Below are 112,555 nucleotides of genomic sequence, written 5' to 3'. Positions count from 1 at the left end.
TTGAACATCATCTCGCGGATCTTCGTGTTGATGTCCGTGACGATCTTCCGGACCAGCCGCTCGGTGGGCGCCCTCAGCGCCGCCTCCAGAGCGTCCTCCGCCTCCTTGCGCAGCGCGAGCGTCGGCGGCAGCACCGACAGCCCCTCGCGGGCCATCTTCTGCCTGACCCACCACAGTTCGTCGTACGTCGTGTCCGTGCCCGGCGGCAACGGCCGCCCCGCGCCGGGGAGACGGGCGAAGTCGCCGCGTCTCTCGGCATCCCGGATCTGCTTGTCCACCCAGGACTCGAACGGGACGCCCGGTGGCTTTCGCTCGGTCATGACTCCATTGTGCCGGACAGGGTAGGGCCGGGCGATTTATCATGCGGCCGCTGTGTAAGGACACTTCAGGAGGACGCACGTGCTCGAACTCACCATGGCCGCCGTCACCGCGGCGGAGGAGGGTGCCACGGCCGGCATGCTCATGGCCGACGCGCCCAGCGAGCCGGGCGCCGTGCTCCGGGTGGGCCGCGACAAGTCGGTGTGCCGGCTGGCCACGCCCGACGACTGGCTGTTCGTGTCCCGGGTGCACCTGGAGTTCCTGTGCGGGCCGGAGGGGAACTGGCAGGTGACCTGGCTGCGCGGCTCCCAGCCCGACCCGTCCTCCGACGTCCGGATCGCCATCGGCGCCTACGCCCAGGCCCTCGCCTACGGCGGCACCCTGCCGTTGCCCCGGGGCGGCAGCGGCGAGATCGTCGTACGGGACCGCACCGCGCCGCGCAGCGTCAACGTCGGCTTCTACCACGAGGCTTAGCCCACTGGCCGGAAAGTGCCCTACGCCAGCACCCGCGCCAGCAGGAAACCGTCGTAGCCCTTGCTGCCCACCGTCTGGATCGCCGTACCGCTCAATCGCGGGTGGCCGCCGATCAGTTCGACGGCCGCCCGCGTGCCCTGGACGTCCGCCGCCGGGCTGTCCGCCTCCGCGACCCGGCCGCCGCGCACCACGTTGTCGACGATGATCAGGCTGCCCGCGCTGGTGAGCCGCAGCGCCCACTCCACGTAGTGGGCGTTGTTCGCCTTGTCGGCGTCGATGAAGACCAGGTCGAAGGGGGCCGGGTTCTCGTCGGCCAGCTGGGGCAGGGACTCCAGGGCCGCGCCGACGCGGACGTCGACCACCTTCTCCAGGCCCGCCCGGGCGATGTTGCGGCAGGCCACCTCGGCGTGCTTCGGGCTGTACTCCAGGGAGACCAGGCGCCCGTCGGCGGGCAGCGCGCGGGCCAGCCAGATGGTGCTGTAGCCGCCGAGGGTGCCGATCTCCAGGATGGTCCGGGCGCCCTGGGTCAGGGCCAGCAGGTGGAGGAGCTTGCCCTGCGGGGCGGAGACGGCCACCTGCGGGAGCTCCGCGGCCTCGCTGTCGCGCAGGGCGGCCCGCAGCGCTTCGTCGTCGGGCGAGAGGTGGGCGGTGAAGTAGTCGTCCACGGCGTCCCAGAGCTGCGAATCGCTCATGTACCTGTGCCTTCCTATGGCTAGTTAGAGCGGCTAAGTAGCGCCGCTAAGGAATATAGCCGTCTTGTGCCGTTGGCAGGGGACATGTCCGGCTCGGGACTATCGTCATTCGGACAAAAGCAGAGCGGACGTCAGGTGAATCGACGGTTGCCTGCGTCTCTTCCGGGGGTGATACGGGCCCCATAGGGTTCGTGACGGGATCTCACATGCCACGCGACGCGTGGGACTGACGGGGCGGGAGGCCGACGAGGCGTGGCGAATGCGGAGCACAGCGGGCCACCGGCGGAAGGATTCGGAGCGACGGCCGCCGGCACGGCCCGGGCACGCCTGCGCGCGGCCCGTATCGGCCTGTGGCTGGTCGCCGCCGTCCTCGCGGTACGGCAGGTGGCCGTCGTCCTCAGCACGCCCCGCGGGGAGCGGCTGACGGATCTGGAGACCTGGGTCGGTCCGGACGGCGTCCTGCATGTGAACGGCTCCCTGTACGACTCGACGCGGTTCACCGGCACCCCTTTCGGGGGACTTGTGCTGAAGCCGCTGACCAAGTCCGCCGAGCAGACGCTCGGCTGGGGCTGGACCTTCGGCACCCTGCTCCTGGTGGTCGCCCTCGGCCTGCTGGCGGCACGCGCCCTGCCGCAGCCCGTCAGCCGCCGGACCTCCCTGCTCGCCGCGCCCCTCGCGGTCAGCCTGCTGATGCTGTCGCTGCCGGTGCGCAACAGCTTCTGGCTCGGCCAGACCAGCATCATCCCGGTGCTGCTGGTGCTGGCGGGCTGCTTCGCCGTACGGGGGCAACGGGCCGGCGGCGTGCTGATCGGCGTGGCCGGCGCGCTGCAGCCGACGCTGCTGCTGTTCGCGCCCCTGCTGTGGTTCACCGGCCGCCGACGGGCCGCCGCCGCCACCGGCGCGACCTTCGCCGCGGCGACCCTGCTCGCCTGGGCCGCGATGCCGCACGACTCGTACACCTACTGGGTGCACCACATGGCCGGCACCGGACTCGGCGGACGCGCCGACGACCTGGCCAACCAGTCGCTGCACGGCGCCCTGTTGCGGCTGGGCCTGGACGGGCCGCTGGAGATCGCGCTGTTCCTGGTGCTCGCCGCGACCGTCGCCGCCCTCGGGGTGCGCCGGGCCGTGCGCTACGCCCGGGACGGACAGTTGCTGCTTGCCGTCGCCATCACCGGCTGCGCGGCCATCGTCGCCTCGCCCACCGCCTGGCAGCACCAACTGCTGTGGGTGCTCCTCGCGGTCGTCGGCCGGGTCGGCAAGAAGGCCTCCGACCGGTATGTGTGGCCGGTCGCCGTCGTGCTGGTGATGACCCTCCCGGCGAAGATGATGCTGCCGAACATGGCGGCCCTGTACCCCCTGCGGGACAACGTCGTCCTGCTGGCCGCGCTCGCCGCCGCCACCTTCGTGCCGTTCCTGTCCCGCACCTCGCCCTACTACCAGGCACCGCTGCCCACGCCGTACGCCGATCCCGTCCCCACCCGCTTCAAACACGTGCCGCTGCTGCCGTTCCTGCGCCGGGTGCTGGCCCGTCCGAACCTGCTGCTGGAACTGCTGCTGATCCGGGTCACCTACGCCGCCTACTCCAAGGTCCGCCTCGCCGCGACCGGGGGCAGCAACTCCGCGGGCCGGGAGCGGGCCGAGGAACACGGGCAGCAGATCCTCGACCTCGAACGCTTCCTGCACCTCGACATCGAGCACACGCTCAACCACGCCGTGGTCAAGGTCGACGTGCTGCGCAACTTCTTCGACTTCTACTACACGTCGTTCCACTTCGTGGTCCCGCTGACCGTCCTCGGCCTGCTGTACTGGCGCCGCCCGGTCGACTACCGCTGGGCACGCTCCGCCCTCGGCTTCGCCACCCTGCTCGCCCTGGTCGGCTTCTGGCTCTACCCGCTGGCCCCGCCGCGGCTGATGCCGGGCCTGGGGATCATCGACACCGTGCACGGCGTGCAGGACTTCTCCAAGCCGGACTACGGCACGCTCACCGCGCTCACCAACCAGTACGCGGCGATGCCGTCGCTGCACTTCGGCTGGTCGCTGTGGTGCGGTCTGGTCATCGCGATCGTCGCGCCGAAGGCGTGGATGAAGACCCTCGGGCTCCTGCATCCCCTCTTCACGCTCACCGCGATCGTCGTCACCGGCAACCACTGGGTGCTGGACGCGGTGGGCGGCGCCGCGGTGGTCGGCGCCGGGTTCGGCCTGACGTATCTGCTCCAGGGCCCGCGCGCCCGGCCGGTGACGGCGCAGGAGGTCAGCAGCGAGCCGCTGAAGGACCGTACTCCGAGCTGATCCGGTACGCGCCGGGCGAGTTCACCGTCAGCCGGGTGAACTCGCCCTGCCGGGACAGGCATCCGCCCTCCGCGCGCAGCCAGCGCGAGTACGCCACCCGCACGGTCACCGAACCGGCGCGCGGCAGCCGGACGACGAGGTCGGCGCCGGAGGACCGCACGACGGTCGCGGGCGCCGACACCAGGGGTACGGCGTCCCGCACCCGGTAGATCCGCCAGTGCGCGTCCCGCCATACCGGCTCCAGCCAGTCGGGCCGCCGCTCCCTGATGAGCCGCGCCTCGGCCTCGGCGTACCCGTCGGGCTTGCCGAGCGGCAGGACCACCAGACCGACCGCCCACCGGTTGAGCCAGGCACGGTAGTTGGCGGCGTCGAAGGTGCCGTCGTAGAACAGGCGGGCCCGTTCCATGTCGAGCTGGCGGTTCCAGCCGCGGGCCATGGTGATGTGCGGGGCGAGTTCGACGGCCTCGCGGTGGTTGCGGGCCGGGACGACCTCGACCCGGGTGCGGTCGGCGCCGAGGACCTCCAGGGCCCGGACGACTCCGCCGGTCTCCTGGGCCCAGGCGGGCACCGTCGTGGAGACCACCAGGTCGTCGGCGGTCTTCTTGCCGACCCAGGCGACCGAGAAGACCAGCGCCGCCACCAGCAGATTCCGCCGCACCCTGGCCAGGCCGGGCGCGCCGAGCAGGGCGGCCGAGAGCACGGCGGGCGCGAACAGCTCCGCGAACCGCTCGACGTTCGTGCCGACGGGGGAGGGGATCAGATACGTCAGGACGGTCCCGGCCGCGTAGACCGCGCCGCTCCACCGGGCGACCCGCCAGGCACGCGGCGCCAGCGCGGTGACCGCGAGACCGAGGACGACCGGTGGCCAGACCCGCGCCGGGGGCATCAACTGCTCGCCGCTGAAGGGGAACAGCAGGGTCGTCACGCCGACGACCGCGGCGGGCGGCACCAGCAGGGCGAGCGCCCGCCCCCAGTCCCGTACGAGCAGCATCGCCGCGCCCACGACCACCAGGAACAGGCCCGCCACCGGGCTCGCCATGGTCGCGAGGACCGCGTACGCCACCGCCAGGGTGATGCGGCGCTCCCGGGTGAGCAGGAGGCAGGCGGCGAGGCCGAACGCGACGCCGAGGGCGAAGGTGGTGCGGCCCGAGGCCACGTTGCACCACAGGGCGAGCGAGGCGAGCAGCGCCGGGCCGAGGGGGCGTCGGACGCCGGTGCGGGTGATGAGGACGGCCGCCAGCCAGGACGCGGCGAGCCCGGAGACGACGGTGACCGTGCGCACGCCGAGGGCCGCCATCAAGTACGGCGAGAGCAGGCTGTAGTTGGCGGTGTGCATCCCGCCGTACCAGACCAGGCTGTAGGCCGAACCGCCGTGTCGGGAGGCGAAGTCCGCCCAGGCCAGCTGGGCCGCGAGGTCGCCGCCGCCGGTGGCGAGGAGGGACCACCACAGGGCGTAGAGGGGCAGTAGCGGGAGGGTGGCGAGCAGGGGGATTCGGAAGGGGTGCTTCCGCAGGGGGGCCGTGCGCGTGCCGGGGCGGGTGGCGAGCTCTGCCGGCGGGTGCATCACGATCGAAGACGCCGTGGGGAGCGGTTTCGTTCATCAGTGCGTCACGGCGGAGTTCATCTGCCGGTTGCGGGGGGACTTCGTCGTGCCGGTCGCGGGGGAGGCAGGGGCGAGGCGGGGGATGGGTGCTCCTGCCTCCCCCGGGTCTGTCAGGCCAGGCTGACCCGGAGGTGCTTCACGCCGTTGATCCAGGCCGAGCGCAGCCGGTCCGGGTCGCCCGCCAGGCGCAGGCCGGGCATCGCGTCGGCGACGGCGTTGAAGATGAGGTCGATCTCCAGGACCGCAAGGGACTTGCCCAGGCAGAAGTGCGGGCCCCCGCCGCCGAAGCCGAGGTGCGGGTTCGGGTCGCGGGTGATGTCGAAGGCGTCCGGGTTCTCGAAGACCTCGGGGTCGCGGTTGGCGGCGGCGTAGAAGAGGCCCACCCGGTCGCCCTTCCTGATCAGCTTGCCGCCCAGTTCGGTGTCCTGGGTGGCGGTGCGCTGGAAGGAGTTGACCGGGGTCGCCCAGCGGACGATCTCCTCGGCCGCCGTCCCGGGCCGCTCCCGCCGGTACAGCTCCCACTGCTCGGGGTGGGTGAGGAAGGCGTGCATGCCGTGGGTGATGGCGTTGCGGGTGGTCTCGTTGCCCGCCACGGCCAGCATCAGCACGAAGAAGCCGAACTCGTCCGAGCCCAGGCTGCCTTCGTCCGTCGCCGTCACCATCGTGGTCACGATGTCTTTCGCCGGGCACTGCTTGCGGTCGGCGGCCATGTTCATCGCGTAGGCGATCAGCTCGGTGGCCGACTCCTGGCCGACCGCTTCGGTGATCGCGTACTCCGGATCGTCGTACGAGATCATCTTGTTGGACCAGTCGAAGATCTTGGCCCGGTCGTCCTGCGGGATGCCGATCAGCTCGGCGATGGCCTGCAAGGGCAGTTCGCAGGCGACTTCGGTGACGAAGTCGAACGGGCCGGTGTGCGCGCGGGCCTTCTCGGCTATCGCGTGCGCCCGGTCGCGCAGGCGCTGCTCCAGCGCCCGTATCGCGCGCGGGGTGAACACCCGCTGCACGATGCCCCGGACCCGGGTGTGCTCGGGCGGGTCCATGTTCAGCAGGATCAGCCGCTGGGCGTCGATCGCGTCGCGCTCGATGTGCTCGTTGAACCGGATGATCGCGGTGTTGACCCAGGAGGAGAAGAGTTCCGGGTGCGTGGAGACGTACTTGACGTCCGCATGCCGTGTGACGGCCCAGTACCCCTCGTCCTGGAAGCCGGCGAGATTGCCCGGCTGCGGGATCCAGCGCACCGGCTCGGCCCGGCGCAGCTCGGCGTACTCCGGGAAGGGGACGCGGTGTCGGAGGAGGTCGGGGTCGGTGAAGTCGAACCCGTCGGGAAGCGCTGGACAGGGCATGGCGGCTCCAGCCATTGGCCGACTGAGGACAGCTGTCTGACGGACCATCAGTTGTCGCGCAACGTAACGGCGGGCCCCGAAGACTGCAAGACCCTTGCGGTGATGCGCGTCACGTCAGCAGACTGCACACAGAACTAGAACACGTACTAATTGTGGATCTGGTTGTGCTGGTTCCGGATGAGAGGACCACCCCCCATGGCCGCCGAACCCGTGATCGTCGAAGCCGTCCGCACCCCCATCGGCAAGCGCGGCGGCGCGCTCGCCAATCTGCACCCCGCCTATCTGCTGGGCGAGACCTACCGCGAACTCCTCGGCCGCACCGGCATTCCCGCCGACTGCGTCGAGCAGATCGTCGGCGGTACGGTCACCCACGCCGGCGAGCAGTCCATGAACCCCGCGCGCACGGCCTGGCTCACCATGGGCCTGCCCTACGAGACCGCCGCGACCACCGTGGACTGCCAGTGCGGTTCCTCCCAGCAGGCGTCGCACATGACCGCGAACATGATCGCGGCCGGGGTCATCGACGTCGGTATCTCCTGCGGCGTGGAGGCGATGTCCCGGGTGCCGCTGGGGTCGGGGTCCAAGCACGGGCCCGGCAAACCGTTCCCGGACGAGTGGAACGTGGACCTCCCCAACCAATTCGAGGCGGCGGAACGGATCGCGCGGCATCGGGGGCTGACGCGCGAGAACGTCGACTCGCTGGGGCTGATCTCGCAGGAGCGGGCCGGTGTCGCCTGGGCCGAGGAGCGGTTCAAGCGGGAGACGTTCGCGGTCCAGGTGCCGACCACCGAGGACGAGCAGCGGGCCGGGCAGGGCATGTGGCGGCTCGTGGACCGGGACGAAGGGCTGCGCGACACGTCCATGGAGGCGCTGGCCCGGTTGAAGCCGGTCATGCCCACCGCGGTGCACACGGCGGGCAACTCGTCCCAGATCAGCGACGGCGCGGCGGCGGTCATGTGGGCGTCCAAGCGGATGGCGCGGGCGCTGAAGCTGCGGCCGAGGGCGCGGATCGTGGCGCAGGCGCTGGTCGGCTCCGACCCGCACTTCCATCTGGACGGACCGATCGACGCGACGAACGCGGTGCTGGGCAAGGCGGGGATGTCCCTGCGGGACATCGACCTCGTCGAAATCAACGAGGCCTTCGCGTCGGTGGTGTTGAGCTGGGCTCAGGTCTTCGAGCAGAGCCTGGAGAAGGTCAACGTGAACGGCGGTGGCATCGCGCTCGGGCATCCGGTGGGGGCCACGGGGGCGCGGCTGATCACCACGGCACTTCATGAACTGGAGCGCACAGATAAGGAGTTCGCGCTGGTCACGATGTGCGCGGGGGGTGGCTTGGCCACCGGCACGATCATTCAGCGGCTGTAGCCGACGTCCAGTTCACGAAGGTGGTGAAGGTGGCGGGGTCGATGGTGAGGATCGGTCCCGTCGGGGTCTTGGAGTCGCGGATGGCGACGGAGTCGGTGGCTTCGGCGATCTCGACGCAGTTGCCGCCTTGGTCGCCGCTGTAGCTGGACTTACGCCAGTTGCTCTCCATAGCGGTCCTCCATCACGCGCTGGATCAGCTCCGCCGAATCCCTCAGGGAGAGCGCGGCGGCTTGCAGGTGATCGTAACGGAGCGAGCAGTCCTTGACGGTGTCCGGGTTGGCGGTTGGATGTCCGCTGCCGTAACCCTCGGTGTAGACGATGGTCGGATCGCCTGCGAAGCGGTAGATGTCGAACGAGCCTTGTAGTCCCGCGTGCGCCCCTTCCGTGAACGGCAGCACCTGGATATTGACTCGGGGGTTGTGCTCGAACGACAACAGGTGGGCCAGCTGGTCCCGCATGGTCCTGGGGCCGCCCATTTCCTGATGCAGTGCGCCCTCGCTGAGGATCGCCCAGAACACCGGCGGCTCCTCCTTCTCGAAGATGTTCTGCCGCGCGAGTCGTACGGTTACGCGGTCGTCGAGATTGGTCGGGTCCAGCACGCCGAGCACTGCACGGGCGTAGTCCTTCGTCTGGAGGAGGCCATGCACCATGTGCGTCTCGAAGGAACAGATCTCGATGGCCCTCGCTTGCAGCTCCGCGACCTGCTGAAACCACGCCGGAAGTTGACTGCGCATCACCAGCGCGACGAGGCGGGACAGTAACCCGCCCGTGTTCAGGGCCGCGTCGGCGCGTTGGCTGAACTCCAGCGTCGGGAGTTTCCGGGCCGTCTCGATCTGACCGACAAGTGACCCGGTGTAGTTGAGGATCTCGCCCAACTGGCGCTGGGTGAGACCGGCGGCCTCGCGGTACCGGCGTAGCTCGAAGCCGTAGTAGTCGAGAGGCGAGGCGCCCGGATCCAGAACGTTGACGTGCGTCACGAAGTGCCCCCACTCCAGAGCATGTTGTGTTCGACCTGTAGCCCAGAGTAGTTCCGCGAGGTCAGGCTCGTACCGTGAACGAACACATTCCCCCTGGGTACTCCATGCACCTCACGGTCGGTGAGCACTCGGCGCGGCACATTCGCCGGATCGTCCGCTCGCTGCTGGCCGACTGGGAGATGCCGGAGCTGTACGACGCCGTCGCGCTGGGAGTGACCGAGCTGGTCGCCAATGTCGTACGCCATGTCCCGGACCGGAGATGCCGGTTGCTGGTGCTGCGGCGGGAGGCGGGGGTGCGGGTGGAGGTGGCGGACGGGTGTCCCGAAGTCCCGTGCATGGAGAGTCGGTTGCCGCTGGACTCGGAGGGCGGGCGGGGGCTGGTGCTGCTCAGTGAGGTGGCGGAGAAGTGGGGGGTCGACCGGCGGGACGGGGGTGGGAAGACGGTGTGGTTCGAGGCCTGACCCCGCATCCGCCTGGCGGAATCAAGCTCCGCCGCACGAACGAAACCGCACCCGTGCGGACACGGGTGCGGTTTCTTTGCGTCGGGGGGCGGCTCGGCTTAGTACCAGCCGTTGGCCTGCCAGAAGTTCCAGGCGCCGCAGGCGCTGCCGTAGCGGTCCTTCATGTAGTCGACGCCCCACTCGATCTGGGTGGCGGGGTTGGTCTTCCAGTCGGAGCCGGCGGAGGCCATCTTCGAGGCGGGCAGGGCCTGGACGAGGCCGTACGCGCCGGACGAGGCGTTGGTGGCGTTCGCGTCCCAGCCGCTCTCGTGCTCGACGATGTTGGAGAAGCACTGGTACTGGGCCGAGTTGCCGATCATCTTCTTCGCGGTCGCCTGGGCCGACGCCTCGGAGACGGCGGCCTGCGCGGGCGCCGCGGTGAAGATCGCACCGGCGGCGGCAGCGGCCACGGCGGTACCGGCGAGGGCCTTCTTCGGGGTGGCGATGGTGCGGAGGAAAGAAGCGGCGGACAAGGCGGTGACCTTTCGTCGGGGACGGTGTGGCCGCGGCATGCCGTGACCACGCGGTGCGTGGGGGACATGCGTCGGCGCCGAGGCCCGTGGGGCTCGTCGGCGCCGTGCGACGTCATTCAGATAAGCAGGCCGGTAGGGGGGTCCGCAATGCCCCTATTTGCTAGTTGTGGCCGTATGTGGGGTACATGCTTCTCGTGTGACGTGGCTCTCAAAGGGCAGGTCAGGGGCCCTTTTGGTGTGGACACGGCTTCCGAAATGCCCACTAAGTCGGGTCGTAGGTGATGTGGGTCATGTGGGGTGGTTCACCGTGGTGCTGACCGTGTGCGTACGAGGGCTTACGCGCCGGGTTTGTCGAATGTGACCGGCGCCTCGAAAGCCGCCCTGCGCGTCGCCCGGCGCAGCGCCTTGAGGATCGCCGGGCCGAGGGTCAGGGTCAGCACGACCGTCACCAGGGCCCGGCCCAGGTCCCAGCCGAGGGAGGTGGCCAGGCAGTACACGACGAACCGGGCCAGGTTGGCGGGGACGCCCGCGTCGGGGTCGAAGGCGATGTTCGAGGCCTGTTCCTTCAGGAACGGCCAGCCCGCGAGGTTCGTCATCGCGCCGTAGGCGAAGGCGGCGACGAAGCCGTACGCGGCGATCAGCAGCAGCTCCGCCCGCCCGCGGATCCGGTCAGGGCCCGGGAGCAGCCCCGCGCCCATGGTGAACCAGCCCATCGCCAGCATCTGGAACGGCATCCACGGTCCCACCCCGCCCGTGAGCAGCGCGGACGCGAACATGCTCAGCGCGCCGAGAACGAACCCGAAGCCGGGGCCGAGGACCCGCCCGCTGAGCAGCATCAGGAAGAACATGGGCTCCAGGCCGGCCGTCCCCGCGCCGATCGGGCGCAGTGCCGCTCCGGTGGCCGCGAGTACGCCCAGCATGGCGACCGCCTTCGGGCCCAGGCCGGACTCGGAGATCGTCGCCGCGACGACCGCGACCAGGAGGATCAGCAGTCCCGCGAACAGCCACGGGGCGTCCTCGGAGTGGGCGCTGGTCCGGGAGCCGGGCGGGGCGAAGAGGGGCCAGCCGATGGCGGCCAGGCCGACCGCGCTGACCAGGGTGAGGGCGGCGATCGAGCGGGGGCCGAGGCGGATGGGGCGGGCCTGGGGGGTGGGGGGCTGCGGGGTGCGGTTCGGGGTCATGAGAGGGCCCGCTCGACCTGGGCGACCGTGAGCCACTGCTGCGGGGCGAGGATCTTGGTGACCTGCGGGGCGAAGGAGGGGGACGACACCACCACCTCAGCCGTGGGGCCGTCGGCGATCACCTCTCCCTCCGCCAGCAGCAGCACGCGGTGGGCCAGCTCGGCGGCCAGCTCCACGTCGTGCGTGGCCAGGACGATCGCGTGGCCCTCGGCCGCGAGCCCGCGCAGGACCCCGACCAGGCGGGCCTTCGCCGCGTAGTCCAAACCCCGGGTCGGTTCGTCGAGCAGGAGCAGGGGCGGGCGGGCGGTCAGTACGACGGCGAGCGCGAGCGCCAGGCGCTGGCCCTCGGAGAGGTCCCGGGGGTGGGTGTCGTCGCTCACGCCGGGCAGCAGCTCGGTGACCAGGGCGCGGCAGGTGCCGGGGGTGGCGTCCGCGTCGGCGTCGGCCGCGGCGCATTCGGCGGCGACCGTGTCGGCGTAGAGGAGGTCGAGGGGTTCCTGCGGGACGAGGCCCACGTGGCGGATCAGGTCGGGGGGTGCAGTGCGGTGGGGGGTGACTCCGCCGACGCGGACCTCGCCGGAGGAGGGTTCCACCAGGCCGACGAGGGTGTTGAGCAGGGTGGACTTTCCGGCGCCGTTGCGGCCCATGAGGGCGATGGTCTCGCCGGGGGTGACGGTGAGGTCGACCTTGCGGAGGCTGCGGATGCGGGCCGCGCCGCGGGTGACGGTCAGGGCCCGTACTTCGGCTGTGAGAGGGGACGGCGGGGTGCTGGGGGTGCGGCGGAACCAGCGGCGGGTGGGGGCGCCCAGTGGGGTGGGGGTTGTGGTTTGGGGGCGGCTGCGGGTGGGGTGTGGCTGGTCGCGCAGTTCCCCGCGCCCCTTTGGGGAGTTGGTGTCCCGTTCCTTCAGCTGGTGCCGTAGGTCTGCTGCCCTTCTGCGGGCGTCCCTGACCGTCAGGGGCAAGGGGGTCCAGCCCGCCAGGCGGCCCAGGGCCACGACCGGTGGGGTGACCGGGGAGATCGCCATGACCTCCGCCGGGGGGCCGAGGACGGGGGCCGCTCCCGGGGACGGGAGCAGGACGACGTTGTCGGCGTACTGGATGACCCGTTCCAGGCGGTGCTCGGCCATCAGGACCGTCGTGCCCAGGTCGTGGACCAGGCGCTGGAGGACCGCCAGGACCTCCTCCGCCGCCGCCGGGTCCAGGGCGGAGGTCGGTTCGTCGAGGACCAGGACCTGGGGGTGGGGGGTGAGGACCGAGCCGATCGCCACGCGCTGCTGCTGGCCGCCGGAGAGGGTCGCGATCGGACGGTCGCGCAGATCGGCCAGGCCCAGCAGGTCCAGGGTCTCCTCGACCCGGCGGCGCATGACGTCCGGGGCCAGACCCAACGACTCCATGCTGTAAGCCAGTTCGTCCTCCACCGTGTCCGTCACGAAGTGGGCGCGGGGGTCCTGGCCCACCGTGCCGACCACGTCGGCGAGTTCGCGCGGCTTGTGGGTGCGGGTGTCGCGGCCGGCGACGGTCACCCGGCCGCGCAGGGTGCCGCCGGTGAAGTGCGGGACCAGGCCGCTCACGGCGCCCAGGACCGTGGACTTGCCCACGCCCGACGGGCCCACGAGCAGGACGAGTTCGCCTTCCGGTACCTCGAAGTCGATGTGCCGCACCGTGGGTTCGCGCTGTCCGTCGTACGTCACGGAGACGTTCTCGAAGCGGATCACGACGGCTCCTTCGGGGTGGGGGCGAGGACGGCGGGGAGCAGGCCGAGGAGGATCGCCGCGGCGGGCCAGAGGGGCAGGGTGGGGGCGGTCAGGGGGATCACGCCGGGCTCCAGCGCCGCGGGGTCCCGGGCCTCGGCCAGGAACATGAGCGCGGCGACCGCCGTCCCGGACGCCGTCACCAGCCAGGCCCGCGCGCCCCAGGGGTCGGGGCGGTAGCGGGTGCGGGTGACTCGGCGGCCGCCCAGGCGCAGGCCGACGAGGGCGGTGGTGAGCCCGGCGAGGAGGACGGGGAGGCCGTAGGTGCCGCCCTCCGGCGTCAGGACGCCGTAGGTCCCGGCGCAGACGCCGAGCAGGCCGCCGAGGGTGAGGGCGGTGGTGGTACGGCGTACGGCGGGCGGGACGTCGGCGGTACGGCCGTAGCCGCGGGCGTCCATCGCGGCGGCGAGGGCGACCGAGCGTTCCAGGGCGCCCTCCAGGACGGGCAGGCCCACTTGGAGCAGGCCCCTGATCCCCTTGTCCTGGCGGCCTCTCAGGCGGCGGGCGGCCCGTAGGCGCTGGACGTCCGCGATGAGGTTCGGGGCGAAGGTGAGCGCCACGACCACCGCGACGCCCATCTCGTACAGGGCGCCCGGGAGGCATTTGAGGAGACGGGTGGGGTTGGCGAGGGCGTTCGCCGCGCCCACGCAGATGAGGAGGGTGGCCAGCCGCAGGGCGTCGTAGAGGGCGAAGACGATGCCCTCCGCGTGGACCCGGCCGCCCAGGCGGATGCCCTGCGCCCAGTCGGGGAGGGGGATCTCGGGGAGGGTGACCAGGGTGTGGGTGCCGGGGATGGGGGAGCCGAGGACGACGGCGAAGGCGAGGCGGATGAGGATGACGGCGAGGGCGAGCTTGACGAAGGCGTTGTAGGAGCGGGACCAGGGGGTGTTCTGGCGGCAGGTCACGACGACGTAGGCGGACGTGGCTATGAGGAGGGTGAGGAGGAGGGGGTTGGTGGTACGGGTCGCGGCGGTGCCGAGGGCTAGGGACCAGAGCCACCAGGCACCGGGGTGGAGGGGGACGCGGGGCGTGGGCCTGGGCGGGGTGGGTTCGCCCACCGGCGCATGCTGGGTGCCGCTGCGCCCCGAACGGCTGGGCGCCTTACCCATGCCCGCGTCGGCGTGCCTGCCAGATTGCCGCCGCTCCCAGGGTCGCCACGCCCGCTACGCCCGCCCACAGGCCCACGGACGGGCCGTCCGTCTGCTCCGTGCTCTCGGGCGCCGACTTCGCCACCTTCTCGCCGCAGCCCGCGGTCGGGTAGCCCGCGATGGCGCACAGCAGGGCGTTGGAGTCGTAGCGGAGCGGCTTGGCGACCGAGGCCAGCGCATCCGCCGTGGTGGCGTCCTCGCCGACCCGCGCGCAGGCCGTGCGGAGCTTCGGCGGGGTATCTCCCGAGGGGGACTCCGTCTTGGTGCCGAAGTCGATCACCAGGGCCACCCGCTTCTCGCCGTCCCGGGCCGGTGTCCGCGCGCAGATCGCCCCGAAGGACGCCGTGCCGCGCGGGGTCGCCGCGTCCGACGAGTCCTCGCTCAGGGTGAAGCGGAACCCCTGGACGTCGCCGTCCGAGGGGACCGTCGTGGACGGGCCCAGGGTGGCGTACGTCCAGGACGAACCGTCGCGGTCCCAGAAGGACCAGTAGCGGTACCCGGCGGCCTGCGCCGAGGGGGCCGCGGCCCACAGGGCGAGCACGGCCAGCAGCAGTGCGCAGGCCCGGCGTGTCACAGCTGCTGCCCCTTGTTGCGGCCGGTGAACAGGAAGCCGACGCCGATGCCCGCGACCAGGCCCACGCCGATGATCCACCAGACGCTGACGCCGTCCTCGTCGTCCTCCGCCTTCTCGGCGGCCTTCGCGGTGGCCTGCGTCCTCGGCTCGGGGCCGGTGGCGTTGAGCTGCTTCACCAGGTCCGTGCCGCCGAAGGCACGCGGGTCCGCCCCGGCCGCCTCGGCCGCGAGGATCAGCTGAGCGTAGGCGGCGGGGCCGTTCTGCTTCGCCCAGTCCGCGGAGTTCTTCTCCAGCCAGGTCAGCGGCTTCTCCGCCGCCTTCGGGCCGGCCGTCACGGCGAGCGCGACGACCGCGTCGGCCGTGTTGCCGTAGTCGGGCTGGTCCTCGGCACCGGCGAGGGCGGACATCAGGTGGCTGTCCTTCTTCATCGCCTCGGCGAGGTAGGAGGCGCCGTTGGCGGCGACCCGGTCGGGCTCGGTGGTGTCGGCGCAGCGCAGGTCGGTGTCGTCGGCCGCCTTCGCCGACTCCATGCTCATGCCCTTCAGGCCGAGCACGGCCGCCGCGGTCGCGTCCGCGTTGGCGGTGAGCTTGCCCTTCTTGTCGGGCTGGTAGGCGAACGCGCCGCCGTCCTCGCAGGGCAGCGCCAGCTCGCGCAGGGCGTCGTAGGGGGACTTGCCGCCCTTGACCGTGGTGTCGGGTTCCTGGCCCACGGCGTTGAGGGCGCCGATGACGACGGACGTGGAGTTGGCGTCGCTCGGGCCGCCGGGGGTGTAGCCCCAGCCGCCGTCCTTGTTCTGCACGCTCTTGAGCCAGGTGACCGCCTTGAGGGCGACGTCCATGTGGTCGCCGTCACCGGCCAGGGCAAGGGCCTGGGCCGCGGCGGCCGTGCTGTTGGTGTCGACCATGACCTTGGCGTCGCAGGCCTTGGCGGGCTCGGCGCGGAAGGGGGCGAAGGCGCCGTTCGCGCACTGCTGGCCGAGCAGCCAGTCGACGGCCTTGGCGGCGGACCGCACATCCGACTTGTGCTGGGCGATCAGGGCCAGCGACTGGCGCCAGACGCCGTCGTACGTCGGATCGGCGGTGCCGTACAGACCGGAGGGGATCGCCACGGACGGCGACGGTGACGGGGACGCGGCCATGACGGGCGTGGCCGTGCCGATCACGGCGGTGGCGGCCAGGACCGCGGCGCTGCGGCGGACGTTCATGATCGGCGGGTGCCTCTCCCTGGGGGGAGCCGGGCAGCACGGGACGACCCCGGGCGGCTCGGCTCCGCAGACCTCGACGGTGCCGTGCGGCGGCGGTCTGCCGACGCACGTGAGCCGTTTCACGTACCCGTGCGGGGCAGTCCGGCTCGCGGCTTCTTCGGCTTCTTCGTCTTCTGAAGGCTTCTTCGGCTGCTTACGGTTGCGGGTCAGCGCCGGAATTGCACCGGCTTCCCCCCGTACGGGTGTGATGACGACGCGGCCACTCTACCGGCCCGTACATCCGGCTCTTACGGAACCCTCACACGGCCCGGTACGTCACCGGCTCGCTCCCCGTCACCGTCTCCGCCCTGCCCAGCTTCACCAGTCGGCGCAGGTGGGACTCGGCCTCCGAGACCGCGATGGTGCGTGAGCCGTAGGGGATCTGCTCCCAGGGGCGGTTCCATTCCATGCGCTCGGCGAGCTGCCAGGCGGTGAGGGGTTCCCGGAGGAGGGTGAGGAGGCCGGTGAGGCGCGTCTCGTGGTGGGTGAGCAGCTCCCGCACGCGGGCCTCCGCGCCGGTGAAGGGGTGCTGGTGGGCCGGGAGGATCTCGGCGGGGGCCAGTCGGGCGACGCGTTCCAGGGAGTCCAGGTAGTCGCCGAGGGGGTCGGTGACGGTGGTGTCGTCGGGGTCCTCGTACAGGCCGATGTGCGGGGTGATCTCCGGCAGGACGTGGTCGCCGGAGAACAGGCGCCCGTGGCCGGGGAGTTGCTCGGGGTGCTCCTCCTCCAGATGCAGGCAGACGTGGCCCGGGGTGTGGCCCGGGGTCCAGATCGCGCGCAGCCGGCGGCCGGGGAGGTCGAGGAGTTCGCCCGGGACGATCTCGCGGTCCGGGAGGGCGGGGGAGAGGCCGGGCAGGGCACGGCGGCGGGCGCAGCGCAGCGGGGCCACATGCTCCTCGGGGGCGCCTGCCGCGGTGAGCTTCGCCGCCATGTACGCGAACCAGCGCTCGGGTTCGGCCGAGCGGGTGCGGCGCACGATCGCCGTGTCCGCCTCGTGCATCGCGATCCAGGCGCCGGAGGCCTCGCGCACGGCGCCGGACAGGCCGTGGTGGTCGGGGTGGTGGTGGGTGACGACCACGCCGTGGACCTCACCGACGGACGTACCGCAGGCCGTCAGGCCCTCGGCGAGGGTGTCCCAGGAGGCCGGGTCGTCCCAGCCGGTGTCGATCAGCACGGGCCCGCGGTCGGTGTCGACGACGTAGACGAGGGTGTGGCCGAGCGGGTTGTCCGGGATGGGGACCTGGAGGGAGCGAACGCCCCCGCCGTGATCGTGGGTTCTCGTCATCTGCCCCTCCGCGTCGCGGTCATTGCCCACTATAACTAGAACTGGTATCAGTTCTGAGGCAGCGTCAGAAACAGTGCAGCGTCAGAAACAGTGCTCAGCTCCGCAGGAGGCGTCGGCCATGACCGAGCTCGTGGAACACGGACAGCTGTTCATCGGCGGGGAGTTGACCGATCCCCTCGGCAAGGACTTCATCGAGGTCGTCTCACCGCACACGGAAGAGGTCATCGGGCGGGTGCCGCACGCGTCCACCGCCGACGTGGACCGGGCCGTCGCCGTCGCCCGCAGGGCCTTCGACGAAGGGCCCTGGCCGCGGATGTCGCTGGAGGAGCGGATCGAGGTCGTCACCCGGATCAAGGACGCCTTCGCCGTGCGGCACGAGGAGATCGCCCGGGTCATCTCCTCGGAGAACGGCTCCCCGTACTCCTGGAGCGTCCTCGCGCAGGCGCTCGGCGCGATGATGGTGTGGGACTCCGCCATCACCGTCGCGCGCAACTTCACCTACGAGGAACACCGCGACGGCGTCCTCGGCAAGATCCTCGTGCGGCGCGAGCCGGTCGGGGTCGTGGCGGCCGTAGTGCCCTGGAACGTCCCGCAGTTCGTCGCCGCCGCCAAGCTCGGCCCCGCCCTGCTCACCGGCTGCACGGTGGTGCTCAAGCCGTCCCCCGAGACGCCGCTCGACGCCTGTCTGCTCGCCGAGATCACCAAGGAGGCCGGGCTGCCGGAGGGGGTCCTGTCCATCCTCCCCGCCGACCGCGAGGTCAGCGAGTACCTCGTCGGGCACCCCGGCGTCGACAAGGTCTCCTTCACCGGCTCGGTCGCCGCGGGCAAGCGCGTGATGGAGGTGGCCGCGCGGAACCTGACGCGGGTGACCCTGGAGTTGGGCGGCAAGTCGGCGGCGGTCGTGCTGCCGGACGCGGACGTCGACACCGCGGTGGCCGGCATCGTCCCGGCGGCCTGGATGAACAACGGCCAGGCCTGCGTCGCCCAGACCCGCATCCTGCTGCCCCGCTCCCGCTACGACGAGTTCGCCGAGGCCCTCGCCGCCGCCGCGAACGCCCTCGTCGTCGGCGACCCCCTCGACCCCGCGACCCAGGTCGGCCCGCTCGTCGCCAAACGCCAGCAGCGCCGCAACCTCGACTACATCCGCATCGGCCAGGAGGAGGGCGCCAAGATCCTCACCGGCGGCGGGCGCCCGCCGGGCCTGGACCGGGGCTGGTACGTCGAGCCGACGCTCTTCGGCGACGTCGACAACTCCATGCGGATCGCGCGGGAGGAGATCTTCGGGCCGGTGATCTGCCTGCTGCCCTACGGCGACGAGGCCGAGGCGGTGAGAATCGCCAACGACTCCGAGTACGGGCTCAGCGGCAGCGTCTGGACGGCCGACGTCGAGCGCGGCATCGAGGTCGCCCGCCGGGTCCGTACCGGCACCTACTCCGTCAACACCTTCAGCCTCGACATGCTCGGCCCGTTCGGCGGCTACAAGAACTCCGGTCTGGGGCGGGAGTTCGGGCCCGAGGGGTACGGCGAGTACCTGGAGCACAAGATGATCCACCTCCCCGCGGGCTGGGAGGCGTAGGGATGGGGGCACCTCCCGCGCGAGCGGAGCCGGGCGTGGGGGCGGGAGACCGCTGGCACGTGGAGGTCGACCGGTCCGTGTGCATCGGCTCGGCCCAGTGCGTCCACCGCGCCCCCGACGCGTTCCGGCTCGACACCGCCCGCCAGTCCCACCCGTGCGAGCCGGAGACGGACGCCCACGAGGAGGTGCTGGCGGCGGCGGAGATGTGCCCGGTGGAGGCGATCGTGATCACGCTGCTGGGCAGCGGGGAGCCGGTGTTTCCGCCGGAGGACCAGTAGGGCTTGGCCAGGTTCATTCGGACGCCGCACGAACCATGCCGCACACCCTGCGGACGCTCGGGCCGACCGACGAGATCACTGCCGAACTGACCGTGCTGGTGGGCTTCGACCAGGACCTGGCGGCTGCAGCAACCCGCACCGCCGACCGCATATGCGGCCTGCTCACCCGAACGGCCTCGGTGACGTAGCGGTAGGCCGTCGTGGGCCCCAGGCCGCACCTTGCTGCGAGTTGGGCGCCTGACGGGTACACGAACACAGGATGCCTCTGGTGGAGACAGTTCTCTCGGTCGAAAAGCCGTCTACCAGGGGCTTCATCATGCTCTCAGCCCAACGGCCATGCGTCAGCAGCAGGTTGGAAAAGGTGCCCATGCACAGCAGGCCCCGTGACCAGGCCCAACCCGCCGCCGAGACCCGCAGGTTCCTCCACCGCCGCCAACGGCAGCCGCACATCGGCCGCGGCTACTTCGGCGGCCCACACGTCCGCTACACCCTCGATTAGAACCCTTTGGGTTCTAATCAATATCGTTGACTATTTCATCTACTTGAACTTTGACGGGCAACTGCCATCAGGATCCCTATCACCACAAAAAGCGTCAGCTTCTTGGCTGGGCTCATCTGCATACTCCCCGCGTCTATACGTGTGGCCCCCGGTTGGCGAGAACGCCAACCGGGGCCTTAGCCGGAGAGCGTGTTGCGGCTTGCCGCCATGACCGCCTGAGTGCGCAGGTCCGCGTCGGCCTGCGGTGGCTCATGGCCTGCTTCGCTTAGCTGCGCTCACGGCCAAGGACACTGCAGCGAGAGCGGTGCCAGCTACTCCCACGTACGTCCACACCGACCCGTCCGCAGAGATAAGCAGTACGATCGGCAACCACCGCACAGAAGGCAGCCGTGATCCATTGCGACTTTTGCAAGTTGGGGCTTCCGCTCGGCCTTGGACTCATCCTTCTTCTCCCTGGACGTGTGTGTCTATTCGATCGTCGGTACCTTTGTGATGCCCCAGGCTGCAGCTGCTGCGATTCCGGAGCCTGCGCACACACCTGCTGCTGCAGCCGCTCCAGTCAGCCAGTCGGACGCCGCGGCCTTCTCTTCCTTAGAAGCGCACAGGGTTCCGCCCAGGGCTGAGCCGAGAGAGCTGTCACACAAAAGCCCACTGGGGTAGGGGTTGGTTTCCTGGCCGGAGAGGTCGGGTTGGGTGAAGCGGCCGAGTTGGGCGTCGTAGTAGCGGTGGCCCATCTTGCACAGGCCGGTCGGGTCGAGGTAGGTGCCGCTGTAGCGGTACGGCTGGGAGACCGCTTCGGTGGTGGTGCCGAGGGGCAGCCCGGTGGGGCCGTTGGCGTAGGTGTGGGTGCGCTTGCCCGCGTCATCCACGAGGCCGAGGACGTTGCCGGTGGCGTCGGCAGTAAGTAGGACTTCCCCCGGTCGTCATGGAGTTCAGGGTGCCCGCCGGTTCGCGGATACAGTCGTCGTGGTCACACCCGCACCCTGACCAGCCGCCCGCCGTCTCTGCCAGCCCAGACCGTCGCTTGTCCAACAGCAGCCACGACGCCGACGAACTCCGAAACATCATGTCAAGAGCGAGTTTTCTGATGGGCCAGGAAGGCAAAAACTGCCAGAATCATTCCACCGACTGCTGCGATCACTCCGAGCACAATCGGCACGGTGTCGCCGGTAATGGATCCTGCAATGCAAGCGCATATTCCGCCGATGATCGCAATCGCGGAAAAGGTTGCCAATCCCCTGATCGCATCACTCATCGACGCGTCCCTCCCTCGCATCCAAGCGCTCCTTCCGAATTCGCGGCAACTGTTGGGTCGGGAAATCCGACCCAACAGTCACATGCAGTGGCCGTATACCCCTGTTTAACTGTAGGTGAGGATGTCCGCTCCGTAGTAGCCTGCGGCAGCTCCAATCGCGCAGCTGGTGACTCCGGCGACACCAGCGCCTACGGCGCTGCCGACTCCCGCGCCGATCACGCCGCCCGCCGCGGCGGCGTATGCGATGACTCCGGTGCCTGCCGCAGCCTCAACACCGGCCAGGCAGCCAGCGGCCGCGCTGACAAACGGCTCTGCTTTTTCGACGAGACCGAAGAAGTCGAAGAGGCCCGTGGGGTCGCTGTTGTTGACTGGGTCGCCGCTCACATAGAGGTAGGGGTTGCTCTCCTGCCCTGAAGGGTCGGGTTGGGTGAAGCGGCCGAGTTGGGGGTCGTAGTAGCGGTGGCCCATCTTGTACAGGCCCGTCGGGTCGAGGTAGGTGCCGCTGTAGCGGTACGGCTGGGGGGTTGTTTCGGTGGTGGTGCCGCGGGGCAGGCCGGTGGGGCCGTAGGCGTAGGTGTGGGTGCGCTTGCCTGCGTCGTCCACCAGGCCGAGGACGTTGCCGGTGGCGTCGGTGAGGTAGTAGTAGGACTTGCCCCCGGTCGTCATGGAGTTCAAGGTGCCCGCAGGTTCGCGGATGAATCCGGTGTCCACGCCGTTGGTCGTGGTGGATGCCAGTCCGAGTGCGGTGTGGTGGAACCAGGTCGAACCGAGCTTGGTGCGCTCGGAGTTGTCGGTTCCCGCGTGGACCAGGTCGTATGCCGATGTGTTGACGGTCAGGCCGGACAGCTGGCTGTAGTCGGTCCACGTCTCGCTCGTGCGGCGGGTGGTGGCGGTGCGTCCGCCCGCGGTCTCGTTGCCGGCCTTGTCGTAGGACCAGCCGGTGGCGGAGCCGTTCTGCGCGGTGAGCTCCAGCGCGTCGTTGTAGGTCCAGATGGGGGTGGTGGGACAGGTGGCGGCGGTGCCGTCCTGGGCGGTGAGGTTGCCGGCCTGGTCCCAGCAGTACAGCCAGGACGCCTTGCGGGCGCCGGTGGAGTCGGCTTCCAGGGCGTAGCGGAGCCGGTCCTGGGTGTCGTAGTCGTAGGTGGTCTTGTACTTGGTGAGGTTGTCGGTGCGGGTGCGGATCTTGGTGGTGTCCTTGCCCGCACTGTTGGTGTAGGTGTAGGCGAGGTCGATCAGCGTGGTGGTCCCGGCGGTTGTCTTGACCGCGTAGGGGCGACCGTTCTTGTCGATGCTGAAGGACTGGGTGGTGCCGCCGGGGTAGACAGTTTTGGTGCGTGTGTCGTTGTTGTTGTAGTCGAAGTCGGTCTTCTTGCCGTCCGGCGCGATGAGGTAGTCCAGCCGACCGGCCGCGTCCCACGTGTAGTCGGTCTTGCCGGTGGGGTCGGTGTAGTGGTCGACGTTGCCGCCGGGGGTGTAGGCCAGGGCGGTCTGTGCACCGTTTTGCAGGGTGCGTACGCGCTCGCGGTTGAGCTCGTCGTAGTCCCAGCCGGTAGTGCCGGAGGCGTCTGTGCGCACCTTGAGGTTGCCGTCGGCGTCGTAGTCGAAGGTGACGGTCGCGTTGGTCGAGGAGACCTTGGTGACGCGGTCGCGGTTGTCGTAGGTGTAGACGGTCTGGATGCCGCGGCCGTCGAGTGCGGTCTTGACGCGGCCGAGCGCGTCGTATGTGTATGTCGTCTCGCCCAGCGGCGCGGGGGGCGTGACCTTGCTCAGGTTGCCCTTGGCGTCGTAGGTGAAGGACGTGGTCGAGGTGCGGGTGCTGGAGATCTTCACTGCGGCTGTGCAGCGCTGGCCCTCGAAACCGCCGCAGGTCGGGGTGGCCTTGTTGTAGGTGTAGGTGCGCTGCCCTCCTGCGGTGCCGGAGGTGGTCACCGACTGGGTGTTGCCGTTGGTGTCGTAGGAGAAGGAGTCCTTGCGGCCGTCGGCGGAGGTGAAGTCGTTGGGCAGGTCGGTGCCTGCAATGGTCTGGTACGCGGTCACCGACGCGGTTGCGCCCATCGGCAGTTTCTGGGAGACGGCGTTGTTGCGGGCGTCCCAGCCGTAGGTGGTGGTGTTGCCTCCCGTTCCGTCCGCTCCCGTACCCATCGCATCGATCGCGGTCTGCAGCAGGCGGTTGGTGTAGGTGGAATGGCGAGAGTGGCCGAGGGGGTCGGTGACCTTGGTGACCTCACCGTCGGCGTTGTGCAGGTACTGGGTGGCATCCCCGTCGGGGTCGGTGACCGTCGTGGTCCCCGCAGCCGAGGGGGTGGTCGCGGTGTAGGCGTAGCGCCAGGTCGGGCCGGTGTGGCCGTTGCTCGTCGACTCGGTGACGCGTTGCATGGAGGTGACGCGGTTGTGGGTGTCGTAGGTGAACAGCGTGATGGTGCCCTCGGGGGTGGTCACCTTGGTCAGGCGCCGGGAGGAGTCGTACCCGTAGAGCGTGGCCTTGCCGGCGGTGTCGGTGACCTTGGCCAGGTTGCCGGAGGCGTCCAGGTCGAAGACGGCTGTGCGGCCGGTGTGGTCCTTGGCCTGCCACTGATTGGGGTAGGTCTTGACCAGGTCGATCCAGCGCCCGGAGCGGGTCTCGGTGAGCCTGAAGCCCTTGTGCTCGGCGCCCTCGTCGTGCTGGTCGACATTGATCACACCGTCATTTTTGTCGGTGACCTTGGTCAGCGTGCCGTGGACGTTGAAGGTGTCCTTCGCACCCGACTTGCGGTCGGTCAGGGTGTAGGTGCCGTCCGCGTTCTTCTTCAGGTCCTTGGAGTACCCGGCCGGGGTGGTGTAGCCGCCGGTACTCGCCGACTTGAACCGCACAGCAGCCCCCGTGGCGTCGTAGACCACCACCTCGCCGTCACCGGCCTGGAGGTAACGCTCATAACCCTGCCACCAGCGCTGCGACACCTTTCCCCACGGCGCTTCCAGGGAGTTGTACGTCCGGGTCAGCTGCAGCTTGTGACCGACACCGGCGATGTCGAAGTCGGTCGCGGCGAGCATGAGATTGCCGTTGGAGACGTTCACCCGCGCCACCAGCGCATCATTCAGACGCGTGTCGAGGACACGGTGCCAGGGCACATCGCCCTGCCCCTCCGGAACGAAGGACAAGGCCTCAGCATCCGCCTCGGCATCGGCCGCCGCCGACTGCGCGGCGGTCTCACCGCTTGCGCGGGCCTGCTGCGCCGCCCGCCAGGCGGCCACCTCCGCCGACGGCTTGGCCTCCGCCTCCGACTCCGGCGCCTTGACCGACCCGGCCGGCGTCGCGGGAGCCTCCACCTTCGTCGGCTTCGTCCACGGACTTTCCGGCGCCGGTAACTCCGCCTGCCCCGCCGCGGCTAACCCCGGTGCCACGCCAGCCACCAGAGCGACAGCCGTGATCGCGGATATGAGAACGGTTCTGTGTGTTCGTCGGGCACGTTGCAGCGACGTGCTTCCAGCATGTGAATGCATCAGCTTCCCCCACAGGAAGTCAGAGAGCCAGAACGGGTGACCAGACGGTCACCTCGGCAGCACAACCTGGCACGAGAACCACATGGACCGACAGGCATGCCCCGCACCATCCGTCCCGTTGGCGGCGGAATGAGCCCTGCCTCTTAAAGGGGTGAACGCGGACACCATGAGGCGATCCGTCCGACACAAAAGGGAAAAATCTGCGTTCCGTTACTGTTCGCCGCGGTCACACTGACCGAAAAGACCAGACCCGAGTCCCCCTCGGAACGCATAACACGATCTTGGTGGTGAGACTCTCGGGACGATCGCCCTTGAGAGGACCGACAGCAAAATCGGTGGCGCCTCCCCGGCCAGGAGCCTTCCCGCCAGGACACCGGTCTCGCGGCCGTCCTCCCGGCCGCGATGACCAGAACCTTCATGGTCTGCGCAGGCTCGGGGTACTGCGTTTTCGATGGCCGGCCGGTGCCCACGTACACGGGCTGGACCAGCCGTGCGTCGGCGGCTGGGCGGTGTGGCGGGAAGAAATGCCCACCGCGCAGGGCAGCTTGCGTTCCTCCAGGCCCCCGGCGGAAGGCGGCGGCATCGCCGTATCCGGCGTCCGCGACGACCAGGAGGATGTCGATGCAACTCCGCCGCGAACGCCTCCAGGTCCTCCCGGACCCCGGCCATCTCTTAGGGCGTCACACCACCCCCACGACCCCAAAGCAGCAACAGACACACCGCTCACGAATGAACCCGACCAAGCCCTACAAGGGGTGCTGGGGGAAGGATGGGAAGGAGCAACGCTTACGCCGCTGCCGACGTCGACGGTCCGGGCTGAGAGGCCGGAAAGCAGCAGTCAGGCCGGACGGCGACCCCCAGCACCTGATCCGGGTCATGCCGGCGCAGGGAACCCGTCCCGTAGGTCCCTCATGTGTCCGCGGGCGCCGTCAGGTCGATCAGGCGGCACACCGTCTCGATGTCGATCTTCACCTGGGCGATGGAGGCGCGGCCCGACAGCCACGTGATCAGCGCCGAGTGCCAGGTGTGCTCGATGACCCGGACCGCGGACAACTGCTCCGGCGTCGGGTGCTCCTGGCCCATCGCGTCCAGGATGATCACGGTCGTCTGCCGGGACACCTGGTCCACCTCGGGCGACACACTGCGGTCCGCGAAGGTCAGCGCGCGGACCATGGCGTCGGCCAGATGCGGCTCGCGCTGCAGGGCGCGGAAAGCGCGCATCAGCGTCTCCGCCACCCGCTCCGCCGCCGTGTCCCCGGCGGGCGGCTTCTTGCGGAGGGTGCCGTGCATGTGCTCCAGCTGGTCCTGCATGGTGGCGACCAGCAGATGGATCTTGGAGGGGAAGTAGCGGTAGAGCGTGCCGAGCGCCACCTGCGACGACTCCGCCACCTCCCGCATCTGCACGGCGTCGAAACCGCCCCGGCTGGCCAACTGCGCGCTCGCGTGCAGGATGCGGCGGCGACGCGCCTCCTGCCGCTCGGTCAGCGGTGGGGTGACGGGTCTCGCGGTACTGGCTGCCACCATGTCCACCTTGTTCCCCTCGCCGTGGCGCGACCGTGGCGTGAATCACCTGATCCACTGCTCGCGCCACCTCTACCTGCCGGTAGATTCGGAGCTTCTTGAACGATCAAGTCTGTAACTTGTTCTAGATTAGCGTCCCGGCGTAATCTCGCGGGACAGTGCAGGGAGAAGGGGGCCCGGAGTGACCGCTGAGGCCAGTCGGACGGGTTCCCGCAAGGAGCCCGCCGCGGGTGGGGGCCCCTCCCGCGCGAGCGGATTCGAGCGTGGGGGAGAGCGACCTCTCGACATCGCGCTTCTCACCTATAAAGGGAACCCGTTCTGCGGCGGCCAGGGCGTCTACGTCCGCCACCTCTCGCGCGAACTGGCCCGCCTCGGCCACCGGGTCGAGGTCATCGGCGCCCAGCCCTACCCGGTCCTCGACGAGGGCGTCCCGCTCACCGAGCTGCCCAGCCTCGACCTGTACCGCCAGCCCGACCCCTTCCGCACGCCGGGACGCGGCGAGTACCGCGACTGGATCGACGCGCTGGAAGTGGCCACCATGTGGACCGGCGGCTTCCCCGAGCCGCTGACCTTCTCGCTGCGCGCCCGCCGCCATCTGCGCGCCCGCCGCGGCGAGTTCGACGTCGTCCACGACAACCAGACGCTCGGTTACGGCCTGCTGGGCGACGTGGGCGCCCCCCTCGTCACCACCATCCACCACCCCATCACCGTGGACCGGCAGTTGGAGCTGGACGCCGCCGAGAACCGCCGCCGCCGGTACGCGGTCCGCCGCTGGTACGCCTTCACCCGGATGCAGAAGCGCGTCGCCCGCCGCCTGCCCTCCGTCCTCACCGTCTCCGGCACCTCCCGCGCCGAGATCGTCGACCACCTCGGGGTGCGCGAGGACCGGATCCACGTCGTGCACATCGGCGCCGACACCGACCTGTTCTCGCCGGATCCGTCCGTCCCGCAGGTCCCCGGCCGGATCGTGACGACCTCCAGCGCGGACGTCCCCCTCAAGGGGCTGGTCTTCCTCGTCGAGGCGCTCGCGAAGGTGCGCACCGAACACCCCGACGCCCACCTCGTCGTCGTCGGCAAGAAGCCCGCCGAGGGCCCGGTCGCGCAGGCCGTCGAGCGCTACGGCCTCGAAGGCGCCGTCGAGTTCGTCAAGGGCATCTCGGACGCCGAACTGGTCGACCTGGTCCGCTCGGCGCAGGTCGCCTGCGTGCCGTCCCTGTACGAAGGCTTCTCCCTGCCGGCCGCCGAGGCCATGGCCACCGGCACGCCCCTGCTCGCCACGACCGGCGGGGCGATCCCGGAGGTGGCCGGCGCGGACGGCGAGACGTGTCTGGCGGTGCCGCCCGGCGAGGCGGGCGCCCTGGCCGCCGGACTGAGCCGGCTCCTCGGAGACCCCGCACTGCGGGCGCGGCTCGGCCGGGCCGGACGCGAGCGGGTGCTGGCGCGGTTCACCTGGGCGCGCGCGGCGGAGGGCACGGTGGCGCACTACCGCGAGGCCATCGCCCGCGCCACGCCCCCGGCCGGCGGCGCGCCCGCGTCCTCGGCCGGTGCCGCCCCCCTGACCTCCGCGAGTACCACCGGCGTCTATCCCGAAAGCAGGGCCACGTGCTGACCGTCGACTTCTCCCGGTTCCCGCTCGCCCCGGGCGACCGTGTCCTGGACCTCGGCTGCGGTGCCGGGCGGCACGCGTTCGAGTGCTACCGGCGCGGCGCCCAGGTCGTCGCGCTGGACCAGAACGGCGAGGAGATCCGCGAGGTCGCGAAGTGGTTCGCGGCGATGAAGGAGGCGGGCGAGGCACCCGAGGGCGCCACCGCCACCGCGATGGAGGGCGACGCCCTGGCGCTGCCGTTCCCCGACGAGTCCTTCGACGTCGTCATCATCTCCGAGGTCATGGAGCACATCCCGGACGACAAGGGCGTCCTCGCCGAGATGGTCCGGGTCCTCAAGCCCGGCGGCCGCATCGCCATCACCGTCCCGCGCTACGGCCCCGAGAAGGTCTGCTGGACGCTGTCCGACGCCTACCACGAGGTCGAGGGCGGCCACATCCGCATCTACAAGGCCGACGAACTCCTCGCCAGGATCCGCGAGGCGGGCCTGAAGCCGTACGGCACCCATCACGCGCACGCGCTGCACTCGCCGTACTGGTGGCTCAAGTGCGCGTTCGGCGTCGACAACGACAAGGCGCTGCCGGTGCGGGCGTACCACAAGCTGCTGGTCTGGGACATCATGAAGAAGCCACTGGCGACGCGGGTCGCCGAGCAGGCCCTCAACCCCCTCATCGGCAAGAGCTTCGTGGCCTACGCGACCAAGCCGCACCTGCCCCGGGTGGACGCCAAGTGACCACTCCCCGGACGGAACACCTCGTCCTGCCCGGGGTCCTCACCGCCGAGCAGGCCGCCGCGACCGTCGCCGGACTGCTCGCCGTGCAGCGGGAGGACGGCGCCATACCGTGGTTCCGGGGACACCATCTCGACCCCTGGGACCACGTCGAGGCGGCCATGGGCCTGGACGCCGCAGGCGAGCACGACGCCGCCGAGCGCGCCTACGAGTGGCTCGCGCGGCACCAGAACGAGGACGGCTCCTGGTACGCGGCCTATCAGGACGGCGCCTTCGACGACGTCACCGACCGCGGACGCGAGACCAACTTCGTCGCCTACATCGCGGTCGGCGTGTGGCACCACCACCTCTCCACCGGCGACGACGCCTTCCTGGACCGCATGTGGCCGACCGTGTACGCGGCGATCGAGTTCGTCCTGCGGCTGCAGCAGCCGGGCGGGCAGATCGGCTGGCGGCGGGACGACGACGGCACGGCGACCGAGGACGCGCTGCTGACCGGCTCGTCCTCGGTCCACCACGCCCTGCGCTGCGCGCTCGCCATCGCCGAGCAGCGCGAAGAGCCCCAACCGGACTGGGAGTTGGCGGCGGGTGCGCTCCGGCACGCGATCCGGCGGCACCCCGAGCGGTTCCTGGACAAGGACCGCTACTCGATGGACTGGTACTACCCCGTGCTGGGCGGCGCGCTCACCGGCGCGGAGGCCAAGGCCCGCATCGAGGAGTCCTGGGACCGCTTCGTGGTACCCGGGCTCGGAGTGCGGTGCGTCGACCCCAACCCGTGGGTGACGGGCGGTGAATCGGCCGAACTCGCCCTGGCCCTGTGGGCGATGGGCGAGTCCGACCGGGCGCTGGACATCCTCCAGTGGATCCAGCACCTGCGCGACGAGCGGACCGGTCTGTACTGGACGGGCTACGTCTTCGACGACGCGGCGATCTGGCCGAGGGAACTGACGACCTGGACGGCGGGCTCGCTGCTGCTCGCCGTCGCGGCCCTGGGCGGCCATGAGGCCACCTGCCGGGTCTTCGGCGGCGAGCAACTGCCCACCGGCCTGGACCCGGACTGCTGCGGCTGACTCAGTGGCGGACGCGGTTCGCGATGGCGTGCCCGACGAACAGGTACACCACGGCGGCGAGCCCGTACCCCGCCACGACCCTGGCCCATGCCTCGTCGAAGGTGAACAGGTCGTGGGACCAGCCCGCCAGCCAGCGGGCCGCGTCATGGATGAACTGCACGAAGTCGTTCGTGCGGTTCGCGTCCAGCAGGTACATCAGGATCCACAGACCCAGAATGAACGCCATGATGTCGGCGACGATCGCGATGACCCTGCCCGCCGAACTGGCACCGTTGCTATATCGAGGGGACATGCCCCCCGGGTTGCCGCTGAACCGTCGACGAAACCCCCCCGGTTCAGCCGTTGAGCTCGGCGAGCACCCGCAGCGACCGCTCGTCCGGCGCCAGCGCCAGCAGGTCCGTCACCGGTCCCTTGCGCCACAACTCCAGCCGCTCGGCGATGCGTTCACGCGGGCCGACCAGGGAGATCTCGTCGGCGAAGGCGTCGGGGACGGCGAGGACCGCCTCTTGGCGGCGCCCTTCGAGGAACAGCCGCTGGATGCGGCGGGCTTGCTCCTCGTACCCCATGCGGGCCATCAGGTCGGCGTGGAAGTTGCGGGCCGCGTGGCCCATGCCGCCGATGTAGAAGCCGAGCATGGTCTTCACCGGCAGCAGGCCCTCGGTCACGTCGTCGCAGACCCGGACCTGGGCCATCGGGGCCACCAGGAAGCCCTCCGGCCGGGTCTCGGGGAGGGCGTACGCCTCGGGGCGGGCCGGGGACCAGTACAGCGGGAGCCAGCCGTCGGCGATCCGCGTGGTCTGGGCGACGTTCTTCGGGCCCTCGGCGCCGAGCAGGACGGGGAGGTCGGGGCGGAGGGGGTGGGTGATGGGCTTGAGGGGTTTGCCGAGGCCGGTGGCGTCCGCGCCCCGGTAGGGGAGGGGGTGGAAGCGGCCGTCGAGCGTGACGGGGGCTTCCCGCCCGAGGACTTGCCGTACGACGTCGACGTACTCCCGGGTCGCGGTGAGCGGCGACCTCGGGAACGGGCGGCCGTACCAGCCCTCCACCACCTGCGGCCCGGACAGTCCGAGGCCGAGCATCATGCGGCCACCGGAGAGATGGTCGAGGGTGAGGGCGTGCATCGCGGTCGTGGTCGGCGACCGGGCGGCCATCTGCGCAACCGCCGTCCCCAGCTTGATCCTTGACGTCCGCGCGGCGATCCAGGTCAGCGGGGTGAAGGCGTCCGAGCCCCAACTCTCCGCGGTCCACACGGAGTCGTAGCCGAGCCGCTCGGCCTCCCGGGCCAGCGGCACATGACCAGGCGAGGGGCCGCGCCCCCAGTAGCCGAGCGCCAGACCGAGCCGCATAGCTGCCTCCTGACGGTGTGTCAGCCGGGGAGGGCGACTGTACGACAACGGCCCCTCACCGGGAAGGGTGAGGGGCCGTGACCGTGAGCGGTGTCAGCCGCGCTGGATGCCGCTGGTGTCCTGGAGGACACCGCGACGACCGTCCTGCGTCTGCGCGATCAGGCTCGGGCCGCGCTGCTCCACGGCCAGGTACCAGGTGCCGGGCGCCAGTTCGGCGATCGGCGTCGGCGAACCGTCCTCCGCGAACAGCGGACGCGGCACCGGAACGGCGAACCAGAACGGGGAGAAGTCCCCGCCGGGCTGCGCCGCGGGCGCCTGCGGCTGCCCCGGCTGCGGCTGACCGCCGAACGGCTGCGCACCCTGCGGCTGACCGCCGAACGGCTGCGCACCCTGCGGCTGACCGCCGAAGGGCTGACCGGGCTGCGGCTGCGGCTGCCCCGGCTGGGGAGCGCCCGGGTAACCGTAACCACCCTGCGGCTGACCGCCGTACGGCTGCGGGGCCGCGGGGCGGGAAGCGGGCATCAGGGGGGCCTGGAGGGCGGGGACGAGCGGGGAGGCGACGGCGGCACCGGCCAGCAGGAGGGCGGCGATGAGACCGAGGATCAGGCCGACACCGGCATCCACGTCCGCGGCGCCGAAGGTGTCGCTGAACGCGCCCAGCGGATCGAAGATCGTCCAGAGCGCCGTCCACGCGGAGAAGACCGTGAGCGCGACTCCGAGCGGACCGAGCTCAAGGCCGACAACCTTGCGCGGCTGCGGCAGCGCGTGGGCCACGACGATCAGGACCGCGCCGATGATGCCGCCGACGTACACGCTCATCACCAGGCCGAGGTTGTCCCAGGCGTTGGGGATGTCATTGCCGTCGCCGTCGTAGATGGCGAGGAACGACGCGACGAAGAGCAACACCGCTGCTCCGATCACCACGCCGTCGCCTCTAGTGAGGGAGCGGATATTCACTTCAGGTCCTTCGTAGGTCGTCTCGTCATCGGTAGAGGCGTCGCGGGGGTGGCCCCTTATCGTACGGACGACCCTATCGTCCGCACGATCAGGCTGTCCGCCGGGATCAGCGAGCTGATCACTACCCGCGCAGGAAACTCACGATTCCCTCAGAGATCCCCTGCGCCGCCTGCTGCCGCCACGCACCGCTGGTCAGCTGTGCCGCGTCCTTGGTATCGCGCATGTTGCCGCACTCGATGAACACCTTGGGAACCGTTGACAGATTGAGACCGCCGAGATCCTTACGCGTGACGAGACCGGTGCCGTCGCCGACGTAGTTGGAGGGGGCGCTGCCGGTGGCGCGGACGAACTTGCCCGCGATGCGTTCGCCGAGATCGCGGGAGACGCCGACGATCGGACGGGTGTCCGCGGCACCGGAGTTCACCGCGCCGGGGAGGATGACGTGGAAGCCGCGGTTGCCGGATCCGGAGCCGTCGGCGTGGACGGAGACCACCGCGTCGGCCTCGGCCTGGTTGCCGATGCGCGCCCGCTCGTCGATGCAGGGGCCGTACGAACGGTCGCCGTCCTGGGTCAGTTTCACCGTGGCGCCCTGCTTCTCCAGCAGCGTGCGCATGCGGTGGGCGACGTCCAGGGTGAACTCGGCCTCGGTGTAACCGGAGTTCGTGGCCGTGCCGGTGGTGTCGCACTCCTTGTAGCCGGTGCCGATGTTCACCTTGGCGTTGATCTCGGCGGTGTGCTGGAAGTTGGCCGGGTTGTGTCCGGGGTCGATGACGACGACCTTGCCCTTGAGGGGGCCGGAGGCGGCCTCGGGAGCGGAGCTCGCCGGTTGCGTCGGGCTGGGGTGCGGTTCCTTGGCGTCGCCGGTGGCGGACGGCGTCCGTACCGTCGCGGATTCCGGGCCACCGCCGCCGTCGTCACTGGCGCCGCCGAGTTCCTCGTACACCACCCAGCCGAGCAGCGCGCCCGGCACGAGCGCGGCGAGGGCCACGGTCAGAGGGCGGCGCCGGGGGCGGCGGGGCGGTTCGAATTCAGGGCCTGCGTACGACACGTCTGCGACTCTAACCTCGGCCTCAGATCCCCGCCCCCGTTCGCCGCAGCACGCGCAGCGAGTCCGTGACGGAGATCTCCGTGAACGCGCCCGACTCCAACGCCCGCAGGTAGACGCGGTAGGGGGCCTGGCCGGTGAACTCGTCCTCCGGGTCGGGGAAGACGTCGTGGATGGCGAGCAGGCCGCCTTCGGCCACATGGGGGGCCCAGCCCTCGTAGTCCGCGGTGGCGTGCTCGTCGGTGTGGCCGCCGTCGATGAAGACCAGGCCGAGGGGGGTGCCCCAGACACGGGCCACCTGCGGGGAACGCCCCACCAGGGCGATCACGTGCTCCTCCAGCCCCGCCCGGTGCAGCGTGCGCCGGAAGGTGGGCAACGTGTCCATCAGGCCGATCTCGGGGTCGACCGTCTCGGGGTCGTGGTACTCCCAGCCCGGCTGCTGCTCCTCGCTGCCGCGATGGTGGTCGACCGTGAGGGCGCTCACCCCGGCCGCGCGGGCCGCGTCGGCGAGCAGCACGGTGGAGCGCCCGCAGTAGGTGCCGACCTCCAGGAGCGGAAGCCCGAGCCGACCGGCCTCCACGGCCGCCGCGTGGAGGGCCAGCCCTTCTCCCACGGGCATGAACCCCTTCGCCGCCTCGAACGCGGCCAGGATCTCGGGGGCTGGCGCGGGTGCCGGGGCCATGGGGCCGCCTTTCGGTCGTACGAGCGTCTGGGCGCCCCATGCTGCCGTATGCGCTGGTCGGGGGGTGAGCGGGGGTGACCAGGGGTGCCCAGCCCGTTCGCGGGGGGGGGTGCCGAGGTAGGGCCGTCTCCCTGGAGGGCGGGGGCGGACCCTGCGGAGCGTCCAGGGGGCGCCGGTCGTCCGCCCGTCGGACCGGTACGTCCAGGGGCCCACCCGGCGTCCCCATGGCCTATGTCGCCGGTACCGGGCTGCTCGGTAGGGACAGGTCGACTGAGACTGTGCTGTCGTCGCCCGTGTGGGTCGCCGCGGCGGCGTGCGGGGCGTGGCCGTCGGCCTTGGCGGCCAGGACGTAGGCGCCCTTCGTCGGGACCGGGAGGGTGTAAGTGCCGTCCGCCGCCGAGAGGGTGGCGCCCGCCTGGCGGCCCCGGGGGTCGATCAGGGTGACCTTGGCGTGGGGGACCGGGGTGCCGGTGGCGTCGAGGACCCGGCCGCGGAAGCCGCGCAGGGCCGCTTCCGCGCGGGCCAGGTTGGCCTCCTCCTCGCTGCTGGCGCGCAGCTGGGGCGCGCGGTTCGGCTTGGGCAGGAACAGGGCGAGCAGCAGGCCGATCGCCACCGCTCCGGTCGCGATCAGGAAGGAGAGGCGGAAGCCGTGCATGGTGGGGACCTCCACGCCGTTCACGGTGTTCGCCGTGTTGGCCAGCACCATGCCGATGACGGCGCTGGAGACGGACGTACCGATGGAACGCATCAGCGTGTTCAGGCCGTTCGCCGCGCCCGTCTCCGACGCCGGGACCGCGCCGACGATCAGCGCGGGCAGCGAGGAGTAGGCGAGGCCGATGCCCGCACCGAGGAGGACGGCGATGACCAGGGACTGCCAGGCGGCGCTCATCAGGCCGAGGCCGGCGCCGTAGCCGACGGCGATGATCGACAGGCCGAGGATCAGCGTGGACTTGGGGCCGTACCGCGCCGAGAGGCGGGCGTAGACGGGGGCCGTGACCATCATCGTCAGGCCCAGCGGCGCGACCAGCAGGCCCGCGACGACCATCGACTGGCCGAGGCCGTAGCCGGTGGAGGCGGGCAGCTGGAGGAGCTGGGGGAGGACCAGGGAGACGACGTAGAAGGAGACGCCGACCATGATCGAGGCGAGGTTGGTGAAGAGCACGGCCGGGCGGGCGGTGGTGCGCAGGTCGACCAGCGGGGCCTTGCTGCGCAGCTCGTAGACGCCCCACAGGAGCAGCGCGACGACGGACGCGGCGAACAGGCCGAGGGTGAGGGCGGAGCTCCAGCCCCAGTCGCTGCCCTTGGTGATCGGCAGCAGGAAGAGGACCAGGCCGGTGGAGAGGCCGAGCGCGCCCGGCAGGTCGAAGGTGCCCTCCGCGCGCATCGGGGACTCCGGTACGACGAGGAAGGTGAGGGCGATGGCGAGGACACCGAGCCCCGCGGCGCCGTAGAAGAGGGCGTGCCAGTCGCTGTGCTGGGCGACCAGCGCGGCGGCGGGCAGCGCGAGTCCGCCGCCGACGCCGATCGAGGAGCTCATCAGGGCCATCGCCGAGCCGAGCCGCTCGCGGGGCAGCATGTCGCGCATCAGGCCGATGCCGAGCGGGATGGCGCCCATCGCGAAGCCCTGGAGGGTACGGCCGACGATCATCGGCAGCAGGGCGCTGGTGACGGCGCTGACCAGGGCGCCGACGACCATCACGGCGAGGCTCAGCACCAGCATGCGCCGCTTGCCGTACAGGTCGCCGAGGCGGCCCATGATCGGGGTGGCGACCGCGCCGGAGAGAAGGGTGGAGGTGAGGACCCAGGTGGCGTTGGACGGGGAGGTGTCCAGCAGCAGCGGCAGGTCCTTGATGACCGGGACGAGCAGGGTCTGCATCACCGCGACCACGATGCCCGCGAAGGCGAGGACGGGGACGACAGCGGGCCGGTCGGTGGTCGTACGTGTCATGTGTAGCTTGAACTCGGTGTGCCGGAGCAACTATTCCGATGCTTTGGCTCACTAACGAAATCTTGACCTTCTCTTGGGAAAACGCCATGAGGACCAGGTCGGACCTAGTCCGAAATGCCGATGCCAGGAGCGTCGGCCGGTTGAGAACATGACAGGCATGCCCGCCCCCGATGCCACCGACGTCTCCCGCCTGTCTCGCCGTACCGCCCCACCGGCCTGGGTGGTGGTGGCCCTCGCCTGCGCGGGCCAGTTCCTCGTCGTGCTCGACGTGTCCGTGGTGAACACCGCGCTGCCGTCCATGCGCACCGGCCTCGGGCTGAGCGAGCAGGGGCTGCAGTGGGTGGTGAACGCCTACGCCATCGCCTTCGCCGGGTTCATGCTGCTCGGCGGCCGGGCCGGTGACCTCTACGGCCGCAAGCGGATGTTCCTGGTCGGGCTCGGCCTGTTCACCCTGGCCTCGCTCGGCGGCGGGCTCGCCCAGGACGACTGGCAGCTGCTGCTCGCGCGGGGGGTGCAGGGGCTCGGCGCGGCCGTACTGGCACCGGCCACGCTGACGATCGTCACCTCGGCGGTGCCGGAGGGCGCGGCCCGGGCGCGGGCCATAGCGACCTGGACCGCGGTGGGCGCGGGTGGCGGCGCGTTGGGCGGACTGGTCGGCGGTCTGCTGGTGGAGGTTCTGAGCTGGCGCTGGGTCCTGCTGATCAACGTCCCCGTCGGCGCGGTCGTGCTGTTCGCGGCCGCCCGCTACCTGGCCGAGAGCCGCGCGGGGGACGGACGCCGGCTCGACCTGCCGGGCGCGGTGCTGGTGACGGCGGGGCTCGCGACCCTGGCGTACGGGATCTCACAGACCGAGGCCGCGGGCTGGACGGCCACGGCCACGCTGGTGCCGCTGGCCGCCGGGCTCGCCATGATCGGGCTGTTCCTCGCGGTGGAGGCGCGGACGGCGGCGCCGCTGATGCCGCTCGGCCTGCTCGCGCGCCGGCCGGTGTCCTCGGCGAACGTGTCGATGTTCCTGTGCGGCTCCTCCATGTTCTGCATGTGGTTCTTCATGACGCTGTACGCGCAGAACGTCCTCGGCTACACCCCGCTGGAGGCCGGTCTCGCCCTGGTGCCCAGCTCCCTGGCGGTGATCGTCGGCTCCAAGCTCGCGCCCCGGCTGATGCACCGGCTCGGCGCGCGCGGCCTGGCGGTGCTCGGCAACGTCGTCGCGGTGGCCGGTTTCGGCTGGCAGTCCCTGATGACCGCGGACGGCTCCTACCTCACGGCGATCATGTTCCCCGGGATCCTGATGATGCTCGGCGCGGGGCTCGCGGCGACCCCCCTCGCCGCGCTCGCCACCGCCGGGGCGCCGCCGCAGGAGGCGGGCCTGGTGTCGGGGCTGGTGAACACGTCACGGGTCATGGGCGGTTCGCTGGGGCTCGCGGTGATGTCGACGATCGCGGCGGCCCGGACCGAGAGCAGCTCCGGCGGTACGGCGCGGGCGCTGACGGAGGGGTACGCGCTGGTGTTCCGTACGGGGGCCGGGGTGCTGCTGGCCGGGACGGTGCTGATGCTGGTGTGGCTGCCGCGGAAGGTGTCGGGGGAGGTGCCGGGGGTGGTTCTGGCGGAGGTGTCCGCGGATGTGTCTGCCAAGTGATGTCTGGCACGTGATGGCGAAGCCCTGGACCCTTGCCGCTGGGGGCCCCGAGGCCTATACCCACCCCTGCTCCCGGGCCGCCCGCAGGGCCTCCGGCGGGGTGTGGGTGGCCGTCTTGGTGAGGGCCGTGGCGAGGTGGGCGCGGACCGTGGACTCGGGGAGATGGAGGGCCGCGGCGACCGCGGCGACCGTCGCACCGTGCGTGGAGGCGCGCAGGACCTCGCACTCGTCGGCGGTGAGCGGGTTCGGCGCGGCGCCCTGGGACGCCGCCGCGAGCGCCGGGTCGATCACCGTCTCCCCGGTCAGCACCCGGCGGATCGCCCCGGCCAGCTCCTCCACGGGGCCGTCCTTCACCAGGATGCCCGCGGCGCCCGCGGCCATGGCCCGCCGCAGGTAGCCGGGCCGGGCCGACGTCGTCAGCAGCAGCACCCGGCAGTCGGGGGCCTGGTCGCGCAGGTCGGCCGCGGCGTCGAGGCCGCCTCGGCCGGGCAGTTCGACGTCGAGCAGGGCCACGTCGGGGCGGTGGACGAGTGCCGCGTCGACGAGTTCGTCGCCCCTGCCGACCTGTGCCACGACCTTCAGGTCCGGCTCCATCCCCAGCAGCACCGCCAGCGCGCCGCGCCGCGTGCCCTGGTCCTCGGCGAGCAGCACTCTGATGGACCTGGCGGGACGGTGATCCCGGGGCATCTCGTTCACGGGCCAAGCGTAGGGCGGGAGGGGGAGGCAGGCGACGCGGGAGAGCCATGGGGAGAGCTGACGCCATGTCAGGAGCCTTCACATGTGCCGGGCGCTCGGCTATAACGAGGGCGCCGGACTGGAACGCGTTCTAGGTCCTGACAGGACCGGGCCCGCCGACGCGATTCCGGGCCCGCCCCTACGCGACCTCGGCGCGGCCGACGGTGCGGACGACCGCGCCGAGGTCTCAGACCCTCAGGAGCCCCATGCCCATCGACGCAGCGAAGGCCGTAGCCGCCGAACCCCGGTCCGGCGAGATCTCCTGGACCGCCAAGGACGTCCAGCTCTACCACCTCGGCATCGGCGCCGGACGCCCGGCCACCGACCCCGACGAGCTGCGCTACACCCTGGAGTCCCGGCTGCAGGTGCTGCCCAGCTTCGCCACCGTCGCCGGCTCCGGCGCCCCCGGAGTGATCAGCGGCCTCTCCATGCCCGGCGTCGAGGTCGAGCTGGCCCGCGTCCTGCACGGCGGACAGAGCCTGGAGATCCACCGCCCGCTCCCCGTCGAGGGCACCGCGACCACCACCTCGCGCATCGCCGCCGTGTACGACAAGGGCAAGGCCGCCGTCCTGGTCCTACGTACCGAAGTCGGCGACGCCGACGGGCCTTTGTGGACCAACGACTCGCAGATCTTCATCCGGGACGAAGGGGGATGGGGCGGTGACCGAGGCCCCTCGGCCCGCCCCGAGCCGCCCACCGGTGAGCCCGACAAGATCGTCGAACGAGCGATCCGCGAGGACCAGGCGCTGCTCTACCGCCTCTCCGGCGACTGGAACCCCCTGCACGCCGACCCCGACTTCGCCGCCGAAGCGGGCTTCGACCGGCCCATCCTGCACGGCCTGTGCACCTACGGCATCACCCTCAAGGCGGTCGTCGACACCCTGCTGGGCGGTGAGGCGGACCGGGTGCGCACGTACGCCACCCGGTTCGCCGGGGTCGTGTACCCGGGGGAGACCTTGCGCATCCGTATGTGGGACCGGGGTGACACCGTCCGGGTCGCCGTCGGCGTCGTCGAACGGGACGACGCGCCCGCCCTCACCGACACCGTCGTCCACCACTCCTGAGTCACCGCTCCTGAGCCACCGCCCCTGAGCCACCACCACTCCTGAGTCACCGTCGAGGGGAGCCGCACCATGCGCGCAGCCGTACTGCACGAGACCGGCCAGGACAAACTGGAGGTCCTCGACGACGTCGAGGCGGTGGGATTCGGCCCCGGCCGGGTGAGGATCCGGGTGCGGGCCACCGGCCTGTGCCACTCGGACCTGTCCGCGATGAACGGCGTACTGCCCCAGCCGGCCCCCTTCGTGCCCGGCCACGAGGGCGCGGGGGAGATCCTCGAAGTCGGCGAAGGTGTCACCCACTTGAAGCCCGGGGACCGGGTCGTCGTGTGCTGGCTGCCCGCCTGCGGCGCCTGTCCCGCCTGCAAGCGCGGCCAGACCGAACTGTGCCTGGCCGGGTTCATGAACGCCGGCACCCCCAACTTCAAGCGCCCCGCCGGCGATGTCTTCGGCTTCGCCGGCACCGGCACCTTCGCCGAGGAGGTCGTCGTCGACGCCGGCTGCGCGGTGCCGGTCCCCGAGGACGTGCCCTTCGACATAGCCGCCCTCATCGGCTGCGGGGTCACCACCGGACTCGGCGCCGCGATCAACACCGCGGACGTGCGGGCCGGTTCGTCGGTCGCCGTCATCGGCTGCGGCGGGGTGGGCATCTCCGCGATCCAGGGCGCCCGGCTCAAGGGTGCCGCCGAGATCGTCGCCGTGGACCCCGTCCCGAGCCGCCGCGAGGCCGCGCTCGCCTTCGGCGCCACCAAGGCCGTCTCGCCCGACGAACTGCCCGGCGCCAAACAGGAGATCACGTCCGGTGAGGGCTTCGACTACGTCTTCGAGGTCGTCGGCAGGTCCGCCACCGCCCGCACCGCCTACGACAACACCCGGCGCGGCGGCACCCTGGTGATCGTCGGCGCGGGCGCCATGGACGACTTCCTCCAGCTGAACATGTTCGAGCTGTTCTTCGACGAGAAGCGCATCCTGCCGTCCCTGTACGGCGGCGGCGACGTGCTGCGCTCCTACGAGCGGACCATCGACCTCTGGCGGGCCGGCCGCGTCGACCTGGCCGGGCTGATCACGCACCGGGTGCCCCTGGCGGAGATCAACGAGGCCCTCGACCAGATGCGTACCGGCAGCGCGCTGCGTACGTGCATCGAGCTGTGATGGCCACCCCCTCGGGGGCCCCGCTGGAAGGGACCCCTTCAGGGGCCCCGCTGGAAGGGCTCACGGCCATCGTCACCGGCGCGGGCAGGGGCCTCGGCCGTGCCGAGGCGCTGGAACTCGCCCGGCTCGGCGCGGCCGTCGTCGTCAACGACTACGGGCAGCCGGGCCGGGACGGCTCCGGCGAGTCCTCCGCCGGACCCGCGGAGGAGACGGCCGCCGAGATCCGGGCGGCGGGCGGCCACGCCCTCGCGCACACCGGGGACGTGGCCGACTTCCAACAGGCGGGTCAGCTGGTTCAGTTGGCGGTGGAGGAGTTCGGCAAGCTGGACATCCTCGTCAACAACGCGGGCATCCTGCGCGACCGCATGGTCTTCTCGATGACCGAGGACGAGTGGGACTCGGTGATCCGCGTCCACCTCAAGGGCCACTTCAACACCACCCGCTTCGCGGCCGCGCACTGGCGTGAGCGGTCCAAGGCGGACGGCAAGCCGGTGTACGGCAGGATCGTGAACACCTCCTCGGAGGCGTTCCTCGCCGGATCCGCCGGACAGCCCAACTACGCCGCCGCCAAGGGCGGAATCGTCGGCCTGACCACCTCCACGGCACTGGCGCTCGCCAAGTACGGGGCGACGGTCAACGCCATCTGCCCCCGGGCGCGGACCCGGATGACCGAGGACGTCTTCGGCAAGCCCGCCGAGGGCGGCCTCGACCCGCTCGCCCCCGAGCATGTCGCTCCGCTCGTCGGCTACTTGTCTTCACCCGCCGCCGCCCGCGTCAACGGCCAGCTGCTCGTCGTGCACGGCGGCATGGTCGCGGTCGTCGAACGGCCGCGGATACGGGCCCAGTTCGACAGCAAGCAGGTCACCTTCTCCTACGACGAGCTGGACGCCGTACTCACCGCGCACTACGCGGACCGGCCGCCGGGGGAGACGTTCGCGGCGACGGAAGTGCTGGGGCTGAAGCGGGCGTAGACGCGCGGGACTTGGCCTGGGACTAGGGATTGGGCTTGGGCTTGGACACGGAACGGCCCCCGCACTTCTCATCGAAGTGCGGGGGCCGTTCCGTCGTTCAGGCCGCCGACTCGTTCTGCTCGGCCGGCTTGCGGTGACGGCCGCGGGGGGCCGCCTCGCCGTCGTGGGACGAGACCGGACCGCGGTGCCTGCCGTGACCTGAGTTCTCCTGGTCGTGGGCGGGCGGCTGGGTCATAATGGCGTCGCTCATCGGAAAATTCACCCCGTCAACATGATCTTTCGGACAGCCGAGCGAGTTTAACCGGCACGTCTCGGGCCGAATCCAGCCGCACACGCCAACCGCCGCTACTTCGTTACAAGACGCGCCAACGGGGCCTGCTGCAACGGCACGGGCCGTGCCGGGGCCGGGGCCGATGGGGTGGGTGGCTGGTCCTGTCGCGGGTCCGGTGCGGCGCCGTCTTGGTGGGTCGCGCAGTTCCCCGCGCCCCTCACGGGGGCTTCCGGGACCGGGGTTTCCCAGCACGCCACGCCGCACGGTACCGCCCGCGTCGAGTACGGCAGCTGGAGCGCCCCCTCCCGCGTCCACCAGCCCGCACCCGCCAACCACCCCTCGGGCGCCGGAAGATGGCGCATCTGCTTCTCGGCGGGCCGCCACACCCCGACCCAGCTGCCGAGCGGACCGTCCACCCGCAGCGCCACCGAGCAGTTCTCCGGCATCAGCACCTGCCCCGGCTGAACCGCGAACGGCGTCACCGAGCAGTCCGGCACCCGCAGACACTCCGGGAACCGCACCGGCAGGGTGCTGCCCAGCACGCCCCACCCCAGCCGCGGCGGCTGCCCGGGTTCCGGCGCGTCCGAGCCGATCAGCAGCAGCCCGCTGTCCGCGTCCGCGAGCAGCAGCCGGTCGTCGCTCTCCGCCGCGATCTGCAGCAGCGGCGACACCTCGCCGCCGCGCTCCAGGTCCACCACGACCGTCTTGGTCCGGCCGCCGACCTCCCGGTCCAGCGCCAGCATCCGCCCCGTGCGGTCCAGCCACACCCCGCCCGAGCAGCGCCCCGGGACCTCGGCCAGGTGCTCCGGCCCGAAGGCGCCGCCCGCCACCAGCCACACCGTGCTCGTGTACCGGCCCACGGCGAGGGCGTACGCCCTGCGCCCGCACGGCGCCGGGGGCAGCAGCCGGATCCGGGTGTCGGCGTCGGGGCACTCGACCGCGCCGATCAGCAGCTCGCCGGTGCCGGGCCCGGTGGGATAGAGCAGCGTGAAGACATGCCGTCCGTCGGTGGGCCGGCGGATCAGGACCCGTCCGTCACCCATCGGCTGCACCTCGGTGCCGGGCTCCTCCGGCTGGTTGCCGGGCAGCGGCACGGCGTACGGCTCGGGTCCGTCCAGGGTCCAGCGCTCCGGGAACCAGCAGTCGCCGTCCAGCGCGAGGCGCGCGGCATAGGCGCCGTCCGCGGTGATCACGCACCCCGCTTGCGGCGCCTCGGACCCGGCAGCGGCGGGTTCGATGGCACAGGCCGTCATCGTCTGGTCACCTCCGGCGACGAAGCTAGTTTTCGCACGCACAGACGTGGGACCGGCAGGCGGCCGCTTCACACATAAGGGTGTTCCAGGAACGATTCACCTGAGGGAATGGGGGCGGGTGTGCTGCGCGGGGCGCGGGGCGCCTGCGGGGCCGTAGGGAGGTGACTCCTCGGAAACCCCGCGACGGGGGCCCGGCGGTGGTGCGATGGTGGTGCGATGGTCGTACGGCGGTTCTGCGGCACAGAACGGCCAGGTAGCCTTTTCCCGTGCCCCGTCTGTCTGAAGTCATCGCCGCGCTGGAGAACCTGTGGCCCGCCGAGCGGGCCGAGTCCTGGGACGCGGTCGGCACCGTCGTGGGCGACCCCGACCAGGAGGTCACCCGGGTCCTGTTCGCCGTCGACCCGGTCCAGGAGATCGTCGACGAGGCGGTCAAGCTGGACGCCGACCTGCTCGTCACCCACCACCCGCTCTACCTGCGCGGTACGACGACGGTAGCGGCCTCGCACTTCAAGGGCCGGGTCGTCCACACCCTGATCAAGAACGACATCGCGCTGCACGTGGCGCACACCAACGCCGACACGGCGGACCCCGGAGTGAGCGACGCGCTGGCCGGCGCCCTGGACCTGCGGGTCGTACGGCCCCTGGTGCCGGACCCGGCCGACGCGTCCGGACGCCGCGGCCTCGGCCGTATCTGCGAACTGGACCACCCGGTCACCGTCCGCGATCTCGCCGCCCGCGCCGCCGCCCGGCTGCCCGCCACCGCGCAGGGCATCCGGGTCGCCGGCGACCCCGAGACGACTGTCCGGACGATCGCCGTCAGCGGCGGCTCGGGCGACAGCCTCTTCGACGCCGTACGAGCCTCGGGCGTCGACGCCTTCCTCACCGCGGACCTGCGCCACCACCCGGCGTCCGAAGCGGTGTCCCACACTCCTCTCGCGCTGCTCGACGCGGCGCACTGGGCCACCGAGTGGCCCTGGTGCGAGCAGGCCGCCGCCCAGCTCGACGAGATCTCCGACCGCCATGGCTGGAACCTCCGCGTCCATGTCTCGAAGACGGTCACAGACCCCTGGACCAGTCACTCCCCTTCACCTGGAGCCCCCAACTGAACGCCGCGCCCGCCGACCAGATCCGCCTTCTCGAGGTCCAGGCCCTCGACGTCCGCCTCCAGCAGCTCGCGCACAAGCGCCGGTCGCTGCCCGAGCACGCCGAGATCGAGTCGCTGACCAAGGACCTCACCCAGCTGCGCGACCTGCTCGTGGCCGCCCAGACCGAGGAGAGCGACACCGCCCGCGAGCAGACCAAGGCCGAGCAGGACGTCGACCAGGTCCGCCAGCGCGCCGTCCGCGATCAGCAGCGCCTGGACTCCGGCGCGGTCAGCTCCCCGAAGGACCTGGAGAACCTTCAGCGCGAGATCGCCTCCCTCGCCAAGCGCCAGGGCGACCTGGAGGACGTGGTCCTGGAGGTCATGGAGCGCCGTGAGTCCGCGCAGGAGCGGGTCGCCGAGCTGACCGAGCGGGTCGGCTCCGTGGAGTCGAAGATCGACGATGCGACCAGCCGCCGCGACGCCGCGTTCGAGTCGCTGGACGGTGAGGCGGCGACCGTGACCAAGGAGCGCGAGGTCATCGCGGGCGCGATCCCGGCCGACCTCCTCAAGCTCTACGAGAAGCTGCGCGAGCAGCAGGGCGGGGTCGGCGCGGCCAAGCTGCAGGCGCGTACCTGCCAGGGCTGCCGCCAGGAGCTGTCGATCACCGACATCAACGAGATCCGCGCGGCGGCGCCCGACACGGTGGTGCGCTGCGAGAACTGCCGCCGCATCCTGGTGCGTACGGCGGAATCGGGTCTGTAGACCTTGGCCGGCCGGTAAGGGGCTTGGTTCGTGAGGGAGTTCATCGTCGAGGCGGACGGCGGGTCACGGGGCAACCCGGGGCCCGCGGGCTACGGCGCGGTGGTCTTCGACGCCGCTACGGGGCAGACGCTGGCGGAGCGCGCCGAGTACCTCGGCGTCGTCACGAACAACGTCGCCGAGTACCGGGGCCTGCTGGCCGGCCTGCGAGCCGCGTTCGACCTGGACCCGACCGCGACGGTGCACGTTCGCATGGACTCCAAGCTCGTCGTGGAGCAGATGTCGGGCCGCTGGAAGATCAAGCACCCCGACATGAAGCCGCTGGCCATGGAGGCGTCACGGGTGTTCCCACCGGAGCGGGTGACGTACGAGTGGATCCCACGGGAGCGGAACAAGGTGGCGGATCGCTTGGCCAACGAGGCGATGGACGCGGGGACTTCTGGAGCGGCGGAGGTCTCGGCGGACTCGGTGGCCCCGGTCGCCGGAGGTGCCGCAGCCGCTGGAGCGGACGCCTCCAGGCCCGCAGCCGCCAGGGCTGACGCCGCCACGACTGACGCCGCCGCGACCGACCCCGCCAAGGCCGACGCCGACGTCCGTGCCGCGAAGACCGTGGCGAGTCCCGGATGGGCTCCCGCCGACATGGGCGCGCCCGCGACCTTCGTGCTCCTGCGCCACGGCGAAACCGCGCTGACTCCGCAGAAGCGGTTCTCCGGAAGCGGCGGCAGCGACCCCGTGCTGTCGGAGATCGGCCGGGACCAGGCCGAGCGGGTCGGCGCCGCGCTGGCCCGGCGCGGGACGATCCAGGCCATCGTGGCGTCCCCCCTCGCCCGTACCCGCGAGACCGCAGCCGCCGTAGCCAGGCGGCTCGGCCTTGAGGTGGCCGTCGACGAGGGCCTGCGCGAGACGGACTTCGGCGCCTGGGAGGGCCTGACCTTCGGCGAGGTCCGCGACCGCTACCCGGACGACCTCAACGCCTGGCTCGCCGACCCCGAGGCCCGCCCCACCGGCAACGGCGAGAGCTTCACCGAGACCGCCACCCGTATCGCCGCGACCCGCGACAAGCTGATCGCCGCCTACGCCGGCCGCACGGTCCTCCTGGTCAGCCATGTCACGCCGATCAAGACCTTCGTACGGCTGGCCCTGGGGGCCCCGCCCGAGTCCCTGTTCCGGATGGAACTCTCGGCGGCCTCCCTGTCGGCGGTGGCGTACTACGCCGACGGCAACGCGAGCGTACGGCTCTTCAACGACACGTCCCACCTGCGCTGAGCCCCGCCGCGGCCCGGGCCAGCGCCTCGATCCGGGCCCAGTCCCGAGCGGCGACGGCATCGCCGGGAATCATCCAACTCCCGCCCACACAACCCACATTGGGCAACGCCAGATACTCAGGCGCGGACTCGACCCCGATCCCCCCGGTCGGACAGAACCGCGCCTGCGGCAACGGCCCGGCCAGAGACCTCAGATACGCCGTCCCCCCGGCGGCCTGCGCCGGAAAGAACTTCATCTCCCGCACCCCGCGCTCCAACAGCGCGACGACCTCGGAAGCCGTCGACACCCCCGGCAGGAACGGCACGCCGGACGACCGCATGGCCTCCAGCAGTACGTCCGTCCAGCCCGGACTGACAAGGAAACGTGCCCCGGCGTCGACGGCCGCCGTCACCTGATCCGGCTTGATGACGGTGCCCGCCCCGACGACGGCATCCGGCACGTCGGCCGCGATGGCCCGTATCGCATCCAGCGCCCCCGCTGTCCGCAGGGTCACCTCGATCGCGGGCAGCCCCCCGGCCACGAGCGCCCGAGTGAGCGGCACGGCGTCGGACGCGTCCTCGATCACGACGACAGGGAGGACGGGGGCGAGATCCAGCACGGAGGTCATGCCGGACATCCTGCCGCCGCCGTGCAGTATGTGCAAAGGTCATTGCGCATACTGCAATGGAATGGCAGATGGTTCAGTGAATCTCGTCCACCAGCACATCCAGCGACCAAGAGGCACCGGCCTTGCTCGGCACCGTGGCCTCCACCTCGTACCCGAGATCCCGCAGCGCCTCGACCAGCTCGGCCGGACCACCGGGCTTCGTGCCGGACGTGAGCAGACTGCGCACGATCCGCCCCTTCGTCGCCTTGTTGAAGTGGCTGACGACCTTCCGGGTCGGCGCATGCAGCACCCGTACGCTCGCCGTCCGCCCGGCGATCTCACCCGTGGGCTTCCAGGCCGCCGCGTACGCGGCGGACCGCAGATCCAGTACGAGCCCGTCCCCCGCGGCGTCGGGAAGCGCCGCCGCCATGGCCGTACGCCAATGAGTGCTCAGCGCTCCGAGCCCCGGCAGCTTCACGCCCATCGAGCACCGGTAGGAGGGGATCTTGTCGGTCACCCGGACCGCACCCCACAGCCCCGAGAACACGAGCACCGAGCGCCCCGCCCGCTTCTTGGCGGCGGTGTCGAGGGAGGCGAGGTCGAGGGCGTCGTAGAGGACACCGGTGTAGATCTCCCCGGCGGGCCGAGCACCAGCGGTCCGCAGCTCGGCATTCTTGGAGACCTCGCCCCGCAGCCCCTCACTCAGCCCGAGAACCTCCCGCGCCTTCTCCTCGTCCGCCGCACACAGCTCGACGAGTTCGTCGAGTACGGCCGCACGGGCCTCGGCGAGCCCCGGCAGCGACAGCGACTCCAGCTTCAACGGGGCACCACGGCCGGAAGACGCCTTGCCTTCGGAGGGCGGCAGCAGGACAAGCACGGGTGGATCTCCTTCTGTAGAACTCGGCCAAGCGTACGGTGTGCCTCCGGGCGGCCTCCGCCCTACGCTCGCTGTATGCCTCGCCGCCACATCCGCGTGACCGACGCCCCGGAAGCCCCGCTTCGGGCCGCCCTCACCGCGTTGCGAACCGAGCTCGACATCGACGAGACCTTCCCGCCGGAGGTACTGGCGGAAGCCGAGAGGGCCGCGCGAGACCCCGCGCTGCCGGTGGAGGACGCCACGGACGTCCCCCTCTTCACCATCGACCCACCCACGTCCACCGACCTCGACCAGGCGATGCACCTGTCCCGCCACGGCACCGGCTACCGCGTGCGGTACGCCATCGCGGACGTGGCCGCCTTCGTCGAACCGGGCACGGCGCTCGACGCCGAGACCCACCGCCGCGTCATGACCCTCTACTTTCCGGACACCCGCATCCCCCTGCACCCGGCGGTCCTCAGCGAGGGCGCGGCGAGCCTGCTGCCGGGCCAGACCCGCCCGGCGGCGCTGTGGACGATCGACCTCGACGCGGAAGGCCGCCCGCTGACCGTGGACGTCCGCCGCTCACTGGTCCGCAGCAGGGCGAAGCTGGACTACGCGGCCGTACAGAAGGAGATCGAGGACGGAACGGCCGAGGAGCCGCTGGCCCTGCTGGCGGAGATCGGCCGGCTGAGGGAGGCCCTGGAGGTGGACAGGGGAGGCATCTCCCTGAACGTCCCCGAGCAGGAGATCGTGCAGCGCAACGGCGGTTACGAACTGAGCTTCCGGGCCCCGCTCCCGGCGGAGGGCTGGAACGCGCAGATCTCCCTCCTGACCGGGCTGGCGGCGGCGGATCTGATGCTGTCGTCCGGCACGGGTGTGCTGCGCACGCTCCCGGCCGCCCCGGACGGAGCGGTGGGCCGCCTGCGCCGTACCGCGCACGCCCTGCACATCGACTGGCCGCACCACGTGTCGTATGCGCAGCTGGTGCGCTCCCTGGACCCTTCGGTACCGCACCACGCGGCGTTCCTGCAGGAGTGCACGACGCTGCTGCGGGGCGCGGGCTACACGGTCTTCCGGGACGGCGACCTCCCGGACATCGTGACGCACTCGGCGGTGGCTTCGCCGTACGCCCACTGCACCGCCCCTTTGCGCCGCCTGGCCGACCGCTTCGCGTCCGAGCTGTGCCTCGCGGCGGCAGCGGGCGGGCCCCCGCCGGAGTGGGTCCTCTCGGCCATGGACGCGCTGCCCAAGGAGATGGCGGACGGTTCGCGGCGGGCCGGGACGGTGGAGCGGTCGTGCGTGGACATCGTGGAGGCGGCGCTGATGGAGGGCCGGGTGGGGGAGGTGTTCGACGCGTGGGTGGTGGACGTGGACGGGCGCCGGCCGGGGGTCGGGACGGTGCAGTTGGAGAGCCCGGCGGTGATAGGGCGGGTGGAGAGCGGCGACGGGGCGCTGCCATTGGGGGAGCGGGTGCGCGTACGCCTCACGCAGGCGGATCCGGTGGCGGCGAAGGTACGTTTCGCTCCCGCGTGACGATCTGGACGGTCCGCCGGATGGCTTCGGCCTGGGCGGGGGCGAAGTCGGCGTAGAGGGCGCGGAGGAAGCTGTTGTCGTGGTCGATGGGAGCGGCGGGCGTGAGGTCGCCGGGGAGACAGTCGACGAGGGCCCGGGCGGCCTGCTCCACCCGGGGATCGTCGGGTTCGGCGTCGGCGAGGTCGTCGAGGAGGGCGTAGGCGGCACGAGCGCGCTCGACGCCGGCGGGGTCCTCCATGGCTGCGCTCATGATCCCCGAGAGCCGCTCGCGCTCCTCCGGACCGGCGGTGCTCTCCATGAGGGCGAGGATCTCCCGGTCCTTGGCGGCCATGGGGGAGTCGGAGAGATGGGCGGTACGGCGGAAGAGGGAGGCAAGCTCGGGAGAAACGGGCCCTTCGACGGAGACCCCGTCCTCCATGAGCGCCCGCAACCGAGCCCGCCGCTCCCGTAGCGCAGCCTCCTGCCGAGCAAGATCCTCGTCGAGCTCGGCAAGCACCTCGGCGAGATCCTTCCCGACATCATCGGCCAGCACATCCCGCACCTCCCCGAGCCCGAGCCCCAACTCGGTGAGCCGCCTTATACGAGCGAGCACGACGGCATGCCGGAGGGTGTAGTCCCGGTACCCATTGCTCAGCCGCTCGGGCTCCGGGAGCAGCCCGAGATGGTGGTAATGCCGAATGGCTCGGGTGGTGACCCCAACCGCATCGGCCAGCTCTCCGATACGCATACGACCAGTAGAAACCTTGACGCGACGGCAGGGTCAAGCGAGCGGTGTCCTGACGGTGCCAGGGCTCGTGTGCCACGATCGAGGGAACGGTTGCCGATCTCACGTACAGGTGATCAGCCGATGTCCGACTCTGGCGAGCGACCGAAGGAGGGGCGTGACATGACTGCCGTGGCCCACGAGCCGCTCACGCAGGAACAGGTCCTGCTGGAGGGCTTTCTCGCCCTGGACACCCCGGAGGGATTCCGGGCGGAGCTGATCGAGGGGGAGATCGTTGTGACGCCGCCGCCGGACGGGGATCACGAGAAGTACATCAGCCGGATCGTGCGGCAAGTGATCAAGCTGTCCCGGATCGAGATGGATTTCTCCGGGAACAAAGGGCTGAGGCTGGCAAGGGAGGAAGCGGGCCCGGCACACCATGTGATCCCTGACGTCACCTTCGCGCCCGTCGATGCAGACGCCTTCGGGGGCGCCGGCTCTTGGATGCCCTGCGTTGGCGTCGCCATGGTTGTGGAGGTGACGGCCACCCGGCCCAGGGCCGACAGGGACGCCAAGCGTCGCTGCTACGCCCGCGGCGGCATCCCCCTCTACTTGCTCATCGACCGTGACTCGTCCTCGATCACACTCTTCAGCGATCCGGAGAAGGACGACTACCGGGAGCACCGCACCCGTCCCTTCGGCAAGGCCATCACCCTCCCCGCCCCGTTCGCCTTCGACCTGGAGACGTCCGACTTCCTCTGAGCGCCTAGTACCATGGTCGACACGGCAGACGAGCCGGGCGGGCGGCCGCGTGGAGGTTCTTGGACCTCCCCGAGGAACGTCCGGGCTCCACAGGGCAGGGTGGTGGCTAACGGCCACCCGGGGTGACCCGCGGGACAGTGCCACAGAAAGCAAACCGCCGGGGGCCGCAAGGCCCTCGGTAAGGGTGAAACGGTGGTGTAAGAGACCACCAGCGCCTGAGGTGACTCAGGCGGCTAGGTAAACCCCACCCGGAGCAAGGTCAAGAGGGGCCGCCTTTCGAGGTGACCCTGCGCGGACGTTCGAGGGCTGCCCGCCCGAGTCCGCGGGTAGACCGCACGAGGCCGGTGGCAACGCCGGCCCTAGATGGATGGCCGTCGCCGGGGGCCCCGCGAGGAACCCCCGGAACAGAACCCGGCGTACAGCCCGACTCGTCTGCCGCCACTCCGCGTCGGTCGGTTCCGTCGCGGACAGCTATGACTGTCAGTCTTTTCGCACCGGATCCCGCAAGGATCGGGTAGTCCCGGCTGAGGCGGTCTGACTCTTGCTTACGACTGACCCCGTGAGTGTCCTGGCGTTGATCTGTCGACCGTCCGGCCGGGCACGCAGCAACCGCCGCCGCCTGCGCATGCACCGGACTTTCGGCTATCTCACCCCGGCCGCAGCATCAGCGCACCCTCGCGGCATCACAATCACGTGTCCGGATCACGGGGAAACTGCACGGACACAAGATCACTTTCTAAAGCCCTGCAGCGTCGGCAGGGCCTGGTGGAAACAGTCACACCACCCCGCTGACCTGCAACATCATCCCCGTCGGACAGATGAAAACGGATCATTGTGCGCAATTCTTACTTATGTACTTGCGTGAGTGGGGGTGTGCGGCATACTTCACGCCTGTGAACCCCAACGACGCCCAGCAAGTGCACCAGGTGTGGAGCCAGTTGCTCACCTGGCTTACAGAAAACGCCCCCAACAATGCGGGCGCACTCGCCCCCGGCGCCCACCCCAACGACATTGCCACCGCTGAGCAAGCCATCGGCCGCACCTTCCCCCCGGCCCTCGCCACCCTCCTTGGCCTCACCAACGGCGTAAAGCCCGGCTCCGCACGCGAAACCCGTGCCGGGGCAGCCACTGAAGGTCTCTTCCTGCACAGCGACCGGCACCTGCTCTCCACCACCCATATCCCCGAGGTGTACGCCTACCAGAGGCAGCGCGGCACCGAAGGCGGCAACGACGACTACTGGCAGCCCGGGTGGATTCCCTTCGCCGTCGACGCAGACTGGCTCTGCGGCTTGTTCATCGACTCCCGCACCGCAGCCGTCGGCACGTGGAGCGACTACGGCGAGATCCGCGAGCACGCCTTCCCTGACCTGCCCGCTTTCTTCGACCATCAGCTCCAGCTTATGAGGAGGCTTGTCCCGGAAGGCGAGCACTACGAGATCAAGCCGCTCAGTGCGCGTACGGCTGATGACCCTCCGGGATGCATCACGGGCGGCGTCATTGAATGGGATTGACAAGCACGAACCCCCCACGGCTTCCCGTGGGGGGTTCGTGCTTGTTCAGTCGCCTACCTACGGAAGGGTGAACCCGTCGAGGTCAACCCAGTACTGGTCGTCTTCCAGAAGCCGCTGGTTGGATATGAACCCGCCGAACGGCTGCATCGACTGTGTGTTCTGCCATGTCGACATGGAGGACCGGCCACAGGGCTCGCTCCACGTCGGATCCGGGTAGTCCGGACGGAGATGGATGGAGGACGTTCCATCGGTGTTGCGCTTGATGTACGTCTGGACGCATTCGGCGCCGCTGTAGGTGACGGGGTTGGGTCCGGAGGGGTTTCCGGCGCTCTCCTTTGCGTTGGCGAAGGCGAACTCGTCACAACTGATTCCGTCTGTGCGCGGCGCTTGGGCATCGATGGTCCACAGGTCACTGAAGTCACCGGTGCCCGAGAACTTGCGCCACTTGCGGCCGCAGATGAACTTGCGGTTCTCGTCCGCCTGGGTTTCGCCCGTGGTGCTGGTCGGGCTCAGCTTCTGCGCCAGGTACGTCAAGGGCTTGCCACCATTGCTGTTGCCCCAGTCGACGTTGGTCTTCTTCCACATCAGGGCGATGTGGGCGGCGGCGCCCGGGAACTTCTTGGAGTTCATGACGTAGGTGGGCTTGTACCAGGAGAAGACGCATCCGCCAGCGGTGGTGACCACGGTGTCGCAGCGGATGGTGAGGTTGTCCTTCTCGGCGGTGGGCGTGGACTTGGTGCGCACGCCGTCGAGGGTTCCTTCGTAGCTCCAGTGCGGGACGATGACGTCCTTGCCGGTGCCGTCCCACGTCATGGTCTGGGTGATGTGGTAGACGTGGCCGTCGCCCACAGTGAAGGACTCGCTGGAGCCGTTGGTGTTCTTCGGCGCCATGGTGCAGTTGCCCCGGCACAGGGAGGTGACGTCGAACGATGTCCGGGTGGCGCCGGTGAGGCTTTGCAGGCTGATGTACATCTCCTGCGTGACGGTTTTGGTGCGGTTGTTGGTGTGGATTTCGTGGATGTAGCGGAACTTGGCCGACTTTGCCGGGTTGTTACTGTCTGCTGCCTGGTTGATGTAGATCTCGTCGATGATGCACGCGTCGGTGCGGTCGAAGTCCATCGACAGGGTCAGGGACGAGCAGGACATGCCGCCTACTGAGGAGGCGGAAGCTGTCTGCGTGGTCATGGCGGACTTGCTGGACTTGGTGGGGGCGCTCAGGGCGCTGGTGCCTCCGAGGGAGAAGAAGCGGCCGTCGATGTGGGCTGCGGGCTCCACCGGGGCGGGCTCAGCGGCGTTGGGGTTCGGGCTGGGGAAGGAGCCCATGTTCAGGCCGTTGTAAGTGCCCGGCACGAAGGCGATGGCGTCGTAGGCGATGTCGGCCGAACCGTCACCGCCGTTGAAGTTGTCGAGGTTCACTTCGGGGATCTGGTCTCCGAAGTAGTAGGCGCCGAGGCTTACCCACTTGTTGGCCTGGTTGGCCTTCTGAGATGTGGGTGCCTCCATTTCGCCTTCGGGGGTCTGGATTCGGTAGACGGCGTTGGAGGTCTGTGCTCCGTGGTCGGGGATGTGGGCGAAGATCTTCGCCTGGCGGGTGGAGTTGGTCAGTGGGGCGTTCAGCTTCCAGGTGCCGGTGACCTTCATCCGGTCACCGGGCGCCGGGAATGACTCAGGCGAGCGGGTGTGGGTGAACCAGAAGTGGTTGCCCCATCCTGCGCCGATCTGGTGGGTGTCCATCTTGCCCGGGTAGGTGGTGACGGTCTGCCCGGTTTCGGCGTCGGTGATGTTCGATGGCTGATAGGTGAGGTTGAACGTTCCTGCTGACTTCACCGGCCCGCACCCTCTGCTGTCGGACCCTGCTGGGGTGAGCCCGTTCGGGAGGTCGTCCACGATCAGGGCGTTCGTCGGCAGGGTGCTGGTGCAGTTCGGCGGGTAGGAGGCGGCGTCCGCCTGCTCCCCGTAGGTGGTGTTGAAGCGGTGGACGGCGTTACCGCACTGGGCGCCGGTGTTGCAGTTCTTCCAGGTGGCGTCCGAGTCCCACCAGCAGTGCAGCCAGTGGGCGTTGGTGTCGGAGTCGCCGGCATCGAGCTGGCAGGCGCCGAGGCCGGGGTCGTTGGAGTCGTTGTCGCCGATCTTGGACGGGACGCAGTCGTTGGAGGCGTTGCAGAACAGGTCGACCGGCGGCTTGGCCTGGGCGCGGTCGAGGTTGGAGTTCCACCATGAGGCCCGGTATCCGGCCTGGAAGTCGCCGGGGGCGAACATGGCGGAGATGGGTCGTGCGGCCCAGCCGATGACCTTCTCCTCATACGGCCAGTCCTGGGGGTGGGCGGCATCCGAGTAGTCGTCCAGCGCACTGTTGGTGTCGTGCTGGAGGAACATGACTCGGTTGGCCTTCCACAGCGGGTTGGCCGGGTTGTTCGTCCAGCCGAGGCCCTTGTGGCCTGCGCTGTCGGCGGTCTCGTAGAAGCCGGAGTTGTACGCCCACAGGGCGTAGAACCAGTTCTCGATCCACTTGGGGTGGCCGTCGTTGACCTGCATCCCCATGCGGTGGACCTGGTTCCACTTGTCGGAGAGGATGCGCACGCCGTAGGCGATGTTCGCGGTGTAGTCGAGGGCGGCGGCTTCCTGGGTGAGGGTCGACAGGGCGGTCTCGCCCGGCTTCGTCTTACCCGCAAGGCGCATGCCGTCGGTCACCTGGGTGATGCCGTAACCGCAGTCGGCCTCCGACCAGTTGATGCGCCACGGGTCGGCCTGGGTGCCTTCGGCGGTGTATTGGACGCCGTAGTAGTTGCCGATGAGGCTGTTGGCGGTGACGCCGGGGACAGCGAAGCGGGTGGCCTGCCACATGTTGGATTCCTGCGCGGTGATGCCGAGCATGACCTGTGCGGGAACGTGCCACTTGTCGTTGGTGGCGTCCTCGGTGTCGAGGGTGCCGTTGGGGTCACCCGCGAGGAGAAGCGGCGGGAAGAGGCCCTGCGGCTGGTAGCCGCCTGTGCCGGTGTTCTTCCAGTCCATGCTCCGGTAGAAGTCGAGCTTGCCTACAACGGCCTGGTCTACGGCCCATTCCACCTGGCGGGGGGTGGGCTGGAACGCGGCCTTCTTGGAGTCGTTCCGCGTGACGGCGCAGTAGCGCTCATCCGTGCCCTCGGACGGCCCCGTGGGGGATGCGGCGAGGGCTTGGGTGCGCACGGTCTGGGTGGACATGCCACCCTCATCCGTCTTGCCCACCGCGCTCTTCTTCGTCGGCTTCGGGGTTCCGATGGCCGGGGACATGGCGCTGCCCGCCTGGGTAAGCTTTTCACTCAGGTGAGGCGTTGCGTCGAGGGTGATGGTCTTGCCGGTGGCGAGGACCTTCACCGTGTTCCGTGCGGCCCGGACCTGGTTGGCCTTGTCGGGGGTGATGAGGCTGGTCTTGCCGTCGGCCCACATCGTTGTCACGGCGGCATGGCCGTGGCTGGACAGGCGTGCGCCCTTGGCAATGCCACCAGGGTTGGCGACCTGGGTGGGCAGCTTCGTCTTGTTGGCCGCCTTACCGGTGATGTAGACGCGACCGTTGGAGGTGCGGGTCAGGTCCCAGTCGGTGAGCTTGCCCGAGGCGACCACGGCTGCATTCGCCTTGCCCGTACGGGCTTGTGCCGGCGTGAGGTGGCGGGCGCGGGCGTTGACCGTGGCACCGGCCTTGCGGTCGATGTCACGGTCGATGAAGGTGACACCGCCGTCCTTGTCGGCGGTGAGCTGGAACGGGACGGTCCTGGTGGTGAGGAGAACCGTCTCCTTCTTGCCGTTCAGGCGTACCAGCTTGTTGCCGTGGGCGGCGACGATGCCGTTCTTCGTGGGAACGGCTGAGGTGACCTGCCCGGGGAACTCGGCCGGCGTGGTCTGCTTGCCGGTGGCAGCGCTGACGGTGATGAGGCGCGTGTTCTGCTTCTCGTCGCCGTCGTGGGAGAGCTGCGTGAACACGACCTGGTCGCCGTTGCCGCAGCCGGGGCTGAAGTAGGCGAGGGAGGCATTGAAGGGCAGCTTGTTCACCGCGCCGGTCTTGAGGTTGACGATGGCGGCGAACGCGCCGCGCACCATCAGCTCGGGCCGGTTGGTGAAGGTACGCGGTGCGTAGGCGACGGCCGCGTACCTTCCGGATTCGGTGAGGCAGGCGTTACCGATCCAGCTGTCGGCGTCGAAGCCGTCCTCACGCAGACTCGCGGCGGTCTTCCACCCGTAGCCGTCTGCCTCGTCGGCGATGAGGAGGTGGAAGCCGGCCGCATCCCCAGAAGTGGTGAACGCGGTGTCCTGGGACTTGCTGTAGCCAGTGCCGAGCGTCTTGATGCGGTCCTTGGCGGCGATCGCGGCCGGGCGCGGCGTGGTCTTCTTGGTCGTGTTCCAGCCGTTGGCCGCACCCTTGGGCGGGGTGGGTGTGTCGGCCTTTGCGGGCATGGTGAGCGGTATGGCCAGCGCGGTCGCTGTGGCGACCACGAGGGATATCCGCAAGCCTCTGCGGGTTTGCTTCACGTGAGCTGGTGTTCCTGTTTCTCGTAGGTGTCAGCCGGTTGATGCAGGTCTTCGGCTGTTCGGGGATGGGTCCAAGGCGGGTGCCGCCAACGGTGGATGCCTCGGCTTTGGTCCCTTGGGCGGGGGCTTGGCAGAGGCGCCAGGTGTTGGAGGCGACCCAGCCGTCGCCGTCGCCTTGGCCGTCGCTGACCTCGACTGCGTAGTTCTGCACGTTGTCGGTGGTGTTGCGGGCGGTGACGGTGGAGATGGTGCTGCCGGAGCCGCACACGTTGGCGGTGGTGGCTGCGACCTCCGGGTTGGCGCCGATCATCTGCCGGGTGGCGCGTTGGCCCGCTTGTCGACCTTGATGCCGTCGATGGTGACGGCCTTGACCTTTGCCGGGCCAGGCTCCTGCTGCGGCGCAGCGAACGCCGGGGCGGTGACGGCGGCACTGACGAAGAGAGCGGACGCGCGAGCGGTAAGTATCTTCATGCGGGTTTCCCCCTACTTTTCTGATAGTCGTACGAGTGGCGCGCGCGAACCGATCGAAGCGAATGAGTGTGCACACAGAGGCTGTTATTGCGTGTTGATCTTCTTGGCGGCCGTGATCTGCTCGCCGAGGTTCTTCTTGATGCCGTCGAGCTTGGCCTTGTTGTCGGCGATCTGCTTGTTTTGGATCTTGGTCTCTTCGTCGGCCCAGATGCGGATGAGGTTCGTCTGCTCCTTGCAGCCGATGTCCGCGAGCGCGAGAGCGATGGTGTCCTTGGTGGGCTTGTTGTCCTGTGTGGCGCCCTGTTCCATGGCCTTCCACGGGGTGGCGACGTCATGCCCGGCCTTCTTCATGCAGGCGGACCAGTCGCTGACGGCGTTCTTGACGGCGGTCACGTCCTGGGAGGCGACGAGGCTCTGGCCGTTGAGGTCGGAGACGAAGTAGGCGTCCTGCTCGTCCACGCCGGCCTGCTTCTTCGCCCAGCCGGTGCAACCGCCTTCCTTGAGCTTGATGCCGTTGTGCTCAGCGCGGGCGGGCTTGCTGACCGGGGCGGCGAAGTACGGCTCGCCTGCCTTGGTGCCCTTCGGCGGTTCGGTCTCCTCGGGCTTGGTGTGGCCGGTGAGGACTTCGACCTGTACGCCGGTGAGGTCGGGCATGTTCTGCTTGACGTGCTCTTCGAGGACGGGGGCGAGGTTGTAGCCGTGCTTGGTGGCCTGGTCGCGGTCGGTGATGCCGTAGCGGCGCTCGATATTGGCGTCGTTGTTGGACAGCGGGGGGTTCGCGCCGGGCTTGGGGAGGGTGACGGTGAAGCCGTACTCCTTCATGCAGGACGTCGTGAGGGTGTTCTGGGCGTCTTCGATCGTGACGCGGTCGGCGTAGGACACCATGTAGCGCTCCAGCGGAAGGCTGATGCCCTTGGCGAGTCCGGCGGTGGGGGTGGAGTTGGGCCACTTGTCTTTGTTGACGATGGGCTGGCCTGCGGAGGCTGGACTGGGCTTGTCGGCGCTGGCGGTGCAGGCGGTGAGGAAGCTGGTGGCTATCAGGGTGGTGGCGGCGAGCGCCTTGCCGGTGGTGTTCATGCGGGGCTCCTGCTCGGGTGGTTCAGGTGTAGTGCTGGGAGGCGTTGTTGTTCTTGCGGGCGGAGATGAGGTCGAGGTGGCTGCAGCCCCAGCCGCCGGAATCGTTGGCCCAACTGGTCGGCGTCATGGATGTCTTCTTGTCCGGTTCGCGGTCGATGAAGGTGATGCCGCCGTCGGCGTCGGCGGTGATCTGGAACGAGACCGTGTCTGTACGAAGGTGGGGGGACGGTGTCGTTGTTCGGCCGGTGGCCTGGGGCGGGTGCCATCGCGGAGGCCGGGTCGTCACGTGGGGTCGGCCACGTGAGCGGGCGGCTCGCGGCTACCGGCGCAGTGCCTCGACCGGCTGCACCCGGCTGGCCCTCCATGCGGGGTAGAGACCCGCCAGGAGACCGGTGAGCAACCCGATGCCGGGTGCCGCGATGGCGACCTGCGGATGGATCACGGGTGTCCAGTCCCTGGCTAGAGCGACGCCCACGACGGTGAGGATGCCGAGTGACGCGCCGACCAGGCCGCCGAGCGTACCGAGCGCGCCCGACTCGGTGAGGAACTGGGCCGTGATGTGCCGTCCGCGGGCACCGAGCGCGCGGCGCAGACCGATCTCACCGGTGCGCTCCAGGACGGCGACCAACGTGGTGTTGGCGATGCCCAGGGTCCCGATGAACAGACAGATCGCGGCGAGCACCAGGAACAACTGGTTGAGATCACCGCCCACTCCAGCCCGCAGCGCCCTGGGGTCGGGCGGTGGCACGGACCTGAAGTGCTCCGGGTGCGCGGGATCGAGCGACAGCGGTACCTCGGCGGCCACCTGCGGTGCGGCACCCAGGCGTGTGGACACGAGCATCTTGGGCGCGTTCTTCGGCGCACCCCAGATCCGCTGCGCGGTGGACCGGGGCACCACGACGGAGAGCAGCAGGTCGGCCTGGCGCTCGACGTCGTCCACGATGCCCACGACGCTGAAGGCCTCGTCACCGATGAACACGGCGGGCGCGGTCTCCAGGGTCGTGATGCCGAGCCGGGCGGCAAGGCCCGCGCCGACGACGGCGACCCGCTGCTCCGTGCGGTCGTGCCAGGGGTCGTAGAGCCGGCCCTGGGCGAGGGTGGGGTGCGCCGCTCGCAGTACGCCTGAGGATGCGGCCACCACCTGGATCCGGCTGTTGCCGCGGTCGGGGCCCACCGGTGCCGATCGGACCTGCTCCTCGGGAGCCAGGTCGACGGACCAGTAGACGCCCGCGTCCCGTACGCCGTTGAGCCGCTCCACCCGCTGGTCCGCGTCGGCGGGGAAGCCGACGGTGCCGAGGGCGCCCTGCTCGCGGGAGACGTCGTCGACGGTCACCTCGGTGGCGCTCAGCGCGTTGAACCGCTCGTCGATCTGCGAGGAGGCGGTCGCGGTCAGGCCGAGGATGGCGACGAACGTGCCGACTCCCAGCACCGTCCCGAGCGAGGTCAGCACGGAACGGGCAGGGCGCTGCAGCACGCCGGCGAGAGCCTCGGAGACCAGGTCCCGCACCGCGAGCCGGTGCCGGACCACGCCGGCGGGCCGACTGGCCGCGCGCCCGCGGAGCCCCGGCAGGGAGAACGGAGGACGCCTCATATGGGCCTGCCTGACCGCAGGAGGTCGGGGGTCGGGGAGTCCGGCCAGTCGGACTCGGGCTCGGGCCCAAGTGCCGTCGGGCCGTGCGGCCGGGCGTTCGGCGCGAGATGCGGCGCGGCTGAGGTCTCCGACAGGGCGCCGTCCCGAATGGTCACGGTGCGTTGACCGCGGGCCGCCACCGCCGGGTCGTGGGTGATGACGACCACTGTCATACCGCTGCGGTGCACCGCGTCCAGTAGTCCGAGGATGGCCTCAGCGGTCGCGGTGTCGAGGTTGCCGGTCGGCTCGTCGCACAACAGCAGCGACGGCCGTCCTGCCAACGCCCGTGCGATGGCGACGCGTTGGCGCTCTCCACCGGAGAGCTGGGTGGGCAGGGATTGCACGCGGTGGCCGAGCCCCACCTGTTCGAGGGCGGCACGGGCGCGTGCCGCGCGCTCCCGGCGCGGAGTGCCGTCGTAGACGAGGCTGAGCGCCACGTTCTCCAGGGCGCTGCGGTGCGGCATGAGGTGGAACGCCTGGAACACGAATCCGATGCGCTCTCCGCGCAGGGCCGTGCGGTCCGCGTCCGCCAGCGAGCCGGTGTCGACACCGTCGAGCAGGTACCCGCCCGTCGTCGGTGAGTCGAGCAGCCCCACGATGTTCAGGAACGTCGACTTGCCGGCCCCGGAGGGACCGACCACGGTCACGAACTCGCCGCGCTCGACGCGCAGGTCACAGGGAGCGAGTGCCTGTACCGGCGGTGGCCCCGGGTAGGTCAGGCCCACCTGGCGCAGTTCGATGACCGGAGGTTCGGCCACGGCGGTCACGAACCCGCTCCCGCCGCGTCCGCGGGGTTCGGGCGCACGCCGATGAGGACCTTGTCCCCCTCGGTGAGCACGCCCGGGGTCCGCGGGCGCACTTCCACGCTGCCGTCCCCCGTGCTCCCGGTGACCACCGCCACCTTGCGTCGGCCGTCGCCCTTCTCCACGACGGTCACCGTCGTCGTGCCGTCCGCGCCCGCCGACACCGCCGACAGCGGCACGACCAGGCTCGCGCCCTTGGTGGCCGCGGCGCGCACGGTCAGGCGAACGTCCTGTCCGGTGAGGTCCGGCGGCAGCGGCTTGTCCGGGCGTACGAGCATCAGGTAGCCCTGGGCGCCGGTGGCCTGCTCCTTGTCCTCTCCCCCGCTCGCGGCGGTCTGCTCCTGGCCGACGGTGTCCGCGACCGACACGACCCTCGCGGTCGCGGTGCGGCCGGTCACCTCGGACAGGATCTCCACCCGCTGACCAGACCTGACCAGGCCCTTCTCGTGCTGCTGCAGGTAGCCTTGGACGACCAGGGCGCCGGCCGACACGGTGAGGACCGGGCCGGATACCTCCTCGCCGACCCGCGCGTGCACCGCGTCGACCCGGGCGGGGAAGCGGGACAGGAAGACGACTTCGGAGGCGGGCAGCATGGGTCCGGTCGTCGCCCGCACCCGGGCCAGCTCGTCGCGCGCCTTGGCCAGGTCCTCCTCTGCTCGCTCGACCTGGCGCGCGGTGCTTCCGCCCGCGCCCTTGCCGTCGGTGCCGAGAGGGTCGCCCACGCCCTTGCCGTCCGCGTCGGTGCCCGCGTCATCGGCGTGGGTGGGGGAGCCGGTGCCGGACGCCGCGCCCAGGCGGGCGTCCTCCAGCGCCCGTTCGGCCAGGGTCACCGCGGCCTCGGCGTTGTGCACCGCGTTGTCGCCGTCTTCCTGGGCGGTCTGCGGTGTGTAACCGATGTGGTCGTAGAACCCGGTGAGCGCGGCCTTCGTCCGCGGCCCGAAATACCCGGCCCGGTCACCGGCCGTGCTGTGCCCGAGCTCGGTCAGCGCGTCCTGGAGCTGGGCGATGTCATCCCCCTCCGCCCCAGGCTTCAGGTCCCGGAAGACAGGCAGTTCGCCCCGCAGGGCGAACATCGGACGGCCGGAGACCTCGAGGAGCCACTGGCCGGACTCGATCCGCTGACCGTCCTTGACCGACAGCTTGGTGATAACGGGCGTGCCTCCGTCGGGGCCGCCCGCCGAAGGGCTGACCTCGACGGTCTGGGCCGCGGTGACCGTGCCGCGGACGGTGACCGAGTCCTCCAAGACCCGGTGCTCGACCGGGGCCGTCAGCACCGTCGGCGGGGGCGCTTCGGAGTCGGCCGCGGCCTGCGCGGGCGACTTGATCACCTGGGTGGCCGCCATACCGGCGCCGGAGAGCAGTACCGCTCCCGTGGCGATCCCCACGGCCCACCGGCGCTTTCGGGCCAGCCCCGCGGCACCATTGTGCACCTCGCCATCGGACATGGCGGTTCCCTTTCCCCGGACCTTCTCCTGGCCTTGCCCGGTGCGCTCGTACGGACCGGACGGTGGCGCGGTCAGCCGCGCAGCACCTGCTCCGCGGCCTTCACCGCGGCTTCGTTCTGCTTCCTCGCCTCGTCAAGGGCGAGTTGGTGCTCCTCGATCTGCTTGCGCTGGATTTCGGAGTCGGCCTCGAACCAGATGTTCACCAGGTTGACGGACTTCTTGCAGTCGATATCCGCCAGTGCGCCACTGATCGCCCGCTCGCTGTCGAGCGGCTGCCCCTTGTTCAGGTCGATGGCCTCGAAAGGATGGGCGACTTCGTAGCCCTTCCCCTTCATACAGGACGACCATTTCCCCGTGGCGTCCCGCACTTCCGGAGCGTCCTGGGACCGCATCAGGCTCTCGTAGTTCAGGCGGCTCACGAGCGAGAAATCAAGTCCGGCGGATCCGACCTTGTTCTGGGCCCATCCCGTGCAACCGCCCTTGGGGATCTTCTTCCCCTCGTAGGAGTCCGGGGCCGGGGTGACACTGTCACCCTTGCGGAGCCCGCCGCTCAGCACCATCTCCGCCGACTCGGTCAGGGCAGGCGCTTGCGCCCCGGTTTCCGGACCCTTTTCGTCGAGCCCGTACCCGTGCTTTTCCGCCACCTTGCGGTCGGTGATGCCGTAGCGCCGTTCCATGTTCGCATCGTTGGAATTCGGCGGCGGCGTGGTACCGGCGGGCGGCGGGCGGAAATCGAAGCCGAAACCCGCCATGCATTCGGACTGCAGATTGCGTGTCGCCTGATCGATGACCACGTTCTGCTCATACGTCTGCATGTACTGCTCGAGCGGCAGGGTCAGCCCCTTGGCCAGCCCGCTCTCCGGGGTGGCCGGAGGCCACTTGGACCGGTCGACGTTCTTCAGATTCTGCGCAGCGGCAGCCGCCGGATCACGCTCCTGCTCGGCGGCGCAGCCCGCCGTGACCGTGCTGACCAGCACGGACACGGCGAGCAGCGCGTAGCGTCGGTTACGCGAAGTGCTGCGAGGCATTGTTGTTCTTCAGCGTGGAGTTCAGGTCGACAATCTTGCCGCCGGCGCAGTACTGGCTGCCGTTGGTGTGCGCGAAGTACTGCGAGCTGCCCTGGTAACCGGAGTTGTAGTAGATCCGGTACGCGTCGTACGGGCCGCAGTTCTCGACGGAGGCCGCGTTGTTCTTCACGGCCTGACCCGTGCCGGGCGCGGTGTTGCCCACATTGTTCTTACCGAACACGAAGTTGTACGTCTGCGAGGTGGCCCCGTTGGCCGACACGGTCTCGCCCGCGTAGTTGTAGACGTTCCCATAGAAGTGGGCCCTACCCGAGTAGTAGCCGTCGTTCGCGATCGAGTTGTAGTGCACGTTGAGCTGGCCGCCCGCGTTCTCAATGCCGCAGACCTTGTAGCCGCAGTTGTTGTCCACGTTGTACGTGGCCGCATTCGCGGTCGGCGCGGTGACAAGCAGGGCGGCGGCAGTGGCAGCGGTGGTGACGAACACGGCGCTGACGCGCTTGTTGAACATCTTCATTCCTACTCCTAAGAAAGAGAAACACCTTGAGAGGAGTGGAACGCAGGCTGTCCAGACGTTCCCGCATGTCGCTGAACATTCGAGCATGCGGAATTTGCAGCAAGGATCGATCGGGCATCGAATCCATACTCCGTGCGTTGCAGGTTCCCCCCCGGGCTGTGATCTTCATTAGAGCAGATTCACATCGCCCTCAAACGGACAAGTGATCACTTCTGAACCATCTCAGGTAGATCACGTTCGGGTCACGAGAAGAGCGCGCACCGACCTGGCCAAGAGCCTCCCGGCCGTCGGTAGGAGGCCCGGTGATCACGGTGCAGCCCCGACGAGGCCGCGCCGCCCGCCGCCCCGCGCCTGGGACGGAACCCCGTTCCGGTGTCGCACCGTCCCAGGCATATACCCCTCCGCAAAGGCCCTCGACCGCAAGGAAGTCCTCGGCTTCGTCGAGTGCTACGTCGAGGACTACAAGGCCATCGCCGAGGACGCGCAGTTCATCCCGCTCAACTCCGAGCAGGAGACCGAGCTCAAGGCGGCCATCGACAAGCTGAAGGCAGCGGCGGGGTGACCTCGCTGTCGCTGAAGGCCCCCGCAGGGACCCCGTCCCTGCGGGGGCCAAGCCGCGCTACGGTGAACGGGTCATCCAGGGACTGCTGTTGACGGCTGCGCTGGTCTCCGTCGCCACCACCGTCGGCATCGTCGTCCCGCTCATCCCGCCCACCGTCGACTTCTTCGAGCGCGTCAGTCTCACCGAGTTCCTCGGCGGCACCGAGTGGACCGCGCTGTTCAGCACCCCCGAGTACGGGGTGCTGCCGCTGCTCGGCGCCACCATGCTGATCATGTGATCGCGCTCGCCGTCGCCGTGCCGGTGGGGCTAGGGGCCGCCGTCCATCTGAGTGAGTACGCCGACCGCCGGGTGCGGGCCACGCTCAAACCCGCCCTCGAAGTGCTGGCCGGTGTGCCCACCGTCGTCTACGGCTTCTTCGTGCTCAGCTTCGTCACGCCCCGGCTGCAGGAGTGGTGGCCGGCCGGGCGGCGACGGACCCGACGGTGCAGTCCTTCGAGTACAGGACCATCTTCGCCGTCGGTGCGCTGCTGTTCGTCATCACCTTCGTGATGAACGTGATCAGCATCCGGCTCGTGCGCAAATACCGGGAGGTGTACGAATGACCGCCGGGACCGGAATCCGGGTCACCGAACCGCCGCCCCACCCCGCGCCCCGCAAGCTCGCCGGACGGTGCTTCCGGCCGCGCGAGAGCGCCTTCCGGCTGATCCTGCTGTGCTGTCTGGCCGTGGGCATCATCTTCCTCGGCGTGCTCATCTCCTATGTGCTGGTCGAGGCCTGGCCGAGGCTGGACTCCCGGCTGTGGGAGAACTTCCCCCCATCCGCCGGCCGGAGCGCGCCGGTGCCCAGTCCGCGATCTTCGGCACGATCTGGGTGATCGCCTTCACCGCCCTGTTCTGTCTGCCCACCGGCATCATGCGGCCATCTACCTGGAGGAGTACGCCGACCAGAACCGCTGGTACAACCGCATGATCGAGATCAACATCCAGAACCGTGTTGACGGCCTCGCTCACGCTGTCGCTGCTGGTCCCGCCCGTTGTCATCATCGATTGAACGCGCCCCCGCCGGTGAGGCCTGCGTCGCCGACCTCACCGACTGTCTGGGACTGCGCCAGCCGACGGTCAGCCACCACCTGAAGGTGATGACCGAGGCGGGACTGCTGACCCGGGAACGGCGGGGGACCTGGGTCTGGTACGCCGTCGACCGCGGCGGACTGCACCGGGTGCGGGACATCCTGGGCCCGGCCCCGGTCCACGCCGCCTAGGCCGACTCCGGGGCCGTCCCCAGCGACCGCTCCCGCACCCGCGCCAAATGCCCGGCGAAGACCTCCCGGGTGTCCGGGGTCAGTGTCCGCAGGGCGATCAGGGCCGTGATCACGACGTCGCAGAGTTCCGCCTGGACGTCGTCCCAGGTGTGCGTGACGCCCTTGCGTGGGTTCTGGCCGGTCGCCCCGATCACCGCCTCGGCGACCTCGCCGACCTCCTCGGACAGCTTCAGCATGCGCAGGAGCATGGCTTCGCGGCCGTCGAGCGGACGGTTGGCCTCCAGCCAGGACCACAGCTCGTCGATGCCGGACCAGAGGTCGGGAGGGGTGGTGGCCCGTTCGGGAGGGGTGGCCTGTTCAGTCATGCGAGCAGGGTTTCATGGCACGCCAGGGGCCTACCGCGAGAACTCCTGCTCGAACAAGGCCACCTGCTCTCCCTCCCGCTCCTCCCGCAGCCGCTTGTTGCGCATGCCCACGACCACCGCGGTGCCGGCGGCCGTCGCCGCGAACGCCGCCGGGACCATCCAGCCCCGGTCGACGACATGGCCGAGCGCGTGGTCCAGGGAGAGCCGGCCGGGGCCGGTGACCGCCAGGCCCAGGGCGGCCAGGCCCAGGGTCGCCGCGTACTCGTAGCCGCCGCTCGCGTTGAAGAAGCCGTTCGGGGTGTGCACCGCGGCGGCGCCTGCCATCGCCCCGCCGGCCGCGGCGCCCGCCGCCGGGGTGGCCAGGCCGAGCGCCAGCAGCGTGCCGCCGCCCGCCTCGGCGAGCCCGGCCATCGTGGCGTTGACCCGGCCGGGCCGGTACCCCACAGACTCCATGAACTTGCCGGTGCCCTCGATGCCACCCCCGCCGAACCAGCCGAACAGCTTCTGCGCGCCGTGCGCGGCGAGCACCCCGCCGGCACCCAGCCGGAGCAGCAGCAGGCCCAGATCATGTCGGTCGTAAGCGCTCACGATGTCTCCCGTGGCAGTCGGCGGCAACAGTCCCCACCCGCGCCTCCACCGTCGCACCGGTCGCGCCCGGCGGGCCTGTCCGGGCCGCCGTTCGGGTGGCGGGGTGCCGGGAGCGGTGTGAGTCTGCCGTCATGACGATCCAACCGAAGAATCTCAGCGACCCGGTCGTCCGGGACTTCGTGACCGCCGTCAACCAGCACGACCGGGACGCCTTCATGGCGCTGCTCGCCCCGGACGCGACCATGGCGGACGACGGCTCCGACCGGGACCTCGACGACTGGGTCGACCGGGAGATCTTCCAGTCCCGCGGGCACCTTCAGGTCGACCGCGAGTCCGATGGCGGCCAGGCCCTCATCGCCCGCTACAGCAATGACACCTGGGGCGAGATGCGCACCCGGTGGCGCTTCGAGATCGACGACAGCGGACGGATCCGCCGCTTCGAGACCGGGCAGGCGTAAGACGGCAGGCGTAAGACTTCGTACGGCCCCTTGCGCTGAAGTGCGCTCCAACTCCTAGCGTCTGCCGTCATGGAGACGAACTTCAGGACCCTGGGCCGCAGTGGCATCGACGTCAGCGCGCTCGGCTTCGGCTGCTGGGCCATCGGCGGTGAATGGACCGACCCGGACGGGCAGCCGCTCGGCTGGGGCCGGGTCGACGACGAGGAGTCCGTACGGGCCGTCCGGCGCGCCCTCGACCTCGGTGTGACCTTCTTCGACACCGCCGACACCTACGGCGCCGGGCACAGCGAGCGCGTCCTGGGCCGTGCGCTGGGCAAGCGGCGGGCCGATGCCGTCGTCGCCACCAAGTGGGGCAACGTCTTCGACGAGGAGACCCGCACCCTCACCGGCGGCGACGACTCCCCGGCGTACGCGCGCCGGGCCCTGACCGCGTCACTGCGGCGTCTGGACACCGACTACATCGACCTGTACCAGCTGCACCTGTCGGAGGCCGATCCCGAACGGGCCGCCGAACTCCGGGACGCGTGCGAGGAGTTCGTGCGCGAGGGGATCGTCCGGGCCTACGCCTGGAGCACCGACGATCCGGCCCGCGCCGCCGTGTTCGCGAAGGGCGCGCACTGTACGGCCGTACAGCACCGGCTCAATGTGCTCCAGGACGCCCCCGAGATGCTGGCGCTGTGCGCGGAGTCGAACCTGGCGAGCATCAACCGCAGCCCGCTCGCCATGGGGTTGCTGACGGGCCGGCGCGCCGCCGGGCAGGCGCTGGACGCCGGGGACATCCGCAGCGCGCCGCCCGCCTGGCTGCCCGGGTTCTCGGCGGAGGGCGCCGACCCCGGGTGGCTCAAGCGGGTCGAGGCGCTCCGGGAGATCCTCACCAGCGGCGGCCGTACGCTCGCGCAGGGCGCCCTCGCCTGGATCTGGGCGCGCAGCCCGCACACGGTGCCGATCCCCGGGTTCCGTACGGTCGCGCAGGCCGAGGAGAACGCGAGGGCTCTCGCCCAAGGGCCGCTCAGCGGGGACCAGTTGGCGGAAGTCGACGGCATCCTGGGACGGTGATCCGCGCCCCGTACGTATCCGGCAGCCGTCCACGGCGCGGAGTGCACCCCGCGGTCCCGCGCGAGGCCCACCCCCAACCCGCGCCGTGGGACGGCTGCCGTTTCCCCCCTCGGTGTGGTCCGGCGGAAGCTCCGCACTCCAGCTGTGAAGTTCTTGTGGAGGCGATTTGAGCATAGGGCGCCGACCGGCCGCGATGGGGCGGACGGTCACATTCCGTATGTGTACGTTGTGAAGGCTGCGGCCTAGCCGCGGCCCACGTACGGCATGGCCGTCGCCAGGACCGTCGCGAACTGCACGTTCGCCTCAAGCGGCAGCTCCGCCATGTGCCGGACCGTGCGCGCCACATCGGCCACGTCCATCACCGGCTCGGGCGCGACCTCGCCGTTGGCCTGGAGCGCGCCGGTCTGCATGCGGGCCGTCATGTCCGTGGCCGCGTTGCCGATGTCGATCTGGCCCACCGCGATGTTGTACGGCCGCCCGTCCAGCGACAGCGACTTGGTCAGGCCCGTCAGCGCGTGCTTGGTCGCCGTGTAGGCGACGGAGTGCGGACGGGGCGTATGGGCGGAGATCGAGCCGTTGTTGATGATCCGGCCGCCCTGCGGGTCCTGCTCCTTCATCTGCCGGTACGCCGCCTGCGCGCACAGGAACGCCCCGTTGAGGTTGGTGTCCACCACGTGCCGCCAGGCGTCGTAGGGCAGCTCCTCCACCGGCACCCCGCCGGGCCCGAACGTCCCCGCGTTGTTGAACAGCAGGTCGACCCGCCCGAACCGGTCCACCGCCGCGGCGAACAGCGCGGCCACGTCCTCCGGCCGCGACACGTCCGTGCGTACGGCGAGGGCGGCGCCCTCGGGGGCCAGGGCCGCCGTCTCCTCCAGTGTGGCGGTGCGGCGGCCGGCCAGCGCCACCGACCAGCCCGCGCGCAGCAGCTCCACGGCGACCGCGCGTCCGATGCCGGAACCCGCCCCGGTCACCACGGCGGTCCTCGGCTTGCCCGTTTGCTTCGCATTCATGGGCCCGCAGCCTAGGCGAGGGTCCGCCATCCGGAACTCATCTGTCCGCCATCCGGGTGTTGTGTACGCGCCAATCGCGAGTCGTCCCCGGCCACTCCAATGCGGGGTGCATTCATTCGCCAGGGGAGGACCGGATGACACTCGAAGCAGACTCGCCACAGCACGACCCCGAACTCCGCGCCGCCGCTCGCCATTTGGGCCGGCGCCGCTTCCTCACGGTCACCGGCGCGGCCGCCGCGCTCGCCTTCGCGGTGAACCTGCCGACGGCCGGTGTCGCCGGCGCCGCCGAGCTCGACGCCGCCCGGATCACCGACGACCCCTTCACGCTCGGCGTCGCCTCCGGCGACCCGCTGCCCGGTTCCGTCCTGCTGTGGACCCGGCTCGCACCCGCCCCCTACCAGCCCGACGGCGGCCTGCCCGCCGAGCGCGTCACCGTGCACTGGGAGCTGGCCCGCGACGAGAACTTCCGCCGCCCCGTCAGACGCGGCATCGCCACCGCCCACCCCGAGTTCCACCACACGGTCCATGTCGAGGTGAACCACCTGGGCACGGACCAGGTCCTCTTCTACCGCTTCCGCGTCGGCAAGTGGATCTCCGAGACCGGCCGCACCCGCACCGCCCCCGCCCCCGCCGCCCACGGCTCCGGGCTCAAGCTCGCCGCGGTCTCCTGCCAGGCGTACCACGACGGCTACTTCACCCCCTACGGCCATCTCGCCGCCGACGACGTCGACGTCGTCTTCCACCTCGGCGACTACCTCTACGAGTACGCGGTCAACTCCGTCGGCGGCGCCCGCAACTACACCGACCGCACGCTGCCCGCCCTCTTCAACCGCGAGACCGTCACGCTGGAGGACTACCGCCTGCGCTACGCCCTCTACAAGTCCGACCCCGACCTGCGCGCCGCGCACGCCGCGCACCCCTTCGTCGTCACGTGGGACGACCACGAGACCGAGAACAACTACGCCGACGACACCCCCGAGAACAGCGTCCCGCCGGAGGAGTTCCTGCTGCGCCGGGCCTCCGCCTACCGCGCCTACTGGGAGCACCAGCCGCTGCGCCGCCCGCAGCTGCCCGAGGGCCCCGACATGCAGCTGTACCGGCGGCTGCACTGGGGCCGGCTCGCCCAGTTCGACGTGCTCGACACCAGGCAGTACCGCAGCAACCAGGCCCAGGGGGACGGCGCCAAGGTGCCCGGGCCCGAGGTCGACGACCCGGCGCGCACGATGACCGGTGCGACGCAGGAGCGGTGGCTGCTGGACGGCTGGCAGCGGTCGCGGGCGGTGTGGAACGTCGTCCCGCAGCAGGTCGTCTTCTCGCAGCGCAAGTTCGACCTGACCGAGCCGTCCCGGGTCTCGATGGACGCCTGGGACGGCTACCGCGCCTCCCGCCGCCGGGTCCTGGACGGCGCCGAGGCCGCCGGGGTGGAGAACCTGATGGTGCTCACCGGCGATGTGCACGTCGGGTACGCCTTCGACATCAAGGACGACTTCGACGACCCGGCCTCGCGGGTGCGGGGCACCGAGATCGTGGCGACCTCGATCGCCAGCGGCCGGGACGGCGCCGACCGCCCCGCGAACTGGAACACTTACATGGCCGCCAACCCGCACCTGCGGTTCTACAACGGCCGGCGCGGCTATGTGACCGTCGCGCTGGACGAGCGGCGGGCGCGGGCGGACTTCAAGACGGTGCCGTACGTGACCACGCCCGGGGCGCCGGTCACGACGGCCGCGTCCTTCGTCACGGAGGCGGGGGAGCCGGGGCTCAGGCCGGCGTGAGCACGGGCGCGCCGGGCTCGCCCTCGGTCTCCCCGTTCGCGCCGGTCGCGCCGGCCTCGCTCGGGTAGCGGACGCCGACGCGGTCCCGGATCGCGTCGAGCGTCCGCATCACGGCGAGGGTGCCGTCCAGCGGGACGAGCGGGGACTCGGTCTCCCCGGCCCGCAGGGCGCGCATCACCTCGGTGGCCTCGTGGCGCAGGCTGTTGCGGGGGCCGTCGGCCGGGTCGGCGGCGAACTTCTCGGGGTCGCGGCCGTCCCGGTGCAGCACGAAGTGGTCCGGGAAGAAGAAGCCGGAGGGAATGTCGATCCGGCCGAGCGAGCCGGTGACCGACGCCGAGGTCGCCGTACCGCCGACGATGGAGCAGTGCACCGAAGCGAGAGCGCCGCTCTCCCAGGAGAGCAGTGCTCCGGTCTGGAGATCAACGCCCTCGTCGGAGAGCACCGCTCTTGCGGCGATGTCCGAGGGCTCCCCGAGCAGCAATTGCGCGAACGACACCGGGTAGACCCCGAGATCGAGCAGCGCGCCCCCGCCCTGGAGCGGGTCGCGCAGGCGGTGCGAGGGCGGGAAGGGCCCGGCGAGCCCGAAGTCGGCCTGCACACTGCGCACTTCACCGACCGCCCCGTCGTCGACGAGCGCCTTCACCTTCCTGACCAGCGGATTGCAGTACATCCACATCGCCTCCATCAGGAAGCTCCCGCGCGCCCGGGCGAGGGCGACCAGCTCCTCGGCCTCGCGCGAGTTCAGCGTGAACGCCTTCTCGCACAGCACGTTCCGGCCGGCCTCCAGACACAGCCCGGCGGCGGCCCGGTGCGCCGAGTGCGGGGTGGCGACGTAGACGACGTCGACGTCCTCGTCCGCCGCGAGCGCGGCCCAGTCGCCGTACGCCCGCGCGATCCCGAAGCGCTCCGCGAACGCGTCCGCCGACGCCTGCGACCGAGAGGCCACCGCCACGACCTCCGCGTCCGGCAGGTCGACCAGATCCGCCGTGAACGCGGCCGCGATCCCGCCGGTCGCCAGGATCCCCCAGCACACCCTCTGCTCCGTCATCCCCGAACCCCGCCCTTGCTGTAGTGACCCTCGGCACTGCGTTCGAGCTGAGAGCATAGGTGCCGTATCGCGAGGAGAGGGAGGGCACATGCCCGACAGCGGGGCGTCCAGGGCATCCATACCGAACGAGACGCAGGCGGCCGTACCGAAGACGGAACCGGCCGCCCGCGTCATGCGGCGCACCGGACTGCTCGTCACCTTCGTCCTCGGCGGCCTGACCGCCACGCCCCCGCTGGCCATGGACATGTACCTCCCGGCCCTCCCGCAGGTCACCGGCGCCCTGAACGCCCCTGCCGCCACCGTCCAGCTCACCCTCACCGCCTGTCTGGCCGGCATGGCGCTCGGCCAGCTCGTGGTCGGCCCGATGAGCGATCGATGGGGCCGCCGGCGCCCGCTGCTCATCGGCCTCGCCGTCTACGTCGTCGCCACCGCCCTGTGCGCGTTCGCGCCCACCGTCGAGGCCCTGGTCGCCTTCCGGCTGGCGCAGGGTCTCGCGGGTGCGGCCGGGATCGTGATCGCGCGTGCGGTCGTCCGTGACCTCTACGACGGCATCGCGATGGCCCGCTTCTTCTCCACGCTCATGCTGATCTCCGGGGTCGCGCCGATCATCGCGCCGCTGATCGGCGGGCAGATCCTGCGGGTGACGGACTGGCGGGGCGTGTTCGTCGTCCTGACGGTGGTCGGGGCGCTGCTCGCGGGGCTGGTGTGGGCGCGGCTGCCGGAGACGCTGGCGCCCGCCGACCGCCACGAGGGAGGCGTGGGCGAGGCCCTGCGCTCGATGCGGGGGCTGCTGGCGGACCGGGCCTTCGCGGGCTACATGCTGACGGGCGGGTTCTCCTTCGCGGCGCTGTTCGCGTACATCGCCGCGTCGCCGTTCGTGATCCAGGAGATCTACGGTGCCTCGCCGCAGACCTTCAGCCTGCTGTTCGGGCTGAACTCGATCGGGCTGGTCATCGTCGGCCAGATCAACGGCAAGGTGCTGGTGGGACGGGTCAGCCTGGACGCGGTGCTGACGGCCGGTCTGGGCGTGGTGGTGCTGGCGGCGAGCGCGCTGCTGCTGATGTCGACGGGGGTGTTCGGCGAGGTGGGCCTGGTGCCGGTTGCCGCGGCGCTTTTCGTCCTGATGTCGGCCATGGGTGTGACCCTGCCCAACACCCAGACCCTCGCGCTGCTGCGGACGAAGCAGTCGGCGGGTTCGGCGTCGGCGCTGCTGGGTACGTCGTCGTTTCTGATCGGCGCGGTGGTCTCCCCCTTGGTGGGGGTCGCCGGGGAGGACACCGCGGTCCCGATGGCCGTCGTCCAACTGGCCGCCGCACTGGTGGCGTCGGCCTGCTTCGTGGGAATGTGCCGTCCCTGGCACCGGCGGACCAGCGGTCAGGGGCGTGTGAGCGTGGAGGGAGCGGGGAGCTGAGCGCACCGAGACTGCGCGGCGGCACACCGGAGCGGGCGGGGCTCGACCCGGCGGAGCTCGGCCGTCTCGTCGACGATGTCCGGGCCCTCACCACGGGTGAGCGGCCCTGGGCGGCGGGCGCGGTGGTGATCGCCGGACGGGGCCCCTGCGTCGCCGTGGAGGAAGCGGCGGGCTGGGCGGTCCGCTATGCCTCCTACGAACCCGAGACGGACACGGGCGTGGAGCTGCCGTCCGCCGCCCGGGTACCGATGACCGTGACGACCCCCTTCGATCTGGCCTCGCTCACCAAGGTGTTCACCGCGGTCGCGGCGGTGCAGCAGATCGAGCGGGGCACGCTCGGCATCGACGCGGAGGTGGGCGCGTATCTGCCCGACTTCCGCGGAGCGGCGCGGTTCGGGGTGACGGTACGGCAGCTGCTGACGCACACCTCCGGGCTGCGGCCCGAACTTCCGCTGTACTCCTGCGCGGACGACGCGGAGAGGCTGGCGCGGCTGCAGGCGGAGGTGCCGGTGGGGGTGCCGGGGACGTACTGCTACTCGGATCTCAACCCGCTGGTGCTGCAGCACGTGCTGGAGCGGATCACCGGGCGTGGCCTGGACGTGCTGATCCACGACGGCATCACCCGGCCGCTCGGGATGACGGCTACGCGTTTTGGCCCCTGCCCCGGTGCGGCGGCGACGGAGTACCAGCGGCGGCCCTGGGCGAAGGCGGACCGCGGGATGCTGCGGGGGGTGGTGCACGACGAGAACGCGTGGGCGCTGGGCGGGGTGGCGGGACATGCGGGGCTGTTCTCGACGGCGCGCGATCTGGCGGTGTTCTGCCGGGCGCTGCTCGCGGGCGGCTCGTACGGTCCCGCGCGCATCCTCGGCCCGGACTTCGTGGAACTGCTGCTGACGCCGCCCGGGTTGGGGTTCGCGCTGGATCAGACTGGGTTCATGGGGGAGCTGGCGGGGCGGGGGGCGGCGGGGCACACCGGCTTCACGGGGACGATGCTGGTGCTGGACCGGGCCACGGACACGTTCCTGGTCCTGCTGGCCAACACGGTGCACCCCCGGCGCCGGCCCGCGGACAGCCGCCCCCGGGCGGCGGCGGGGACGCGGGTGGCTCGGGCGGTACGGGAACGCTGACGCGGGGGGCGCGGGGGGGCGGGGGTACGGGGGTACGGCAGCGGTGCCGGGGACTTTCCTCGCCCCCGCCGCCCCTACCCGTCCCATCCTCCAGGGGCTGCGCCCCTTCGACCCCGCTTCAGGGGCTGCGCCCCTTCGACCCCGCCGCAGGGGGCTCTGCCCCCTGGACCCCCGCTCCTCAAACGCCGGAGGGGCTGGAATCCGGACGGCATTCTGTCCGCGCGGGCGATATTAGAATCGGTGGGTGAATCACCCCGCTGCCCCGGCCGATACCCTGCGTGCCGCTCTCGCCGGTCTGCTCGACGGGCTCCCGCCCCGGCAGGCCGCCGCTGCCGTTGAGCGGCTGATCGCCAGTTATCGCGGGGCCACCCCTACCCACGCCCCGATCCTCCGGGACCGCGCCGACGTCGTCGCGTATGCCGCCTACCGCATGCCCGCGACCTTCGAGGCGGTGCACGCCGCTCTGGAGGCGCTCGCCGAGGCCGCCCCCGAGTGGGTTCCGGCGAGCCACATCGATGTCGGGGGCGGCACCGGTGCCGCGACCTGGGCCGTCAGCGCGACCTGGCCCGCCGAGCGGAGCGTCACCGTGCTGGACTGGGCCGAGCCCGCCCTCGCCCTCGGCCGGGAGATCGCCGCCGCCAACCCGGCCCTGCGCGACGTCCGCTGGCAGCGCTCTCGTATCGGATCAGCGCTCTCCATCGAGAGCACCGATCTCGTCACCATCTCCTACGTCCTCAACGAGCTCGCGGAAGCCGATCGCGCCACCCTCGTCGACACCGCCGCCTCCGCCGCCCAGGCCGTCGTCATCGTCGAACCCGGCACCCCCGACGGCTACACCCGGCTCATCGAGGCCCGGCAGCGGCTCATCGCGGCCGGTTTCCGGATCGCCGCCCCCTGCCCCCACAGCGCCGCCTGCCCCATCGTCCCCGGCACCGACTGGTGCCACTTCTCGACGAGGGTCAGCCGCTCCTCCCTGCACCGCCAGATCAAGGGCGGCTCCCTCGCCTACGAGGACGAGAAGTTCGCCTACGTCGCCGCCACCCGCTTCCCGGCCACCCCCGCCCCCTCCCGCGTCGTCCGCAAGCCCCAGATCCGCAAGCGCCAGGTCCTCCTCGACCTGTGCGAGACGGACCCGGCCCTCACCCGCACCACGGTCACCAAACGCCACGGCGACCTCTACAAGGCGGCCCGGGACGCGGCCTGGGGCGACCCCTGGCCCCCGGCCGACGACGCCTAGCAGCTCCGACTCCGGCGAGACGCGGCGTCTTGTCTACCTGGTAGGTTCGGAGCATGGCCAAGAACCTCGCCCCCGACTCCACCCGCCGCAGTGAGAAGTCCCGCCGGGCCATCTACGACGCCGCCCTCGCCCTCGTCGGGGAGGTCGGGTACCCCAAGACCACGATCGAGGGGATCGCCGCCCGCGCCGGGGTCGGCAAGCAGACCATCTACCGCTGGTGGTCCTCCAAGGCCGAGGTGCTCATGGAGGCGTTCCTCGACCTGGGCGAGCAGGTGAACCGGGAGGCCGGGCAGGAGCCGTACACCATCCCCGACACCGGTGACCTCGCCGCCGATCTCAAGGCCGTGCTCCGCGCCACCGTCGACGAGCTCAAGGACCCCCGCTTCGAGGTGCCCTCCCGTGCGCTCGCCGCCGAGGGCGTCGTCAATGAACAGCTCGGGCGCGCGTTCGTCGCCAAGCTCCTCGAACCCTCGCTCCAGCTCTACGTCGAGCGCCTGCGTTCCGCCCAGGACGCCGGGGACGTCCGTCCGGACGTCGATCCGCGCATCGCCCTGGAGCTGTTCGTCTCACCTCTCGCGCAGCGGTGGCTGCAGTACACCGGGCCCATCTCCCACGAGTACACCGACACCCTCGTCGACTACGCCCTCCACGGCATCGCCCCCCGCTGAACCCCCTGCTGAGATCGCCGGAGAGCCGCCCGCGCCAGCCGCCCCGGCGCATCCGTGATCACCCCGTCGCAGCCCAGCGCCAGCACCCGGTCCCGCTGGGCCGGCGTCATCACCGTGTGTGCCCACACCCGGGGGATCCCGGACCGTACCGCCCGCCGCAGATCCCCGTCCCGCGCCCGGTGGTCCACGTCCAGCACATCCACGTACGACCGCCAGCGAGCAGGGCGGTCCGTGCGCAGCTGACGGGCCGAGCGCCACAGCTGCGTCACCAGGCCCAGCCGGTCCGCCCGCCACGCCACCGTCGGGTCGTTCGTGTTCACCAGCACCGAGCGGGTCAGGTCCCGGGCGCGGATCAGCCGGGCCAGCCGGTCCAGGGCCGCCGGGTCCTTCGCCTCCAGCATCAGCACGATCCGGCCGCCGAACCGGTCCAGCACCTCCGCCACCGTCGGCGGCCGCTCCGGACGCCAGCGGCCCGGCAGGGACGGCGCCGGACGCAGCCGTACCGCCCGCCAGTCGCCGGCGTCCAGGGACCGCACCGCTCCGGACCGGCCCGTCGTGCGCCGCAGGGTCGGGTCGTGCAGGACCACCGGAGTCCCGTCGCGCAGCAGGCGCGTGTCGAAGTCCAGGACGTGGGCCGTCCCGCGCCGGTACGCCGCCATCAGCCCCGACATGCTGTTCTCGGGGACCTCACGGGCGCCGCCGCGATGGGCGACGTACGTGATGCGGGGGAGGGCGTCGACGGTCAGCGGGGCCGGTCCCCACTCCAGTGGGGCCGGGGAGATCAGGGAGGCCGTGCACGCCACGGTCGCGGTCAGTGCGGTCCAGGTGACCATGGCGACACCGTAGAGGCGTAAATCCTGTCAAAGCATGCAATGACACTCGATCCCGGGCCTCGCCCCACCTACCCCTGTTGTCGGCTACGGCCCCCCGGAGCGCACGATGGTGGGACGATAAGGCATGCTGTGTCGCACGACGGCGAGGCGAGGAGATAGATGAGCGCGGAGTTCGGCGACCGAGGCCCTCAGAGCAAACTCTCCCGGTGGCTGCGCGGCCGCCGCCCTCAGCAGACCACCGGCGACGGCGGTCGTGAGGCTCTGCTGCTCGCCGCCGCCTCGGCGGGACTGCCGCTCGCGCCCGCCGCATACCCGGCGCCCGGCTACCGCTGCTCCTGCGACCGCGTCGGCTGTCCGACCCCCGCCCAGCACCCCGTGTCGTTCGCCTGGCAGACGCAGTCCACCACCGAACGCTCCCAGATCGAGCGCTGGGCCCGCAATCAGCCGCAGGCCAACTTCATCACCGCCACCGGCATGGTCCACGACGTCCTGGACGTCCCCCTGGAAGCGGGCCGTGAGGCCCTCGGCCGGCTCCTCGACGCCGGTATCGAGGTCGGCCCCGTCGCCGAGAGCGACGCCGGCCGCATGCTCTTCTTCACCCTCACCCGCGGCACCCCCGAGGACGAGGACGAGTGGTGGCCCTGCGAGCTGGACTGCCACCCCGAGACGATGGACGAGCATCCGGGTCTACGGTGGCACTGCCGCGGTTCGTACGTCCTGGTGCCGCCCGCCCGCCTGACCGGCGACGACCAGCACGTGCGCTGGGTACGCGGGCCCGAGCATCCCCTGCCGGATCCGCTCACCCTGCTGGAGGTCCTCACCGACGTAGGCGCCCGCCACGCCGACCAGGAATCCGGCCCGGCGCAGCCCGCCTGGCCCTCGCGCCGCTGACCCGAAGAGCACCCGCGCTACTCGCCCTTGGCGCCCGTCAGACCCTCGATCCGGCCCAGCACCGACACGTTGTCCGTGCCCTTCACCGGGTCCAGCGCCACCTCGTTCGAGACGAACTCCATCGTCAGCGACTGCTTGATCTCGCCCTTCGTCAGGGCCTGTACGTCCTTGTTGGGGGTGGGCACCGAGGTGCCCGGGGCGGCCGTCTGCTTCTGGTAGTGGTGCGTGGTGAAGAACACCAGCGCCCCGCCGTCCGTCGTGCGCAGCGCCAGCGGCCGGTAGTCGCCCTCGGTCAGCGGCTCGTCGATGTACTGGGTGACCAGGCCCGGCTTCTCCGCGTTCTTCGCGCGCTTGTCCCGCCAGCCGGAGGTGTGACTGCCGTTGGCGAAGATGGCCCCGCCGCCCTTGAGGTAGGTCGTGTACGACGAGCTCAAGTCGCCGGGTGCGACGGCCAGTTCGGTGGAGTTCGGGTCCACAGCCTCGGCCCAGCCGTCCTTGTCCAGCTTGAACTCCGGCATCTCGTCGGGCGCCACCAGTGTCAAGTAGGCGGCCTCCCACGGGTCTTCGAGGGCGCCCCGGGTGAACACCAGCAGCCAACGGGAGTCACCGCCGCGGTTGGCCCGGACGTCGGCCAGGAACCAGCGCGGCCAGCCCGGCTTCTTGGGGATGGTGAACTCGGCGTCGGTGAACTCCAGCGGGGAGTGGCCGGGGTTGCCGTCGGGGTTGTTGGCCCGGCCCGCCTTCAGCCGCGCCTCGTCGATGTCGCCGAGCGCGCCGGTGACATGGTCGGCGTCCAGGGAGCTGTCGTACGCCTTGTCGGCGGCGTTGTACGCGGCGGTGAAGTCCTTCAGCGCCTCCGCGGCCTCGGCCCGGGTGGCGGCGGGGATCAACTCCCGTTCCCCGTGCACCACGACGCACCCGCTCGCCGTCAGCGACAAAGCGGTCACGGAAGCTGCTGTCAGCACCCTCCGGTCAAGCCTGCGGAGCCTACGAGGGCTGCGATCCCTGCTCATCGGGTCCTTTCACCTTCCCCTTCCCGGAGGCGAACCCTACCGGGCGACCAGCCCCCGGGAAGCGGGGGCCCGTGATGTTTCAATTCCCCCGTGACTGATTACGACGTGCTCCGGGTCTTCTGCGGGCCGCGCGGTGGATACGGCAATGAGCTGGGCGTCGTCCGCGAGGGCTCGGTGCTGCCGGAGCCGGAGGAGCGGCAGGCGTTCGCGGCGAAACTCGGGTTCAGCGAGACCGTGTTCGTCGATGATCCCGAGCGCGGGGTCATCGACATCTACACGCCCGGCGTCCGCTTGCCGTTCGCGGGGCATCCCTGCGTCGGCGCTGCCTGGCTCCTGGACGTCCCGGAACTGGTGACGCCCGCGGGGGTGGTCGGTGCCCGGCAGGACGGGGAGTTCTCCTGGATCGAGGCCCGGCCGGAGTGGGCGCCCGCGCGCACCCTGCGGCAGTACGCGACCGCTGACGAGGTCGACGCGCTGGCGGTGCCCGCCCCGGGGGAGTGGATCTACGCCTGGGCGTGGGAGGACGAGGCGGCGGGCCGGGTGCGTGCGCGGGGCTTTCCCGGCCGGGGCGACGGGATCGAGGAGGACGAGGCCACCGGCGCGGCGGCGCTGCTGCTGACGGAACGACTGGGCCGCGCCCTCAACATCACCCAGGGCGCGGGCTCCCAGCTGCTCACGGCCCCGCAGCCGGACGGCTGGGTGGAACTGGGTGGCCGGGTCGTCCTGGAACGCTGACCGGGTTCACGCCAGTTCACGCCGAGAGCGGGAACTCCTCGCCCAGCGCCCGGAAGACCGCCGTGTTCAGGGCGAACGCCCGCTTGCACTCGGCCACCACGCGCTGCTTCTCCAGGTCGTCCGCCCGGACCGCGTCCAGCAGTTCCCGGTAACCCCGCTTGAAGGCCGCCGGGTTGGTGATCTCCTCGAAGACGTAGAAGCGGACGCCGTCGCCCTTCTTCTCGAAGCCCCAGGTCTTCTCCGCCTTGTCGCGGATGATCTGGCCGCCGGAGAGGTCGCCGAGGTAGCGGGTGTAGTGGTGGGCGATGTAGCCCGCCGGCCACTCCCGGGCGCACTCGCGGACCCGGTCCGCGTACGCCCGCGTCGCCGGAAGCGCCGATGCGCCCGCCCGCCACTCGGGCCCCCGCAGATGCGCCAGGTCCTTCTCCAGCGCGCGCAGCCGGAACAGCTCCGGCTGGATGAACGGCCCCGCCACCGGATCGGACGCCAGCCGTCCGGCCTCGCTCTCGAGTGCGTCGTAGACGAACCACAGCTGCTCGGTGTAGCGCGCGTAGGCGTCGATGCCGAGGTGTCCGCCGAGCAGGTCGCTCATGAACGTCGAGGTCTCCGCCTCCACGTGCTGCTCGTGCGAAGCGGTGCGGATGACGGTCGAGAAGGAGTCCATGCCGCACATCCTCCGAGTAAGGCTTACCTAAGTCAATAGGTTGCCGACGCGCTGTCGGTAAAAGCGTACAAGAAAAAACCCGCCCCCAGCAGGGGCGGGTTCCCGGGTCGCTACGGCAGCGTGAGGATCTCCGCGCCGGTCTCCGTCACCACCAGCGTGTGTTCGAACTGCGCCGTCCGCTTGCGGTCCTTCGTCACGACCGTCCAGCCGTCGTCCCACATGTCGTACTCGTGCGTGCCCAGCGTCAGCATCGGCTCGATCGTGAAGGTCATCCCGGGCTGGATGACCGTGGTCGCGTGCGGACTGTCGTAGTGCGGGATGATCAGGCCGGAGTGGAAGGACGAGTTGATGCCGTGGCCGGTGAAGTCGCGGACCACGCCGTAGCCGAAGCGCTTGGCGTACGACTCGATGACCCGGCCGATGACATTGATCTGGCGGCCAGGCTTGACCGCCTTGATGGCGCGGTTCAGGGACTCGCGGGTGCGCTCCACCAGCAGGCGGCTCTCCTCGTCCACCTCCCCGACCAGGTACGTCGCGTTGTTGTCGCCGTGCACCCCGCCGATGTACGCCGTCACGTCGAGGTTGACGATGTCGCCGTCGCGCAGCACCGTGGAGTCCGGGATGCCGTGGCAGATCACCTCGTTGAGGCTGGTGCACAGCGACTTCGGGAAGCCCCGGTAGCCGAGCGTCGACGGGTAGGCGCCGTGGTCGCACATGTACTCGTGCGCCACCTTGTCCAGTGCGTCGGTGGTGACCCCGGGCGCGATCAGCTTCGCCGCCTCGGCCATCGCCCGCGCGGCGATCCGGCCGGCGACACGCATCGCCTCGATGGTCTCCGGAGTCTGCACCTCCGGGCCCGAGTACGGCGTCGGCGCGGGCTTGCCGACGTACTCGGGACGGCGGATGTTTCCGGGTACGGAACGGGTGGGAGACAGCTCCCCTGGTACGAGCAGCGACTGGCCAGACATGCCAGCGAGTCTAACGAGCCGCGGTGGGGGAACATGTCCGTGGCGAGAGGAGCTGGTCATGGCCTTGTTCAAGAAGCGCACCGTCGGAAAGCCGGGCGAGTGGTACTACTGCCTGGAGCACAAGAAGGTCGAGGAGGGTCCGGACTGCCCCGGCAAGGACCGCTTCGGCCCGTACGCCTCCCGCAGGGAGGCCGAGCACGCGATGGAGACCGCCCGCGAGCGCAACGTCCAGTGGGAGAACGACCCCAACTGGCACGACGCCCCCAAGGGCGCCGACGACACCTGATCAGGACTCGGCCGGAGCCGACGCCCGGGCCGCCGTGCGCTGGTCACGCACGCTCTTCGCGTGCTCGCTCGTCCGGGCGTCGTACGTCATCAGCTTCGGCAGGCACAGCGCCAGCAGCCCCACCGCCCCGGCGCACAGCAGACCACCGGACCACACCGACGCCCGCACGCCCCACCACGCGGCGAAACCGCCCGACCTGACCTGGCCGAGCGTCGGCCCGACCGAGTACGACAGCAACTCGATCCCGGCGAGCCGCCCCCGCAGCTCGTCCGGGATGGTCTGGTTCCACATCACCCCGCGGAAGATCCCGCTGACCATGTCGCAGCCGCCCGCCACGGTCAGGAACAGCAGCACCAGCCAGACATTGCCCACGACCCCGGCGGCCGCGATCGCCACGCCCCACAGCGCGGCCGCCAGCACCACCATCCGCCCGTGCCGATGGATCCGCCCGGTCCAGCCGCTGGTCACGCTCACCAGCAGCGACCCGAGCGGCAGCGCCGCGTACATCAACCCCAGCGCCCACTCCGCGTGCAGCTCGTCCGCCAGGAACGGCAGCAGCGCCAGCGGCATCGCCAGGAACATCGCGGCCAGGTCGATGGCATAGGTGCCGAGGAGTTCCTTGCGGCTCCACGCGTACCGGGCGCCCTCCGCGATCGCCTTCAGCGACGGCTTCGCGGCCTCGTGCGCGGCGGGGGAGGAGGCGAGCGGGAGGATCAGTACGACGGACACGACGAAGGTCAGCAGGTCGGCGGCGTAGGCCCAGCCCAGACCCGCGTACGCCACGACCACACCCGCCACCGCCGGGCCCGCGACCCCGCCGACCGTCCAGCGCAGCGCGTTCAGGGAGGCGGCGGCCGGGAGGTGGTCATGGGCCACGATCCGCGGCCACAGCGAGTCCAGCGCCGGGCGCTGCACGGACACCAGCGCCGAAGAGAGGGCCGCGACGACATACAGCGGCCATACGGCGGGCTCCGGCAGCAGGGCGTTCACCAGCAGCGCCACGCTCAGCACTCCCTGGCCCGCCTCGGTCCAGATGATCAGGCCGCGCTTGTCGAGCGAGTCGGCGAGCGCCCCGCCGTACAGGCCGAAGACGATCAGCGGGATGACCTCCACCGCGCCGATCGCCCCGACGGCCGCCGCGGAGCCGGTCAGCTCCTTGACCTGCACCGGCAGCGCCACGAACGTCAGAAAACTGCCGAAGCCGGAGACCAGCCCCGACAGCCACAGCCGCCGGAAGTCGGCGGAGGCCCGCCAGGGGGACAGATCGGGAAGGAAGGAACTCACGAGAGGCCATGCTCGGCAGGGAGGAGGGAGCGGGGCAACTTCTTTTCGCCTCGGCTACTTCTCGCTGCGGCTGCTTTTCGCCGCGTCGGTCACCAGCGCGCCGGTGGCGGTGCCGTCAACTGGTCCGCCAGGGCCGACAAGCGGTCGCGGAAGCGACGGCGGGCCCGGGGGGAGGGGACGGAGTTCTCCCCGGCCGCCGCGCTCACCAGATGCTGCACCGTGTCCAGGTCCAGATCCGGGGCCTCCGGCACCGCGAGCGACTCGTGCGCCATCGTCGTCAGATCGCCGTTGCTGTTGCTGTCGCTGTCGCCGGAGCTCAGTGCCAGGACCGTCGCCCCGGCCCGCCGAGCGTCGTGCACCCGCTCCAGCAATTCCGCGTCCGGCCCCTGCGGCGACACCACCAGCAGCGTCTCCCCGCGCCGCGCCGCCGCGAGCCGCCCCAGCCCGACCGCCAGATGCGCCGGATCCTCGGCGCGCGCGTCATGCCGTACCAGCGTCGGCGTCAGTTCCGGGGTGCCCGACCACGCGGCCTCGTCCACCAGGTGCGCCGCGAGATGCCACGGCTCGTACTCCGGCGTCCCGACCAGCAACAGCCCTCCGCCGTGGGAGACCACCGAACCCCGCAGCACACCCGCGAACCTCCGCGTGGCCCCCAACCACTCGGTCCCGGCGAGCACTTCACGCAGCAGCGCGACCCGTACGGCGTCCATGGCCCCGCATCCTGCCGCACCGGGCCACCCGGGACCGGCAGTTCACCCCGAATTCCCCCAACCTGGGGACGCGGTACGACATGTCGGCATCTTCCGGCGGGTGCCCGTGACGCGGCTCACCTGCTCCTGGCCTGGGCCGAGGGGCCGTCGGCGCGGACGTACAGTCGGGCCATGACCTCTACCGACAGTGCTGCACAGAAGGCCCCCGCCAAGGACCCCTGGGACCTTCCCGATGTCTCCGGGCTCGTCGTCGGCGTGCTCGGCGGGACCGGGCCGCAGGGCAAGGGCCTGGCCTACCGGCTCGCCAAGGCCGGCCAGAAGGTGATCATCGGTTCCCGCGCGGCGGACCGCGCGCGGACGGCCGCCGAGGAACTCGGGCACGGTGTCGAGGGCGCCGACAACGCCGAGTGCGCCCGCCGCAGCGACATCGTGATCGTCGCCGTGCCGTGGGAGGGCCACGGCAAGACCCTGGAGTCGCTGCGCGAGGAACTCGCCGGGAAGCTGGTCGTCGACTGCGTCAACCCGCTCGGCTTCGACAAGCAGGGCGCCTACGCGCTGAAGCCGGAGGAGGGCAGCGCCGCCGAGCAGGCCGCGGCCCTGCTGCCGGACTCCCGGGTCACGGCCGCCTTCCACCATCTGTCGGCGGTGCTGCTCCAGGACCCCGCGATCGACGAGATCGACACCGATGTGATGGTCCTCGGCGAGGCGCGCGCGGACGTGGAGACCGTCCAGGCGCTGGCCGGCCGCATCCCCGGCATGCGCGGCATCTTCGCCGGGCGGCTGCGCAACGCCCACCAGGTCGAGTCCCTGGTCGCCAACCTGATCTCCGTCAACCGGCGCTACAAGGCGCACGCGGGGCTCCGCATCACGGACGTATGAGGGGATGGGGGACACTGGAGGTCGTCGTACCGCAGTGTCCCCCCGACAGGAGCCCCCCGCATGCCCCGCCTCGCCCTCTACGCTCTGATCGTCTGCCTCCTCGCGGTGGCCGCCGCGGTCGTCTCCTTCGTGCAGGGCAGCTTCCTGGGGATCGTCTGGGTGCTGCTGGCGGGGCTGTCGTCCAACATGTGCTGGTACTACCTGAAGCGCCAGAAGGCCGCCGCCTACCAGAAGCGGTAGAGGTCCCAGCCGAGCGCCGTCTCCAGCTCGCTCACCCCGAGGGCGCGCAGCACCGCGTCGACCAGGTCGAAGAACCCGCTGTTGACCGCGGGCAGCCACAGCAGCGCGAACACGAACAGCAGCCCGAACGGCGCGAACGGCTCCACCTGGCGCCGGACGCTGTACGGCAGCCAGGGCTCGATGACGCCGTAGCCGTCCAGGCCCGGGACCGGCAGGAAGTTCAGGATCGCCGCCGTGACCTGGAGCAGGGCGAGGAAGGCGAGCGCGACCCGGAAGTCGTCGGGCACGCCGTCCAGCGCGCCGAGCCAGAAGGGTGCCGTGCACACGGCCGCGAACAGCAGGTTCGTCAGCGGGCCCGCCGCCGAGATCAGGCTGTGCCGCCACCGCCCCTGGATCCGCCCGCGCTCGATGAAGACGGCACCGCCGGGCAGACCGATCCCGCCCATGATCACGAAGAGGACGGGGAGGACGATGCTCAGCAGGGCGTGGGTGTACTTCAGAGGGTTCAGCGTGAGGTAGCCCTTCGCGCCGACCGTGATGTCACCGCTGTGCAGGGCGGTGCGCGCGTGGGCGTACTCGTGCAGGCACAGGGAGACGATCCAGGCCGCCGTCACGAACAGGAACACGGCGAGCCCCGGCTGCTCGGCGAACCCGGTCCAGGTGGCCCAGCCGGTCACCGCCGTGACAGCGAGGATGCCCACGAAGACGGGGCTCATCCGCCGGTCGCTGTGGCGGGTGGTGATGGCGGTCATGCGGCTCCCTGAACTGGTCGGCACGCGGTGTGCTGCCGCCCGACCGTACCGGGCGCACCGGGAAAACGTCTCGCGGGCCGGCCTTGGTTCCGGAGAAGGTGGGGGGGATGGGGATCTGGCACGTGTTCTACGCGGACTGGCAGATGGAGTGCTGCGGCACACCGTTCTCCGTCGGCGACGAGGTGAGCTGGCCGCTGCTGCTCAACGACTCCGGGGACCTCCTGGACGGCGACTGGGACGACGAGCTGGCGAAGGTCGTCGGGGAGGTGGCGGACGTGGAGGGCATCCGGGTCCTCCGGGAGGAGACGGGACTGACCGTGGCCCTGCACGAGGACCCCGTCGACGTCATGCCACCGGAGTCCCTCGGCGAGGACCGGCCGGGCGACTGGGTCCGCCTGGTCGGACTGCTCACGGTGGAACGGCACGGCGGCGAGTGGCCCGAGGCCCGGGGGCGGGTACGGGCCCTCCGGGTGGTGAGCCAGGAGTACGCCGAGACCGACCCAGGTTCCCGCACCTGGCATCCGGTGCCGGGCACGCGTTCACTGCGCCCGGTGAAGACCTGCCCGAAGTGGTTCACCGACCCCGACCCACCCACCCCGGGCCGCGGGCGGAGAGAGACGGGAGCACTGGTGACCTTGGAGATCCCGGGGCACGGGTGAGCCCGAGTCTTGGGCCGCAAGGATCCCGGGTCCGTCGGGCCGCGGGTGGCTCGGGGGTCTTGGGGGCCGGGAATCCGGGGCTGTCGGGCCGCCTGCAGCCACCAGACCGGTCCGGGAACCGGGGGCCGTCGGACCACCCGTGGCTCTGGGGGGCCTTGGTCGCCAGGATCCTGCAGCCACCAGACCGTCCAGGAGCCTGGGGCCGCCGGACTGCCGGGCCGCCGGTGCTCTGGGGTCACGGGCCCCCAGGACCCTGGGGTCACGGGCCCCCAGGACCCTGGGGTCACGGGCCCCCAGGACCCTGGGGATCTCGGACTGTCAGGAATCCAAAGCCGCCGGGCCGCCTGGAGCCGTCGCACCGCCAGGAACCGGGGCCGTCGCACCGCCAGGAACCGGGGCCGTCGCACCGTCAGGAACCGGGCCGCCGAAGCGCCAGGAATCCGGAGCCGCCGAACGCCCAGGAACCAAGGCCCGCCGGACCGCCGGTGACCCCCGAGATCCCGGCCCCCCAGCCCGCCCCGCGCTCACCCCCCGCCCACCGGAGACAATGGACCCCGTGCGCTATCGCATCCTCGGTACTACTCAGGCCCTTCGCCCCGATGGCGCCCCCCTCCCGGTCGGTGGGGCGCGGTTGCGGGCGTTGCTCAGTGTGCTCGCTCTGCGGGGCGGACGGGCCGTGCCCGTGCAGGTGCTCGTGGACGAGGTGTGGGGCGCGGATCCGCCCGCCGACGCCGCGGGGGCGTTGCAGGCGCTCGTCGGACGGCTGCGCCGGGTGCTCGGCGCCGAGGCCGTCGAATCCGTCGACGGCGGGTACCGGCTGGCCGCCGGCCCCGACGACATCGACCTGCACCGTTTTGAACGGCTCACCGCCGACGGCATCCGCGCCCTCGCCGACGGCGACCCCGCCAAGGCCGCCGGCGTCCTCGACGACGCCCTCGCCCTGTGGCGCGGCCCCGCCCTCGCCGACCTCCCCGACCGCGCCGCCGAGGCCGCCCGCTGGGAGACCCGGCGCCTGGACGCCCTGCGCGCCCGGCACACCGCCGCCCTCGCGCTCGGCCAGGCCGAGACCGCGCTGCCGGAACTGACCACCCTGTGCGACACCCATCCGCTCGACGAGCCGCTGCAGGCACTACGCCTGCGCGCGCTGCGCGACACCGGCCGAGCCGCCGAGGCGCTGGCCGCCTACGACGACGTACGACACCTCCTCGCCGAGCAGCTGGGATCCGACCCCGGGGCCGAACTGCGGGAACTGCACGCCGAGTTGCTGAAACCTGCGGCTCCCTCCACACCCGGCAACCTGCGCGCCCGGCTCACCTCCTTCGTCGGCCGGGAAGCCGACATCGAGGCCATCCGCGGGGACCTCGGCCGCGCCCGGCTGGTCACGCTGCTCGGACCCGGCGGCGCCGGCAAGACCCGGCTGTCGCAGGAGGCCGCCGAAACGCTCCGGGACACCGCCCGCGACGGGGTCTGGCTGGCCGAGCTGGCACCCGTCGACGACCCGGCCGCCGTACCGGAGGCCGTGCTGACCGCCGTGGGCGCCCGCGAGACCGTGCTGTACGGCGCCGGTGCCGAGGAGTTCCGCAGCGCCGTCGCCGACCGGCACGACGACCCGCTCGACCGGCTGGTGGAGCACTGCGCCCGGCGCCGCATGCTGATCGTCCTCGACAACTGCGAACATGTCGTCGACGCCGCCGCCCGGCTCGCGGACCACCTGCTGGCCCGCTGTCCCGGCCTGACCGTCCTGGCCACCAGCCGCGAACCCCTCGGCGTACCGGGTGAGGTGCTGCGGCCGGTGGAGCCGCTGCCGCAGCCGTACGCGCTGCGGCTGTTCGCCGACCGCGGGGCCGCCGCCCGGCCCGGGTTCAGCGTCGACGACGACCCCGAGGCCTGCGCCGAGATCTGCCGCCGCCTCGACGGACTGCCCCTGGCCATCGAACTCGCCGCCGCCCGGCTGCGGATGCTCACCCCCCGCCAGATCGCCGACCGGCTCGACGACCGCTTCCGGCTGCTCACCTCCGGCAGCCGGACCGTGCTGCCCCGCCAGCAGACCCTCAGGGCAGTCGTCGACTGGTCCTGGGACCTGCTCGACGAGGACGAACGCGCGGTCCTGAGCCGGCTGTCCGTGTTCGCCGGCGGCTGCGACCTGCCCGCCGCCGAGGCCGTGTGCGGACCGGCCGCCCTCGACGCGCTCGGCTCCCTCGTCGACAAATCCCTGGTGGTGGCCGCCCCTTCGGGCGACGGCGCCATGCGCTACCGGCTCCTGGAGACCGTCGCGGAGTACGCGGGCGAGCGCCTGGACGAGGCCGGGCAGCGGCCCCGCGCCGAGCGCGCGCATCTGACGTACTACCGCGAACTCGCCCGCACCACCGACCCGTTGCTGCGCGGCCCGCGCCAACTGGAGTCCGTGGAACGGCTCCAGCGGGAGTACGAGAACCTGCGCACCGCCCTGCGGCACGCCGTCGCCGAACGCGACGAGCAGGAGGCGGTCACCCTGGTGCTGTCGCTGGCCTGGTACTGGCAGATGCGCGACCTCAGGATCGAGGCCCGCGGCTGGTGCGCGGAGGTGATGACACTCGGCCCCGACCCGTTCGCCGAGCCCCTGCGCCGGGCGGAGCCGGTCTGGCGGCGCGTCACCGCGGAGCCGCCCCCGTACACCGGCGAGGTGCTGACGGAGGCGCGGCGCGGGGTCCATCTGGCCCATCTCGCCTGCATGGACACCGAGATCGCCGCCTGGCAGAACCCGACCGCCCAGCAGAAGCTGCGCACCATCGCCGAGGTCTACGAGCCCGGCCTGCCGCAGACCTGCCGCAGCCCCGGCCTGCTCGCGATCTTCGCCGTGATGCTCACCGGCGACATCGACCGGGTCGGCACGATCCTCGACGCCGCCGTGGAGACCTGCCGCCGCACCCCCGGCTACGACTGGGAACTGGCCGCCACCCTGCAGATGCGGGCCAACCTCCTCGCCCACCGCCCCGGCCGCGCGGCGGCCGCCGCCCAGGACGCCGACGAGTCGCTGGCCATCTACCGGCGGCTCGGTGACGCCTGGGGCAGCGCCGAGGCGCTGGCGGCGCGCGGCGAGGCCCGCGAGCGCAAGGGCGCCTTCCTGGAGGCCGCCGCCGACTACGAGGCGGCCGTCGAACACGCCCGCCGCCTCGGCGCGCACGCCCAGGAGGCCGTCCTGTCCGCCCGGCTGGCCGGCGCGCTGCTGGAGGGCGGGCAGCCCGAGGAGGGCGAACGCCTGCTGCGGGAGGTCATCGACGGACTGGACGGCGGGCACAGCGAGGCGATGCCGTTCAGCCGGGTCATCCTCGCCGGCTGGCTCAGCATCACCGGCCGTACCGCCGAGGCCCGCGAGCAGATGCGGCTGTTGCGCGAGGACTTCGGCCTCGCCCAGTTCCATGTCTTCGACGCCTTCATCCTCAGCGGGGAGGCCTGGCTGGACGCCTCCGACGGGCTCCACGACCAGGCCCGGGAGAAGCTGCGGCGCGCCCTGGAGCAGGCGGACGATCCGCTGTCGCAGGCCATGGCCCCGCAGCTGGTCTCGGGGTGCCTGGTCATCGCCGCCGTGGCGCTGGCCCCGAGCGCCCCGCTCGACGCGGCCCGCTGTCTCGGGGCCGCGGAGGCGCTGTGGCCGCCGGGGCACCGGAACTCCACGCTGGAACGCGAGTGCCGGGACCGGGCGGTGGCCGCGGTGCGCGCGGTCCTCGACGACGAGGCGTACGAGGCCGGGTTCGCCGAGGGCGGCGACCTCACCGCGAAGGAGGCCGCCGCCCTGGTGTGACCGTCAGGTCTTGGTGCGGAACTTGTGGATGGCGATCGGCGCCATGACCGCGGTGAGCAGGACCGACCAGCCGAGCGTCAGCCACAGGTCATGGGCGACCGGACCGCCGTTCATCAGTCCGCGGGCCGCGTCGGCGAGGGCGGACAGCGGGTTGTAGTCGGTGAAGTTCTGCAGCCAGCCCGGCATCGACTCGGTCGGCGCGAAGATCGACGAGCCGAACTGGAGCGGCATCAGCACCAGGAAGCCCATCGCCTGCACGGACTGGGCGTTCTTCATCACCACGCCGAGGGTGAGGAAGACCCACATCAGCGCCGAGCCGAACGCCACGGACAGGGCCACGGAGGCGAGCAGTCCGGCCCAGCTGGTGATGTCGAACCCCACGAGCAGGGCCACGATCATCAGGACGGCGGTGGCGAACAGCATCCGCAGCAGCTCGACGGCGATCTTCGCGAACAGCACCGAGCCGCGGCCGATCGGCAGCGACCGGAAGCGGTCCATGACGCCGGTGTTGAAGTCCTGGTTGAAGCCGGTGCCCACCCCCTGCGCCATGGTCATGCCCATCATGGCGAGCATGCCCGGCACGACGTACTGCACGTACGCCTCCTGCCCGCCGCCCAGGGACTGCCCGATGGAGCCGCCGAAGACGTACACGAACAGCAGGGTGAAGACGATCGGGAAGAGCACGGCGTCGGCCATCGACTCCGGGTCCTGCCGGATCCAGAGCAGATTGCGCCGGACGAGCGCGCCGGTGTGCCGGAGGTGGCCGCGCACCGGGATGCGGGCGTCGGCCGTGGTGACGGTGGTGGCGCTCATACGGCGACCTCCTCGCGGTTGTCGGTGGGTACGGCGTCCTGCGGGGCACTGGCGCGGTGGCCGGTGAGGGACAGGAACACCTCGTCGAGGCTGGGCAGTTCGGTGGTGACGGAGGAGAGCGTGACGCCCCGTGCGGTCACCGCGCCGACGACGGCGGTGAGCTGCTCGTCGCTGAGGATGGGCACCAGCAGGGCGCCGCGGTCGGTGTCGACGGTGGTGGTGGCGAGCCCGGTGATGCCGAGGCCGTCGAGGTGGGAGGCGAGCGGTCGCAGCTGCAGCGGATCGGCCGGGCGTACGCGCAGGGTCCGCCCGCCGACCTTCGCCTTCAGCTCCTCGATGCCGCCCTTGGCGATGACCTTGCCCCGGTCGACGACCGTCAGCTCGTCGGCGAGCTGCTCGGCCTCCTCCATGTACTGGGTGGTCAGCAGCACGGTGACGCCGTCGCCGACCATGGTCTTGACCTCGGCCCAGACCTCGTTGCGGGTGCGGGGATCGAGCCCGGTGGTCGGCTCGTCCAGATACAGCACGGCCGGATGCCCGATCATCGAGGCGGCGAGGTCGAGGCGCCGCCGCATACCGCCGGAGTAGGTGGCGGCGGGCCGCTTCCCGGCGTCGGTCAGCGAGAACCGCTCCAGCAGCTCGTCCGCCCGCGCACGGGCGTCCCGCCGGGACAGGTCGAGCAGCCGCCCGATGAGGTACAGGTTCTCCCAGCCCGGCAGCTTCTCGTCCACGGAGGCGTACTGCCCGGTCAGTCCGATCACCCGGCGCAGCTGCCGGGGCTGCCGTACGACGTCGTACCCGGCCACCGTGGCCTGCCCGGAGTCGGGCGCGAGCAGGGTGGACAGGATCCGCACGAGGGTGGTCTTCCCGGCCCCGTTGGGCCCGAGCACCCCCATCACGGTGCCCTCCCGCACGTCCAGATCCACTCCGTCCAGCGCCTTGGTCTCGCCGTAGTGCTTGACCAGCCCCCGCACGGTGACGGCACGCCCGGCGCCGCCCTTCCCATCGATTCGCGTCATGCCCCCAACCTGCCAACCCCCACCGACAAACCACCGACAGGCGACCGACGGGCGCCTACAGGCTGCCGACAAGCACCCCCTCAGGGCCGCACGGTCTCCGTCTCCTGCGGCAGGTGCCCGGCGATCAGGCGCTCGGGGGTGGGGTGGGGGACGCGGTGGCGGTCCACCGCGTAGAGGCCGTGCCTGCCACACCGAGGCCCAGGACGGCCAGGGCGGCACCCGTGAGGGCGGGGGAGGTGACGCCGAGGCCCGCTGTCAGGGCCAGGCCGCCGATCCAGGCGCCGCCGGCGTTGGCCAGGTTGAAGGCGGCCTGGTTGGCCGAGGAGGCCAGGGAGGGGGCCGCCGACGCCTTCTGGCCCAGTATTCCTGGAGGTTACGCCCGGGTGACCAGCGGCTTCTACGAGGCGGTTGTGTCGACCTTCACACGCGCGGCCACCGGAAGGTGATCGCTCCCGGTCTCCGGCAGCGTCCAGGAGGTGATCGGCTCGATGCCCTTCACCAGGATCTGGTCGATCCGCGCCATCGGGAACGACGCCGGCCAGCTGAACCCGAACCCGGTGCCCGCCGCGCCCTGCGTGGAGCGCATCTGGGAGGTGACGGCGTTCAGCGCGCGGTCGTTCATCGTGCCGTTGAGGTCCCCGAGCAGCACACTGCGGGGCAGCTCCTCGGCGGCGATGGCCTCGCCCAGCGCGTCCGCGCTCTTGTCGCGCTGCCGGGCGGTGAACCCGGCCTCCAGCTTCACCCGCACCGACGGCAGGTGGGCGACGTACACCGCGATCTCCCCGGACGGCGTGCTGACGGCCGCGCGCATGGCCCGGGTCCACCCCAGCTTGATGTCCACGGCCTTCACCCCGCTCAGCGGGTACTTGCTCCACAGCCCGACCGTGCCCTGCACCGAGTGGTACTGGTACGTCGACGCCAGCGCCTTCTCGTACACCGGCACCGCGCTCGCGGTCAGCTCCTCCAGCGCCACCACGTCCGCGCCGGAGGCGGCCACGTCGCGGGCGGTGCCCGACGGGTCGGTGTTGTCGGCGTTGACGTTGTGCGTGGCGATCGTGAGGTCGCCGCCGGGGGAGGTCTTGTCGGTGAGGAGCCCGCCGAAGAGGTTCAGCCACACCACCGCGGGCAGCACCACCGCGATCAGCGCGGTCGCGGATTTACGCAGCAGGGCCACCAGCACCAGCAGCGGGACGAGCACGCCGATCCAGGGCAGGAAGGTCTCGGTGAGGCTGCCCAGGTTGCCGATGGCGTTCGGGATCTGCGCGTGCAGCAGCATGACCAGGGCGAGCAGCACCGCGAACACGGCCGTGACGATGCCCCGGCGCCAGATCCGCGGATCACCGCGCCAGCCGGCCACCAGTCTCCCCAGCAGACGCCGGAACCGGTTTCCCCGGCGCTCGGGTCCCGAGCCGCCGCTGTCCGTCTCCGTCATGTACGCCTGCTGCGCCATACCGTCGCCTCACTGCCTGCCGTGCACACCTTCAACCCCCGCTCTTACGACCCTAGGGGATGATCGGTTCTCTTCCTGCCGTCCCATGACGGCCGTACGGGCACGAGGACGTACAAGACGGCTCCCGGAGTTCCGGGTACGCCGGTGGAAAGCGTGCTCTGTGACGAAACGCGCACATCCGCTACGGGGGAGGCGAACTGACGGACGGTGAGCTGACGGGCCGTAGCCCCTCCAGCAGGGTGTCGACGATCTGTTCGGGCAGCCCGTCCGGCAGGTCCGCGTCCGGGCGCATCACGGACCGCAGCAGCATGGGGCCCACGAACAGGTCGTTGAGCAGCTCCACGTCGACGTCCTCGCGGAGTTCCCCGTCGCGCTGGCCGCGGCGCAGCACCTCGATGCCGAGCCGGCGCCGGGGGGCGACGACGAGGGCGTGGTACGCCGCCCAGATCTTGGGGCTGCTCTTCATCTGGGCGTGCACGTTGTGCAGGATCGCCGAGGAGCGGCTGACCAGTCCGCGCCGGCGCAGCGACTCCAGCAGCACGACGAGGTCGTCGCGCATGGAGGTGCCGGGCAGCTCGGGGTCGGAGGGCTCGGCGGCGCGTACGACGTCGACGAAGAGCTCCTCCTTGCCGCGCCAGCGCCGGTAGATGGTGGCCTTGCCGACACCGGCGGTACGGGCGATCCGCTCGATGGAGAGCTCCGCGAGCGGTACGCCCTCCTCCAGCAGCCGCATCACGCCCTCGATGATGGCGCGCTCCACGGCCTCGCTGCGCGGGCGGCCCCGAACCGGGCCGGGCTGACTGTCGGCGACTGTCACGTGTGCGTCCCTTCTGTGGTCGGGGGATTCTCCCTCAGGACGGGGCCCCGGTCCCGCCCGGCCTCATGACAGGGCCGGAGTTCCCTGCGGCCCTGGACCCGAGCCGGGGTTCCCTGCGGCCTCCGGACCGGACTGGAGTTCCCCGCGGCCCCTGGACCCGGGCCGGGGTTCCGCCCGGCATGAGGAGGGCTGGAGTTCCCTGCGGCCTCTGGGCCGGGCCGGGGTTCCCCGCGGCCCCGGGGCCGGGCCGTAGTTCCCTCGGCCAGTGGACCGGCCCGGCGTTCCCCCCGGCCTGAGGACCGGCCCTCCGCGCTGGCGGCGCTGCGGAACGCGGCGCGGCTGAGCCGGCGGGAGATCGGGCAGCTGCGGGCGGTCATTTCGGGCGCCGGCGCGGCCGGGGGCGCTGTCGCCAAGATGCTGGTCGACCCGCCCGGCCTGAGGACCGCCCCGGAGGCCCCCCGGCCTGAGGACCGCCCCGGAGGCCCCCCGGCCTCAGGACCGCCCCCCAGTTCGCCCCGGCAGGAACAGTGCCACCACCACCGCGCCGACCACCGCCACCGCCGCGCCGCCCAGGGCCGTGACGTGCATGGCGTGCAGGAAGGCGTCGTTGGCCCGGTCGACCAGGGGCTGCCCCTCGGGGCCGAGCCGCGCCGCGGCCGCGAGGGTCGACTCGATGGACTCGCCCGCGCTGTGCCGCAGCCCGGCCGGCACCGCGCCGAGGTCGTCCTCGATCGAGGAGCGGTACGCCGTGGAGAGCACCGAGCCGAGGACCGCGATCCCGAGGGCGCCGCCGACCTGGCGGAAGGTGTTGCTGAGCGCGGAGGCGGAACCGGCCTTCTCCCGGGGCAGGGTCTGCATGATCACGACGCTGACCGGCGTCATGATGTGCGCCATGCCGGTGCCCATGAGGAAGAAGATCACCTCGAGGATCCAGATCGGCGTGTCCGCGTCCAGCGTGGCGAACGCGGCCAGCGTCGCCGCGATCAGCGCCATGCCCGCGGTGGTGGTGGCCCGGTTGCCGAAGCGGTCCACGAGGAGGCGGGCGCGCGGCGCGAACAGCAGCTGCGCGACGGCGAGGGGCAGCAACAGCAGGCCGGTCTCCAGCGGCGAGTAGCCGCGCACGCTCTGGGTGTAGAAGACGGCGAAGAACGTCACGCCCATCAGCGCGAAGAAGACCAGCGCGATGGCGGCGATCGCGGCCGAGAAGACCTTGTCGCGGAAGTAGCCGACGTTGATCGACGGATGGTCGCTGCGCTTCTCGAACACCACGAAGGCGACCAGGAACGCCAGCCCCGCCCCGATCGTCGACACCACGGTGACATCGGTGAAGTCGGCCAGCTCGCCGCCCCGGATGATGCCGTAGACCAGCAGGACCAGCCCGGCGACGGACAGGACCACGCCGACCGGGTCGACGCGGCCGGGGTCCGGGTCGCGGGAGTCGGGGACCAGCCAGATCATCAGCGCGACGGCGACCAGCACGATGGGCACGTTGACGAGGAACACCGAGCCCCACCAGAAGTGGTCGAGCAGGACGCCACCGGTGATCGGGCCGATGGCGATGGCCAGACCCACCCCGCCCGCCCAGATGCCGATGGCCTTGGGCTGCTCCTCGCGCTCGAAGACGTTCATCAGGACGGCGAGGGTGGCCGGCATGACGAAGGCGGCGCCGAGGCCCATCACCGCCCGGTAGGCGATGAGCTCGCCCGGCGATCCGGCGAACGCGGCGAGCGCGGAGCCGATGCCGAAGACGGCGAGCCCGCCCAGCAGGACCCGCTTGCGCCCGAGCCGGTCGCCGAGCAGACCGGCGCTGAACAGCAGCCCCGCGAAAACCAGGGTGTAGGCGTTGATGGCCCACTCCAGCTCGCTCTGGGTGGCGCCGAGGCCGGTCGGGGCGGGGGTCGAGATCGTCTTGACGGCGACGTTCAGGATCGAGTTGTCCAGCACGATGATCAGCAGGCTCAGCATGAGCACGCCGAGGATGGCCCAGCGGCGCCGGTGCACCGCTTCCGGTATCCGGGGTACAGGGGGAGCGGAGACAGTCATGCCGTCCAGGGTAGGCGATTTGCAATACGGATCCGTCTCGTATCGTAATTCTCTTACCCGGCTCTCACCCCCGGCTCTCACCCCGCTCGAGCGTGACCGGGGTCCCCCTAGCCGCGCCTGGCACGAGGTGCCACCATGGAGGTGGTCCGGGGACGCCGTCAGGGCGCCTCGAGATGACGTAAGGAGCCGTTGCCATGACGCAGCTTTCGGCTGCCCAGAACTCACCCTCCGGCGGCAGCAAGGCGCTGTACGGGGGGAAGGGCACCCGCCGCATCACCGTCCGCGACATCGCCGCCGCCAAGGAGCGGGGCGAGAAGTGGCCCATGCTCACCGCCTACGACGCGATGACCGCGTCCGTCTTCGACGAGGCGGGCATCCCGGTCATGCTGGTCGGGGACTCGGCGGGTAACTGCCACCTCGGCTACGAGACCACCGTGCCCGTCACCCTCGACGAGATGACCATGCTGTCGGCCGCCGTCGTACGCGGCACCTCACGCGCCCTGATCGTCGGCGACCTGCCCTTCGGGTCCTACCAGGAGGGCCCGGTGCAGGCGCTGCGCTCGGCGACCCGGCTGGTGAAGGAGGCCGACGTCGGCGCGGTCAAGCTGGAGGGCGGCGAGCGCTCGCACCGCCAGATCGAGCTGCTGGTCGAGTCCGGCATCCCGGTGATGGCCCACATCGGCCTGACCCCGCAGTCCGTCAACGCCATGGGCTACCGCGTCCAGGGCCGCGGCGAGGAGGCGGCGGCCCAGCTGCTGCGCGACGCCAAGGCCGTCCAGGACGCGGGCGCCTTCGCGGTCGTGCTGGAACTGGTCCCGGCCGAACTCGCGGCCGAGGTCACCCGGGTCCTGCACATCCCGACGGTCGGCATCGGCGCGGGCGCCGAGACGGACGCCCAGGTCCTGGTCTGGACGGACATGATGGGCCTGACCGGCGGGCGCGTGCCCAAGTTCGTCAAGCAGTACGCCGACCTGCGCCGGGCCATGGGCGACGCGGCCAAGGCGTTCGCGGAGGACGTCGTCGGCGGGACCTTCCCGCTGGAGGAGCACTCCGTCCACTAGAGCCACAGCGGCACAGAGGCAGCCCGCCGATCTCCCCCGTCGGCGGGCTGCCGTATGTCCGTCCCTGCTTCCCCTACGCGGTCTCGCGCCAGCCGTTCGTGATCGGCAGCCGCCGGTCCTTGCCGAAGCCCTTGGGGGAGATCTTCGTGCCCGGCGGGTACTGGCGGCGCTTGTACTCCGCCGTGTCCACCATGCGCAGGGTCTTGGCCACCAGGGCCGGGTCGTAACCGGCCGCGACGATCACGTCGGCGCCCTCGTCGCGGTCGACGTAGCGCTCCAGGATCGCGTCCAGGACCGGGTAGTCCGGCAGGGAGTCCGTGTCGACCTGGCCCGGGCGCAGTTCCGCGCTCGGGGGCTTGCTGATGGAGTTCTCCGGGATCGGCGGGGTCTGGCCGCGCTCGGCCGCCGCCCGGTTCCGCCACTCCGCGAGGCGGAAGACCGATGTCTTGTACACGTCCTTGATGGGGCCGTACGCGCCCACCGAGTCGCCGTACAGCGTCGAATAGCCCACCGCCAGCTCCGACTTGTTGCCCGGCGCCAGGACGATGTGGCCCTCCTGGTTGGAGATCGCCATCAGCAGGGTGCCGCGCAGCCGGGACTGGAGGTTCTCCTCCGCCAGGCCGGTCAGACCCAGGGACGCCATATAGGCGTCGAACATCGGCTCGATCGGGACCGTGCGGAAGTTCAGGCCCGTCCGCCGGGCGAGCTCCGCCGCGTCACCCTTGGAGTGCTCGGAGGAGTACTTGGACGGCATCGAGACGCCGTACACGTTCTCCGCGCCCACCGCGTCGCAGGCGATGGCGGCCACCAGCGCCGAGTCGATGCCGCCGGACAGACCGATCAGGACCGACCGGAAGCCGTTCTTGGCCACATACGCCCGCAGGCCCACGACCAGCGCCGAGTACACCTCCTCGTCGTCCTCCAGGCGGTCGGCGTAACCGCCCGCCAGCTCCGGCTCGTACGCGGGCAGCGGCTGCTCGGAGAGCACCACGCGGTCGATCCGGAGCCCGTCGTCCACCACGCCCTCCGGGGCGTCGGCGGCGGCCGCCGGCAGGTCGAGGTCCAGCACCACACAGCCCTCCGCGAACTGCGGCGCCCGCGCGATCACCTCGCCGCTCGCGTCGACCACGATCGAGTCGCCGTCGAAGACCAGCTCGTCCTGGCCGCCGATCATGGCGAGATAGGCGGTGGTGCAGCCCGCCTCCTGGGCGCGCTTGCGGACCAGTTCGAGACGGGTGTCGTCCTTGTTGCGCTCGTACGGCGAGGCGTTGATGGAGACCAGCAGGCCGGCCCCGGCGGACCGCGCCGCGGGCACCCGGCCGCCGTCCTGCCACAGGTCCTCGCAGATGGCGAGGGCCACGTCCACGCCGTGCACCCGCACCACCGGCATGGTGTCGCCGGGCACGAAGTAGCGGAACTCGTCGAAGACGCCGTAGTTCGGCAGGTGGTGCTTGGCGAAGGTGAGCACCACCTCGCCGCCGTGCAGCACCGCCGCCGCGTTGCGCGGGGCGCCGGCCGGCTGGCCGTACTTCGGCTGGGCCGCCTCGGAGCGGTCGAGGTAGCCGACGATCACCGGCAGCTCCCCGAAGCCCTCCTCGGCGAGCCGGGCGGCCAGCGCGCGCAGGGCCGCGCGGGACGCCTCCACGAAGGAGGACCGCAGGGCCAGGTCCTCGACGGGGTACCCGGTCAGCGCCATCTCGGGGAACGCCACGAGATGCGCTCTCTGCTCGGCGGAGTGCCGGGTCCAGCGGAGGATCGACTCGGTGTTCCCGGCGAGGTCACCGACGCGCGAGTCGATCTGGTTCAGGGCGAGGCGAAGTTGAGGCACGCGCCCAGTGTAATCGTCAGAGCGACGCGATGGGGTGGGAGGGGTGCCGGACACCTTGGGCGGGGCCTACGGCCGGGCCTTCGCGCCCCGGTCCTTCAGCATGTCCGCCATGAGCCCGATCTCCGACTCCTGACCGTTGACCATGGTCTGCGCGAGCCGCTTCTCCACGTCCACCTCGCACCGCTTCACACAGGCCTCGGCCATGTGGACGCCGCCCTTGTGGTGGTCGGTCATCAGCTGGAGGTAGAAGACCTCCGCCTGCTTCCCGTCGAGCGTGTTCAGCTTCTTCATCTCGGTGTCCGTCGCCATGCCGGGCATCAGCGCGCCGTCCTCGCCGGCGGGCATGGAGCCCATGTCCATCCAGGTCATCGGCGGCTGTGCGGAGAACTTCGGCAGCTCCCACAGATCGAGCCAGCCCAGCAGCATCCCGCGCTGGTTGGCCTGCGTCTGAGCGATGTCGTACGCCAGGCGCCGCACCTCTTCGTCGTCCGTGCGGTCGCGCACGATGTACGACATCTCCACGGCCTGCTGGTGGTGCACCGCCATGTCCCGCGCGAACCCCGCGTCCGCGGAGCCGGCGGCGGGGGCCGCGTCGGACCCCCCGTCCCCCGCGACGGCGTAGGTGATCGCGCCGGCCGCGACGAGCACCGCCGCCGCGGTCCCCGCGATCCAGCCGACGTGCTTCCTCACTGCGCCTTACCGCCCGTGCACGCGGCGCCCGGCTCCGGCGTCTGCTTGCCCTGGACGTACTTCTCGAAGAACTTGTCGAGGTCCGGGTCGCTCGCGCTCTTCACCGTGCGCTGCGCGCCCCACGCCGAGAGCATGATCGGCGCCTTCTGGTTCTCGTACGGGCTCATCAGCGTGTACGGCGTCTTCTTCACCTTCGCCGCCAGCGCGTCCACGTCGGCCTTCGACGCCTTGCTGGTGTACGTCACCCAGACCGCGCCGTGCTCCAGGGAGTGCACGGCGTTCTCGTTCGCCACTTCCTCGGTGTAGACGTCGCCGTTGCAGTTCTGCCAGACCGCGTTGTGGTCGCCGCCGACCGGGGGCTCGACCGGGTACTTCACCTTCTTGTCGACGTGGGTCTGGCTCAGCTTGCCGCCCTGCCAGGTGCTCACGCCGTCGGAGCCGGCCACCAGGGAACCCGTGGTCTTGGAGTCGACCGAGTCGCTGTCGTCGGACTGCGACTGGACCAGGACGACACCGCCGACGACCAGGGCGGCGACGACCGTCACGCTGGCGCCGATGGTGAGCATCCGGTTGCGGCGCTCGCGGGACTGCTCGGCGCGCCGCATCTCTTCTATGCGGGCCTTGCGCGCCGCGGAGTTGCTCTTCTTGGCGGATCCCATGGCGTGATGTCCTTCTGGGGAAAAGGGACGGTCGAGTCCGCTGATCGTAATGGGGAAGCAGGGACCTCTCGAAGGGAGGTCACAGGAATGGGCCGGATCGCAACGCAATCGACAGGCACCCGACAGGTGCCCCAAGAACCATTGTGGGTCACAGCCGCCGACGGCCGGGCATTACGGATGTCGGTCCGAGCAGGCAAGATGGGCGGCAGAGCGGTGCACGCGCGGCACGCCGGGTGTTCAGACCGAGGTCGGACGGCCGATCAAGGTCGGCAACGCGCGCGAAATGCTGTTGTGGTGTGATGCTCAGGTGCCCGACCGACTTCCCGCGGTGCGCGGGGCAGGCGGCCTGACCAGCAAGGATGGGGAAGCGGAAGATGGACAAGCAGCAGGAGTTCGTGCTCCGTACGTTGGAGGAGCGCGACATCCGGTTCGTACGCCTGTGGTTCACGGACGTGCTGGGCTTCCTCAAGTCCGTCGCCGTGGCCCCGGCCGAGCTGGAGCAGGCCTTCGACGAGGGCATCGGCTTCGACGGCTCGGCCATCGAGGGCTTCGCCCGGGTCTACGAGTCCGACATGATCGCCAAGCCGGACCCCTCCACCTTCCAGGTCCTGCCCTGGCGCGCGGAGACCCCCGGCACGGCCCGGATGTTCTGCGACATCCTGATGCCCGACGGCTCCCCGTCCTTCGCGGACCCGCGCTACGTCCTCAAGCGCGCCCTGGCCCGCACCTCGGACCTGGGCTTCACCTTCTACACTCACCCCGAGATCGAGTTCTTCCTGCTGAAGGACCGCCCCCTGGACGGCTCCCGCCCCACCCCGGCCGACAACTCCGGCTACTTCGACCACACCCCGACCAACGTCGGCATGGACTTCCGCCGCCAGGCGATCACCATGCTGGAGTCGATGGGCATCTCGGTGGAGTTCTCCCACCACGAGGGCGCGCCCGGCCAGCAGGAGATCGACCTGCGCTACGCCGACGCGCTGTCCACCGCGGACAACATCATGACGTTCCGCCTGGTCATGAAGCAGGTGGCGCTGGAGCAGGGCGTGCAGGCGACCTTCATGCCCAAGCCGTTCAGCGAGCACCCCGGCTCCGGCATGCACACCCACCTCTCCCTCTTCGAGGGCGACCGCAACGCCTTCTACGAGTCGGGCTCGGAGTACCAGCTCTCCAAGGTCGGCCGCTCCTTCATCGCGGGCCTGCTCAAGCACGCCGCGGAGATCTCGGCGGTCACCAACCAGTGGGTGAACTCCTACAAGCGCATCTGGGGCGGCTCCGAGCGCACGGCCGGCGCGGGCGGCGAGGCGCCGTCGTACATCTGCTGGGGCCACAACAACCGCTCGGCCCTGGTCCGCGTGCCCATGTACAAGCCCGGCAAGACCGGCTCCGCGCGCGTGGAGGTCCGCTCCCTGGACTCCGGCGCCAACCCCTACCTGGCCTACGCCGTCCTGCTGGCCGCCGGCCTCAAGGGCATCGAGGAGGGCTACGAGCTGCCGCCGGGCGCCGAGGACGACGTCTGGGCGCTGTCCAACGCCGAGCGCCGCGCGATGGGCATCGAGCCCCTCCCGCAGAACCTCGGCGAGGCCCTGACCCTGATGGAGAACAGCGACCTGGTCGCCGAGACCCTGGGCGAACACGTCTTCGACTTCTTCCTGCGCAACAAGCGCCAGGAGTGGGAGGAGTACCGCAGCGAGGTCACGGCCTTCGAACTGCGCAAGAACCTGCCGGTGCTGTAGGCGCACGCGGCGCACACCCGGGCCGACGGCGAGGTGCCGTCGGCCCTAGCCGTGTCGGGCCGGTCCGTCAGTCCCGCCGGCCGGCCTGGTCCGACAGTGCCTTGTGCAGCGGTTCCGTCGCCCTGCGGCGGTACTCCTGGATCGACCAGCCGTTGCCGTCGGGGTCCTTGAAGTACATGAACGTGGCGCCGTCGTCCGGTGTGTACTGGACCGGCTCCGACACCTCCAGGCCCCGCTCCACCAGCTCCGCGCGCGCCGCCTTGATGTCCGCCACGCACAGCTGAAGGCCCTGGTAAGAGCCGGGCCGCGGCTTGCCCTCGCCGTTGGTCAGGTCCCACAGGCTGTCGCCCAGCGCGATCGAGCAGCCGGAGCCGGGCGGGGTCAGCTGGACGATCCGCATCCCGGGCATGACCTCCTGGTCGATGTCGACGTGGAAGCCGACCTTGTCCCGGTAGAAGTCCCGGGCCCGGTCGATGTCGCTCACGGGCAGCGGGATCACTTCGAGCGTGAAGTCCATAACTGGTCCTCCCTGGAGAATCGCCAACGAATCTGGCCGAACGGTTCACCCTCACCGAAGCGGAAAACAGGGCCCCGCGCCACCGATAAAGAAGGTTCCGTTCCCGACCGGGCTCACCCCGCCCGAGCCGAGCGCAGCGGTTAGGCTCGGGCGCGTACGACCTTGATCGGACGGGAGGCCCAGGATGACGGCGCCGGGGCGCAGGAGCAGTACCTTCACGCGCCTGCTTCGGCACGGCTTCACCGACCCGAGCGCCGCCGAGCGGCTGCTGGAGGCCCCGGAACTGGCCCCCGTGCGCGACGACCCGGTGCTGCTGGAGGCCCTCGGCGCCACCGCCGACCCCGATCTCGCCCTGCACGGCCTGGTCCGCCTGCTGGAGGCACAGTCCGGCCGGGACCTGCTGGACACGGTGATAGCCGCCAAGCCGCTGCGCGACCGCCTCCTCGGCGTCCTCGGCGCCTCCGCCGCACTCGCCGAACACCTCGCCCGGCACTCCGACGACTGGCGTGCCCTGGTCACCTACGAGCCCCGGGACCTGCACCCCGGCGTCGCCGAGTTCGAGCGGGGTCTGGCCGAGGCCACCGACCCGGTCTCGCTGCGGGTGGCCTACCGGCGCTGCCTGCTGTCCATCGCCGCCCGTGACGTGTGCGGCACCACCGATGTCGCCGAGTCCGCCGCCGAACTCGCCGACCTCGCCACCGCCACCCTGCGCGCCGCGCTCGCCCTCGCCGGGGCCGCCGCCCCCGACGACGCCGCCGCGTGCCGGCTCGCGGTGATCGCGATGGGCAAGTGCGGGGGCCACGAACTCAATTACGTCTCCGACGTCGACGTCATCTTCGTCGGCGAGGCGGCGGAGGGGGTCGACGAGACCAAGGCCCTCAGAGCGGCCACCAAGCTCGCCTCGCACATGATGCGGATCTGCTCGGAGACCACCGTCGAGGGCTCGATCTGGCCCGTGGACGCCAACCTGCGGCCCGAGGGGAGGAACGGCCCGCTGGTCCGTACCCTCTCCAGCCACCTCGCCTACTACCAACGCTGGGCGAAGACCTGGGAGTTCCAGGCACTGCTCAAGGCCCGCCCGGTCGCCGGTGACATCGCGCTCGGCGAGGAGTACGTCGCCGCCCTGGAACCCCTGGTCTGGAAGGCCGCCGAGCGGGAGAACTTCGTCGCCGACGTGCAGAAGATGCGGCGCCGGGTGGTCGAGAACATCCCCCTCGCCGAAGTCGACCGCCAGCTCAAGCTCGGCCCCGGCGGCCTCAGGGACGTCGAATTCGCCGTACAGTTGCTGCAGTTGGTGCACGGGCGGGCCGACGCCTCGCTGCGCAGCGGCTCCACCCTGGAAGCCCTGAAGGCCCTCGCCGCCGGCGGCTACGTCGCCCGCGCCGACTTCGCCCAACTCGACGCCGCCTACCGCTTCCTGCGCTCCATGGAGCACCGCATCCAGCTCTACCGGCTGCGCCGCACCCACCTCGTCCCCGAGGACGAGGCCGATCTGCGGCGCATCGGCCGCTCGCTGGGCCTGCGCAGCGACCCGGTGGCCGAACTGAACCGCGAGTGGCGGCGGCACTCCTCCGTCGTACGGCGGCTGCACGAGAAGCTGTTCTACCGGCCGCTGCTCGACGCCGTCGCCCAACTCGCCCCCGGAGAGGCCCGGTTGAGCAGCGAGGCGGCCCGCGAACGGCTCGTCGCACTCGGCTACGCCGACCCGGCCGCCGCGCTGCGGCACCTGGAGGCACTGGCGTCCGGCGTCACCCGCAAGGCCGCCATCCAGCGCACCCTGCTGCCCGTCCTGCTCGGCTGGTTCGCCGACTCCGCCGACCCCGACGCGGGCCTGCTCAACTTCCGCAAGGTCTCCGACGCCCTCGGCAAGACCCCCTGGTACCTCCGGCTGCTCAGGGACGAGGGCGCGGCGGCCGAGAACCTCGCGCGGGTGCTGTCCGCCGGGCGGCTCGCCCCGGACCTGCTGATGCGCGCCCCCGAGGCCGTGGCCCTGCTCGGCGACGGTGACAGCGGCGGCCTCGCGCCGCGCCCCCGCGCCCATCTGGAACAGGAGATCCTCGCCGCGGTCAACCGCGCCGACAGCGGCGCCCACGCCGTCACCGCGGCCCGCGGCGTACGCCGCCGCGAGCTGTTCCGTACGGCCGCCGCCGACATCGTCGGCTCCTACGGCACCGAGGCCCATCCCGCCGAGGCCGACCAGGGCGCCCTGGTGGACCGGGTCGGCGCCGCCGTCTCCGACCTGACCGCGGCGACCCTGGCCGGCACCCTGCGCGCGGTCGTCCGCGAGGGCTGGGGCGACACCCTGCCCACCCGGTTCGCCGTCATCGGCATGGGCCGCTTCGGTGGCCACGAGCTGGGCTACGGCTCCGACGCGGACGTGCTGTTCGTGCACGAGCCCCGCGACGGCGTCGACGAGCACGAGGCCGCCCAGGCCGCGAACCGCGTCGTCTCCGAGATGCGCCGCCTGCTCCAGATCCCGAGCGCCGACCCGCCCCTGCTGATCGACGCCGACCTGCGCCCCGAGGGCAAGTCGGGCCCCCTGGTGCGCACCCTGAAGTCCTACGAGGCCTACTACCGCCGCTGGTCCCTGGGCTGGGAGTCCCAGGCGCTGCTGCGGGCCGAGCCGGTCGCCGGGGACGAGGACCTGGGCCGCCGCTTCGTCGAACTGATCGACCCCCTGCGCTACCCGCCGACCGGTCTCACCGACGACGCGGTCCGCGAGATCCGCCGCCTGAAGGCCCGTATGGAGTCCGAACGCCTCCCGCGCGGCGCCGACCCCAAGTTGCACACCAAGCTGGGACCCGGCGGTCTCTCCGACGTCGAGTGGACGGTCCAACTGCTCCAGTTGCGCCACGGTGCCGGCCAGCCCGGCCTGCGCACCACCCGTACCCGGGCCGCGCTGTCCGCGGCGGCCGGAGCCGGCCTGATGCCCGCGGAGGACGCGGCCACCCTCGACGAGGCCTGGGTCCTCGCCACCCGGGTCCGCAACGCCGTGATGCTGGTCCGCGGACGCGCCGGGGACACCTTCCCCTCGGACGCCCGGGAACTGGCCGCGGTGGGCCGCTACCTCGGCTACGGCCCCGGCCACGTCGGCGACATGCTCGACGACTACCGCCGCACCGCCCGCCGGGCCCGGGCCGTGGTGGACGCGCTGTTCTACACCGGCTAGCGCCGGGGGACCGCGGCCGGCACCAGCTTCGGCAGGGCGTGCGGCAGCGCTCCGTACCACAGCCGTACCAGCGCGTAGCCGAAGGCCAGGCAGAGCAGGCCGCCGACCGCGTCCAGCCAGAAGTGGTTGGCGGTGGCGACGATGACGACCAGCGTGACCACCGGGTAGAGCACGCCCAGCACCTTCGCCCACGGCACCGACGCCAGCGCGAAGATGGTCAGCCCGCACCACAGCGACCAGCCGATGTGCATGGAGGGCATGGCGGCGTACTGGTTCGACATGTTCTTCAGGTCGCCCGAGGCCATCGAGCCCCACGTCTGGTGGACCAGTACGGTGTCGATGAAGGCGCCGCCGGTCATCAGCCGGGGCGGGGCGAGTGGATACAGGTAGTAACCGAGCAGGGCCACACCCGTGGTCGCGAAGAGCACCGTGCGGGTGGCCGCGTAGCGTCCCGGGTGGCTGCGGTACAGCCACACCAGTACACCGAGTGTCACCACGAAGTGCAGCGTCGCGTAGTAGTAGTTCATGCCCACGATGAGCCAAGTCACGGAGTTGACCGCGTGGTTGAACGACTGCTCCACGGCGAGGCCGAGCGTCTGCTCCGCCTTCCAGATCCAGTCGGCGTTGCGCAGTGCCTCGGACTTCTGCTCCGGGACGGCATTGCGGACGAGTGAGTACGTCCAGTAACTCACAGCGATCAGCAGGATCTCGAACCACAGCCGGGGCCGACGCGGAGCGCGCACCCGGCGCAGCAGACCCGGTCTGTCCGCCGCCGTGACGGGGTGCGGAACGGCCGCCTGTGCGCGGTCCTCCAGCTCGGTCACGGTCATGTCACCCATAGGCACAGAGTCTGCCAGAAACGCCTTCCCCCACCGATCATCCCCTGGTCTGGTTCCGGTCGCACGTTCTACGACGGGTGCACGGTACCCGGTCGTTCGGTCTACGACCTAGGGACGATTTCGGTCCCCAGGGGCCGAAGCGGTCGAACCGCGCACCACCAGTTCCGGCATGAACACGAATTCACTGTGCGGTGCCGGAGTCCCGCCGATCTCCTCCAGCAACGTACGCACCGCGGCCTGGCCCATCGCCGGGACCGGCTTGCGCACCGTCGTCAGCGGCGGGTCGGTGAAGGCGATCAGCGGGGAGTCGTCGAAGCCGACGACCGAGATGTCCGTCGGCACCTCCAGGCCGCGCTGCCGGGCGGCCCGTATGGCGCCCAGCGCCATCATGTCGCTGGCGCAGACCACCGCGGTGCAGTCGCGGTCCATCAGCGCCGTGGCGGCCGCCTGGCCGCCCTCCAGGGTGTACAGCGAGTGCTGGACGAACTGGGTCTCTATCACCTCGGCGGCCAGGCCCAGCTGGTCCTGCATGGTCCGCACGAAGCCGTCGATCTTCCGCTGGACCGGCACGAACCGCTTCGGGCCGAGCGCGAGACCGATCCGGGTGTGACCGAGGGAGACCAGGTGCGTGACCGCGAGCGTCATCGCCGCCCGGTCGTCGGGGGAGATGAAGGGCGCCTGCACCTTGGGGGAGAAGCCGTCGACGAGGACGAAGGGGACACCCTGGGCGCGCAGTCGCTCGTAGCGCTCCATGTCGGCCGTGGTGTCCGCGTGCAGTCCGGAGACGTAGATGATCCCCGCGACCCCGCGGTCGACCAGCATCTCGGTCAGCTCGTCCTCGGTGGAGCCGCCGGGCGTCTGGGTGGCGAGCACCGGCGTGTAGCCCTGCCTGGTCAGCGCCTGGCCGATCACCTGGGCCAGGGCCGGGAATATCGGGTTCTCCAGCTCCGGGGTGATCAGGCCCACCAGGCCCTCGCTGCGCTGTCGCAGCCGTACCGGGCGTTCGTACCCGAGCACGTCGAGGGCGGCGAGAACGGACTGGCGGGTGGTGGCGGCGACGCCCGGCTTCCCGTTCAGGACCCGGCTGACGGTCGCTTCGCTCACCCCCGCCTGCGCAGCGATGTCAGCAAGCCGTGTGGTCACGGCACTGGACTGTACCGGCCGTATGTCACCTTGCACACCAATCGGACGCCGGGTGCGGGCGTTCGACCGGCGCGCTGCGGGTTGCTGCGGCATGGCGTCCCCTCGTGAAACGGATGGCAAGAGCTTGCAAGTCTTGCACAACCCCGTCCTTGGCCGCTCAACCCCGCAGAACAACGGTCTCACGGCGGTCGCCGAGCGGTCACGTCCGGGTAACTTCAGTGATGCCTTGCACTTTTTTTCTGCAAGCTCTTTCGCGGCGCTTACATGGCTGTTACGTTTCCGACGCCCGGCGGCCGCAACGGCGCAGTCGGCACGACAGCAGGAGCGGCAGACGGGGCCGTCACCTGCACCACACGGGCTTTTCACCCTCAAGGAGAACTCATGCGGCGTGGCATAGCGGCCACCGCGCTGGTGGCGTCCCTCGCTCTCGCGGCGACGGCCTGCGGCGGAGACGGCGACAGCGGCGACAAGGCCGACGGTCCGGTCACCCTCACCTGGTGGGACACCTCCAACGCCACCAACGAGGCGCCGACGTACAAGGCCCTGGTCGAGGAGTTCGAGGCGGCCAACAAGAACATCAAGGTCAAGTACGTCAACGTCCCCTTCGACCAGGCGCAGAACAAGTTCGACACCGCCGCCGGTTCCAAGGGCGCCCCGGACATCCTCCGCTCCGAGGTCGGCTGGACGCCCGCCTTCGCCAAGAAGGGCTTCTTCCTGCCGCTGGACGGCACCGAGGCCCTCGCCGACGAGAGCAAGTTCAAGCCCAACCTGATCGAGCAGGCCAAGTACGAGGGCAAGACCTACGGCGTCCCGTTCACCACGGACACGCTCGCCCTCGTCTACAACAAGGAACTGTTCGAGAAGGCCGGCGTCGAGGCCCCCAAGACCTGGGACGACCTGAAGAAGGCCGCCGCCACGATCAAGTCGAAGACCGGCGTCGACGGCTACTGGGGCTCCACCCAGGCCTACTACGCCCAGTCCTTCCTCTACGGCGAGGGCACCGACACCGTCGACGCCGAAGCCAAGAAGATCACCGTGAACTCCGCCGAGGCCAAGAAGGCCTACGGCACCTGGCTGGACCTCTTCGACGGCAAGGGCCTGCACAAGGCCGACACCACCGCCGACGCCTACGCCCACATCCAGGAGGCGTTCGTCAGCGGCAAGGTCGCCTCGATCATCCAGGGCCCGTGGGAGATCACCAACTTCTACAAGGGCTCGGCGTTCAAGGACAAGGCGAACCTCGGCATCGCCACCGTCCCGGCCGGCTCCTCCGGCGAGGCGGGCGCCCCGACCGGCGGCCACAACCTCTCCGTGTACGCCGGCTCCGACGCCGCGCACCAGGAGGCCGCGCTGAAGTTCGTCAACTTCATGACCTCCGCGCACGCCCAGGAGACCATCGCGCTGAAGAACTCCACGCTTCCCACGCGCGACGACGCCTACACCGACGAGGTCAAGGCCGACCCGGGCATCGCCGGCTACCAGACGGTGCTCGCCGCCGCCCAGCCGCGCCCGGCGCTGCCGGAGTACAGCTCCCTGTGGGGTCCGGTGGACACCGAGCTGCTCGCCATCGCCGGCGGCAAGAAGTCCCTGGACGAGGGCCTGAGCAGCGCTGAGACCGCCATCGCCAAGCTGGTGCCGGACTTCAGCAAGTGATCGTCCGTGGCCGCCGGGTCCCGCCCGACAGGGGAGGGACCCGGCGGCCACCGGCCTGTGGCCTGGCCCAACCGTGATCTCCCAGAAGGTGTCGAAGAACCATGACAGTCGCCATCGACCGCGCCACCGGCAAGCGCCGCGGTGACCGCGCGCCGCGGCCCGGGCTGGGCCAGCGCCTGAAGCACTCGTACCACAAGCACTGGTACGCCTACGTGATGATCACGCCGGTGATCGTCGTGCTCGGCGTCCTCGTGCTGTACCCCCTGGGCTACGGCTTCTATCTGACGCTCACGGACGCCAACAGCCTCAACACGGCCCGCACGATCGGCGCCAACGAGATCGAGGCCACCTACAAGTTCATCGGCCTGGACAACTACGCCGACATCCTGTGGGGCGAGACCGCCTACGAGCGGTTCTGGTCGCACTTCATCTGGACGATCGTGTGGACGGCCGCCTGTGTCGCCCTGCACTATTCCATCGGCCTCGGTCTCGCCCTGCTGCTCAACCAGCAGCTGCGCGGCCGCACCCTGTACCGGCTGATCCTGATCCTGCCCTGGGCCGTGCCGACCTTCGTCACCGTCTTCGGCTGGCGCTTCATGCTCGCCGACGGCGGCGTCATCAACTCCTTCCTGGAGACGCTCCACCTGCCCACCCCGCTGTGGCTGGAGGACACCTTCTGGCAGCGGTTCGCCGCGATCATGGTCAACACCTGGTGCGGTGTGCCGTTCATGATGCTCTCGCTGCTCGGCGGACTGCAGTCCATCGACAACACCCTCTACGAGGCGGCCGAGATGGACGGCGCGACCAAGTGGCAGCAGTTCCGCTACGTCACCCTGCCCGGCCTGCGCTCGGTCAGCTCCACCGTCGTGCTGCTCGGCATCATCTGGACCTTCAACCAGTTCGCCATCATCTTCCTGCTCTTCGGCGACACCGCCCCGGACGCCCAGATCCTCGTCACGTGGGCCTACTACCTCGGCTTCGGACAGCAGCCGCGCGACTTCGCGCAGTCGGCCGCCTACGGCATGCTGCTGCTCGCCATCCTGATCGTCTTCACCTCCTTCTACCGCCGCTGGCTGAACCGCAATGACCAGCAGCTCGCGATCTGAGGCAGGAGTTCTTATGAGCACCACTACCGTTGAGACCTCCGCCGAGGCGAAGAAGGAGATCCGTGTGGCCCCCACCCAGGGCAAGGCGATCCGGCGCGGTGAGCGCAGTCTCGCGGGCTCGCTCGTCTCGCACGGCATCCTGATCGTCGCGAGCCTCGTCGCCCTCTTCCCGATCGCCTGGCTGGTCTTCCTCTCGCTCGGCCCGGACAAGGACGACTACCTTCACCCCGGTGGCATCTGGGGAAAGATGACGCTGGACAACTACTCGTTCGTGCTGCAGGAGACGAACTTCTTCCACTGGCTGTGGAGCACGCTGATCGTCTCGCTCGGCACCACGGTCATCGGCGTGATCATCGCCGCGACCACCGGGTACGCGGTCTCGCGGATGCGCTTCCCGGGCTACCGGAAGTTCATGTGGGTCCTTCTGGTCACCCAGATGTTCCCCATCGCCGTGCTCATCGTGCCGATGTACCAGATCCTCTCCGACCTCCAGCTGGTCGACAGCTACCTCGGTCTGATCCTGGTCTACTGCTCGACCGCGGTGCCGTACTGCGCCTGGCTGCTCAAGGGCTACTTCGACACCATCCCGTTCGAGATCGACGAGGCCGGACGCGTCGACGGGCTGAACCCCTTCGGCACGTTCCTGCGGCTGATCCTGCCGCTCGCCAAGCCCGGCCTGGCGGTCGCCGGCTTCTACAGCTTCATCACCGCCTTCGGTGAGGTCGCCTTCGCCTCGACGTTCATGCTGTCCGACACGAAGTACACGTTCGCCGTCGCTCTGCAGACCTTCGTCAGCGAGCACGATGCGCAGCGGCAGCTGATGGCCGCGACCGCGGTTCTGATCGCGATACCTGTCTCCGCGTTCTTCTATCTCGTGCAGAAGAACCTGGTGACCGGCCTTACCGCGGGCGGCACGAAGGGCTGACCTCGGGGCGGTGGTCGTGTGCGGCGCCGTTGTGGCTTGTCGCGCAGTTCCCCGCGCCCCTGAGGACGTACCCCTTCCGGAAACTCGAGACGGCCGCGTGGCCATCCGACCCCGCTGCCACGCGGCCGTCTCGGCAGTACCGCCGCCCGCCGTACGCACTCCTGACCCGATGACCCCGTTCGACCTCTCAAGGACGCCATGAGCCAGCACTCCGCCGACCCGGCACCGACCTCCGCCGTAACCACCGTCGCCCATCGCCGCGACTGGTGGCGGGACGCGGTGATCTACCAGGTCTATCCGCGCAGCTTCGCCGACAGCAACGGCGACGGCATGGGCGACCTGGAAGGCGTACGCTCCCGACTCCCGTACCTGCGCGACCTCGGCGTGGACGCCGTGTGGCTGAGCCCCTTCTACGCCTCCCCGCAGGCCGACGCCGGGTACGACGTGGCCGACTACCGGGCCGTCGACCCCATGTTCGGCAGCCTCCTGGACGCCGACGCGCTGATCCGCGACGCCCATGAGCTGGGCCTGCGCATCATCGTCGACCTGGTGCCCAACCACTCCTCCGACCAGCACGAGTGGTTCAAGCGGGCGCTGCGCGAGGGCCCCGGCTCCGCGCTGCGGGACCGCTACCACTTCCGGCCCGGCAAGGGCGCGAACGGCGAACTGCCGCCCAACGACTGGGAGTCGATCTTCGGCGGCCCGGCCTGGACGCGGGTCACCGAACCCGACGGCACGCCCGGCGAGTGGTACCTGCACCTGTTCGCGCCCGAGCAGCCCGACTTCAACTGGGACCACCCGGCGGTCGGCGACGAGTTCCGTTCGATCCTGCGGTTCTGGCTGGACATCGGCGTCGACGGCTTCCGCATCGACGTGGCCCACGGCCTGGTCAAGGCGGACGGTCTGCCCGACCTCGGGGCCCACGATCAGCTCAAACTGCTGGGCAACGATGTCATGCCGTTCTTCGACCAGGACGGCGTGCACGCCATCTACCGGCAGTGGCGCATGATCCTCGACGAGTACGCCGGCGAGCGCATCTTCGTGGCCGAGGCCTGGACCCCGACCGTCGAGCGCACCGCGAACTACGTTCGCCCCGACGAGCTGCACCAGGCCTTCAACTTCCAGTACCTCAGCACCGAATGGGACGCCGAGGAGCTGCGCACGGTGATCGACCGCACCCTGGAGGCGATGCGCCCGGTGGGCGCCCCGGCCACCTGGGTGCTGTCCAACCACGACGTGACCCGCCACGCGACCCGGTTCGCCAACCCGCCCGGTCTCGGCACCCAGATCCGCACCGCGGGCGACCGCGAACTGGGTCTGCGCCGCGCCCGCGCGGCCACGCTCCTGATGCTCGCGCTGCCGGGTTCGGCCTACGTCTACCAGGGCGAGGAGCTGGGTCTGCCGGACGTCGTCGACCTGCCCGACGAGGTCCGCCAGGACCCGGCGTACTTCCGGGGCGAGGGCCAGGACGGCTTCCGCGACGGCTGCCGGGTGCCGATCCCGTGGACCCGCGAGGGTTCCTCGTACGGCTTCGGCAGCGGCGGCAGCTGGCTGCCCCAGCCGCCCGTCTGGGGGGAGTTGAGCGTGGAGGCGCAGTCCGGCACCCCGGGCTCGACCCTGGAGCTGTACCGCGCGGCCCTGGCCGCCCGCCGCGACCACCCGGACCTGGGCGCCGGGGACGCGGTGGAGTGGCTGAAGGCCCCCGAGGGCGTCCTGGCGTTCCGCCGGGGAGAGTTCGTCTGTGTCGCCAACACGACGGGCGAGTCCATCACCACCCCGGTCCACGGCCGCCTCCTGCTCGCCAGCGGCGAGGTCGCCGAGGTGGAGGGCGAGGCCAAGGTCCCCTCCGACACCACGGTGTGGTGGACCACGGCCTGACGGTCACGCACCACGGAGGGCCCGCTTCGGCGGGCCCTCCGTCATGTCCGGTCTTCAATGAAATTTCTTGCCGACGGTTTCAAGACTCTTGCTGTAAACGTTTCGTTAGCGGTACGTTCCGCGGACACCA

At 70.8% G+C, this 112,555-nt stretch carries 105 protein-coding genes, 1 other RNA gene, 3 pseudogenes and 1 riboswitch (1 of these 110 only partly in view); of the genes and pseudogenes, 48 read left to right on the top strand and 61 right to left on the bottom strand.

All coding sequences use genetic code 11. The features are described 5' to 3' along the window. Positions 1–320: the 5' portion of a DnaJ family domain-containing protein gene (locus ACWD11_RS07005; RefSeq protein WP_389416297.1), read on the bottom strand. Its footprint begins 100 nt before the window's first position; 320 of the gene's 420 nt are visible here — the first part of the coding sequence; its start codon is at positions 318–320; its stop codon lies off the left edge, out of view. Positions 321–399: 79 nt separating this feature from the next. Between ACWD11_RS07005 and ACWD11_RS07000 the strand changes: the two genes are divergently transcribed. Beyond that, positions 400–792 carry a hypothetical protein gene (locus ACWD11_RS07000; RefSeq protein WP_389416298.1) on the top strand — a complete coding sequence of 131 codons (393 nt, stop codon included), beginning with the start codon at positions 400–402 and terminating at the stop codon, positions 790–792. 20 nt (positions 793–812) lie between these two features. Here the strand turns inward: ACWD11_RS07000 and ACWD11_RS06995 are convergent, their stop codons facing one another. Further along, positions 813–1,484: an O-methyltransferase gene (locus ACWD11_RS06995; protein ID WP_389416299.1), complete on the bottom strand. Its 672-nt coding sequence runs from the start codon at positions 1,482–1,484 to the stop codon at positions 813–815. Positions 1,485–1,736: 252 nt separating this feature from the next. Between ACWD11_RS06995 and ACWD11_RS06990 the strand changes: the two genes are divergently transcribed. Further along, positions 1,737–3,776, top strand: a complete 2,040-nt coding sequence (locus ACWD11_RS06990; protein WP_389416300.1) for a bifunctional glycosyltransferase 87/phosphatase PAP2 family protein — start codon at positions 1,737–1,739, stop codon at positions 3,774–3,776. Here the strand turns inward: ACWD11_RS06990 and ACWD11_RS06985 are convergent. Beyond that, positions 3,739–5,340 (bottom strand): hypothetical protein, encoded by a 1,602-nt coding sequence (locus tag ACWD11_RS06985; protein WP_451281736.1) that lies wholly within the window; start codon positions 5,338–5,340, stop codon positions 3,739–3,741. The two genes, ACWD11_RS06990 and ACWD11_RS06985, sit on opposite strands and share 38 nt — an antisense overlap. Before the next feature lie 149 nt (positions 5,341–5,489). Next, entirely contained in the window at positions 5,490–6,725 is a 1,236-nt protein-coding gene (locus tag ACWD11_RS06980; RefSeq protein WP_451281734.1) for a cytochrome P450, read from the bottom strand. Between the two features lie 195 nt (positions 6,726–6,920). Here ACWD11_RS06980 and ACWD11_RS06975 point away from each other — a divergent pair, with 195 nt between their 5' ends. After that, complete coding sequence (locus ACWD11_RS06975; RefSeq protein ID WP_451281732.1) at positions 6,921–8,090, top strand: steroid 3-ketoacyl-CoA thiolase; 1,170 nt, start codon at positions 6,921–6,923, stop codon at positions 8,088–8,090. Here the strand turns inward: ACWD11_RS06975 and ACWD11_RS06970 are convergent. Together ACWD11_RS06970 and ACWD11_RS06965 are read right to left on the bottom strand one after the other, a co-directional pair. Then, on the bottom strand, positions 8,074–8,259 hold the full coding sequence (locus ACWD11_RS06970; protein WP_451281730.1) for a DUF397 domain-containing protein: 186 nt from the start codon (positions 8,257–8,259) through the stop codon (positions 8,074–8,076). The genes ACWD11_RS06975 and ACWD11_RS06970 overlap by 17 nt on opposite strands. Next, positions 8,240–9,067, bottom strand: a complete 828-nt coding sequence (locus tag ACWD11_RS06965; protein WP_451281728.1) for a helix-turn-helix domain-containing protein — start codon at positions 9,065–9,067, stop codon at positions 8,240–8,242. Before ACWD11_RS06965 ends, ACWD11_RS06970 begins: the two co-directional genes overlap by 20 nt. 74 nt (positions 9,068–9,141) lie before the next feature. Between ACWD11_RS06965 and ACWD11_RS06960 the strand changes: the two genes are divergently transcribed. Continuing rightward, positions 9,142–9,528, top strand: a complete 387-nt coding sequence (locus ACWD11_RS06960; RefSeq protein ID WP_389416306.1) for an ATP-binding protein — start codon at positions 9,142–9,144, stop codon at positions 9,526–9,528. 98 nt (positions 9,529–9,626) lie between these two features. On the opposite strand, the gene ACWD11_RS06955 is transcribed toward ACWD11_RS06960, so the two are convergent. The 7 genes from ACWD11_RS06955 to ACWD11_RS06925 form a co-directional block, all read right to left on the bottom strand. Then, on the bottom strand, positions 9,627–10,040 hold the full coding sequence (locus ACWD11_RS06955; protein ID WP_389416307.1) for an aggregation-promoting factor C-terminal-like domain-containing protein: 414 nt from the start codon (positions 10,038–10,040) through the stop codon (positions 9,627–9,629). Positions 10,041–10,375: 335 nt separating this feature from the next. Then, a complete protein-coding gene (locus tag ACWD11_RS06950) occupies positions 10,376–11,221 on the bottom strand; it encodes an ECF transporter S component (protein ID WP_389416308.1) in 846 nt (281 codons plus the stop codon). Further along, positions 11,218–12,936, bottom strand: coding sequence for an ABC transporter ATP-binding protein (locus ACWD11_RS06945; RefSeq protein ID WP_451281725.1), 1,719 nt, complete (start codon positions 12,934–12,936; stop codon positions 11,218–11,220). Before ACWD11_RS06945 ends, ACWD11_RS06950 begins: the two co-directional genes overlap by 4 nt. Then, the gene (locus ACWD11_RS06940; protein WP_389416310.1) at positions 12,933–14,081 is read right to left on the bottom strand and encodes a CbiQ family ECF transporter T component; all 1,149 of its coding nucleotides are present in this window, start codon (positions 14,079–14,081) and stop codon (positions 12,933–12,935) included. Before ACWD11_RS06940 ends, ACWD11_RS06945 begins: the two co-directional genes overlap by 4 nt. Next, entirely contained in the window at positions 14,074–14,694 is a 621-nt protein-coding gene (locus ACWD11_RS06935) for an SCO2322 family protein (RefSeq protein ID WP_451281723.1), read from the bottom strand. Before ACWD11_RS06935 ends, ACWD11_RS06940 begins: the two co-directional genes overlap by 8 nt. Further along, on the bottom strand, positions 14,691–15,899 hold the full coding sequence (locus ACWD11_RS06930; protein WP_451281721.1) for a prenyltransferase/squalene oxidase repeat-containing protein: 1,209 nt from the start codon (positions 15,897–15,899) through the stop codon (positions 14,691–14,693). The genes ACWD11_RS06935 and ACWD11_RS06930 overlap by 4 nt, the downstream gene beginning before the upstream one ends. 134 nt (positions 15,900–16,033) lie before the next feature. Continuing rightward, a riboswitch (cobalamin riboswitch) is annotated at positions 16,034–16,133 on the bottom strand. Positions 16,134–16,197: 64 nt separating this feature from the next. Then, a complete protein-coding gene (locus tag ACWD11_RS06925) occupies positions 16,198–17,223 on the bottom strand; it encodes an MBL fold metallo-hydrolase (protein ID WP_451281719.1) in 1,026 nt (341 codons plus the stop codon). Positions 17,224–17,341: 118 nt separating this feature from the next. Here ACWD11_RS06925 and ACWD11_RS06920 point away from each other — a divergent pair, with 118 nt between their 5' ends. From ACWD11_RS06920 to ACWD11_RS06905, 4 genes and pseudogenes are all read left to right on the top strand, one after another. Beyond that, on the top strand, positions 17,342–18,799 hold the full coding sequence (locus tag ACWD11_RS06920; protein WP_451281717.1) for an aldehyde dehydrogenase: 1,458 nt from the start codon (positions 17,342–17,344) through the stop codon (positions 18,797–18,799). A gap of 2 nt (positions 18,800–18,801) precedes the next feature. After that, positions 18,802–19,077: a ferredoxin gene (locus tag ACWD11_RS06915; RefSeq protein WP_389416315.1), complete on the top strand. Its 276-nt coding sequence runs from the start codon at positions 18,802–18,804 to the stop codon at positions 19,075–19,077. 11 nt (positions 19,078–19,088) lie between these two features. Further along, a pseudogene (locus ACWD11_RS06910) lies at positions 19,089–19,247 on the top strand (IS110 family transposase); the annotation flags it as partial. Between the two features lie 197 nt (positions 19,248–19,444). Continuing rightward, positions 19,445–19,576: a hypothetical protein gene (locus ACWD11_RS06905; RefSeq protein ID WP_451281715.1), complete on the top strand. Its 132-nt coding sequence runs from the start codon at positions 19,445–19,447 to the stop codon at positions 19,574–19,576. Between the two features lie 467 nt (positions 19,577–20,043). On the opposite strand, the gene ACWD11_RS06900 is transcribed toward ACWD11_RS06905, so the two are convergent. The 5 genes and pseudogenes from ACWD11_RS06900 to ACWD11_RS06880 form a co-directional block, all read right to left on the bottom strand. Then, a complete protein-coding gene (locus tag ACWD11_RS06900) occupies positions 20,044–20,445 on the bottom strand; it encodes an RHS repeat-associated core domain-containing protein (RefSeq protein WP_451281713.1) in 402 nt (133 codons plus the stop codon). Positions 20,446–20,645: 200 nt separating this feature from the next. Continuing rightward, complete coding sequence (locus ACWD11_RS06895) at positions 20,646–20,831, bottom strand: hypothetical protein (protein ID WP_389416317.1); 186 nt, start codon at positions 20,829–20,831, stop codon at positions 20,646–20,648. Positions 20,832–20,936: 105 nt separating this feature from the next. Further along, a complete protein-coding gene (locus ACWD11_RS06890) occupies positions 20,937–24,311 on the bottom strand; it encodes an RHS repeat-associated core domain-containing protein (RefSeq protein ID WP_451281711.1) in 3,375 nt (1,124 codons plus the stop codon). A 143-nt stretch (positions 24,312–24,454) separates the two neighbouring features. Continuing rightward, positions 24,455–24,940 (bottom strand): annotated as a pseudogene (locus ACWD11_RS06885) (transposase); the annotation flags it as partial. 280 nt (positions 24,941–25,220) lie between these two features. Continuing rightward, positions 25,221–25,835, bottom strand: coding sequence for a TetR family transcriptional regulator (locus tag ACWD11_RS06880; protein ID WP_389416318.1), 615 nt, complete (start codon positions 25,833–25,835; stop codon positions 25,221–25,223). Between the two features lie 178 nt (positions 25,836–26,013). Here ACWD11_RS06880 and ACWD11_RS06875 point away from each other — a divergent pair, with 178 nt between their 5' ends. Genes ACWD11_RS06875 through ACWD11_RS06865 form a run of 3 tightly spaced genes read left to right on the top strand, consistent with a single transcriptional unit; the run spans position 26,014 to position 29,236 of the window. Next, a complete protein-coding gene (locus ACWD11_RS06875; protein ID WP_451281709.1) occupies positions 26,014–27,441 on the top strand; it encodes a glycosyltransferase family 4 protein in 1,428 nt (475 codons plus the stop codon). After that, positions 27,435–28,169 (top strand): class I SAM-dependent methyltransferase, encoded by a 735-nt coding sequence (locus ACWD11_RS06870; RefSeq protein WP_250070156.1) that lies wholly within the window; start codon positions 27,435–27,437, stop codon positions 28,167–28,169. Before ACWD11_RS06875 ends, ACWD11_RS06870 begins: the two co-directional genes overlap by 7 nt. Beyond that, positions 28,166–29,236, top strand: coding sequence for a prenyltransferase (locus ACWD11_RS06865; protein ID WP_451281707.1), 1,071 nt, complete (start codon positions 28,166–28,168; stop codon positions 29,234–29,236). Before ACWD11_RS06870 ends, ACWD11_RS06865 begins: the two co-directional genes overlap by 4 nt. 1 nt (position 29,237) lies before the next feature. Here the strand turns inward: ACWD11_RS06865 and ACWD11_RS06860 are convergent, their stop codons facing one another. The 6 genes from ACWD11_RS06860 to ACWD11_RS06835 all read right to left on the bottom strand — a co-directional run bounded on the left by ACWD11_RS06860 (position 29,238) and on the right by ACWD11_RS06835 (position 35,211). Continuing rightward, positions 29,238–29,528, bottom strand: coding sequence for a hypothetical protein (locus tag ACWD11_RS06860; protein ID WP_389416321.1), 291 nt, complete (start codon positions 29,526–29,528; stop codon positions 29,238–29,240). 43 nt (positions 29,529–29,571) lie between these two features. Then, entirely contained in the window at positions 29,572–30,579 is a 1,008-nt protein-coding gene (locus ACWD11_RS06855; RefSeq protein WP_451281705.1) for an LLM class F420-dependent oxidoreductase, read from the bottom strand. Positions 30,580–30,672: 93 nt separating this feature from the next. Beyond that, positions 30,673–31,536, bottom strand: coding sequence for a hypothetical protein (locus ACWD11_RS06850; RefSeq protein WP_451281703.1), 864 nt, complete (start codon positions 31,534–31,536; stop codon positions 30,673–30,675). Positions 31,537–31,657: 121 nt separating this feature from the next. Then, positions 31,658–32,584: an N-acetylmuramoyl-L-alanine amidase gene (locus ACWD11_RS06845; RefSeq protein WP_451281701.1), complete on the bottom strand. Its 927-nt coding sequence runs from the start codon at positions 32,582–32,584 to the stop codon at positions 31,658–31,660. 22 nt (positions 32,585–32,606) lie between these two features. After that, positions 32,607–33,263 carry a class I SAM-dependent methyltransferase gene (locus tag ACWD11_RS06840; RefSeq protein WP_389416325.1) on the bottom strand — a complete coding sequence of 219 codons (657 nt, stop codon included), beginning with the start codon at positions 33,261–33,263 and terminating at the stop codon, positions 32,607–32,609. 229 nt (positions 33,264–33,492) lie between these two features. Continuing rightward, on the bottom strand, positions 33,493–35,211 hold the full coding sequence (locus tag ACWD11_RS06835; RefSeq protein ID WP_451281699.1) for an MFS transporter: 1,719 nt from the start codon (positions 35,209–35,211) through the stop codon (positions 33,493–33,495). Between the two features lie 148 nt (positions 35,212–35,359). On the opposite strand from ACWD11_RS06835, the gene ACWD11_RS06830 reads away from it, so the two are divergent. Beyond that, positions 35,360–36,847, top strand: a complete 1,488-nt coding sequence (locus tag ACWD11_RS06830) for an MFS transporter (RefSeq protein ID WP_389416327.1) — start codon at positions 35,360–35,362, stop codon at positions 36,845–36,847. Between the two features lie 54 nt (positions 36,848–36,901). Here ACWD11_RS06830 and ACWD11_RS06825 read toward each other — a convergent pair whose 3' ends face one another. Further along, entirely contained in the window at positions 36,902–37,534 is a 633-nt protein-coding gene (locus ACWD11_RS06825; protein WP_451281873.1) for a response regulator, read from the bottom strand. A 254-nt stretch (positions 37,535–37,788) separates the two neighbouring features. Between ACWD11_RS06825 and ACWD11_RS06820 the strand changes: the two genes are divergently transcribed. The 3 genes from ACWD11_RS06820 to ACWD11_RS06810 all read left to right on the top strand — a co-directional run bounded on the left by ACWD11_RS06820 (position 37,789) and on the right by ACWD11_RS06810 (position 40,763). Then, on the top strand, positions 37,789–38,646 hold the full coding sequence (locus ACWD11_RS06820; protein WP_451281697.1) for a MaoC/PaaZ C-terminal domain-containing protein: 858 nt from the start codon (positions 37,789–37,791) through the stop codon (positions 38,644–38,646). A gap of 69 nt (positions 38,647–38,715) precedes the next feature. Further along, a complete protein-coding gene (locus tag ACWD11_RS06815) occupies positions 38,716–39,792 on the top strand; it encodes a Zn-dependent alcohol dehydrogenase (protein WP_389416329.1) in 1,077 nt (358 codons plus the stop codon). Further along, positions 39,792–40,763 carry a 3-oxoacyl-ACP reductase gene (locus ACWD11_RS06810; RefSeq protein WP_451281695.1) on the top strand — a complete coding sequence of 324 codons (972 nt, stop codon included), beginning with the start codon at positions 39,792–39,794 and terminating at the stop codon, positions 40,761–40,763. The genes ACWD11_RS06815 and ACWD11_RS06810 overlap by 1 nt, the downstream gene beginning before the upstream one ends. Positions 40,764–40,860: 97 nt before the next feature. Here the strand turns inward: ACWD11_RS06810 and ACWD11_RS06805 are convergent, their stop codons facing one another. Both ACWD11_RS06805 and ACWD11_RS06800 read right to left on the bottom strand, forming a co-directional pair. Further along, the gene (locus ACWD11_RS06805; protein WP_451281693.1) at positions 40,861–41,013 is read right to left on the bottom strand and encodes a hypothetical protein; all 153 of its coding nucleotides are present in this window, start codon (positions 41,011–41,013) and stop codon (positions 40,861–40,863) included. A gap of 95 nt (positions 41,014–41,108) precedes the next feature. Further along, positions 41,109–42,287, bottom strand: coding sequence for a hypothetical protein (locus ACWD11_RS06800; protein ID WP_451281691.1), 1,179 nt, complete (start codon positions 42,285–42,287; stop codon positions 41,109–41,111). 266 nt (positions 42,288–42,553) lie between these two features. Between ACWD11_RS06800 and ACWD11_RS06795 the strand changes: the two genes are divergently transcribed. From ACWD11_RS06795 to ACWD11_RS06785, 3 genes are read left to right on the top strand one after another with little or no spacing between them, the layout of a single operon-like run. Then, a complete protein-coding gene (locus ACWD11_RS06795; RefSeq protein WP_451281689.1) occupies positions 42,554–43,393 on the top strand; it encodes a Nif3-like dinuclear metal center hexameric protein in 840 nt (279 codons plus the stop codon). Further along, positions 43,390–44,133: a zinc ribbon domain-containing protein gene (locus ACWD11_RS06790; protein ID WP_389416442.1), complete on the top strand. Its 744-nt coding sequence runs from the start codon at positions 43,390–43,392 to the stop codon at positions 44,131–44,133. Before ACWD11_RS06795 ends, ACWD11_RS06790 begins: the two co-directional genes overlap by 4 nt. A 30-nt stretch (positions 44,134–44,163) precedes the next feature. Beyond that, positions 44,164–45,396, top strand: coding sequence for a bifunctional RNase H/acid phosphatase (locus ACWD11_RS06785; protein ID WP_451281687.1), 1,233 nt, complete (start codon positions 44,164–44,166; stop codon positions 45,394–45,396). Here ACWD11_RS06785 and eda read toward each other — a convergent pair. Next, positions 45,371–46,003 (bottom strand): bifunctional 4-hydroxy-2-oxoglutarate aldolase/2-dehydro-3-deoxy-phosphogluconate aldolase, encoded by a 633-nt coding sequence (gene eda, locus ACWD11_RS06780; RefSeq protein ID WP_451281685.1) that lies wholly within the window; start codon positions 46,001–46,003, stop codon positions 45,371–45,373. The genes ACWD11_RS06785 and eda overlap by 26 nt on opposite strands. A 73-nt stretch (positions 46,004–46,076) precedes the next feature. After that, positions 46,077–46,859 carry a peroxide stress protein YaaA gene (yaaA, locus tag ACWD11_RS06775; protein WP_451281683.1) on the bottom strand — a complete coding sequence of 261 codons (783 nt, stop codon included), beginning with the start codon at positions 46,857–46,859 and terminating at the stop codon, positions 46,077–46,079. A gap of 75 nt (positions 46,860–46,934) precedes the next feature. Here yaaA and ACWD11_RS06770 point away from each other — a divergent pair, with 75 nt between their 5' ends. After that, complete coding sequence (locus ACWD11_RS06770; RefSeq protein ID WP_451281681.1) at positions 46,935–48,374, top strand: RNB domain-containing ribonuclease; 1,440 nt, start codon at positions 46,935–46,937, stop codon at positions 48,372–48,374. Here the strand turns inward: ACWD11_RS06770 and ACWD11_RS06765 are convergent. Further along, on the bottom strand, positions 48,325–49,101 hold the full coding sequence (locus ACWD11_RS06765) for a MerR family transcriptional regulator (RefSeq protein WP_451281680.1): 777 nt from the start codon (positions 49,099–49,101) through the stop codon (positions 48,325–48,327). The genes ACWD11_RS06770 and ACWD11_RS06765 overlap by 50 nt on opposite strands. Before the next feature lie 159 nt (positions 49,102–49,260). Here ACWD11_RS06765 and ACWD11_RS06760 point away from each other — a divergent pair, with 159 nt between their 5' ends. The 3 genes from ACWD11_RS06760 to ACWD11_RS06750 all read left to right on the top strand — a co-directional run bounded on the left by ACWD11_RS06760 (position 49,261) and on the right by ACWD11_RS06750 (position 51,350). After that, positions 49,261–49,839, top strand: coding sequence for a Uma2 family endonuclease (locus tag ACWD11_RS06760; protein ID WP_451281678.1), 579 nt, complete (start codon positions 49,261–49,263; stop codon positions 49,837–49,839). Positions 49,840–49,868: 29 nt separating this feature from the next. After that, positions 49,869–50,274, top strand: an RNA gene (gene rnpB / locus ACWD11_RS06755) — RNase P RNA component class A. Between the two features lie 458 nt (positions 50,275–50,732). After that, the gene (locus ACWD11_RS06750) at positions 50,733–51,350 is read left to right on the top strand and encodes an SMI1/KNR4 family protein (protein WP_389416341.1); all 618 of its coding nucleotides are present in this window, start codon (positions 50,733–50,735) and stop codon (positions 51,348–51,350) included. Positions 51,351–51,407: 57 nt separating this feature from the next. Here ACWD11_RS06750 and ACWD11_RS06745 read toward each other — a convergent pair whose 3' ends face one another. The 8 genes from ACWD11_RS06745 to ACWD11_RS06710 all read right to left on the bottom strand — a co-directional run bounded on the left by ACWD11_RS06745 (position 51,408) and on the right by ACWD11_RS06710 (position 62,818). After that, entirely contained in the window at positions 51,408–55,817 is a 4,410-nt protein-coding gene (locus ACWD11_RS06745; RefSeq protein ID WP_451281676.1) for a hypothetical protein, read from the bottom strand. A gap of 342 nt (positions 55,818–56,159) precedes the next feature. Continuing rightward, positions 56,160–56,324 (bottom strand): hypothetical protein, encoded by a 165-nt coding sequence (locus tag ACWD11_RS06740; protein ID WP_451281674.1) that lies wholly within the window; start codon positions 56,322–56,324, stop codon positions 56,160–56,162. Between the two features lie 84 nt (positions 56,325–56,408). After that, a complete protein-coding gene (locus ACWD11_RS06735; protein WP_389416345.1) occupies positions 56,409–57,401 on the bottom strand; it encodes a hypothetical protein in 993 nt (330 codons plus the stop codon). Between the two features lie 319 nt (positions 57,402–57,720). After that, positions 57,721–58,992, bottom strand: coding sequence for an ABC transporter permease (locus ACWD11_RS06730; RefSeq protein ID WP_451281672.1), 1,272 nt, complete (start codon positions 58,990–58,992; stop codon positions 57,721–57,723). After that, positions 58,989–59,798 carry an ABC transporter ATP-binding protein gene (locus ACWD11_RS06725; RefSeq protein ID WP_451281670.1) on the bottom strand — a complete coding sequence of 270 codons (810 nt, stop codon included), beginning with the start codon at positions 59,796–59,798 and terminating at the stop codon, positions 58,989–58,991. The genes ACWD11_RS06730 and ACWD11_RS06725 overlap by 4 nt, the downstream gene beginning before the upstream one ends. Beyond that, positions 59,795–61,279: a peptidoglycan-binding protein gene (locus tag ACWD11_RS06720; RefSeq protein ID WP_451281668.1), complete on the bottom strand. Its 1,485-nt coding sequence runs from the start codon at positions 61,277–61,279 to the stop codon at positions 59,795–59,797. The genes ACWD11_RS06725 and ACWD11_RS06720 overlap by 4 nt, the downstream gene beginning before the upstream one ends. 71 nt (positions 61,280–61,350) lie before the next feature. After that, positions 61,351–62,262 (bottom strand): hypothetical protein, encoded by a 912-nt coding sequence (locus tag ACWD11_RS06715; protein ID WP_451281666.1) that lies wholly within the window; start codon positions 62,260–62,262, stop codon positions 61,351–61,353. Positions 62,263–62,284: 22 nt separating this feature from the next. After that, entirely contained in the window at positions 62,285–62,818 is a 534-nt protein-coding gene (locus ACWD11_RS06710; protein WP_250075529.1) for a hypothetical protein, read from the bottom strand. 202 nt (positions 62,819–63,020) lie between these two features. Between ACWD11_RS06710 and ACWD11_RS06705 the strand changes: the two genes are divergently transcribed. The 5 genes from ACWD11_RS06705 (at position 63,021) to ACWD11_RS06685 (ending at position 64,641) form a co-directional block, all read left to right on the top strand. Continuing rightward, entirely contained in the window at positions 63,021–63,380 is a 360-nt protein-coding gene (locus ACWD11_RS06705; protein WP_451281664.1) for a hypothetical protein, read from the top strand. A gap of 88 nt (positions 63,381–63,468) precedes the next feature. After that, positions 63,469–63,657: a hypothetical protein gene (locus tag ACWD11_RS06700; protein WP_389416351.1), complete on the top strand. Its 189-nt coding sequence runs from the start codon at positions 63,469–63,471 to the stop codon at positions 63,655–63,657. Positions 63,658–63,832: 175 nt separating this feature from the next. Beyond that, positions 63,833–63,982: a hypothetical protein gene (locus ACWD11_RS06695; RefSeq protein WP_389416352.1), complete on the top strand. Its 150-nt coding sequence runs from the start codon at positions 63,833–63,835 to the stop codon at positions 63,980–63,982. Next, positions 63,979–64,254, top strand: a complete 276-nt coding sequence (locus tag ACWD11_RS06690; protein ID WP_451281662.1) for a hypothetical protein — start codon at positions 63,979–63,981, stop codon at positions 64,252–64,254. The genes ACWD11_RS06695 and ACWD11_RS06690 overlap by 4 nt, the downstream gene beginning before the upstream one ends. 159 nt (positions 64,255–64,413) lie before the next feature. Then, on the top strand, positions 64,414–64,641 hold the full coding sequence (locus ACWD11_RS06685) for an ArsR/SmtB family transcription factor (RefSeq protein WP_451281660.1): 228 nt from the start codon (positions 64,414–64,416) through the stop codon (positions 64,639–64,641). Here the strand turns inward: ACWD11_RS06685 and ACWD11_RS06680 are convergent. Both ACWD11_RS06680 and ACWD11_RS06675 read right to left on the bottom strand, forming a co-directional pair. After that, entirely contained in the window at positions 64,638–65,006 is a 369-nt protein-coding gene (locus ACWD11_RS06680; RefSeq protein WP_389416354.1) for a MazG-like family protein, read from the bottom strand. The genes ACWD11_RS06685 and ACWD11_RS06680 overlap by 4 nt on opposite strands. A gap of 30 nt (positions 65,007–65,036) precedes the next feature. Further along, positions 65,037–65,594: a DoxX family protein gene (locus tag ACWD11_RS06675; RefSeq protein ID WP_389416355.1), complete on the bottom strand. Its 558-nt coding sequence runs from the start codon at positions 65,592–65,594 to the stop codon at positions 65,037–65,039. A 131-nt stretch (positions 65,595–65,725) separates the two neighbouring features. Here ACWD11_RS06675 and ACWD11_RS06670 point away from each other — a divergent pair, with 131 nt between their 5' ends. Together ACWD11_RS06670 and ACWD11_RS06665 are read left to right on the top strand one after the other, a co-directional pair. Beyond that, entirely contained in the window at positions 65,726–66,052 is a 327-nt protein-coding gene (locus ACWD11_RS06670) for a nuclear transport factor 2-like protein (protein WP_389416356.1), read from the top strand. A gap of 69 nt (positions 66,053–66,121) precedes the next feature. Continuing rightward, a complete protein-coding gene (locus ACWD11_RS06665; protein ID WP_451281657.1) occupies positions 66,122–67,108 on the top strand; it encodes an aldo/keto reductase in 987 nt (328 codons plus the stop codon). A gap of 242 nt (positions 67,109–67,350) precedes the next feature. Here ACWD11_RS06665 and ACWD11_RS06660 read toward each other — a convergent pair whose 3' ends face one another. Continuing rightward, positions 67,351–68,118, bottom strand: coding sequence for an SDR family oxidoreductase (locus ACWD11_RS06660; RefSeq protein WP_389416358.1), 768 nt, complete (start codon positions 68,116–68,118; stop codon positions 67,351–67,353). A 134-nt stretch (positions 68,119–68,252) separates the two neighbouring features. Here ACWD11_RS06660 and ACWD11_RS06655 point away from each other — a divergent pair, with 134 nt between their 5' ends. Next, positions 68,253–69,893: an alkaline phosphatase D family protein gene (locus ACWD11_RS06655; RefSeq protein ID WP_389416359.1), complete on the top strand. Its 1,641-nt coding sequence runs from the start codon at positions 68,253–68,255 to the stop codon at positions 69,891–69,893. Here the strand turns inward: ACWD11_RS06655 and ACWD11_RS06650 are convergent. Beyond that, positions 69,880–70,941 (bottom strand): Gfo/Idh/MocA family protein, encoded by a 1,062-nt coding sequence (locus ACWD11_RS06650; protein WP_451281655.1) that lies wholly within the window; start codon positions 70,939–70,941, stop codon positions 69,880–69,882. The genes ACWD11_RS06655 and ACWD11_RS06650 overlap by 14 nt on opposite strands. 88 nt (positions 70,942–71,029) lie before the next feature. Between ACWD11_RS06650 and ACWD11_RS06645 the strand changes: the two genes are divergently transcribed. The 4 genes from ACWD11_RS06645 to ACWD11_RS06630 all read left to right on the top strand — a co-directional run bounded on the left by ACWD11_RS06645 (position 71,030) and on the right by ACWD11_RS06630 (position 75,384). After that, on the top strand, positions 71,030–72,352 hold the full coding sequence (locus tag ACWD11_RS06645; RefSeq protein WP_451281653.1) for a multidrug effflux MFS transporter: 1,323 nt from the start codon (positions 71,030–71,032) through the stop codon (positions 72,350–72,352). Then, the gene (locus ACWD11_RS06640) at positions 72,286–73,479 is read left to right on the top strand and encodes a serine hydrolase domain-containing protein (protein ID WP_451281651.1); all 1,194 of its coding nucleotides are present in this window, start codon (positions 72,286–72,288) and stop codon (positions 73,477–73,479) included. The genes ACWD11_RS06645 and ACWD11_RS06640 overlap by 67 nt, the downstream gene beginning before the upstream one ends. Before the next feature lie 244 nt (positions 73,480–73,723). Then, complete coding sequence (locus ACWD11_RS06635; protein WP_451281649.1) at positions 73,724–74,716, top strand: small ribosomal subunit Rsm22 family protein; 993 nt, start codon at positions 73,724–73,726, stop codon at positions 74,714–74,716. Between the two features lie 53 nt (positions 74,717–74,769). Continuing rightward, positions 74,770–75,384: a TetR/AcrR family transcriptional regulator gene (locus tag ACWD11_RS06630; protein WP_451281647.1), complete on the top strand. Its 615-nt coding sequence runs from the start codon at positions 74,770–74,772 to the stop codon at positions 75,382–75,384. Here ACWD11_RS06630 and ACWD11_RS06625 read toward each other — a convergent pair. Next, positions 75,354–76,217 (bottom strand): glycerophosphodiester phosphodiesterase, encoded by an 864-nt coding sequence (locus ACWD11_RS06625; RefSeq protein WP_451281645.1) that lies wholly within the window; start codon positions 76,215–76,217, stop codon positions 75,354–75,356. The two genes, ACWD11_RS06630 and ACWD11_RS06625, sit on opposite strands and share 31 nt — an antisense overlap. Before the next feature lie 159 nt (positions 76,218–76,376). Between ACWD11_RS06625 and ACWD11_RS06620 the strand changes: the two genes are divergently transcribed. Next, positions 76,377–77,108, top strand: a complete 732-nt coding sequence (locus ACWD11_RS06620) for a bifunctional DNA primase/polymerase (RefSeq protein WP_389416366.1) — start codon at positions 76,377–76,379, stop codon at positions 77,106–77,108. 17 nt (positions 77,109–77,125) lie between these two features. Here ACWD11_RS06620 and ACWD11_RS06615 read toward each other — a convergent pair whose 3' ends face one another. Then, on the bottom strand, positions 77,126–78,121 hold the full coding sequence (locus ACWD11_RS06615) for a hypothetical protein (protein ID WP_389416367.1): 996 nt from the start codon (positions 78,119–78,121) through the stop codon (positions 77,126–77,128). 90 nt (positions 78,122–78,211) lie between these two features. On the opposite strand from ACWD11_RS06615, the gene ACWD11_RS06610 reads away from it, so the two are divergent. After that, positions 78,212–78,856: a PhzF family phenazine biosynthesis protein gene (locus ACWD11_RS06610; protein WP_451281643.1), complete on the top strand. Its 645-nt coding sequence runs from the start codon at positions 78,212–78,214 to the stop codon at positions 78,854–78,856. Between the two features lie 16 nt (positions 78,857–78,872). Here ACWD11_RS06610 and ACWD11_RS06605 read toward each other — a convergent pair whose 3' ends face one another. Continuing rightward, entirely contained in the window at positions 78,873–79,520 is a 648-nt protein-coding gene (locus tag ACWD11_RS06605; RefSeq protein WP_451281641.1) for a biliverdin-producing heme oxygenase, read from the bottom strand. Positions 79,521–79,630: 110 nt separating this feature from the next. Next, positions 79,631–80,488 (bottom strand): type I methionyl aminopeptidase, encoded by an 858-nt coding sequence (map, locus tag ACWD11_RS06600; RefSeq protein ID WP_389416370.1) that lies wholly within the window; start codon positions 80,486–80,488, stop codon positions 79,631–79,633. Between the two features lie 58 nt (positions 80,489–80,546). Here map and ACWD11_RS06595 point away from each other — a divergent pair, with 58 nt between their 5' ends. Continuing rightward, positions 80,547–80,774: a hypothetical protein gene (locus tag ACWD11_RS06595; protein WP_389416371.1), complete on the top strand. Its 228-nt coding sequence runs from the start codon at positions 80,547–80,549 to the stop codon at positions 80,772–80,774. On the opposite strand, the gene ACWD11_RS06590 is transcribed toward ACWD11_RS06595, so the two are convergent. Together ACWD11_RS06590 and ACWD11_RS06585 are read right to left on the bottom strand one after the other, a co-directional pair. Further along, positions 80,775–82,058 carry an MFS transporter gene (locus ACWD11_RS06590; RefSeq protein ID WP_451281638.1) on the bottom strand — a complete coding sequence of 428 codons (1,284 nt, stop codon included), beginning with the start codon at positions 82,056–82,058 and terminating at the stop codon, positions 80,775–80,777. 89 nt (positions 82,059–82,147) lie between these two features. After that, positions 82,148–82,768 carry a hypothetical protein gene (locus tag ACWD11_RS06585; protein ID WP_451281636.1) on the bottom strand — a complete coding sequence of 207 codons (621 nt, stop codon included), beginning with the start codon at positions 82,766–82,768 and terminating at the stop codon, positions 82,148–82,150. A 171-nt stretch (positions 82,769–82,939) separates the two neighbouring features. Here ACWD11_RS06585 and npdG point away from each other — a divergent pair, with 171 nt between their 5' ends. Both npdG and ACWD11_RS06575 read left to right on the top strand, forming a co-directional pair. Further along, on the top strand, positions 82,940–83,647 hold the full coding sequence (gene npdG / locus ACWD11_RS06580; protein ID WP_389416374.1) for an NADPH-dependent F420 reductase: 708 nt from the start codon (positions 82,940–82,942) through the stop codon (positions 83,645–83,647). A 60-nt stretch (positions 83,648–83,707) separates the two neighbouring features. Next, positions 83,708–83,887: a hypothetical protein gene (locus tag ACWD11_RS06575; RefSeq protein ID WP_389416375.1), complete on the top strand. Its 180-nt coding sequence runs from the start codon at positions 83,708–83,710 to the stop codon at positions 83,885–83,887. Here the strand turns inward: ACWD11_RS06575 and ACWD11_RS06570 are convergent. Then, positions 83,872–84,639: a site-2 protease family protein gene (locus ACWD11_RS06570; RefSeq protein ID WP_451281634.1), complete on the bottom strand. Its 768-nt coding sequence runs from the start codon at positions 84,637–84,639 to the stop codon at positions 83,872–83,874. The two genes, ACWD11_RS06575 and ACWD11_RS06570, sit on opposite strands and share 16 nt — an antisense overlap. Positions 84,640–84,746: 107 nt before the next feature. On the opposite strand from ACWD11_RS06570, the gene ACWD11_RS06565 reads away from it, so the two are divergent. Together ACWD11_RS06565 and ACWD11_RS06560 are read left to right on the top strand one after the other, a co-directional pair. Next, on the top strand, positions 84,747–85,298 hold the full coding sequence (locus ACWD11_RS06565; RefSeq protein ID WP_451281632.1) for a DUF6578 domain-containing protein: 552 nt from the start codon (positions 84,747–84,749) through the stop codon (positions 85,296–85,298). Positions 85,299–85,845: 547 nt separating this feature from the next. After that, on the top strand, positions 85,846–89,079 hold the full coding sequence (locus tag ACWD11_RS06560) for a BTAD domain-containing putative transcriptional regulator (RefSeq protein ID WP_451281630.1): 3,234 nt from the start codon (positions 85,846–85,848) through the stop codon (positions 89,077–89,079). A gap of 3 nt (positions 89,080–89,082) precedes the next feature. Here ACWD11_RS06560 and ACWD11_RS06555 read toward each other — a convergent pair whose 3' ends face one another. The 6 genes and pseudogenes from ACWD11_RS06555 to ACWD11_RS06530 form a co-directional block, all read right to left on the bottom strand. After that, the gene (locus ACWD11_RS06555; protein ID WP_389416379.1) at positions 89,083–89,892 is read right to left on the bottom strand and encodes an ABC transporter permease; all 810 of its coding nucleotides are present in this window, start codon (positions 89,890–89,892) and stop codon (positions 89,083–89,085) included. Continuing rightward, complete coding sequence (locus tag ACWD11_RS06550) at positions 89,889–90,911, bottom strand: ATP-binding cassette domain-containing protein (RefSeq protein ID WP_389416380.1); 1,023 nt, start codon at positions 90,909–90,911, stop codon at positions 89,889–89,891. The genes ACWD11_RS06555 and ACWD11_RS06550 overlap by 4 nt, the downstream gene beginning before the upstream one ends. A gap of 80 nt (positions 90,912–90,991) precedes the next feature. Further along, positions 90,992–91,266: pseudogene (locus tag ACWD11_RS06545) on the bottom strand (MFS transporter); the annotation flags it as partial. A 42-nt stretch (positions 91,267–91,308) separates the two neighbouring features. Then, positions 91,309–92,361, bottom strand: a complete 1,053-nt coding sequence (locus ACWD11_RS06540; protein ID WP_389416381.1) for an endonuclease/exonuclease/phosphatase family protein — start codon at positions 92,359–92,361, stop codon at positions 91,309–91,311. Between the two features lie 181 nt (positions 92,362–92,542). Beyond that, entirely contained in the window at positions 92,543–93,178 is a 636-nt protein-coding gene (locus tag ACWD11_RS06535) for a TetR/AcrR family transcriptional regulator (protein ID WP_451281627.1), read from the bottom strand. 492 nt (positions 93,179–93,670) lie between these two features. Next, positions 93,671–95,221 (bottom strand): MFS transporter, encoded by a 1,551-nt coding sequence (locus ACWD11_RS06530; protein ID WP_451281625.1) that lies wholly within the window; start codon positions 95,219–95,221, stop codon positions 93,671–93,673. Positions 95,222–95,415: 194 nt separating this feature from the next. On the opposite strand from ACWD11_RS06530, the gene panB reads away from it, so the two are divergent. Continuing rightward, positions 95,416–96,282, top strand: a complete 867-nt coding sequence (gene panB / locus ACWD11_RS06525; RefSeq protein ID WP_451281623.1) for a 3-methyl-2-oxobutanoate hydroxymethyltransferase — start codon at positions 95,416–95,418, stop codon at positions 96,280–96,282. A gap of 73 nt (positions 96,283–96,355) precedes the next feature. Here the strand turns inward: panB and ACWD11_RS06520 are convergent, their stop codons facing one another. The 3 genes from ACWD11_RS06520 to ACWD11_RS06510 form a co-directional block, all read right to left on the bottom strand. After that, the gene (locus ACWD11_RS06520) at positions 96,356–98,110 is read right to left on the bottom strand and encodes an NAD+ synthase (protein WP_451281621.1); all 1,755 of its coding nucleotides are present in this window, start codon (positions 98,108–98,110) and stop codon (positions 96,356–96,358) included. Positions 98,111–98,176: 66 nt separating this feature from the next. Then, a complete protein-coding gene (locus tag ACWD11_RS06515; RefSeq protein WP_451281619.1) occupies positions 98,177–98,800 on the bottom strand; it encodes a DUF305 domain-containing protein in 624 nt (207 codons plus the stop codon). After that, complete coding sequence (locus tag ACWD11_RS06510; RefSeq protein ID WP_389416387.1) at positions 98,797–99,459, bottom strand: DUF3105 domain-containing protein; 663 nt, start codon at positions 99,457–99,459, stop codon at positions 98,797–98,799. Before ACWD11_RS06510 ends, ACWD11_RS06515 begins: the two co-directional genes overlap by 4 nt. A 374-nt stretch (positions 99,460–99,833) precedes the next feature. Here ACWD11_RS06510 and glnA point away from each other — a divergent pair, with 374 nt between their 5' ends. Next, positions 99,834–101,195 carry a type I glutamate--ammonia ligase gene (gene glnA, locus ACWD11_RS06505; protein ID WP_250070229.1) on the top strand — a complete coding sequence of 454 codons (1,362 nt, stop codon included), beginning with the start codon at positions 99,834–99,836 and terminating at the stop codon, positions 101,193–101,195. Between the two features lie 67 nt (positions 101,196–101,262). Here glnA and ACWD11_RS06500 read toward each other — a convergent pair whose 3' ends face one another. Beyond that, positions 101,263–101,712, bottom strand: a complete 450-nt coding sequence (locus tag ACWD11_RS06500; protein WP_389416388.1) for a VOC family protein — start codon at positions 101,710–101,712, stop codon at positions 101,263–101,265. A 184-nt stretch (positions 101,713–101,896) separates the two neighbouring features. Between ACWD11_RS06500 and ACWD11_RS06495 the strand changes: the two genes are divergently transcribed. Next, positions 101,897–104,881, top strand: a complete 2,985-nt coding sequence (locus ACWD11_RS06495) for a bifunctional [glutamine synthetase] adenylyltransferase/[glutamine synthetase]-adenylyl-L-tyrosine phosphorylase (RefSeq protein WP_451281617.1) — start codon at positions 101,897–101,899, stop codon at positions 104,879–104,881. Here the strand turns inward: ACWD11_RS06495 and ACWD11_RS06490 are convergent. Continuing rightward, positions 104,878–105,720 carry a phosphatase PAP2 family protein gene (locus ACWD11_RS06490; RefSeq protein ID WP_389416390.1) on the bottom strand — a complete coding sequence of 281 codons (843 nt, stop codon included), beginning with the start codon at positions 105,718–105,720 and terminating at the stop codon, positions 104,878–104,880. The two genes, ACWD11_RS06495 and ACWD11_RS06490, sit on opposite strands and share 4 nt — an antisense overlap. Positions 105,721–105,828: 108 nt before the next feature. Beyond that, positions 105,829–106,863, bottom strand: a complete 1,035-nt coding sequence (locus ACWD11_RS06485) for a LacI family DNA-binding transcriptional regulator (protein ID WP_389416391.1) — start codon at positions 106,861–106,863, stop codon at positions 105,829–105,831. Between the two features lie 381 nt (positions 106,864–107,244). Between ACWD11_RS06485 and ACWD11_RS06480 the strand changes: the two genes are divergently transcribed. From ACWD11_RS06480 to ACWD11_RS06465, 4 genes are all read left to right on the top strand, one after another. Beyond that, positions 107,245–108,516: an extracellular solute-binding protein gene (locus ACWD11_RS06480; protein WP_389416392.1), complete on the top strand. Its 1,272-nt coding sequence runs from the start codon at positions 107,245–107,247 to the stop codon at positions 108,514–108,516. Between the two features lie 101 nt (positions 108,517–108,617). Next, positions 108,618–109,622 carry a carbohydrate ABC transporter permease gene (locus tag ACWD11_RS06475; protein WP_389416393.1) on the top strand — a complete coding sequence of 335 codons (1,005 nt, stop codon included), beginning with the start codon at positions 108,618–108,620 and terminating at the stop codon, positions 109,620–109,622. Positions 109,623–109,635: 13 nt separating this feature from the next. Then, on the top strand, positions 109,636–110,547 hold the full coding sequence (locus tag ACWD11_RS06470) for a sugar ABC transporter permease (RefSeq protein ID WP_389416394.1): 912 nt from the start codon (positions 109,636–109,638) through the stop codon (positions 110,545–110,547). Between the two features lie 198 nt (positions 110,548–110,745). Further along, complete coding sequence (locus ACWD11_RS06465; protein ID WP_451281613.1) at positions 110,746–112,425, top strand: glycoside hydrolase family 13 protein; 1,680 nt, start codon at positions 110,746–110,748, stop codon at positions 112,423–112,425. Positions 112,426–112,555 lie beyond the last annotated feature (130 nt).

The organism is Streptomyces sp. NPDC002776 (assembly GCF_053592195.1).
Note: the sequence above shows the minus strand (reverse complement) of the source record. Positions and strands in the feature narration are given on the sequence as shown.

Coding starts and splice junctions, on each gene's coding strand:
- ACWD11_RS06995 (WP_389416299.1), bottom strand. CDS start 1,484: ATGAGCGATTCGCAGCTCTGGGACGCCGTGGACGACTACTTCACCGCC.
- ACWD11_RS06985 (WP_451281736.1), bottom strand. CDS start 5,340: ATGCACCCGCCGGCAGAGCTCGCCACCCGCCCCGGCACGCGCACGGCC.
- ACWD11_RS06980 (WP_451281734.1), bottom strand. CDS start 6,725: ATGCCCTGTCCAGCGCTTCCCGACGGGTTCGACTTCACCGACCCCGAC.
- ACWD11_RS06975 (WP_451281732.1), top strand. CDS start 6,921: ATGGCCGCCGAACCCGTGATCGTCGAAGCCGTCCGCACCCCCATCGGC.
- ACWD11_RS06970 (WP_451281730.1), bottom strand. CDS start 8,259: ATGGAGAGCAACTGGCGTAAGTCCAGCTACAGCGGCGACCAAGGCGGC.
- ACWD11_RS06950 (WP_389416308.1), bottom strand. CDS start 11,221: ATGACCCCGAACCGCACCCCGCAGCCCCCCACCCCCCAGGCCCGCCCC.
- ACWD11_RS06940 (WP_389416310.1), bottom strand. CDS start 14,081: ATGGGTAAGGCGCCCAGCCGTTCGGGGCGCAGCGGCACCCAGCATGCG.
- ACWD11_RS06930 (WP_451281721.1), bottom strand. CDS start 15,899: ATGAACGTCCGCCGCAGCGCCGCGGTCCTGGCCGCCACCGCCGTGATC.
- ACWD11_RS06925 (WP_451281719.1), bottom strand. CDS start 17,223: ATGACGAGAACCCACGATCACGGCGGGGGCGTTCGCTCCCTCCAGGTC.
- ACWD11_RS06920 (WP_451281717.1), top strand. CDS start 17,342: ATGACCGAGCTCGTGGAACACGGACAGCTGTTCATCGGCGGGGAGTTG.
- ACWD11_RS06915 (WP_389416315.1), top strand. CDS start 18,802: ATGGGGGCACCTCCCGCGCGAGCGGAGCCGGGCGTGGGGGCGGGAGAC.
- ACWD11_RS06905 (WP_451281715.1), top strand. CDS start 19,445: ATGCACAGCAGGCCCCGTGACCAGGCCCAACCCGCCGCCGAGACCCGC.
- ACWD11_RS06895 (WP_389416317.1), bottom strand. CDS start 20,831: ATGAGTGATGCGATCAGGGGATTGGCAACCTTTTCCGCGATTGCGATC.
- ACWD11_RS06890 (WP_451281711.1), bottom strand. CDS start 24,311: ATGCATTCACATGCTGGAAGCACGTCGCTGCAACGTGCCCGACGAACA.
- ACWD11_RS06880 (WP_389416318.1), bottom strand. CDS start 25,835: ATGGTGGCAGCCAGTACCGCGAGACCCGTCACCCCACCGCTGACCGAG.
- ACWD11_RS06860 (WP_389416321.1), bottom strand. CDS start 29,528: ATGTCCCCTCGATATAGCAACGGTGCCAGTTCGGCGGGCAGGGTCATC.
- ACWD11_RS06855 (WP_451281705.1), bottom strand. CDS start 30,579: ATGCGGCTCGGTCTGGCGCTCGGCTACTGGGGGCGCGGCCCCTCGCCT.
- ACWD11_RS06840 (WP_389416325.1), bottom strand. CDS start 33,263: ATGGCCCCGGCACCCGCGCCAGCCCCCGAGATCCTGGCCGCGTTCGAG.
- ACWD11_RS06835 (WP_451281699.1), bottom strand. CDS start 35,211: ATGACACGTACGACCACCGACCGGCCCGCTGTCGTCCCCGTCCTCGCC.
- ACWD11_RS06830 (WP_389416327.1), top strand. CDS start 35,360: ATGACAGGCATGCCCGCCCCCGATGCCACCGACGTCTCCCGCCTGTCT.
- ACWD11_RS06825 (WP_451281873.1), bottom strand. CDS start 37,534: ATGCCCCGGGATCACCGTCCCGCCAGGTCCATCAGAGTGCTGCTCGCC.
- ACWD11_RS06820 (WP_451281697.1), top strand. CDS start 37,789: ATGCCCATCGACGCAGCGAAGGCCGTAGCCGCCGAACCCCGGTCCGGC.
- ACWD11_RS06815 (WP_389416329.1), top strand. CDS start 38,716: ATGCGCGCAGCCGTACTGCACGAGACCGGCCAGGACAAACTGGAGGTC.
- ACWD11_RS06810 (WP_451281695.1), top strand. CDS start 39,792: ATGGCCACCCCCTCGGGGGCCCCGCTGGAAGGGACCCCTTCAGGGGCC.
- ACWD11_RS06805 (WP_451281693.1), bottom strand. CDS start 41,013: ATGAGCGACGCCATTATGACCCAGCCGCCCGCCCACGACCAGGAGAAC.
- ACWD11_RS06800 (WP_451281691.1), bottom strand. CDS start 42,287: ATGACGGCCTGTGCCATCGAACCCGCCGCTGCCGGGTCCGAGGCGCCG.
- eda (WP_451281685.1), bottom strand. CDS start 46,003: ATGACCTCCGTGCTGGATCTCGCCCCCGTCCTCCCTGTCGTCGTGATC.
- ACWD11_RS06770 (WP_451281681.1), top strand. CDS start 46,935: ATGCCTCGCCGCCACATCCGCGTGACCGACGCCCCGGAAGCCCCGCTT.
- ACWD11_RS06765 (WP_451281680.1), bottom strand. CDS start 49,101: ATGCGTATCGGAGAGCTGGCCGATGCGGTTGGGGTCACCACCCGAGCC.
- ACWD11_RS06760 (WP_451281678.1), top strand. CDS start 49,261: ATGACTGCCGTGGCCCACGAGCCGCTCACGCAGGAACAGGTCCTGCTG.
- ACWD11_RS06740 (WP_451281674.1), bottom strand. CDS start 56,324: ATGAAGATACTTACCGCTCGCGCGTCCGCTCTCTTCGTCAGTGCCGCC.
- ACWD11_RS06735 (WP_389416345.1), bottom strand. CDS start 57,401: ATGAACACCACCGGCAAGGCGCTCGCCGCCACCACCCTGATAGCCACC.
- ACWD11_RS06730 (WP_451281672.1), bottom strand. CDS start 58,992: ATGAGGCGTCCTCCGTTCTCCCTGCCGGGGCTCCGCGGGCGCGCGGCC.
- ACWD11_RS06720 (WP_451281668.1), bottom strand. CDS start 61,279: ATGTCCGATGGCGAGGTGCACAATGGTGCCGCGGGGCTGGCCCGAAAG.
- ACWD11_RS06710 (WP_250075529.1), bottom strand. CDS start 62,818: ATGAAGATGTTCAACAAGCGCGTCAGCGCCGTGTTCGTCACCACCGCT.
- ACWD11_RS06690 (WP_451281662.1), top strand. CDS start 63,979: ATGACCGCCGGGACCGGAATCCGGGTCACCGAACCGCCGCCCCACCCC.
- ACWD11_RS06680 (WP_389416354.1), bottom strand. CDS start 65,006: ATGACTGAACAGGCCACCCCTCCCGAACGGGCCACCACCCCTCCCGAC.
- ACWD11_RS06670 (WP_389416356.1), top strand. CDS start 65,726: ATGACGATCCAACCGAAGAATCTCAGCGACCCGGTCGTCCGGGACTTC.
- ACWD11_RS06665 (WP_451281657.1), top strand. CDS start 66,122: ATGGAGACGAACTTCAGGACCCTGGGCCGCAGTGGCATCGACGTCAGC.
- ACWD11_RS06660 (WP_389416358.1), bottom strand. CDS start 68,118: ATGAATGCGAAGCAAACGGGCAAGCCGAGGACCGCCGTGGTGACCGGG.
- ACWD11_RS06655 (WP_389416359.1), top strand. CDS start 68,253: ATGACACTCGAAGCAGACTCGCCACAGCACGACCCCGAACTCCGCGCC.
- ACWD11_RS06650 (WP_451281655.1), bottom strand. CDS start 70,941: ATGACGGAGCAGAGGGTGTGCTGGGGGATCCTGGCGACCGGCGGGATC.
- ACWD11_RS06645 (WP_451281653.1), top strand. CDS start 71,030: ATGCCCGACAGCGGGGCGTCCAGGGCATCCATACCGAACGAGACGCAG.
- ACWD11_RS06630 (WP_451281647.1), top strand. CDS start 74,770: ATGGCCAAGAACCTCGCCCCCGACTCCACCCGCCGCAGTGAGAAGTCC.
- ACWD11_RS06625 (WP_451281645.1), bottom strand. CDS start 76,217: ATGGTCACCTGGACCGCACTGACCGCGACCGTGGCGTGCACGGCCTCC.
- ACWD11_RS06620 (WP_389416366.1), top strand. CDS start 76,377: ATGAGCGCGGAGTTCGGCGACCGAGGCCCTCAGAGCAAACTCTCCCGG.
- ACWD11_RS06615 (WP_389416367.1), bottom strand. CDS start 78,121: ATGAGCAGGGATCGCAGCCCTCGTAGGCTCCGCAGGCTTGACCGGAGG.
- ACWD11_RS06605 (WP_451281641.1), bottom strand. CDS start 79,520: ATGGACTCCTTCTCGACCGTCATCCGCACCGCTTCGCACGAGCAGCAC.
- map (WP_389416370.1), bottom strand. CDS start 80,488: ATGTCTGGCCAGTCGCTGCTCGTACCAGGGGAGCTGTCTCCCACCCGT.
- ACWD11_RS06595 (WP_389416371.1), top strand. CDS start 80,547: ATGGCCTTGTTCAAGAAGCGCACCGTCGGAAAGCCGGGCGAGTGGTAC.
- ACWD11_RS06585 (WP_451281636.1), bottom strand. CDS start 82,768: ATGGACGCCGTACGGGTCGCGCTGCTGCGTGAAGTGCTCGCCGGGACC.
- npdG (WP_389416374.1), top strand. CDS start 82,940: ATGACCTCTACCGACAGTGCTGCACAGAAGGCCCCCGCCAAGGACCCC.
- ACWD11_RS06575 (WP_389416375.1), top strand. CDS start 83,708: ATGCCCCGCCTCGCCCTCTACGCTCTGATCGTCTGCCTCCTCGCGGTG.
- ACWD11_RS06570 (WP_451281634.1), bottom strand. CDS start 84,639: ATGACCGCCATCACCACCCGCCACAGCGACCGGCGGATGAGCCCCGTC.
- ACWD11_RS06565 (WP_451281632.1), top strand. CDS start 84,747: ATGGGGATCTGGCACGTGTTCTACGCGGACTGGCAGATGGAGTGCTGC.
- ACWD11_RS06560 (WP_451281630.1), top strand. CDS start 85,846: ATGGACCCCGTGCGCTATCGCATCCTCGGTACTACTCAGGCCCTTCGC.
- ACWD11_RS06555 (WP_389416379.1), bottom strand. CDS start 89,892: ATGAGCGCCACCACCGTCACCACGGCCGACGCCCGCATCCCGGTGCGC.
- ACWD11_RS06550 (WP_389416380.1), bottom strand. CDS start 90,911: ATGACGCGAATCGATGGGAAGGGCGGCGCCGGGCGTGCCGTCACCGTG.
- ACWD11_RS06540 (WP_389416381.1), bottom strand. CDS start 92,361: ATGGCGCAGCAGGCGTACATGACGGAGACGGACAGCGGCGGCTCGGGA.
- ACWD11_RS06530 (WP_451281625.1), bottom strand. CDS start 95,221: ATGACTGTCTCCGCTCCCCCTGTACCCCGGATACCGGAAGCGGTGCAC.
- panB (WP_451281623.1), top strand. CDS start 95,416: ATGACGCAGCTTTCGGCTGCCCAGAACTCACCCTCCGGCGGCAGCAAG.
- ACWD11_RS06510 (WP_389416387.1), bottom strand. CDS start 99,459: ATGGGATCCGCCAAGAAGAGCAACTCCGCGGCGCGCAAGGCCCGCATA.
- glnA (WP_250070229.1), top strand. CDS start 99,834: ATGGACAAGCAGCAGGAGTTCGTGCTCCGTACGTTGGAGGAGCGCGAC.
- ACWD11_RS06500 (WP_389416388.1), bottom strand. CDS start 101,712: ATGGACTTCACGCTCGAAGTGATCCCGCTGCCCGTGAGCGACATCGAC.
- ACWD11_RS06495 (WP_451281617.1), top strand. CDS start 101,897: ATGACGGCGCCGGGGCGCAGGAGCAGTACCTTCACGCGCCTGCTTCGG.
- ACWD11_RS06490 (WP_389416390.1), bottom strand. CDS start 105,720: ATGGGTGACATGACCGTGACCGAGCTGGAGGACCGCGCACAGGCGGCC.
- ACWD11_RS06480 (WP_389416392.1), top strand. CDS start 107,245: ATGCGGCGTGGCATAGCGGCCACCGCGCTGGTGGCGTCCCTCGCTCTC.
- ACWD11_RS06475 (WP_389416393.1), top strand. CDS start 108,618: ATGACAGTCGCCATCGACCGCGCCACCGGCAAGCGCCGCGGTGACCGC.
- ACWD11_RS06470 (WP_389416394.1), top strand. CDS start 109,636: ATGAGCACCACTACCGTTGAGACCTCCGCCGAGGCGAAGAAGGAGATC.
- ACWD11_RS06465 (WP_451281613.1), top strand. CDS start 110,746: ATGAGCCAGCACTCCGCCGACCCGGCACCGACCTCCGCCGTAACCACC.